The sequence below is a fragment of the Brevundimonas sp. LPMIX5 genome, from assembly GCF_003576505.1.
Lineage (GTDB): Bacteria > Pseudomonadota > Alphaproteobacteria > Caulobacterales > Caulobacteraceae > Brevundimonas > Brevundimonas naejangsanensis.
Genome location: NZ_QWTZ01000005.1, coordinates 1 through 115343 on the forward strand (window position 1 = coordinate 1; position 115343 = coordinate 115343).

General features: G+C 67.2%; 103 protein-coding genes and 1 pseudogene (1 of these 104 running past the window's edge). 63 read left to right on the forward strand and 41 right to left on the reverse strand.

What is annotated here, in order from left to right; translation table 11 throughout:
* From D1604_RS06935 to D1604_RS06945, 3 genes and pseudogenes are all read right to left on the reverse strand, one after another.
* A pseudogene (locus D1604_RS06935) lies at positions 1-400 on the reverse strand (PAS domain-containing sensor histidine kinase); the annotation flags it as partial.
* Between the two features lie 102 nt (positions 401-502).
* Positions 503-1093, reverse strand: coding sequence for a hypothetical protein (locus D1604_RS06940; protein ID WP_119412775.1), 591 nt, complete (start codon positions 1091-1093; stop codon positions 503-505).
* A gap of 90 nt (positions 1094-1183) precedes the next feature.
* Positions 1184-1597, reverse strand: coding sequence for a CBS domain-containing protein (locus tag D1604_RS06945; protein ID WP_024353611.1), 414 nt, complete (start codon positions 1595-1597; stop codon positions 1184-1186).
* A gap of 168 nt (positions 1598-1765) precedes the next feature.
* Between D1604_RS06945 and D1604_RS06950 the strand changes: the two genes are divergently transcribed.
* The 3 genes from D1604_RS06950 (at position 1766) to D1604_RS06960 (ending at position 5598) form a co-directional block, all read left to right on the forward strand.
* Positions 1766-3631 (forward strand): monovalent cation:proton antiporter-2 (CPA2) family protein, encoded by a 1866-nt coding sequence (locus D1604_RS06950; RefSeq protein WP_024353610.1) that lies wholly within the window; start codon positions 1766-1768, stop codon positions 3629-3631.
* Positions 3632-3637: 6 nt separating this feature from the next.
* Positions 3638-4948 (forward strand): nicotinate phosphoribosyltransferase, encoded by a 1311-nt coding sequence (locus D1604_RS06955; protein WP_119412776.1) that lies wholly within the window; start codon positions 3638-3640, stop codon positions 4946-4948.
* 77 nt (positions 4949-5025) lie between these two features.
* On the forward strand, positions 5026-5598 hold the full coding sequence (locus D1604_RS06960; protein WP_024353608.1) for an NADPH-dependent FMN reductase: 573 nt from the start codon (positions 5026-5028) through the stop codon (positions 5596-5598).
* Between the two features lie 8 nt (positions 5599-5606).
* On the opposite strand, the gene D1604_RS06965 is transcribed toward D1604_RS06960, so the two are convergent.
* Both D1604_RS06965 and D1604_RS06970 read right to left on the reverse strand, forming a co-directional pair.
* On the reverse strand, positions 5607-6272 hold the full coding sequence (locus D1604_RS06965) for a class I SAM-dependent methyltransferase (RefSeq protein ID WP_119412777.1): 666 nt from the start codon (positions 6270-6272) through the stop codon (positions 5607-5609).
* A complete protein-coding gene (locus tag D1604_RS06970) occupies positions 6259-6831 on the reverse strand; it encodes a hypothetical protein (protein WP_147399889.1) in 573 nt (190 codons plus the stop codon). The genes D1604_RS06965 and D1604_RS06970 overlap by 14 nt, the downstream gene beginning before the upstream one ends.
* A 123-nt stretch (positions 6832-6954) precedes the next feature.
* Between D1604_RS06970 and D1604_RS06975 the strand changes: the two genes are divergently transcribed.
* From D1604_RS06975 to D1604_RS06985, 3 genes are all read left to right on the forward strand, one after another.
* Positions 6955-7362, forward strand: a complete 408-nt coding sequence (locus D1604_RS06975) for a hypothetical protein (RefSeq protein ID WP_119412778.1) — start codon at positions 6955-6957, stop codon at positions 7360-7362.
* Entirely contained in the window at positions 7362-7559 is a 198-nt protein-coding gene (locus D1604_RS06980; RefSeq protein ID WP_024353604.1) for a helix-turn-helix transcriptional regulator, read from the forward strand. The genes D1604_RS06975 and D1604_RS06980 overlap by 1 nt, the downstream gene beginning before the upstream one ends.
* Before the next feature lie 125 nt (positions 7560-7684).
* Positions 7685-8614, forward strand: coding sequence for an alpha/beta fold hydrolase (locus tag D1604_RS06985; protein ID WP_119412779.1), 930 nt, complete (start codon positions 7685-7687; stop codon positions 8612-8614).
* Positions 8615-8621: 7 nt separating this feature from the next.
* Here the strand turns inward: D1604_RS06985 and D1604_RS06990 are convergent, their stop codons facing one another.
* From D1604_RS06990 to D1604_RS07000, 3 genes are read right to left on the reverse strand one after another with little or no spacing between them, the layout of a single operon-like run.
* On the reverse strand, positions 8622-9464 hold the full coding sequence (locus tag D1604_RS06990) for a DUF3298 and DUF4163 domain-containing protein (protein WP_119412780.1): 843 nt from the start codon (positions 9462-9464) through the stop codon (positions 8622-8624).
* A gap of 25 nt (positions 9465-9489) precedes the next feature.
* The gene (locus tag D1604_RS06995) at positions 9490-10509 is read right to left on the reverse strand and encodes a UbiA family prenyltransferase (protein WP_119412781.1); all 1020 of its coding nucleotides are present in this window, start codon (positions 10507-10509) and stop codon (positions 9490-9492) included.
* On the reverse strand, positions 10506-11450 hold the full coding sequence (locus tag D1604_RS07000; RefSeq protein WP_119412782.1) for a LytTR family DNA-binding domain-containing protein: 945 nt from the start codon (positions 11448-11450) through the stop codon (positions 10506-10508). The genes D1604_RS06995 and D1604_RS07000 overlap by 4 nt, the downstream gene beginning before the upstream one ends.
* 12 nt (positions 11451-11462) lie before the next feature.
* Between D1604_RS07000 and D1604_RS07005 the strand changes: the two genes are divergently transcribed.
* A complete protein-coding gene (locus D1604_RS07005; RefSeq protein ID WP_119412783.1) occupies positions 11463-12749 on the forward strand; it encodes an acyltransferase family protein in 1287 nt (428 codons plus the stop codon).
* Positions 12746-13384: a hypothetical protein gene (locus D1604_RS07010; RefSeq protein WP_233551932.1), complete on the forward strand. Its 639-nt coding sequence runs from the start codon at positions 12746-12748 to the stop codon at positions 13382-13384. Before D1604_RS07005 ends, D1604_RS07010 begins: the two co-directional genes overlap by 4 nt.
* A gap of 6 nt (positions 13385-13390) precedes the next feature.
* Here the strand turns inward: D1604_RS07010 and ppk2 are convergent, their stop codons facing one another.
* The gene (gene ppk2, locus D1604_RS07015) at positions 13391-14134 is read right to left on the reverse strand and encodes a polyphosphate kinase 2 (RefSeq protein WP_119412784.1); all 744 of its coding nucleotides are present in this window, start codon (positions 14132-14134) and stop codon (positions 13391-13393) included.
* Positions 14135-14620: 486 nt separating this feature from the next.
* Here ppk2 and D1604_RS07020 point away from each other — a divergent pair, with 486 nt between their 5' ends.
* On the forward strand, positions 14621-14824 hold the full coding sequence (locus tag D1604_RS07020) for a cold-shock protein (RefSeq protein ID WP_003170380.1): 204 nt from the start codon (positions 14621-14623) through the stop codon (positions 14822-14824).
* 80 nt (positions 14825-14904) lie between these two features.
* Here D1604_RS07020 and gluQRS read toward each other — a convergent pair whose 3' ends face one another.
* Both gluQRS and D1604_RS07030 read right to left on the reverse strand, forming a co-directional pair.
* Complete coding sequence (gluQRS, locus tag D1604_RS07025) at positions 14905-15753, reverse strand: tRNA glutamyl-Q(34) synthetase GluQRS (protein ID WP_119412785.1); 849 nt, start codon at positions 15751-15753, stop codon at positions 14905-14907.
* Positions 15754-15770: 17 nt separating this feature from the next.
* The gene (locus D1604_RS07030) at positions 15771-16904 is read right to left on the reverse strand and encodes a JmjC domain-containing protein (protein ID WP_119412786.1); all 1134 of its coding nucleotides are present in this window, start codon (positions 16902-16904) and stop codon (positions 15771-15773) included.
* 45 nt (positions 16905-16949) lie between these two features.
* On the opposite strand from D1604_RS07030, the gene D1604_RS07035 reads away from it, so the two are divergent.
* The 6 genes from D1604_RS07035 to D1604_RS07065 all read left to right on the forward strand — a co-directional run bounded on the left by D1604_RS07035 (position 16950) and on the right by D1604_RS07065 (position 21856).
* Positions 16950-17603, forward strand: a complete 654-nt coding sequence (locus D1604_RS07035; protein WP_119412787.1) for a DNA-3-methyladenine glycosylase family protein — start codon at positions 16950-16952, stop codon at positions 17601-17603.
* Positions 17604-17663: 60 nt separating this feature from the next.
* Positions 17664-18326 carry a trimeric intracellular cation channel family protein gene (locus D1604_RS07040; RefSeq protein ID WP_024353593.1) on the forward strand — a complete coding sequence of 221 codons (663 nt, stop codon included), beginning with the start codon at positions 17664-17666 and terminating at the stop codon, positions 18324-18326.
* A 138-nt stretch (positions 18327-18464) separates the two neighbouring features.
* Entirely contained in the window at positions 18465-19037 is a 573-nt protein-coding gene (locus D1604_RS07045; protein WP_199683729.1) for an HNH endonuclease, read from the forward strand.
* Positions 19038-19212: 175 nt separating this feature from the next.
* Entirely contained in the window at positions 19213-20448 is a 1236-nt protein-coding gene (locus D1604_RS07050; protein ID WP_035308713.1) for a tyrosine-type recombinase/integrase, read from the forward strand.
* A gap of 701 nt (positions 20449-21149) precedes the next feature.
* Positions 21150-21536 carry a hypothetical protein gene (locus tag D1604_RS15600; RefSeq protein WP_054764216.1) on the forward strand — a complete coding sequence of 129 codons (387 nt, stop codon included), beginning with the start codon at positions 21150-21152 and terminating at the stop codon, positions 21534-21536.
* Between the two features lie 98 nt (positions 21537-21634).
* On the forward strand, positions 21635-21856 hold the full coding sequence (locus tag D1604_RS07065) for a hypothetical protein (RefSeq protein ID WP_035308709.1): 222 nt from the start codon (positions 21635-21637) through the stop codon (positions 21854-21856).
* 18 nt (positions 21857-21874) lie between these two features.
* Here D1604_RS07065 and D1604_RS07070 read toward each other — a convergent pair whose 3' ends face one another.
* From D1604_RS07070 to D1604_RS07080, 3 genes are all read right to left on the reverse strand, one after another.
* A complete protein-coding gene (locus tag D1604_RS07070) occupies positions 21875-22780 on the reverse strand; it encodes a hypothetical protein (protein WP_052005029.1) in 906 nt (301 codons plus the stop codon).
* An 83-nt stretch (positions 22781-22863) separates the two neighbouring features.
* Entirely contained in the window at positions 22864-26100 is a 3237-nt protein-coding gene (locus tag D1604_RS07075; protein WP_054764215.1) for an error-prone DNA polymerase, read from the reverse strand.
* Between the two features lie 68 nt (positions 26101-26168).
* A complete protein-coding gene (locus D1604_RS07080) occupies positions 26169-26798 on the reverse strand; it encodes a hypothetical protein (RefSeq protein ID WP_035307865.1) in 630 nt (209 codons plus the stop codon).
* Between the two features lie 185 nt (positions 26799-26983).
* Between D1604_RS07080 and D1604_RS07085 the strand changes: the two genes are divergently transcribed.
* The 3 genes from D1604_RS07085 to D1604_RS07095 are packed head-to-tail and all read left to right on the forward strand — an operon-like array spanning position 26984 to position 30710.
* A complete protein-coding gene (locus D1604_RS07085) occupies positions 26984-28165 on the forward strand; it encodes an ABC-three component system protein (RefSeq protein ID WP_035307863.1) in 1182 nt (393 codons plus the stop codon).
* 34 nt (positions 28166-28199) lie between these two features.
* Positions 28200-28649: a three component ABC system middle component gene (locus D1604_RS07090; RefSeq protein ID WP_199683723.1), complete on the forward strand. Its 450-nt coding sequence runs from the start codon at positions 28200-28202 to the stop codon at positions 28647-28649.
* Positions 28650-28652: 3 nt separating this feature from the next.
* Entirely contained in the window at positions 28653-30710 is a 2058-nt protein-coding gene (locus D1604_RS07095; protein ID WP_035307860.1) for a DUF3732 domain-containing protein, read from the forward strand.
* Between the two features lie 12 nt (positions 30711-30722).
* Here D1604_RS07095 and D1604_RS07100 read toward each other — a convergent pair whose 3' ends face one another.
* Positions 30723-32243, reverse strand: coding sequence for a Y-family DNA polymerase (locus D1604_RS07100; protein ID WP_054764214.1), 1521 nt, complete (start codon positions 32241-32243; stop codon positions 30723-30725).
* On the reverse strand, positions 32158-32916 hold the full coding sequence (locus tag D1604_RS07105; RefSeq protein ID WP_035307855.1) for an ImuA family protein: 759 nt from the start codon (positions 32914-32916) through the stop codon (positions 32158-32160). Before D1604_RS07105 ends, D1604_RS07100 begins: the two co-directional genes overlap by 86 nt.
* 198 nt (positions 32917-33114) lie before the next feature.
* Between D1604_RS07105 and D1604_RS07110 the strand changes: the two genes are divergently transcribed.
* Positions 33115-33693, forward strand: a complete 579-nt coding sequence (locus tag D1604_RS07110) for an SOS response-associated peptidase family protein (RefSeq protein WP_035307852.1) — start codon at positions 33115-33117, stop codon at positions 33691-33693.
* Between the two features lie 13 nt (positions 33694-33706).
* On the opposite strand, the gene D1604_RS07115 is transcribed toward D1604_RS07110, so the two are convergent.
* From D1604_RS07115 to D1604_RS07135, 5 genes are all read right to left on the reverse strand, one after another.
* Entirely contained in the window at positions 33707-34954 is a 1248-nt protein-coding gene (locus D1604_RS07115; RefSeq protein WP_035307850.1) for a DUF3363 domain-containing protein, read from the reverse strand.
* 310 nt (positions 34955-35264) lie between these two features.
* A complete protein-coding gene (locus tag D1604_RS07120) occupies positions 35265-36203 on the reverse strand; it encodes a DUF2493 domain-containing protein (protein ID WP_035307847.1) in 939 nt (312 codons plus the stop codon).
* A gap of 312 nt (positions 36204-36515) precedes the next feature.
* Entirely contained in the window at positions 36516-36923 is a 408-nt protein-coding gene (locus D1604_RS07125; protein ID WP_066555132.1) for a GcrA family cell cycle regulator, read from the reverse strand.
* A 125-nt stretch (positions 36924-37048) separates the two neighbouring features.
* Positions 37049-37474, reverse strand: coding sequence for a single-stranded DNA-binding protein (locus D1604_RS07130; RefSeq protein ID WP_035307844.1), 426 nt, complete (start codon positions 37472-37474; stop codon positions 37049-37051).
* Between the two features lie 37 nt (positions 37475-37511).
* Complete coding sequence (locus tag D1604_RS07135) at positions 37512-37877, reverse strand: single-stranded DNA-binding protein (protein ID WP_035307841.1); 366 nt, start codon at positions 37875-37877, stop codon at positions 37512-37514.
* A gap of 159 nt (positions 37878-38036) precedes the next feature.
* Between D1604_RS07135 and D1604_RS16075 the strand changes: the two genes are divergently transcribed.
* A complete protein-coding gene (locus D1604_RS16075; protein ID WP_119412789.1) occupies positions 38037-38312 on the forward strand; it encodes an NRDE family protein in 276 nt (91 codons plus the stop codon).
* Here the strand turns inward: D1604_RS16075 and D1604_RS07145 are convergent.
* Positions 38209-38655, reverse strand: a complete 447-nt coding sequence (locus D1604_RS07145) for a MerR family transcriptional regulator (protein WP_035307839.1) — start codon at positions 38653-38655, stop codon at positions 38209-38211. The two genes, D1604_RS16075 and D1604_RS07145, sit on opposite strands and share 104 nt — an antisense overlap.
* A gap of 53 nt (positions 38656-38708) precedes the next feature.
* Between D1604_RS07145 and D1604_RS07150 the strand changes: the two genes are divergently transcribed.
* The 11 genes from D1604_RS07150 to D1604_RS07195 all read left to right on the forward strand — a co-directional run bounded on the left by D1604_RS07150 (position 38709) and on the right by D1604_RS07195 (position 50318).
* A complete protein-coding gene (locus D1604_RS07150) occupies positions 38709-39377 on the forward strand; it encodes a cation transporter (protein WP_119412790.1) in 669 nt (222 codons plus the stop codon).
* Positions 39378-39405: 28 nt separating this feature from the next.
* The gene (locus D1604_RS07155) at positions 39406-39762 is read left to right on the forward strand and encodes a hypothetical protein (protein ID WP_197019742.1); all 357 of its coding nucleotides are present in this window, start codon (positions 39406-39408) and stop codon (positions 39760-39762) included.
* 56 nt (positions 39763-39818) lie between these two features.
* Entirely contained in the window at positions 39819-41072 is a 1254-nt protein-coding gene (locus D1604_RS07160) for a TolC family protein (RefSeq protein WP_035307836.1), read from the forward strand.
* On the forward strand, positions 41072-42274 hold the full coding sequence (locus D1604_RS07165; RefSeq protein ID WP_035307835.1) for an efflux RND transporter periplasmic adaptor subunit: 1203 nt from the start codon (positions 41072-41074) through the stop codon (positions 42272-42274). The genes D1604_RS07160 and D1604_RS07165 overlap by 1 nt, the downstream gene beginning before the upstream one ends.
* 8 nt (positions 42275-42282) lie before the next feature.
* Positions 42283-45507 (forward strand): efflux RND transporter permease subunit, encoded by a 3225-nt coding sequence (locus D1604_RS07170; protein ID WP_035307833.1) that lies wholly within the window; start codon positions 42283-42285, stop codon positions 45505-45507.
* Complete coding sequence (locus D1604_RS07175) at positions 45504-46109, forward strand: cation transporter (RefSeq protein ID WP_035307831.1); 606 nt, start codon at positions 45504-45506, stop codon at positions 46107-46109. Before D1604_RS07170 ends, D1604_RS07175 begins: the two co-directional genes overlap by 4 nt.
* 8 nt (positions 46110-46117) lie before the next feature.
* Positions 46118-46717, forward strand: a complete 600-nt coding sequence (locus D1604_RS07180) for a methyltransferase family protein (RefSeq protein WP_224764254.1) — start codon at positions 46118-46120, stop codon at positions 46715-46717.
* A 7-nt stretch (positions 46718-46724) separates the two neighbouring features.
* The gene (locus D1604_RS16005) at positions 46725-46856 is read left to right on the forward strand and encodes a hypothetical protein (protein WP_255347087.1); all 132 of its coding nucleotides are present in this window, start codon (positions 46725-46727) and stop codon (positions 46854-46856) included.
* A gap of 11 nt (positions 46857-46867) precedes the next feature.
* Positions 46868-49429 (forward strand): heavy metal translocating P-type ATPase, encoded by a 2562-nt coding sequence (locus D1604_RS07185; RefSeq protein WP_035307827.1) that lies wholly within the window; start codon positions 46868-46870, stop codon positions 49427-49429.
* A gap of 30 nt (positions 49430-49459) precedes the next feature.
* Complete coding sequence (copM, locus tag D1604_RS07190; protein WP_035307825.1) at positions 49460-49897, forward strand: CopM family metallochaperone; 438 nt, start codon at positions 49460-49462, stop codon at positions 49895-49897.
* A gap of 115 nt (positions 49898-50012) precedes the next feature.
* Positions 50013-50318 (forward strand): hypothetical protein, encoded by a 306-nt coding sequence (locus tag D1604_RS07195; protein ID WP_035307824.1) that lies wholly within the window; start codon positions 50013-50015, stop codon positions 50316-50318.
* A gap of 170 nt (positions 50319-50488) precedes the next feature.
* On the opposite strand, the gene D1604_RS07200 is transcribed toward D1604_RS07195, so the two are convergent.
* The 4 genes from D1604_RS07200 to radC form a co-directional block, all read right to left on the reverse strand.
* Positions 50489-54769, reverse strand: a complete 4281-nt coding sequence (locus D1604_RS07200) for a strawberry notch-like NTP hydrolase domain-containing protein (RefSeq protein ID WP_119412791.1) — start codon at positions 54767-54769, stop codon at positions 50489-50491.
* Between the two features lie 141 nt (positions 54770-54910).
* On the reverse strand, positions 54911-56977 hold the full coding sequence (locus D1604_RS07205; protein ID WP_052004749.1) for a ParB/RepB/Spo0J family partition protein: 2067 nt from the start codon (positions 56975-56977) through the stop codon (positions 54911-54913).
* Positions 56978-57015: 38 nt separating this feature from the next.
* On the reverse strand, positions 57016-57927 hold the full coding sequence (locus tag D1604_RS07210) for a toprim domain-containing protein (RefSeq protein WP_035306060.1): 912 nt from the start codon (positions 57925-57927) through the stop codon (positions 57016-57018).
* Positions 57924-58619: a RadC family protein gene (gene radC, locus D1604_RS07215; protein WP_231681370.1), complete on the reverse strand. Its 696-nt coding sequence runs from the start codon at positions 58617-58619 to the stop codon at positions 57924-57926. The genes D1604_RS07210 and radC overlap by 4 nt, the downstream gene beginning before the upstream one ends.
* An 86-nt stretch (positions 58620-58705) precedes the next feature.
* On the opposite strand from radC, the gene D1604_RS07220 reads away from it, so the two are divergent.
* The 19 genes from D1604_RS07220 to D1604_RS07310 all read left to right on the forward strand — a co-directional run bounded on the left by D1604_RS07220 (position 58706) and on the right by D1604_RS07310 (position 75238).
* Entirely contained in the window at positions 58706-59110 is a 405-nt protein-coding gene (locus D1604_RS07220; RefSeq protein ID WP_035306061.1) for a thermonuclease family protein, read from the forward strand.
* A gap of 169 nt (positions 59111-59279) precedes the next feature.
* Complete coding sequence (locus D1604_RS07225; protein ID WP_233551934.1) at positions 59280-61181, forward strand: type IV secretory system conjugative DNA transfer family protein; 1902 nt, start codon at positions 59280-59282, stop codon at positions 61179-61181.
* Positions 61168-61581: a hypothetical protein gene (locus D1604_RS07230; RefSeq protein ID WP_054764207.1), complete on the forward strand. Its 414-nt coding sequence runs from the start codon at positions 61168-61170 to the stop codon at positions 61579-61581. Before D1604_RS07225 ends, D1604_RS07230 begins: the two co-directional genes overlap by 14 nt.
* Positions 61578-62498 carry a P-type conjugative transfer ATPase TrbB gene (trbB, locus tag D1604_RS07235; protein WP_054764206.1) on the forward strand — a complete coding sequence of 307 codons (921 nt, stop codon included), beginning with the start codon at positions 61578-61580 and terminating at the stop codon, positions 62496-62498. Before D1604_RS07230 ends, trbB begins: the two co-directional genes overlap by 4 nt.
* Before the next feature lie 135 nt (positions 62499-62633).
* Positions 62634-62852: a hypothetical protein gene (locus tag D1604_RS07240; RefSeq protein WP_054764205.1), complete on the forward strand. Its 219-nt coding sequence runs from the start codon at positions 62634-62636 to the stop codon at positions 62850-62852.
* Positions 62853-62858: 6 nt separating this feature from the next.
* Complete coding sequence (locus tag D1604_RS07245; RefSeq protein ID WP_119412792.1) at positions 62859-64700, forward strand: ATP-binding protein; 1842 nt, start codon at positions 62859-62861, stop codon at positions 64698-64700.
* Between the two features lie 513 nt (positions 64701-65213).
* Entirely contained in the window at positions 65214-65534 is a 321-nt protein-coding gene (locus tag D1604_RS07250) for a TrbC/VirB2 family protein (protein ID WP_054764203.1), read from the forward strand.
* Complete coding sequence (locus tag D1604_RS07255; protein ID WP_054764202.1) at positions 65534-65812, forward strand: VirB3 family type IV secretion system protein; 279 nt, start codon at positions 65534-65536, stop codon at positions 65810-65812. Before D1604_RS07250 ends, D1604_RS07255 begins: the two co-directional genes overlap by 1 nt.
* 9 nt (positions 65813-65821) lie before the next feature.
* Positions 65822-68275, forward strand: coding sequence for a conjugal transfer protein TrbE (trbE, locus tag D1604_RS07260; RefSeq protein WP_119412793.1), 2454 nt, complete (start codon positions 65822-65824; stop codon positions 68273-68275).
* Between the two features lie 79 nt (positions 68276-68354).
* The gene (locus D1604_RS15605) at positions 68355-68987 is read left to right on the forward strand and encodes a hypothetical protein (protein ID WP_054764200.1); all 633 of its coding nucleotides are present in this window, start codon (positions 68355-68357) and stop codon (positions 68985-68987) included.
* Positions 68988-68998: 11 nt separating this feature from the next.
* Entirely contained in the window at positions 68999-70384 is a 1386-nt protein-coding gene (gene trbL / locus D1604_RS16055; protein ID WP_261339035.1) for a P-type conjugative transfer protein TrbL, read from the forward strand.
* 2 nt (positions 70385-70386) lie between these two features.
* The gene (gene trbF / locus D1604_RS07275; RefSeq protein ID WP_054764199.1) at positions 70387-71070 is read left to right on the forward strand and encodes a conjugal transfer protein TrbF; all 684 of its coding nucleotides are present in this window, start codon (positions 70387-70389) and stop codon (positions 71068-71070) included.
* Entirely contained in the window at positions 71049-72098 is a 1050-nt protein-coding gene (locus tag D1604_RS07280) for a TrbG/VirB9 family P-type conjugative transfer protein (protein ID WP_054764198.1), read from the forward strand. Before trbF ends, D1604_RS07280 begins: the two co-directional genes overlap by 22 nt.
* Positions 72095-73273, forward strand: a complete 1179-nt coding sequence (locus D1604_RS07285) for a TrbI/VirB10 family protein (protein ID WP_082382561.1) — start codon at positions 72095-72097, stop codon at positions 73271-73273. Before D1604_RS07280 ends, D1604_RS07285 begins: the two co-directional genes overlap by 4 nt.
* Positions 73270-73773, forward strand: a complete 504-nt coding sequence (locus D1604_RS07290; RefSeq protein ID WP_082382560.1) for a S26 family signal peptidase — start codon at positions 73270-73272, stop codon at positions 73771-73773. Before D1604_RS07285 ends, D1604_RS07290 begins: the two co-directional genes overlap by 4 nt.
* Positions 73767-74375, forward strand: a complete 609-nt coding sequence (locus D1604_RS07295) for a lytic transglycosylase domain-containing protein (RefSeq protein WP_054764196.1) — start codon at positions 73767-73769, stop codon at positions 74373-74375. Before D1604_RS07290 ends, D1604_RS07295 begins: the two co-directional genes overlap by 7 nt.
* A 110-nt stretch (positions 74376-74485) precedes the next feature.
* Complete coding sequence (locus D1604_RS07300) at positions 74486-74683, forward strand: hypothetical protein (RefSeq protein ID WP_231681368.1); 198 nt, start codon at positions 74486-74488, stop codon at positions 74681-74683.
* Positions 74680-74865 (forward strand): hypothetical protein, encoded by a 186-nt coding sequence (locus tag D1604_RS07305; RefSeq protein ID WP_054764195.1) that lies wholly within the window; start codon positions 74680-74682, stop codon positions 74863-74865. Before D1604_RS07300 ends, D1604_RS07305 begins: the two co-directional genes overlap by 4 nt.
* The gene (locus tag D1604_RS07310) at positions 74855-75238 is read left to right on the forward strand and encodes a helix-turn-helix transcriptional regulator (RefSeq protein ID WP_082382559.1); all 384 of its coding nucleotides are present in this window, start codon (positions 74855-74857) and stop codon (positions 75236-75238) included. Before D1604_RS07305 ends, D1604_RS07310 begins: the two co-directional genes overlap by 11 nt.
* A 22-nt stretch (positions 75239-75260) precedes the next feature.
* Here D1604_RS07310 and D1604_RS07315 read toward each other — a convergent pair whose 3' ends face one another.
* Entirely contained in the window at positions 75261-75560 is a 300-nt protein-coding gene (locus D1604_RS07315) for a hypothetical protein (protein ID WP_054764194.1), read from the reverse strand.
* A gap of 106 nt (positions 75561-75666) precedes the next feature.
* Between D1604_RS07315 and D1604_RS07320 the strand changes: the two genes are divergently transcribed.
* On the forward strand, positions 75667-76332 hold the full coding sequence (locus D1604_RS07320; RefSeq protein WP_199683725.1) for an HAD hydrolase-like protein: 666 nt from the start codon (positions 75667-75669) through the stop codon (positions 76330-76332).
* Positions 76333-76775: 443 nt separating this feature from the next.
* Here D1604_RS07320 and D1604_RS07325 read toward each other — a convergent pair whose 3' ends face one another.
* The 3 genes from D1604_RS07325 to D1604_RS07335 all read right to left on the reverse strand — a co-directional run bounded on the left by D1604_RS07325 (position 76776) and on the right by D1604_RS07335 (position 81758).
* Positions 76776-77813: a hypothetical protein gene (locus D1604_RS07325; RefSeq protein ID WP_054764192.1), complete on the reverse strand. Its 1038-nt coding sequence runs from the start codon at positions 77811-77813 to the stop codon at positions 76776-76778.
* Between the two features lie 2 nt (positions 77814-77815).
* Positions 77816-78493: a hypothetical protein gene (locus D1604_RS07330; protein ID WP_054764191.1), complete on the reverse strand. Its 678-nt coding sequence runs from the start codon at positions 78491-78493 to the stop codon at positions 77816-77818.
* Positions 78494-78578: 85 nt separating this feature from the next.
* Positions 78579-81758 carry a hypothetical protein gene (locus D1604_RS07335; protein WP_054764190.1) on the reverse strand — a complete coding sequence of 1060 codons (3180 nt, stop codon included), beginning with the start codon at positions 81756-81758 and terminating at the stop codon, positions 78579-78581.
* Positions 81759-82110: 352 nt separating this feature from the next.
* Between D1604_RS07335 and D1604_RS07340 the strand changes: the two genes are divergently transcribed.
* Complete coding sequence (locus D1604_RS07340) at positions 82111-83034, forward strand: HEPN domain-containing protein (protein WP_054764189.1); 924 nt, start codon at positions 82111-82113, stop codon at positions 83032-83034.
* 18 nt (positions 83035-83052) lie between these two features.
* Here D1604_RS07340 and D1604_RS07345 read toward each other — a convergent pair whose 3' ends face one another.
* Positions 83053-87105, reverse strand: a complete 4053-nt coding sequence (locus tag D1604_RS07345; protein WP_052004698.1) for a helix-turn-helix domain-containing protein — start codon at positions 87103-87105, stop codon at positions 83053-83055.
* A gap of 98 nt (positions 87106-87203) precedes the next feature.
* Between D1604_RS07345 and D1604_RS07350 the strand changes: the two genes are divergently transcribed.
* From D1604_RS07350 to D1604_RS07380, 7 genes are all read left to right on the forward strand, one after another.
* Positions 87204-88031 (forward strand): DUF5677 domain-containing protein, encoded by an 828-nt coding sequence (locus tag D1604_RS07350; RefSeq protein WP_035305726.1) that lies wholly within the window; start codon positions 87204-87206, stop codon positions 88029-88031.
* Positions 88028-88549, forward strand: a complete 522-nt coding sequence (locus tag D1604_RS07355) for a hypothetical protein (protein WP_035305723.1) — start codon at positions 88028-88030, stop codon at positions 88547-88549. Before D1604_RS07350 ends, D1604_RS07355 begins: the two co-directional genes overlap by 4 nt.
* Positions 88546-89136, forward strand: coding sequence for a hypothetical protein (locus D1604_RS07360; protein WP_035305720.1), 591 nt, complete (start codon positions 88546-88548; stop codon positions 89134-89136). Before D1604_RS07355 ends, D1604_RS07360 begins: the two co-directional genes overlap by 4 nt.
* Positions 89137-89312: 176 nt before the next feature.
* Positions 89313-89852: an RNA polymerase sigma factor gene (locus tag D1604_RS07365; RefSeq protein ID WP_158584920.1), complete on the forward strand. Its 540-nt coding sequence runs from the start codon at positions 89313-89315 to the stop codon at positions 89850-89852.
* A 15-nt stretch (positions 89853-89867) separates the two neighbouring features.
* A complete protein-coding gene (locus D1604_RS07370) occupies positions 89868-90851 on the forward strand; it encodes a FecR family protein (RefSeq protein ID WP_035305714.1) in 984 nt (327 codons plus the stop codon).
* An 82-nt stretch (positions 90852-90933) separates the two neighbouring features.
* Positions 90934-93885: a TonB-dependent receptor gene (locus tag D1604_RS07375; RefSeq protein WP_035305712.1), complete on the forward strand. Its 2952-nt coding sequence runs from the start codon at positions 90934-90936 to the stop codon at positions 93883-93885.
* A gap of 219 nt (positions 93886-94104) precedes the next feature.
* Positions 94105-96495 (forward strand): S9 family peptidase, encoded by a 2391-nt coding sequence (locus D1604_RS07380; RefSeq protein WP_035305709.1) that lies wholly within the window; start codon positions 94105-94107, stop codon positions 96493-96495.
* Here the strand turns inward: D1604_RS07380 and D1604_RS07385 are convergent.
* The 3 genes from D1604_RS07385 to D1604_RS07395 form a co-directional block, all read right to left on the reverse strand.
* Positions 96431-98191, reverse strand: a complete 1761-nt coding sequence (locus D1604_RS07385; protein ID WP_035305708.1) for an asparagine synthase-related protein — start codon at positions 98189-98191, stop codon at positions 96431-96433. The two genes, D1604_RS07380 and D1604_RS07385, sit on opposite strands and share 65 nt — an antisense overlap.
* A 1-nt stretch (position 98192) precedes the next feature.
* Positions 98193-98879, reverse strand: a complete 687-nt coding sequence (locus D1604_RS07390) for a lasso peptide biosynthesis B2 protein (RefSeq protein WP_052004694.1) — start codon at positions 98877-98879, stop codon at positions 98193-98195.
* Positions 98880-99491: 612 nt separating this feature from the next.
* On the reverse strand, positions 99492-99980 hold the full coding sequence (locus D1604_RS07395) for a helix-turn-helix domain-containing protein (protein ID WP_147399891.1): 489 nt from the start codon (positions 99978-99980) through the stop codon (positions 99492-99494).
* A gap of 246 nt (positions 99981-100226) precedes the next feature.
* On the opposite strand from D1604_RS07395, the gene D1604_RS07400 reads away from it, so the two are divergent.
* Complete coding sequence (locus D1604_RS07400) at positions 100227-100877, forward strand: GntR family transcriptional regulator (RefSeq protein WP_052004693.1); 651 nt, start codon at positions 100227-100229, stop codon at positions 100875-100877.
* Positions 100878-100882: 5 nt separating this feature from the next.
* Here D1604_RS07400 and D1604_RS07405 read toward each other — a convergent pair whose 3' ends face one another.
* Positions 100883-101485, reverse strand: a complete 603-nt coding sequence (locus tag D1604_RS07405) for a GntR family transcriptional regulator (protein WP_081836073.1) — start codon at positions 101483-101485, stop codon at positions 100883-100885.
* Between the two features lie 397 nt (positions 101486-101882).
* Between D1604_RS07405 and D1604_RS07410 the strand changes: the two genes are divergently transcribed.
* A complete protein-coding gene (locus tag D1604_RS07410) occupies positions 101883-102650 on the forward strand; it encodes a hypothetical protein (protein ID WP_147399892.1) in 768 nt (255 codons plus the stop codon).
* A gap of 182 nt (positions 102651-102832) precedes the next feature.
* Here D1604_RS07410 and D1604_RS07415 read toward each other — a convergent pair whose 3' ends face one another.
* Positions 102833-105265: an NACHT domain-containing protein gene (locus D1604_RS07415; protein ID WP_035305704.1), complete on the reverse strand. Its 2433-nt coding sequence runs from the start codon at positions 105263-105265 to the stop codon at positions 102833-102835.
* A 204-nt stretch (positions 105266-105469) separates the two neighbouring features.
* Between D1604_RS07415 and D1604_RS15900 the strand changes: the two genes are divergently transcribed.
* Together D1604_RS15900 and D1604_RS07425 are read left to right on the forward strand one after the other, a co-directional pair.
* Positions 105470-107593 carry an ATP-binding protein gene (locus tag D1604_RS15900; protein ID WP_035305702.1) on the forward strand — a complete coding sequence of 708 codons (2124 nt, stop codon included), beginning with the start codon at positions 105470-105472 and terminating at the stop codon, positions 107591-107593.
* Between the two features lie 248 nt (positions 107594-107841).
* Complete coding sequence (locus D1604_RS07425; RefSeq protein WP_035305698.1) at positions 107842-108663, forward strand: hypothetical protein; 822 nt, start codon at positions 107842-107844, stop codon at positions 108661-108663.
* A 529-nt stretch (positions 108664-109192) separates the two neighbouring features.
* Here D1604_RS07425 and D1604_RS07430 read toward each other — a convergent pair.
* The 5 genes in view from D1604_RS07430 to D1604_RS07450 are tightly spaced (at most 2 nt apart) and all read right to left on the reverse strand, a layout consistent with a single transcriptional unit that may run on beyond the window.
* Complete coding sequence (locus D1604_RS07430; RefSeq protein ID WP_119412797.1) at positions 109193-111295, reverse strand: heavy metal translocating P-type ATPase; 2103 nt, start codon at positions 111293-111295, stop codon at positions 109193-109195.
* Positions 111292-112317: a c-type cytochrome gene (locus D1604_RS07435; protein WP_233551936.1), complete on the reverse strand. Its 1026-nt coding sequence runs from the start codon at positions 112315-112317 to the stop codon at positions 111292-111294. Before D1604_RS07435 ends, D1604_RS07430 begins: the two co-directional genes overlap by 4 nt.
* Positions 112318-112319: 2 nt before the next feature.
* A complete protein-coding gene (locus tag D1604_RS07440; RefSeq protein ID WP_119412799.1) occupies positions 112320-113552 on the reverse strand; it encodes a c-type cytochrome in 1233 nt (410 codons plus the stop codon).
* Positions 113549-114169 carry a cbb3-type cytochrome c oxidase subunit II gene (locus D1604_RS07445; RefSeq protein ID WP_119412800.1) on the reverse strand — a complete coding sequence of 207 codons (621 nt, stop codon included), beginning with the start codon at positions 114167-114169 and terminating at the stop codon, positions 113549-113551. The genes D1604_RS07440 and D1604_RS07445 overlap by 4 nt, the downstream gene beginning before the upstream one ends.
* Positions 114166-115343 carry the 3' portion of a cbb3-type cytochrome c oxidase subunit I gene (locus tag D1604_RS07450; RefSeq protein ID WP_119412801.1) on the reverse strand. The gene runs 427 nt beyond the window's last position, so only the last 1178 of its 1605 coding nucleotides appear in the window; its start codon lies beyond the right edge, outside the window — the gene reads right to left on this strand; it ends in the stop codon at positions 114166-114168. Before D1604_RS07450 ends, D1604_RS07445 begins: the two co-directional genes overlap by 4 nt.

Consider the following 115343-nt stretch of genomic DNA (forward strand, 5'->3'; position numbering starts at 1 on the left):
AAAGGCGCGCGCCGCTGGCGGCCAGAATCCGGCCCTGCGCATCCACGATCATGAAGGCGGCTTCGGGGGCCAGGCCGCGCGCATGGTCAAGGGCGGCGGCGGGTTGGGCGGGCGTCTGGTTCAGCGCGCGGGCGCCCGCGCGCAGGGCCAGAGCTGCGCGGTTGGCCTGGGCCTCGACCTGCGACGCGGCCAGGCGGGCTTCGAGGCTTAGCGCTTCGATGCGGGCGGCCTCAGCTTCGCGGCGGGGTCGATCAGCCTCACGCAGGACCAGAAGGGCGTAAGCCACAAGTGCAATGGCGACGGCAAGCGCAAGGATGCGCGCCCAGGGAGCGGATCGCGCGCCCTGTCGGTCCGTGGCCCTGCGGCCCGGCCCATAGCTGCGCCGCTCTATGCCCTGCAAAAGGCGACCTCCTGTGCCGATTCAGCGAAGAATCTAGGCTGTGTCGCCGACTCCTGTCGAGGGTCGGCGGCCGGGAGGCGACATCAAGGCGGAGTCTGGCCGCTAAGCCTCAGTTTCGAAAGGCGCTGCGGTGTCGCCCGACCCCGTTCGCAAGGCTTGGGGCGGAGGGGCGAGAACATCAGTGATCCGGCGAAGCACCGTCTGCGCCCGTCGCGCCAGACGCACCGTCTCGGGTGGAGCGTCATCGGGCGCCTCGGCCACTGAGGCCAGGATTTCACGCGCCAGATCCATCAGTTCGGGCGCGGCGGCGATCAGGCGCGACTGGAACTCGATGCACTGAGGATCGCGGTCGTATTCGGCGCCGGGCACGCGCCAGCCGCCCCAGTCAGCCTTGTCGGTGACGACGACCGGATAGCTGCCGGGAAAGGGATGGTGCGCGCAGTCGGCGACATCCTGCCATTTGTTGCGCGCGCGCAGGATGCGCCAGTCGCCTATGGCCGTGGCCGCGCGGTCCTCTGCGGGCAGTTGCAGTTCGGCGCCGGCGAACTCACGGCCCAGACCCACGTCATAGGTGATGCGGACAGGCTCGTCGAAGCCCTTGGCCCAGACGGGATTGACCTTCTCGACCTGGGCCCAGACGCCGACGCTTTCGACCCAGACCTTCTGGCCCTTCTGGAACTGGGCGCGCGCCATGCCGGTCTCCCCTGAAAATCAAAGAGGCAGCATGGCGCATCAGCTGTTATCGTGGGGTTCCGCGACGTGGTTAGCGGGGCCTTAAGGCTGTCAGCTGGGACGGGAAATCTCTTCCAGCGCTTCTCCCGCGTAGCGTTCCTTGACCCGCGTCGACAGGTCGCCCAGCGACACCACCCCGACCAGGCGGCCGTCCTTGTCCACCACCGGCAGGCGGCGGATCTGACGCGACGACATCAGGTCCAGCGCGACCTTCAGATCATCGTCGGCCCGCACCACAAGGGCGTCGCGCGACAGAACGTCCAGCACCCTCGCCTCCGGCCCGGCGCCCGAGGCCACGCCGCGCACGACGATGTCGCGGTCGGTCAGGGCGCCGATCAGCCGATCGCCGTCGGCCACGGGGATGAAGCCGAAGTCGCCCGCCGCCATCCGTCCGGCGACGGTCTGCAGAGTGTCTTCGGGGCGGGCGACCTGCACGTCCTTGCTCATCACGTCGCGAATCTTCATGGCGTTCTCCCGGTGAAAGGGGCTCCTTGCGGCCCTGCGGGGAAACCCGCGTGCGGGGGACGCAGTTCCGACAGGGGCGCATTTGTCGGCGCAGGCGGAGCGACGGCGCCTCTCGCAATCGACCGCGTTCGCCCCCACTATTAGAAACCAGATCATCAAAGGTGAGCGATGGCCGAGGCTGCGACGGGACTGGACCTGGGCCATGTGGCGGCCCTGCTGGCGGCGGGCGTCGTGGCTGTGCCTGTGTTCCGCAAGCTGGGGCTGGGCTCGGTGCTCGGCTATCTGGCGGCGGGGGTCGCCATCGGTCCTTTCGGTCTGGCCCTGTTCCGTGAGCCTGAAGTCATCCTGCACGTCGCCGAGTTCGGCGTGGTCATCTTCCTGTTCATCATCGGGCTGGAGATGCGGCCCAAGCGCCTGTGGGGGATGCGGCGGGAGATCTTTGGCCTCGGTTCGGCACAGGTCGGGCTGGCGGGGCTGGCCCTGACCGGCGTGGCGATGGCGGCAGGAGTTTCGGCGCCGGTCGCCTTTGTCGGGGCGATGGGCTTCGTCATGTCCTCGACCGCTGTCATCATCCAGATGCTGGAAGAGCGCGGCGACCTGCCCACGCCCGGCGGCCAGAGGGCGGTCAGCATCCTGCTGTTCGAGGATCTGGCCATAGTGCCCCTGCTGGCCATCGTCGCCCTGCTGGGCGCGTCCCTTGGGCATGCAGCCGAGAGCGAGACGCCTCTGTGGCGGTCGATCGGACTGGCGCTGGCGGCCCTGGCGGGGGTCCTGGCGGTCGGGGTCTACGCCATCAATCCGGCGTTCCGATTCCTGGCCCGCAACGGCGGGCGTGAGGTGATGACGGCCGCCGCCCTGCTGGTGGTGGCGGGCACGGCCTGGATCATGGACGAGGTCGGCCTGTCGATGGCCATGGGCGCCTTCCTGGCCGGGGTGCTGCTGTCGGACTCGGCCTTCCGGCACCAGCTGGAAGCCGATGTGGAGCCGTTCCGCGCCATCCTGCTGGGCCTGTTCTTCCTGTCGGTGGGCATGGCGCTGGACATCGGCGTGGTCATCAACGACTGGCGCATCGTCGTCGCCGGGCTGGCCGCCTTCATGGCGGTCAAGGCGCTGGTCATCTATGTCGTCGCCCGCCTGTTCAGGGCCCGCCATCATGAAGCGGTCGAGCGGGCGGCCCTGTTCGCACAGGGCGGCGAGTTCGCCTTCGTCCTGTACGGCGCGGCGGCCAGCGCCGGCGTGATCGACGCCCAGGCCAGCGCGGCCCTGACGGCCATCGTCATACTGTCGATGGCGCTGACTCCGCTGACGACGCTGGCCCTGAAGCGGCTCCTGCCGAAGGAGGCGGGCCTGTCGCCGGAAGAGGCCGAGGGCGTCGATGCCGCCGACGGTCTGGGCGGCCAGGTGCTGATCATCGGCTTCGGCCGTTTCGCTCAGGTGGTGTCCCAGCCCCTGCTGGCGCGCGACGTGGACGTGTCGATCATCGAGAACGACGTGGAGATGATCCAGGCGGCCGGTAACTTCGGCTTCAAGGTCTATTACGGCGACGGCACGCGGCTGGACACGCTGCGGGCCTCGGGCGCGGGGCGGGCCGAAGCGGTGCTGGTCTGCGTCGACAGGCCCGAGACCGCCGACCGCATCGTCCAGCTGGTCAAGTCCGAGTTTCCGGGCGTGAAGCTTCTGGTTCGCGCCTTCGACCGGGGGCATTCGCTGCGCCTGATCCAGGCGGGCGTGGACTATCAGGTGCGCGAGACCTTCGAATCCGCCCTCAAGTTCGGTCAGGCCGTGCTGGAGGAGCTAGGCCTGCCGCAGGACGAAGCTGCTGAGGTCATCGCCGACGTGCGCCGCCGCGACGAGGCGCGGCTGGACCTGGAGGTCACCGGCGGTCTGGGGGCCGGGCGGGCCATGATGCGGGGCAATATGCCGACGCCCAAGCCGACTCCCTATATCAAGCCGCACCGCGAGGGGCGGCTGGTCAATGAGGACGAGGCCCCGGCGGAAGCGGTTCTCGAACCGGCGGAACGAAAGGCGGACTGATCGGGTATGGCGAACATCGACCTGGCCAAGCGGGCCTATGACCACGGCTGGCGTCTGGACCCCATCGTCCGCAGCCTGTTGGACACCGACTTCTACAAGCTGCTGATGTTGCAGCTGATCTGGCGGCGGTTCCGCGACGTGCCGGTGACCTTCTCGGTGATCAACCGCACGACTTCGGTGCGGCTGGCCGAAGAGGTGGACGAGGCCGAACTGCGTGCCCAGCTGGACCACGCCCGGTCACTGCGCTTCACCAACCGCGAGCTGATCTGGCTGGGCGGCAACACCTTCTATGGGGTGAAGCAGATCTTCAGCCCTGATTTCCTGGCGTGGCTGGCCGAGTATCGTCTGCCGGAATACGACCTCTCGCGCAGCGCCGACGGCCAGTATCGGCTCGAGTTTTCGGGAAGCTGGGCCGACGTGACCCTGTGGGAAATCCCCGCCCTGTCGATCCTGAACGAGCTGCGCAGCCGCCGAGCCCTGCGCCGCATGGGGCGGTTCGAACTGGACATCCTCTATTCGCGCGCCAAGACCCGGCTGTGGAGCAAGATCGAGCGGCTGAGAAAGCTGCAGCCGCTGGCCCTGTCTGACTTCGGCACGCGACGCCGCCACGGCTTTCTGTGGCAGGGCTGGTGCGTCGAAGCGCTGAAGGAAGGGCTGGGCGGCGCCTTCATCGGCACCTCCAACGTGCTACTGGCGATGAACAACGACCTTGAGGCCATCGGCACCAACGGCCACGAACTGCCGATGGTCCTGGCGGCGATGGCGGGCGAAGACGAGGCGGCCCTGCGCGCCGCGCCCTATCGGGTGCTGGAGGAATGGCGCGCGGCCTATGACGGCAATCTGCTGATCGCCCTGCCGGACGCCTTCGGCACGCAGGCGTTTCTGGACGACGCGCCTGACTGGCTGGCCGACTGGAAAGGCTTCCGCCCCGATTCCGCCCCGCCGATCGAGGGCGGCGAGATCATCATGAAGTGGTGGGCGTCCAAGGGCCGCGACCCGCGCCAGCGGCTGCTGGTTCTGGCCGATGGATTGGACGTCGACGGCATCGAGGCGGCCCACGCCCACTTCAAGGGCCGGGTGCGCACCAGCTTCGGCTGGGGCACCAATCTGACCAATGATTTCCGCGACTGCGCCCCCGTAGAGGCGCCGGAACTGCTGCCCCTGTCGCTGGTGTGCAAGGTGACGCAGGCGGCGGGCCGTCCGGCGGTCAAACTGTCGGACAACGTCGAAAAGGCCACCGGCGACCGCGCCGAGATCGAACGCTATCTGCGTGTTTTCGGCGAGGCGGGGCGGGGGCGTCAGGCCGTTCGCGTCTGAACGGAACCGCCAAGCTTGGCTGGGCATTGACTCGCCAGCGGCCGTAGACGCCGCCCTCACCCAGCAGGACGCCCCTCATGACCACCTACAACGTCGGCTATATCATCGGCAGCCTGGCCAAGGGCTCGATCAACCGCAAACTGGCCAAGGCCCTGGTTCGGCTGGCGCCGGACAAGCTGAACATGACCGAGATCAGCTTCGCCGATCTGCCGCTCTATTCCTACGATTACGACGCCGACTATCCGGCCGTCGCCAACGACTTCAAGGCGGCGATCAAGGGCTCGGACGCCATCCTGATTGTTACGCCGGAATACAACCGCTCCATCCCTGGCGGGCTGAAGAACGCCATCGACTGGGCCAGCCGCCCCTATGGGACCAATGTCTTCAAGAACAAGCCGACGGCGGTCATCGGCGCCTCCATCGGGGCCATCGGCACGGCGGTCGGACAGCAGGCCCTGCGCCCCATCCTGGGCTTCCTGAACGCACCGCAGATGAACGCGGTCGAGGCCTATATCCAGTTCAAGCCGGACCTGATCGACGATGACGGCAACGTCTCGGTTCCCGACACGGAACAGTTCCTGCGCGACTATATGGAAGCCTTCCACCAGCACATGGCGCGGGTGCTGACCGTCCTGCCGAGAGACGCCTGAGGGGGGCGTCAGGCGTCCAGCGACCAGACCCGCGTGCGCTTGACCTCCTGGTCCTCCAACTCGCGCGTTGTCGGCACCCGGTATTCGGCCAGCAGGCTGAGGCCTTCCTTAGGGAAGTAGGTGCGGCCGGGGTCGCCGACCAGCACGGTTGTCCCGGTCGCTCGCGCCTGTTTCAGCCACGCCAGCATCGCCTGCGCCATCGGCCCCTCATAGAAGACATCCCCTGCGCAGATCAGGTCGAACGACGCGGGCGCGGCCTCCAGCAGATTGTCGGCGGTGAAGGCGATCTGAACGCCGTTGGCCTGCGCGTTCGCGGCGACGGCGGCGGCGCAGAAGGGGTCGATGTCGGCGGCCAGAACCGAGGCCGCGCCCGCCTTCATCGCCGCAATCCCCACCAGACCCGATCCGGCGGCCAGGTCCAGCACCCGGCGCCCGGCAACCGCCTGCGGATGGTCCAGCAACCAGCGCGCCAGCGCCTGTCCCCCCGCCCAGGCGAAGGCCCAGAACGGCGGAGGCAGGCCCATCTCGCCCAGTTCCTCCTCGGTCAGGCGCCAGATCGGCGTGACCTCATCGGCCAGCCACAGGGAGATTTCGGGCGTATGCGAAACGGGTTGAAGGCGGGTGTTATCGCGTATGAAGCGGGCAGGGTCGGCGATGCGCCTAGTCGAGCTCACGGGCGCCCTCGATGACGGCCTGATAGACCAGCGACCGGTCCGGCCCGCGCGTCATGTGCAGCAGCACCCAGGTCGAACCCTTGCGCGCCACGATGACCCGCAACTGATCGTTGAACACGCCGTCGGCGAACCCGGCGGGCGCCACCGTGTCGCTGAGCAGGATCAGGGCGCCCATGCCCGAGCCGCAGCGGGCGATGCCGGTGCAGGAGAAGACGGTCTCATAACCGCCCTCGCGAAGGGCGTCTTCATAGTGCCGGGCCATGTCGATCGACGCGATGGCGGGGCGGACGACGTAGTCCAGATGATTGATCTGACCCTGGATGCGATGGGCGTCTTCGGTGGCGGCGCCTTCGGCCACGGCTGCGGTCGGCAAGGTGATCTCGGCCACCGACAACTGCCGCCAGGCGCGAATACGCGCCCCGTCCAGGCGCGGCAGGTCCCTGTAGTCGCGGGCGCCGCGCACGTCTTCCGCATGGAATGGCGCGGTGGCGGAAGCCAGCGCTGAGAGCGGCGCGGCTGTCGTCAGGAAAGCAGCGACGAGGGCGAGAAGACTACGCATGAGGGCAAGCTAGGGGGCGCTGAAGCTCGTGGCAATAAAGTCAGCACGGGCTGATAAAAGTCAGGTTGACATGACACGACTATGATGTCAGGTTTTCATGACATAAAGTCAGGAGCGCCTGCCATGCTGACCCTTTCCAAGCAATACACCCCGGCGGGACGCCGCTATGTCCTGCGCACCTTCGCCTTCATGATTCCCTACATGTTGATTTGCGTGGCGATGATGACCACGGACGCTTTTGACGAACTGATGGGCAAGCCGGCAGGATGGGCGCTGGCGGCGGCGGTCGCCGCGCCGGTGGTGGGCCAGCTCTGGGCCACCCTGGCCTTGATGCGCGAAAGCGACGAGTTCGTGCGCATGGTCGCTGCCAAGCAGTTCATCATCGCGTCGGGACTGGCGATGGCGGCGGCGACATTCTGGGGCTTCGGCGAGAGTTTCGCCGGGGCGCCGCATCTGCCGGCCTGGCTGATCTATCCGCTGTTCTGGGCTGCGTTCGGCCTGGTGGCGCCTTTCATCCGGTCATCGAACTGATGAAGAACAAGCTGAAGTTGCTGCGCGCCGAGAGGAACTGGACCCAGGAGCAGTTGGGCCAGGCGCTGGGCGTGTCCCGACAAGCGGTCAACGCTCTGGAGACAGAGAAGCACGACCCTTCGCTGGATCTGGCCTATCGCATCGCCGCCCTGTTCGAGCGGCCGGTCGAGGACATCTTCGAGAACCCGCATGCCTGACGTGTAAAGTCAGGAAAACCTTACTCTCCTGTTTCGCTTCATCGCCTTCATCCTCGGGCCTGATCCGAGGGGCGAACCCTGCTGTGCGCTGAACAGCGGGCAGGGCCGACACATAAGGAAACGCCATGACCAAGATCTCCGCTCCCGCCAAGATACTGCGCGCCTTCATCCTGGCCGCCGCCGTCGGCTTCAGCGTCGCCAGTATCGTCTCGCCTGCCCAGGCCGAACCGGCCGTTGCCGAGGCGTCCGCCTTCGTCTCCGACCGCCTGTCGGTCGAGGTGATCGGGCAGGGGCCGGACGTGATCCTGATCCCCGGCTTCGCCTCTTCACGCGAAGTCTGGCGGCCGCTGGCCCGGCGCCTGTCGGCCTCGCATCGCGTTCATCTGGTGCAGCTGGCGGGCTTTGCAGGCGAGCCGTGGGCGCACGGGGACGGCGCCTTCGTTCAGCCGGTCGTCGATGAGTTGGCCCGCTATGCGGCGACCCTCAACAGGCCTGCCGTCATCGGCCATTCGATGGGCGGACTCAGCAGTCTGCTGTTGGCGCAGCAGCATCCCGAGGCGGTCAGTCGCGTGATGAGCGTGGACAGCCTGCCCTTCTTCAGCGCCATGTTCGGCCCGCAGGTCACGCCGCAGACGGCCCAGCCCTTCGCCGATCAGGCCGCCGCCGCCATTCTGAGCGCAGACGAGGCGGCCTTCCGTGTCCAGCAGCAGCAGACGGCCGTGGGCATGATGCGCGACGAGGCCGGGCGCAGCGCCATGGTCGATTGGTCGATGGCCTCCGACTGCCAGGCGATGGCGTCCGCCATCAGCGAAGTGATGACGACCGACGCGCGCCCGGGCCTGGCGGCCATGACCACGCCGGTCTGGGCCGTCTACGCCTCGGACGCGAACGGCGGGGCGCCCGCCGCCCTGGCCGACGCCGTCTGGAGCCGCGAGTACGCCGCCTTGCCGGGCGTGACGCTGAAGCGCGTCGACGACGCCCGGCACTTCATCATGATCGATCAGCCGGAGCGGCTTAACGCCCTGATCGACGCCTTCCTCAAGAGCGAGGACTGACCGCTGATCAGGCGGCCGGCGCCTTCAGCCGCAGGTCGTCGGTCACGTCGCCCGACTTGATCGGAGCGCCCTCGAACTCGCCCGCATATTCCGGCGACAGGGCGCTCTGGAAGGCCGACAGCGGCAGGGTCAGGTAGTAGGCGCCCTCGACGTAGGGACCAACCGCATAGGCGTCGAGCAGGAAGGTCAGGCCCCCCGCCTTGCCCGGCGTGGAGCCCGGCGCCAGCGTCACGGCCACGTCCTTCAGCTTGGGACAGGTCCACATCTCGCCGGTGGTCGAGACGGGCGTGGCGCCGGGACGCTTGGTTTTGGCGGTGTTCACCGCCTGGCACAGGGCGCGCTCCAGATTGGTCTTGTCGGCCTTTTCGGCGAGCAGATCGGCGGCGGCGATGCGACGGCCTTCGGACTTGTCCCACAGCAGGCCCGTGGCCACGGTGTTCGGGTGGGCGCCGCCCGAATAGTCGAAGTCGGTCCGCATCAGGCTGAACAGGCGGCCGGTCTCGATCGGGGCGCCGTAGACGATTGTTTTTTCATAGGGGGGCATGCCTTCCGGCGAACCCGCCTCGGTGCGGTCGGCCTGGGCCCCCTCGGCGTATTCTTTCAGCTTGGCCACCTCGTCGCGGTACAGCGGGGTGTAGAGCGCCGGATAGGACAGCACGGCCTCGGGCAGGCTCAGGCTGACCTTGGCGTATGGCGTGGCGCTGTCGTACTTCAGCGGCCCTTCGACGGCATGGGCGGAGGCGGTCGGCGCAGCAGGGGCCTCCTTCTTCTCATTGCGCTGGCACGCTGCGAGCGAGGCCGCGACGGCGGCGGTGACGAGAAGGACGCGAAGGGGGCGCGAAGGGATCATGCCGGGCTCCTTTGGAACGGTTCGATCAGAAAGCTAGGCCGTTGAACGCGATGGCGGCCAGAAGGATCAACCCCGCATCGCGATTTGATTTGAAAAGACGCAGGGAAAGTTTCGGATCGTCCGGCTGCAGTCGCCGCACCTGCCAGACAAAATGCAGGGCGTAGAGCGCCAGACCGACATAGAAGACCGGCCCCAGACCGGCGACGTAGCCCGCCGCGCCCGCCAGGGCCACGGCCAGGATGTAAAAGACGGCCACGCCTTCCTTCACCTTGCCGCCCAGCGCCCGCGCCGAGGACTTCACCCCGGCCATGACGTCGTCCTCGATGTCCTGAAGCGCGTAGATGGTGTCGTAGCCCAGGGTCCAGAAGACGCCGCCCGCGTAGAGCAGGCCCGCGGACAGGGCGACGTTCCCCATGCGGTTCAGGCCCTCGGCCATCCAGTAGCTGTCGCCGCTGATCTTGACCTGCAGCACATAGAGCCAGCCCAGGGCGAACAGGCCCCCCGTCGCGGCCGCGAACCCCAGCAGGGCGCCCCAGTTGAATGTCAGGCCCAGCCACGCCTGCGGCCACCAGGTGATGCGCTTCATGAAAGGATAGGCGGCCACCAGCCCCAGCGACAGGGCGCCCAGCAGCACCGACATCAGGTTCATCGTCAGCAGGATGCACAGGCTGATGAGCGACAGGCCGCCGACGAAGGCCCAGGCCTGCTTGACGCTGATCTGGCCTGCCGGAATGGGGCGCAGAGCGGTGCGGGCCACCTGGGCGTCGAAGTCGCGGTCGACGATATCGTTCACCGCACAGCCTGCCCCGCGCATCAGGGCGGCCCCGACGGCGAAGCCGATGATCAGCCACACCTCATAGCCGCCGAACGGTCGATCATACTGGTTCAGCGCCAGCATGATCCCCTGCCAGCCGGGCAGCAGCAGCAGCCATGTCCCGATCGGCCGGTCGAAGCGGCCCAGCTTCAGCCAAGGCTTCAGACGCTCGGGCGCATGACGGTCGACCCAGTTCTGGCCGGCGGCGTCGGGAAGCGGGGCTGTGTTCATGCGGGCGGTCTTAACCCCTGTGTCCGCAGCCGGTCCAGCGCTTCGGCGTAACGGCGCGACAGCGGGGCCTCCAGCACGCCCAGCTCCACGGTCCAGTCGCCTGAGCCTTCGGGCCGCAGTCCGGTCATCCTCGCGGCGTTGACCAGCCAGCCCCGGTGCGTCCGCACAAAGCCGAAGCGCGCCAGTTCGCCCTCGACCGCCGACAGGGTGACGCGCATCAGCGGTCTGCGCCCGTCGGCCAGCACGAACTCGACATAGTTGCCCGCCGAGGTCGCGGCCAGAATGTCGTTCAGCGGCGCCCGGATCAGCCGCCCCCCGTCGCGGATGTCGAAGCTGACGGGTCGCAGCGGCGTCTCGCGCGCCTCGCGCAGGCTGCGCGATCCCCAGAAAACGCCGACGAACAGGGCGTAGCTCAGCACATCCTTGCGCAGTTCATAGATGAACTTCTCGATGGGCGGTCCATAGTCATAGACCTCTCCCAGCAGGGCGTAGACCCCGTGCCGCATCCCCACCATCAGCACGACGTGCAGCAGGCTGAACAGGATGGCGGCGCCCAGATGCACGGCCAGAAACCGCCCCCGCGCCCGCCATCCTTCGTGCAACAGCGATGACGGCGCCGCGCCCGACGCCCGCCACGGCAGCCAGATCAAAAGCATCAGCGCAAGGGCGCTGGACCCTTCCCACAGCCACGGCGCCCAGGGGCGCAGGTCCGGCCAGTCCGCCAGAACAGTCAGGGCGTTGACCACCAGAAACGCCAGGGTAACGGCGAGCAGGATCGTCCCGCCGGCCAGCAGGTCGCGTCTGTCCGCGCTTTTCGTCCCGACAGGCGCGCCGTTCGTCACTGACGCCTGCAACCCGGCCCCGGCGTCCGACTGTTCAGCCCCCGCGCCTTGCCGGGCGCGGGGCGCCCGAGGCACGGCCGATGGCGTCGTTTCCGTCATGTCAGGTCGTCCATGTCCTCAGAACCCCTCGCATCCGAAACCCCCGCAGCCCTGCGCCGCCATGACCTGGACTGGATCCGGGTCGGCGCCTTCATGCTGTTGATCCTCTACCACGTCGGCATGTTCTACGTGCCCTGGGACTGGCATGTGAACAGCCCGCAGCCGGTCGAATGGCTGGAGCCGGTCATGCAACTGACCAACCCCTGGCGGCTGACCCTGCTGTTTCTGGTGTCGGGCGCGGCGACCCGTTTCCTGTTCGACAGTCTGGAGGGCGAGGGGAAGGGCGCCGCGCGCCGTTTCGCCGGGTCGCGGACCTGGCGTCTGCTGCCGCCGCTGCTGTTCGCCATGTTCGTGATCGTGCCGCCGCAGTCCTATTACGAGGTGGTCGAGGCGGCTCAGGGGTTGGGCGTGGTCGATCCGGCGCGCTCGCCATGGCTGGCCGACTTCTGGGTGAAGTACGCCACGGCGTCCGGCGGCTGGTGCGACGCCGACGGCTGCCTGACTACGCCGACGTGGAACCATATGTGGTTCGTGGCCTATCTGTTCGTCTACAGCCTCGTGCTGGCGGGCCTGCTGGCGTTCGGGCGGGGTTTGCTGCCTGTGATCCAGTCAGGGCTGGAGCGCGCCCTGAAGGGCTGGGGCCTGCTGATCTGGCCGGTGTTGTGGCTGTTCCTGCTGCGCTGGACCCTGGCGCGGATCTTTCCGACGACCCACGCCCTGACCGATGACTGGTACAACCACGCGGTGTCGTTCAGCGCCTTCCTGTTCGGCTTTCTCAGCGTCCGCTCAGCGGTGCTGAAGGCAACCTATGAACGGCTGCGGCGACCGGCGCTGATCCTGGCCCTGTGCGCCTGGGCGGGATGGGCGACCTATGCCTGGACCTATCGCGACGGCGGAACGCCGCCCGAAGCGCTGAGGGCCGCCATGCGACTCGTCTATGCGCTGGATCAGTGGGCCTTCATCGCCGCGGTGCTGGGCTATGGCGCGCGCTATCTGAACCGGGGCGGACCGTGGCTGCGCTATCTGACGGGCGGCGTCTTCTGCTTCTACATCGTCCACCAGACCCTCACCGTCGTCGCGGCCTATCACCTGTCCAAGCTGGGTCTGCCGCAGGGGCTGGAGGCGGGGCTGCTGATCGCCGTCACCTTCGGCGGTTGCTGGGCGGCCTATGAGACGGCGCGACGCCTGGGACCGCTGGGCCTGGTGCTGGGAGTGAAGCGCAACGCCGGGCTTGCGCCTCGGAGCCGTCCGGTTAGGCTCGAGACCCGAGAACAGCAGCCGGTCAGACAGGACGGATGACGATACGCAGGAAGTCACCATTCCCCTGGCTGCTCGTCCTGACCTGGCTGGTGCTGCTGGGCGCGGCCGTCGGCGGCCTGTTGACGGGGGAGTTCAGCGTCACCTTCGTCGGCGCCGGGACCTTCCTGCTGACGCTTGTCCCGTTCTGGCTGGCGCCGCGCGTCGGGCTGAACCTGCCGATCGGCTTCGTCACCGCCATCGCCGTCTTCCTGTGCGCGACCCTGTTCCTGGGCGAACTGGGCGATTTCTACGAGCGTTACTGGTGGTGGGACGTGGTGCTGCACGGCGGTTCGGCAGTGGCCTTCGGCCTGGTCGGCGCCCTGCTGATGCTGATGCTGGTGCAGGGAAGCCAGCTGAAGGCGGCGCCCCTCACGGTGGCCTTCTTCGCCTTCTGCTTCGCCGTGACCATCGGCGCCCTGTGGGAGATCTGGGAGTTCACCCTGGACCAGGTGTTCGGCCTCAACACCCAGAAGTCCGGCCTGGTGGACACCATGTGGGATCTGATCGTCGACTCAATCGGCGCGCTGATCGGGGCGGGCGCCGGCTGGGCCTATCTGAAGGGGCGCGAAGGCGGGCCGCTGGTGCGGGCCATGCGCGCTTTCATCGACAGGAACCGGCGCCTGTTCGGCGGCTGACGACGCCTATTCCGCCAGCCGCCCCGGCGCCGCATCGGCGGAGAAGACGATCGCAGGGTCCGGCTCGCGGCATTCCAGACCGGGCCGGTCCAGACGGCGCAGGACGTGGCGCAGGATGTTCAGCCGCGCCGTTTTCTTTTTGTCGGTCGCCACCACGGTCCAGGGGGCATAGTCGACATGGGTGCGCTTCAGCATTTCGTCGCGGGCGGCGGAATAGGCGCTCCAGCGGGCCTGGGCCTCGGCGTCCAGGGCTGAGACCTTGAAACGCTTCAGCGGATGGTCGACGCGCTCCTCCAGACGGCGGGCCTGCTCGTCGCGGCTGATGTCCAGCCACAGCTTGATCAGCAAGGTCCCCGACTGGGTCAGCATCCGCTCGAAATGCGGAGCGTCGTGCAGGAACCGCTCATGTTGCTCCGGCGTGCAGAAGCCCATGACGGGCTCGACCCCGGCCCGGTTGTACCAGGAGCGGTTGAAGATCACGATTTCGCCCGCCGCCGGCAGATGGGCGGCGTAGCGCTGGAAATACCATTGGGTCGTCTCGCGCTCGGTGGGCTTGGGCAGGGCGACGACCCGCGTCTGGCGCGGCGCCATATACTCGGTCATCCGCTTGATCGCCCCGTCCTTGCCGGCGGCGTCGCGCCCTTCGAAGACGATGACGACCTTCAGCCCCTGTTCGATGGCCCAGGCCTGAGTCTCGACCATCTGGATCTGCAGGGCTTCGAGGATGTCGGCATAGTCGTCCTTGGCCATCGGCGTGTCCCTGTGTCGTGATGTATCGACCTTGCGATGAAACAGCGGGCGTCGCCAGCCCGAGTTCCAACCTCTTCTCCGGGTCAGCATCCCGAAAAGGAGATTTCGACCTGAACTACCGGAAGTTGTCGTATGCAGCCCTAGAAGGGCGCAGGTTTTTCGTCAGTTCTGCGGCTAATCCTGTTGTCTGTCCGGCGATATGCTGATGTCGGACGATATTGGGGGCGCAGCGGGATGCGGAGGCCCGAGCAGGCGGGGCGCGACCTGTGCGCGCAGGCGCCGAATTAACTGTAAAGCCCGTACGCCCCTATTCGCTTTACAGTTGACCGCTGTGGATAGTCGGGTGACAACATCGCTGCAGTCCGGATTTCACGTGGGGTCCAAACCCGCGTCTTGCTCCTTCGCCTGAACGAGCTTGTCCAGATGGGCTGACGGGCGATCCTGCAAGGACGTCCGCCTGGAAAAGCGCGTTTACGGAGACGCAATATGGCGACCGGCACGGTCAAGTGGTTCAACCCCACCAAGGGCTTCGGCTTCATTCAACCCGACACCGGCGGCTCGGACGTTTTCGTCCACATCACCGCCGTTCAGAAGGCTGGTCTGGTGGGCCTCGATGAAAACGCCAAGGTCGAATACGAGCTGGAAACCCAGCGCGGCAAGACCTCGGCTGTGGACCTCAAGGTTCTCTAAGGCCGCGAATCCTCAAGGATTCTAGGAAGAGACGCGGAGGGCGACCTCCGCGTCTTTTTTGTTGGGCGCTTTTTGCGAGCTTAGAGCGCCAGCTCCGCGCGGAGGCGATCCGGCGTCAGGCCGCCCGCCCGCAACTCGGCCAGGGTGACGGAGCGGTCGCGTTTGGCGTAGCGGCGGCCGTCCGGCCCGGCCAGCAGGCGGTGGTGGCGATAAACGGGCGCGGGCCAGCCCATCAGGGCCTGGATCAACCGCTGGATATGGGTCGCTTCGAACAGGTCCTGACCGCGAATGACATGGCTGACCCCTTGCAGGGCGTCGTCGTGGGTCACCGCCAGATGATAGGCCGTCCCGGCGTCCTTGCGCGCCAGCACCACGTCGCCCGCCGTCTCCGGCCGCGCCTTGATGCGGCCGGTTTCGCCGTCGGGGCCTGAGCCTTCCTCAATGAAGCTCAAGGCGTCCCAGGCGGCGCCGCCCAGCGTCTCCCTGGCGCGATCCAGCGACAGCCGCCAGGCGAAGGGGCGTCCTTCAGCCAGCAGACGCGCTTCTTCTTCGACCGGATGGGGGCCGGGCCGGGCCGCCTCGGCGGGGCCGTGGGGCGCATCGCCGATGGCGTCCAGTATCTCCTTGCGGGTGCGGAAGCAGCGGTAGAGCAGGCCGTGGCGGTCCAGCGCCTCCACCACGGCGGCGTAGTCGGCCAGGTGATCGGACTGACGCCGCACGGGCGTCTCCCAATCCAGCCCCAGCCAGGCCAGATCCTCGAAGATCCCGACCTCGAACTCGGGCCGACACCGCGTCGGGTCGATATCCTCGATCCGCAGCAGGAAGCGCCCGCCCGCACCCTTCGCCGCCCGCCACGCTGTCAGGGCCGAGAAGGCGTGCCCCTTGTGCAAGCGGCCGGTGGGCGAAGGCGCGAAACGGGTGACGAACATGGCGGCGACGAAACGGGTCAGACCCGCTTCAAGGCTCCTGCCTTCTCGGCCTGATCTACGGCGGCGCGGATGTCGGCCTCGGACACGAAGTCGAACTGGGCGATCAGATCTTCGAGGGTGAAGACGTGCTGTGACAGCGCCCAGTGCATGGCGTGGGCCACAGGGCCGGCGTAGGCGGGGGCCATCATGGCGGTGCGGCTGTAGCGGGTCAGCGCTTCACGATGGGGCAGGGTGAAGTGATGGGCGCGCGGCGTCAGCCGTTCCTGCGCCATGGCGATCTCATCGCGGAAAGCAGGCGAGGCGGCCAGTTGCGCTAGCCTCTGGCCCAGCCCGGCCAGGTGCTGTTGCAGGGCGCGGCCGCCGTCTTGACCGGATGGCGGCAGATACGCCCGGAAGGCCGGGTCCTGCATGGCCGCCTGTTCCAGCAGGTTGAAGATGATGCGGCCATGCAGGGAGGCGATGGAGTAAGTGACGTGCAGAGAGGCCGCGTCCTGAGCGAGGGCGTCGTGATAGCAGCCGCGCGGCAGATAGAGCACATCGCCCGGCCGCATCATCACCTCGGCCTGAAGGCGGCCTTTCGTCTGGTCGAGCCAGCGGCGCATGTCGCCGACGTCGGACGGCATCTCGACCGGGGCGTCGGCGCGGTTTTCATAGATGCGCCACAGCTTCTCGCCCTCGGTCTGGACGGCGAAGACATCGGTCAGGTCGAAGTGGGCGCCGAAGGCCTGCACCCCCTTGAATGAGCAATAGACGTTGGCCCCGGCGCTGGCGGCGAAGGTGCGGCTGAGGACGCCGGACAGTTCGGCGATCGGCGGGGTCAGGTCCTGCACGTCGCCAGCGATCAGGCTGGCGCCTTCAGCGACGAACAGCGCCACCTTGGCCGGGTCGGGCCGAAAGGCGGGCCCCGACTGGGTCGAGACGGTGCGGCAATAGCGTTCGGGCGGGACCGGCTCGGTGTTTTGCACCAGTTTGAGGCTTTGCGCCGTCCAGATCGAGGGTTGGTTCAGCAGGCCGTTGAACGTGGTCCAGTCCAGCAGCGACCGCTTGGCGGCGCCTTCTTCCGCGGGGATGTACAGCGGTTTTCGGCCGTGGAATTCCGCAAAGAAACGATCAGGCGTGATCGGGTGTAGAAGATCGTCCAGAGTACGCATGGCGCGATGCTAAAGCGGCGCCGTTTTTCTGTCGATACGATCCCTATGGCCCTAGCTCCGTCTCCCGCCTCCGTCGCCGTCGCCCGCGAGGCTCTGGCCGCCGCCGATCCGGCGTTGGCGCGGGCGCATGCCTCGACGCCCGTGTTTGAATGGCGGTTGAGGCCGGGAGGCTACGAGGGCCTGTTCCGCATGATCGTGGAGCAGCAGGTCTCGGTGGCGGCCGCCGCCTCGATCTGGAAACGGGTGGTCGAAGGGCTGGAGGGGCAGGTGACGCCTGACGCCGTTCTGGCGCGCGATGTCGAGACGCTGCGCACCTTCGGCCTGTCCGGCCAGAAGGCGAAATACGGCCATGAGATCGCCCGCGCCCAGACCGAGGGGCACATCGATTTCGACCATCTGGAGCGGCTGGACGACGCCCAGGCCATCGCCGCCCTTGTGGCCATCAAGGGGGTGGGGCGGTGGACGGCCGAGACCTTCCTGATGTTCTGCGAGGGCCGACTGGATGTCTTTCCCGGCGGCGACGTGGCCCTGCAGGAGGCCATGCGCTGGGCGGACCGCGCCGAGGACCGTCCGAACGAGAAACAGGCCTACGCCCGCGCCGAGATATGGCGGCCGCATCGCGCGGTGGCGGCGCATTTGCTCTGGGGGTGGTATGGTGGCGTTCGGCGCGGCGAAATCGCGCTGGACGAGGGGGCCTGACTCTCGTCTTCACGAAGGCCGGGGGCGACCCCGAAGACGGCGCCGGGCGGCGCCTTGGGGATGATGACGATGTTGGAGCCGATCGCGGGCGCAGACCTGGTTCGTCCGGCTGCTGTGCTGCCGTTGCTGGATTTTGCGGGCGTGGCCGTGTTCGCCGCCACCGGCGCCCTGGCCGCGTCCCGGGCTAAGCACGATGTTCTGACCTTCGCCTTCTTCGCCGCCGTCACCGGCATGGGCGGAGGCACGTTGCGCGACCTTTTGATCGGGGCGCCGGTCTTCTGGGTGCAGGACTGGGTCTATGTGGCGGTCTGTCTGGTGGTGGCGGTCGGCTTCTGGCTGCTGGGCGCACGCTCGTGGCGGTTCCGGGCCTTGCTGTGGCTGGATGCGGTCGGGCTGGCCGCCTATGGCGTCATGGGAGCGGCCAAGGCGGCGTCCTATAATGCGGCGCCGCTGATCTGCATCGTCATGGGGGTGCTGACGGCCTGTTTCGGCGGCATCGTGCGCGACGTGCTGGCGCACCAGCCCTCCATTTTGTTGCGACGCGAGCTGAACATCACGGCGGCGCTGGTGTCCGCCAGCGTCTTTGTCGGCCTGAAGGCGCTGATGGTTGGGACCTGGCCTGCGGTCGGCGCCGGCTTGGCGGCGGGATTCATGCTGCGCGCAGGCGCCTTGCAGTGGGGCTGGAGCCTGCCGGCCTTCCCCAGTTACGGTCGTCGCCCATGACGCCGCCGTCACGAAAACTCCTCATGCCGGTCATGGCGATGCGAGGGAATCAGGCGTAGGGTTTCCTGCATCAGACCAAGGAAGGAGACGTGTCTTCAGTCCTGTCGCGTCGATAACCCCCCGTATCTGCGGGAGGGCCTGATGCAGGTCCTGTCCCGCCCGCCGTCCGGCTTTCCAGCCCTGGTGCTGAACGCCGATTTCAGGCCCTTGTCCTATTTCCCCCTGTCGTTGTGGCCCTGGGAAGAGGTGGTCAAGGCCGTGTGGCAGGACCGCGTCGACGTGGTCGCCACCTATGACAAGGTTGTCCGCAGCCCTTCGCTGGAGATGCAACTGCCCAGCGTGGTCTGCCTGAAGTCCTATGTGGACCAGGACCGCAAACCGGCCTTCACCCGTTTCAACGTCTTCCTGCGCGACGGTTTCGCCTGCCAGTACTGCGGCGAGCCGGGTACGTCCCAGGACCTGACCTTCGACCACGTCATCCCGCGCTCGAGCGGCGGGCGCACGACCTGGCAGAATATCGTCGCCGCCTGCGGACCCTGCAACCTGAGGAAGGGCGGCCGCACGCCCGGCCAGGCGCACATGCCCCTGCGCCGCACCGCCCACCAGCCCAGCGCCTGGCAGCTTCAGCAGGCGGGGCGGCGCTTCCCGCCCCACTTCCTGCACCAGAGCTGGCTCGACTATCTCTATTGGGACATAGAGCTCGAACCTTAGGGTTCTTTTCAGTTGCTCGAAATGGCTCAAACACCCTTGTGGTGGGCAGGTTCAGGGTTCGTTCTTTTACCGCTGATTTCTCGATTATCCTCCGAAATCCTCCCGGCTGGTGACCATGTGGTGACCAAAACCGGGACCAGAAACGGGACCCCTCGTGGGCCCGAGGAGAGATCGAATGGTTCAGAACCCGAGGTCCGGAAAGATCACCAAACGCCTGGTCGACGCCCTGACGTCTGAAGGGGTGCGCTTCACCCTCTGGGACACGCAGCTCAAGGGTTTCGGGGTGCGCGTCGCCGTCAGCGATACCAAAACCTACGTCGTTCGATACAGGACGATCGGCGGCGCTGACCGCCTCCTTCACATCGCTCGCCATGGCGTCGTGACCGCCGAGGAAGCCCGCGAACGAGCGGCCGCTGTACTGGCCGAAGTCGCGTCAGGTGGTGACCCTCAGGGGACCAAAGTCGAACGACGCGAAGAACTGACCATGTCGGAGCTCTGCGACCTCTACATGAAGGAGGGCGTGACGATGAAGAAAGCGACGACCCTTCGGATCGATCGCATCCGCATCGCCCGCCACATCAAACCCCGCCTGGGCAAGATGAAGGTCACCGATATCGGCCGAGCGGACATCGAGCGGCTGATGGTCGATGTCGGGTCGGGACGCATTCGTGGAGAGGCGACGCCGCACACTCGCGGCGGTATTCATGCGGCCTCGCGCACGGTCGGACTGCTGGGCGGTATCTTCACGTTCGCCGTTGAGCGGGAGTTCGTGAAGACCAACCCCACGCGAGGGGTGAAACGCTACAAGGACAACCGTCGGGACCGCTTCCTTTCCCCGGCCGAACTGGCCCGGCTCGGCGATGTCCTGGCGGAGCTCGAGAAGCATGGGGGCGATCCGCGCCACATCAACATCATCCGCCTGCTGGCGCTGACCGGCGCCCGCAAGAACGAGATCGCCAGGCTCAAGTGGTCGGAGATCGACCGCACCATGGGGATGCTCCGGCTGGAGGATTCCAAGACCGGGGCGAAGGTGATCCGTCTCGGGAGCGCGGCGCTGAAGCTGATCGAGGGCCTGCTCTCGAACGGGAGCATCTACGTGTTCCCGGATCGGAAGGATCCCAAGCGTCCGATCGCCAATCTCGACTGGGCCTGGGTCGGCATCCGCAAACGCGCCGGGATGGAAGACCTGCGGATCCATGACCTTCGGCACAGCTTCGCGAGCGCCGGGCTGGCCGGCGGCGAAGGGCTTCAGCTCATCGGCAAGCTGCTCGGCCACAGTCACGTCAGCACCACAAGTCGATACGCCCACCTGGCGGACGACCCGGTCCGTGCCGCCGCCGACAGGATCAGCGAGAGCGTCGCCGCCTCTCTCGCGGGCTGGTCGGTTGAAGACGGACAGACGGCCCATTGAAAGACGGCCGCCCGGCGGGTCGCCGGGCGGCCGAAGTTGTCGCGATGGACTGGGGAGCTAGGCGCCCTCGTGAGCGGCCTCGCCCCAATGTCCGGCCTGGCGAGGCTGGCTCGACGAAGACCGGAGGCCCGAGAGCTGGCTGCGCGCCCACTCGTGCAGCAGGCTCTTGGGGTAGTAGGGGGTCCGCCCGAGGTGGGTGCAGGGCGGTCCGTCAGACCGGGTGCAGAACACCTTCGCCAGTGTCGACGGTGACCGGCGGATGCCCATACGTAGAAGCTCGGTGGACGCTTCCTTGCGGGTCAGCAGCATTTCCTCAGTTCCGTGAAGATGTAGACCGGCCATGTGGCGCTCCTTTCCGTCTGAACCAGAACTGCAACCAAGCAAGCATCGACGGAAATAAACCGCAACCGGCGGACGTAGAGAACTGATGGACGGAATGAATAGGTGACCTGTTCGATCTGTTTCGGCCTGTTCCGATCTGGTTCTGAGTAAGGAAATCGATCACAGCCTTGTGAGATGGGTCGCTTATGAACTTCGGTTTTTCTTGGATCCCGCGGAGAAGCAAGACATCAAGCGGTGGTGAATGAAGGTGGCCTTGGCGTTGCCCTCGAGTGCGGACATAGTCGAGCGGGCTTTTACGCCCATACTGGTGAACCACAGCCGTTCAGGGGAACTGCATGTCTAGCTTCACGGATCGAGCCATGAGCGCCGAGGTATCGCCCGAGCTTTTTGCGGCGTCGTTGGAAGCCATCGGCGAACTGCCTGCGGATCAACGTGGTTCGTTCGAAGGTCGCGCCTTCCGCCTGTTCAGACTACTCGAGGAGCGTGACGAAGCGGATGAGGCAGCGCTTAATGCCTTTGCCATTCAGCTTCGGCTGGAGGCGCTCGCGCGGTTGCATGATGATCGTGGTCTGCGAGCCTGGACGCTTCCGGGGGACGCCGAAGGCGCTGACTACATACATGCCGACGTAGTGGCTGCCGCGGCAGTTGAGCCGCTTCTGGCGATCGATGATCACACAGTCGGATTCGATCTCGAGTCTTTCCGCGCGCGCGTGCTGGCCGACGCGGCTGTGCGCGGACACGCCTAGCCGGGACATCCTTCGTCATGCCAAGGCGCACAAAGTCACTGAAGCGAGGTGCGGCCGGCGACGCGGCCCCCGCAGGAGATATTGCGACGCGCGCCGGCGTGGTCGCCCAGCGCCTGCTCGCGGAGCGCGGCCTCCACTATCTCGAGGATATGTTACCCGACGATGCCCGAGAGTTGCTCCGAGCGGCTTGGCGTGAGGCCGCCGAACAGATGTTCGAAGGGCGTGACCTCGATGTTGTGCAGGCGGAAATCGACATCATGATCGACAGCCTGGATATGACCGAGCCGCCACCGCCCATGCATCGGTCCGAAATGCACTGACGCCTGCGGCATCACCCCTCATCGCGGTGGAGAGACGATGACCTTCACGTCAATCAGGCCGGTCCGTGGTTTAGACAGATCGGACTGGAAGCCTGCAGGGTTTTTCAGGTGGTTGTCGGGATCGTAAACGAGGCAGATGAGCCGGTCGACTTCGCTGTTACCGCCGTAATCGACAAAGTCGTTGGCGAGTTCTTTCTTGATCTTGGTCGTGTCGGACTTGCGGACGTATTTGAGTTCCACCATCGCCCGCAGCGGTTTGAGAAAGAACTCGCACCTCGACGCGCTGCCGGCGACGGATGGGCTCCATTCCTCTTCACGCACATCCGGGAAGTAGGCGGCGAGGATCGAGCGGAACAGGTATTGGCAGTCCCACTCGTCCTTGATGGCATAAACCGCTCCACCGTGCGGGTGGGTCTTCAAAGCAAGGACACTCTCGTGGAAACGGCGGGCAAGTGTGACGATCAGGTCCAGATCCGCGGTTTCGGAACTGACTGTGGCAGCGGGTGGCGAGGGTTTGCGTGCCAAGGTGTAATCAATGGCTCCGAGAACGTGGAAAACCTGCCGGCGGGCGACGTCGACGATGTGTGGTGCGCCGACGATCTTGTGCTTGAGTTCGTAGGCGGCCTGCTCCTCGTCGAGGTCGTCGACCATTGCCTGCACGAAAGCCCGGTACGCTACGAGCCCCTGCTCAAATCGCTCAGGTGAGGCGAACATCTCATTTGGGATCCGGACGTCCGCCACAAACTCCTCGGAGTAGTGGTAGAGATTGGAAATGATATCGCGCGATGTGCCATGCCATGGATCCTTCCAGGACCCTGGGTAGCCCTTCGCATCTTGCATGGCGCCGCGAAACTCATCGTCGATCGCGATGCGGGCTTTACGAAGATACTCCAGGCTCTCGACTGCCCACTCCATCTTGTCCATCAAATAGCCCCGGGGTTGGTCTCGTCCTTAATGCGGAGCTTTAGGATGCCGTAGGCGGCTGGGAAAGTGGTGCGATCTCATGCCTACCGAAAGTCCCGCGTCCTGACTCGAATGCCCTCGAGCGACAGGTCCGGAATGTAGATGTCCCGGGCCTTGGGTGTCCGGGCGTCCGGCTTACTGCCCCGATAGACCTCGTCGCCCCGCCCATGCGGCAACCGGAACTCGCCCCTCCGGCCCAGCGACGCCAAGAGGTCCGAGCCGTCGTGCAGCCGCTCGGCGACGATGTGCACCACCTCGCCTTCGCGCTGCACCCTGCCGTCGACCACCAGCAGGCTGGCGCCCAGCACCACCCGCCGCTGCTGCTCGTAGAGGCTCGGCCAGATCACTAGATTGGCCACACCGGTCTCGTCCTCGATGGTGATGAACATCACCCCCTTGGCCGATCCCGGCTTCTGACGGACCAGAACGAGGCCGGCGACCCGGGTCAGGCGGCGGTCGCGCATGGCCGTCCCGTCGGCGCAGGTCATCACATGCCGGACCTGGAGTTCGTCGCGCAGGAAGGCCAGCGGGTGGTCCCGCAGCGTCACGCCCACATGGGTGTAGTCCTCCACCACCTCCTGACCGGCGGGCATGGCCGGCAGGGCAGCATCAGGCTCATCCACCTCCGGCACGAGTTCGCCGGCCTCCGCCGAGGCCGCCGCGAACAGCGGCAGGGGATCGTCGCGGAGCGCCTTGATCGACCACAGGGCGTCGCGGCGGGACAGGCGGAGCCCCTCCAGAAAGGCGTCGGCCTCGGCCAGTCGCGTCAGGGCCCCGACGGGCGTCATGGCCCGTCGCCACAGATCGTCGATGCCGGCGAAGGGCCGATCCCCGCGGTTCGTCACCAGCCGGGCCGCGTCCCCGTTGGCCAGGCCCCGCACCATGCGCAGTCCCAGCCGCACCGCGAACCGGTCCTCCCGCTCCGTGGGCTCCAGGGTGCAGTCCCAGCGACTGGCATTGACGCAGACCGGCCGCACCTCGACCCCGTGCTCGCGGGCGTCCCGCACGATCTGGGCCGGCGCGTAGAACCCCATCGGCTGGGCGTTGAGCAGGGCGGCGCAGAAGACATCGGGATGCCAGCACTTGAGCCAGGAGGAGGCGTAGGCGATCAGGGCGAACGACGCCGCATGGCTTTCCGGGAAGCCGTAGGATCCGAAGCCTTCCAGCTGGCTGAAGGTCTTCTCCGCGAACTCGGCCGTATAGCCCCGCTCGACCATCCCTCCGACCAGCTTGTCCTTGAAGTGGCTGACCCCGCCGGTGAATTTGAAGGTCGCCATGGCGCGGCGCAGCTGATCGGCTTCCGACGCGGTGAATCCGGCGCATTCGATCGCCACCCGCATCGCCTGCTCCTGGAACAGGGGCACGCCGAGCGTCTTGCCCAGAACCTCCTCCAGTTCCGGCTTGGGAAAGACGACCGGCTCCTTCCCCTCGCGGCGCCGCAGGTAAGGATGGACCATGTCGCCCTGAATGGGGCCCGGTCGCACGATGGCGACCTCGATCACCAGGTCATAGAAGGTGCGCGGCTTGATGCGCGGCAGCATGGCCATCTGCGCGCGGCTTTCGATCTGGAAGACCCCGAGCGTGTCGGCCTTGCGGATCATGGCGTAGGTCTTGGGATCCTCGGCCGGGATGGAGGCCAGGTCCAGATCCATGCCCTTGTGATCGCGCAACAGGTCGAGACCGCGCCGCATGCAGCTGAGCATGCCCAGCGCCAGGACATCGACCTTCATGAACTTCAAGGCGTCGATGTCGTCCTTGTCCCATTCGATCACCTGACGATCCTTCATCGCCGCCGGCTCGATGGGCACGAGATCGTCCAGCCGGTCGTCGGTCAGGACGAACCCGCCGGGATGCTGGGACAGGTGGCGCGGAAACCCGATCAGCTGTCGTGACAGGTCCAGCGCCAACCTCAGACGCCGGTCCTCCAGATTGAGGTTCAGCTCCTCGGCGTGCCGATCCTCGACCCCCTCCGACGAATAGCTCCAGACCTGGGACGAGAGGGTCTTGATCAGGTCTTCGGTCAGGCCCAGCGCCTTGCCGACATCGCGCAGGGCGCCGCGCGAGCGGTAGCGGATGACGGTGGCGCACAGGGCGGACCGGTCCCGCCCATAGGTGTCATAGATCCACTGGATCACCTCCTCGCGGCGCTCGTGCTCGAAGTCGACGTCGATGTCCGGCGGCTCCTTGCGCTCCTGACTGACGAAGCGTTCGAACAGGAGGTCGTTGCGCCCCGGATCGATGGAGGTGACGCCCAGCACGAAGCAGACCGCCGAGTTGGCGGCCGACCCTCGCCCCTGACACAGGATGTCCCGGCTGCGGGCGAAGCGGACGATGGAGTGAACGGTCAGGAAGTAGGGCGCATAGCCCAGGGTCTCGATCAGTCCGAGCTCGTGTTTCAGCGCCGCCCGCACCTTGTCAGGCAAGCCTTCCGGATACCGGTCCGCCGCCCCCGCCCAGGTCAGGGCCTCCAGCGCCTCCTGCGGGGTCTGTCCCGCCGCCGCCTCGCGCGGATACTGGTAGGCCAGCTCGTCCAGGCTGAAGCGGCAGAGATCGGCGATCTCGACCGTGCGCGCTAGGGCCTCCGGATAGCGCGCGAACAGTCGGTGCATCTCGCCCACCGGCTTCAGGTGCCGGTCGGCCGTCCGGCTCCGGCGAAAGCCCACGTCGTCGATGGTGCAGCCTTCCCGGATACAGGTGACGACATCCTGCAGGATCCTGCGGTCGGGATGGTGGAACAGAACGTCGTTGGTCACCACCGTCCGCACCGCCGCGGCCCTCGCGGCTTCGCAGAGCTGATGCAGTCTCATCTGGTCGCGCGGCCGCCGATGCAGGGTCAGGGCCAGATGGGCGTCGTCGCCGAAGACTTCGACCAGATGCACCAGGTTCCGACGCGCCGCCGTCAGGCCGTCGGGGACCAGCACGGCGATCCATCCTTCGCCCCAAGTCTCCAGGTCGTCCCACCCGAGCCGGCATCCGCCCTTGCCCGCCCGCCGCTTGCCCACCGTCAGCAGGCGACAGAGCCGGGCGTAGCCCGCCCGGTCCCGGGGATAGACGAGAATCTCCGCCCCATCCTCCAGCACGAGACGGCAGCCCACGATCAGCCGAACCCCGGTCGCCCGCGCTGCCTCGTGCGCCCGGACGATGCCCGCCAGACTGTTCCGGTCCGTCACCGCCAGCGCGTCGAGCCCACAGGCGGCCGCCTGGGCAAACAGCTCCTCGCAAGAACTCGCCCCTCTCAGGAACGAGAAGTGGGACGCGCATTGGAGTTCGACGTACGACATGGGCCCAACGGGAGGTTTGTTCCCGTTATGTTCACATTCTTCGACGCCAGGAAAGCGAGATCACTTTCTTATTCAGGGGGCGGTGGCGTGTGACCGAGGGCGATGGCCTTCTTTCGCTGGGCAGGACTAAGCGCTGCCCAGAACCTGTGCACGCGTCCAGTGGGCATCGACTGTAAATCGTCGATGTGCTGCTGACGTTTGAGCTCGACCTTGAAGAAGCTGGGCTGGTGGTCGATCCCATTGGTCTTCAGACGCCAGAAGACCACGTTTGCGTATTTCGGCGTCAATGTCCCGTGCCGCTTGTAGTATTCCAACGCGCCTTCAAGGATCGCGTTGTTCTCCGCAGCAGCCAGCTTCTCCAGCGCGGCGATGCAGGCCTTGAGCTGCATCTCATTGGTCAGTTCGGTCAGTCGCCGCTTGGCCTCCTGTGGCGTCAGTCGGCGTCCTTCCTGGACGATGGCGACGTCGAACTTCAGAATGCAGTGTGACCCGACCCAAAGGGTCTCGTCGGTCCGCTCGTTGCCGATCTCGAAGTGGTAGCGGAGCCCTTCCTGACCGCAGAGGCGACAGGTCTCGACCGGCGCGCCGTGGTCCTCGGTCCGCTCGGTGAACCGCCATTCGCGGAACGCCGCAGGCAGGGTTTTGGCGATGGACAGGGGCAGGATGCTGTCGCGCACCCGGCTGGTGTAATGCTCCACGTCCCTCGCTCCCTTCCGGCCCGATCGATAATCTAGACGTGCAACGCAGACCGACGCTATCCCAACTGTCGAGGCTGCCGGGATTAAAAAGTCTTCGTTCCAGCCAGCTATTGGCGTTCTTGCAGGAATCCGTACAACTAACCGCTGTCCGGCGAAGCGGAACGCCGTTGAAGTTAGGGTCGGGGTTGGCGGCGATAAACAACACGGCGGCGCCGCAGGCGGCCGGCTACATCCTTCAACTCGAAAGGGCGCTTCACCATCTGGCCCATGCCGGTGTGGGGGCCGTGATCGCCGTGGAACATCTGGACGACGTGGTCGTCCTCAAGGATGGTAAGGCCGTCGTTCAGGAACAGGACAAGAGCACGGCGACGCCCAGCGCCCGATTGCTCTCTGACCGCAGCAAGGCGATCTGGCGCACGCTGGAAATCTGGTTGCTCCAGCAGGAGACGCCTGAGGCGATCGCCTGCGAGCGATATCTCTTCTTCGTCAATCGGCCTGTGGAGACGGCCATTTCCACCCTCTTGAAGAAGCGCAAGCTTGGCGAGGCGAGCGCGGCGCAGGTGTTGGTCGCCCTGCGAGCCGAAGGCACGGCGCCGTCCAAGAAAACGACCAAGGTCACACAGGCGCAGGCCTTGATCGACCGGGTGCTACAACGCTCCGACGACGAACTGCTCGACCTGATCGGACGCATCGAGATCGTCGAGGCCGGCGACCCGGCAGAGGATCGCGCCGCCATGGCGAACGGCCTCGGTTTGAGCCCCAGGGCGAATGCGGAGGACATTCTGGACGGCCTGCTCGGATGGCTGACGCGGCTGGTGCGTGAGGAATGGAATGCCGGGCGTCCCGGAATGGTGTCGCGTGCCGCGATTCTACTCCAGAAGGATGCCCTCCAGGCTCGCCAGGCGCGGAGCCGCCTTCTTCCGAGGGCGGCCTCGGATGTACGGGTGTCCGACGCCGATCGTGCCGGCGCCTTGTCGCGGACGTTTGTCGAGCACCTCGGCCGGATCGAAGCCCAGGATGAGGATGTTGTCGACGCCGTCGATCATTTCCTGAAGTTCAATGCCGAAAAGCACCGGCTCGTCATCGAGGGCGAGGTCGCCGACGGGGAATGGCGCGATCGGGGTGACCGCCTGCGCACCCGATGGCAGAATTTGATGCGGCGCCGAACCCGGGAGATGAAGCCCAAGCCGCCGACGGAGATCGGACAAGCCGTGCTCGCCGACGCCACTTATGATCACCAGGAACCGCTGGATGGTCAGCCCTGCGGCGAGCTCTACATGACGTCCGGCCACTACCACCGCCTGGCAGACGAGAATCAGGTCTGGTGGGACCCTAACTATTCCCCGGAGCCCTCCGGTGAAGATTGATCACGAGGAACTGCTGGCCAGAAACCCGGCTCTGATGGCCAGCGCCTTCTGGCATGTCGCCCAGCGCCACGCCGGCAAGGCCCATGGCGCGCCGCCGATCCTGCCCATCTTTGTGGTCAGCGCCGCCCTGCTTCTTCACCGCGCGACGGTGGACAAGGTCCACGGCATGAATTTCGACAGCGGGTTCCTCAAAGCCGTCGTGGAGCGGCCCGACTTGCTCGCCGGCCTGCAACGCCGTGTGGAGGCGCATGCCGACACCGCGCTCAAGGCGCTGCAGGTGGGTGTCGCCTCGGGCCTTCTGATCCGCGAAGGCGGAGAAGGCTTTCCTCGCTTCAGGGCGATGAGCGGCGCCGATCTTCCGCAAGCTATCCGGGATCTCGACCCCCCGGTCTCTCACGTCCTGAGCGCCGCCAAGCGGCTCGGGACCTGGTTCGCCATGGACGGCTTTGAAGCCGCCCAGCGACAGCTGAACATCGAGTTCTGACCCATGAAGCTCTTCATCCGCGAAATCATCATCTGGCCGGAAGACGTTCGCTTCGAACCCCGGACGCTGACCTTCGACCCGGGCGCGGTGTCGGTGGTGACCGGATGGAGCGGCACTGGCAAATCCTCGATCGTCAACATCATCGACTATGTGCTCGGGTCGGGCTCCTGCTCGATCGCTGTCGGTGTGATCCGCAACGCGGTTTCTTGGTTCGGACTAACCATCGAAACCGACGCCGGCCTTATGAGGATCGCCCGCCCTAAGCCGGCGGCGCGTCAGGTGTCCGAGGAGATATGGCTGCAACAGGGGCCTGAGGTGGAGCAGCCCCTGCCCATGCGCCCGGCGGCGAACTCCAACGTCGCGCGTCTTAAAGCGCTGCTCGACATCTATTCCGGCCTGTCCAATCTGGCGCTCGATCCGGAGAAGGACAAAGGCTTCGGCGGGCGGGCGAGTTTCCGCGATCTGGCGGCCTTCAACCTTCTGCCACAACATGTCGTGGCCAATCCCTACACGCTCTTCTTCAAGGCGGACTCTTCGGAGCATCGCGAGACCTTGCGCCACGTGCTGCCTCTCGCTTTGGGGATCGTGACCAACGAAGACTTGGTGAGACTCCATCGCCTTCGGCTGCTGCGTGACGAATTACGCAAGGTCGAGACAGAGCTGCGGACCCGGCGCAACGCCATCGACAACTGGAGCGCAAACGCACGCGGCGCCTTCTTCCGCGCCCAGGAGCTCAGTCTCGTGCCGCCCGGAGAGCCGCCCGGAGACCTGCGCGGGCTGCTCTCGGTGCTCGCCGAGGTGGTCGCCGCCGGCGGTCAATCTGTCGCCGCTCCTGGCCGGGTCACGGCTGCGGTGACCCGGCTGGACGACATTCGTCGTCAGGAGCAGGCGCTCGACCAGAAGATCGGCGCCGAACGGCGTCGCCTACGCAAGCTGCGCAGCCTTTCCCGAGCGGTGGTCGACTATGCCGATGTGCTGGCTGAGCAGTCGGCGAGCGTGAAAGGTGTCGGCTGGTTCAAGGCTCATGTCGCGGGAGAGTCCTGCGTTCTGTGTGGATCGGACACCGAAGCGGCGAAAGACGCCCTGGAGGAACTGAACGACCCGATCGCTGAGCTGCAGAGCCTCTCGACTGGCGCGACGACCGCTCGGCCTATGGTTGATCGTGACCTTATCGCTGTTCAGGGCTCCCTGCTTCAGGCGGAAAACGATCTTCAGGCCCTGCAACGCACCCGACGCGAGTTCGAGGCGCAGGTCGATAAGGAACGCGGCCAGTCGCAGAGCCTGGAGAACATCTTCAGATTTATCGGATCGACCGAACAGGCCTTGCGCATGCTCGGGGATATCCAGGGTGACGAGGGTCTGGAGGCCCAGGTCGCCAAACTTCGCGGCGACATCCGGGATATCGAGCGGCAAGGCAACGACGAAGAACGCCGCCGCCGCGCTTCGGACGTCCATGCCCGTATCTCAAGCTACATCGTCCGCTTCATCGAGCATCTCGGGATCGAAGGCGCCGAAGGCCGGCCCATGCTCGATGAGCGCGAGCTGAATCTCCGGTTCGAACGCGAGGGCGCCAAGGGCGCGGATTTTCTCTGGGAAATCGGCAGCGGCGAGAACTGGATGGCCTACCATCTCGCCGCCCTGCTCGCGCTTCACGGGGTCTTCCTCAATCGTCTCCAGAACAATCCGGTGCCGACCTTCCTCGTCATAGATCAGCCGAGCCAGGTCTATTTCCCGAGCGACACCTTCGAACAGATCGTCACCGGCGAAGCCGATCTTGACGAGCCTGGAGAGTCGATTGGCGCCGCTCGTGGGCGCAAAGGTCGGCTCGGCGATCTGGAGAGTACGCGCAAGATTTTCGCGAGCCTCGCTCGCGCGCACGGGTCGTTCAACTCCCGCCTGCAGATCATCGTGCTGGATCATGCGGACCATCATGCATGGGGCGACATCGAGGGCGTCAAAGAGGTGGCCAACTGGCGCGGCGAGGCCGATTTCCTCATCCCCTCGCACTGGTTGGCCGACGAGGCCGCTCCCGACGCGCCCAACGAGGTGACCCCGGATTGACGCGACAATCGATCACCCGAACAGTCCATGGATAAACCAGGCTTGCGACCCCGTCCGACCATCTTCGCCGTCGCCAGCCCGGAACAACCAGAACCGCCGCCCCACCTCATCCTCAACCTGGAAGTAGTCACGAACGGCCCAGACCTCGGCGTCCCGCCGTCGCCATTCTCCGAATATCCTTTCAGGGCCGTCCGCGCGGACTACCCGACGCCGTACGCCTCGCCATGTGAAGTGGGTCGGGGGATTGTCGGGCAGCAGGGCCATGGTCTCGACGGGCTCGGGCCGCTTCAACAGGCGTGCGGGACGCGGCCAATCCGGCGTCCAGTCCAGAACCGGAGCGACAGAAAGGGGCGGCGCCTTGCCGACGGAGCGCTCGGGCACGTCGCTCTCGACCGGGACCAGTCGATACAGGCGCTGGGCGCCGATGCGGTTGGACAGCATATCGACGAGATCCGACAGGTCTGGCCCCTCGGTCTCGCCCAAGGCGCTCTTGCCCCACCGCCAATCGAGGGGTTCGGCCTGGACTGCGGACAGGGTCATGCGCTCGATGCCGAACCCCGGATCGATCTTTTCGATCCGGTCGGTCAGCAGGCGCGACAGCCGGGCCGCATCCCGGGTCGGTCGGGCCAGGCCCACCCTCTGCGCCTCGACCCGGTTGTCGACACGGACGCACAACCAGTCCAGCCGTCTGGCTCCCAGGCTCAGGATCTCCAACGCCGCGCACAGTTCCGAGGCGAGCGCCGTGACATGGCGCTCGAGGGTCTCCGGCGCGCCGATCGGCTCCCCGAACACCCGCGACACCGTCGGGATCTCCGGCGCCTCGACCGGGACGAGCGGCTCGTCCACACGCCCGTAGGCCTGGTCGATGCGACGGCCGAGGTCATGACCGAACCGGAGCGTGAGAGGCGCGCGAGGCCGATGTGCGACGTCGGCGATCCGGTCGAAGCCCATCCGGTGCAGATGCGCGATCAACGCCTCCGGAAGCCGCAGCGCCGCCAGCGGCAATCCTGCGATGGCGGCGTCGACGGCGTCGGGCGCGATCATACGGTGCGCGCGTCGGAAGCGGACCACGGCATGGGCGGAGCCATAGGTCGGACCGATCGCGGCGTCGGCTTCAATGCCTTCCTCCTTCAGGCGTAGGATCATGTCCGCCAGCATGGCGGCCTCCCCGCCCTGAAGGTGGGCGGCCCCGGTGGCGTCGATGGCGAGGCCATCCGGCGGATCGGGCTGGCAGACGGGGGCGTACCGGCGCATGGCCCAGACGGCGAGACGACCGAGCGCGGCCTCGTCGCCCGCCGGATCCGCCACCCGAACGTCGAGGCCGGGGATGAGGGCCTGAGCCTGGGTCGCCGCCATGCCGACGCGTGCGCCCTGGGCCAGCGCCGCCGTGTTGGCGGCGAGCACGATCCGACGGCGCCCGGACCGACCCGCGAGGATCAGGGGAAGCTCAGGCGGCGGCGCGACGTCCGCCAGTCCGCGTCGCAGACGATCGACGGACCAGTTCGGCAGGTAGAGCGAGACGACCCGTCTCATCACAGGCTTCCAAGGTGAAATCCGCGGCCTCGGCGCCGCGACAACGGATGAGTTCGACGAACCAGCGCGCCCGCCCCACGCCGGGCACGGGCAAGGGCGAGGAGGGGGCCGGGCTGATGCGCCAGCGCGTGGCGGAGGCGGTGTGCTGACCGAAGTCGGCGGCTTCCGAAGCCCGTCGCCATCGGCGCACCGCCAGACCCAGGCCGCCCGAGTCTTCGGCGGCCAGTTGCAGCCGTCGGGACGCGACGAGACTGAGGCGGGCGGTCTCGGCCACGACGGCGGCCAGACCGGGATGACGAAGGCCTTCCTCGAAACAGGCGAGAAGGGAAGGCTCGTCCCCGGCCTCGACATAGATCACCCGGTCCGGCCCCAGACCGGCCTGACGCAGGGCCGGTGCGAAGAGGTCGGGGCGGGTTACGCACCACAACACCTGGCCGGGCCGCCGGGCGGCGATGCCTGCGGCGAACAGGGCGGCTGCGGCGCCGTCCACGGCCTCCTCGCCGCCGCCTGCGATCTCATGAACGGCGCCCAGTGAAAGACCGCCGCTGGGGAGATGGCGATCGAGATCTTTCACGCCGAAGGGCAACACCCCGGTGGTGTTCCGGCCGCCCTGTTCAAGGGCGCGGATCCGATCGCGCAGGATGTCGAGCCCGGCAGGCAGGCGGGCGCGCATGAGAAGCCTCCTGTTCCCAAGGCTGATGAATGTTCCTGTAATGTTCTGGTTCTGTATGATGCGAAGAGTCAACCTTCGCTCATCTCTTATCCCCTTCGCCGGACGACCTGTGGACCGCGCGCCAGGACGGCCAGGGACGGTCGCCGCTGGCTTTTTCAGCGAAGTCGGCGATCAATGGGGCGGTAGACGGAGGTCCGCATGTGCAACGAGTATCAGCTCATCCTGCCGTTCGACGAGGTGATCGAGACCTTCAACCGAACCGGCGACCGTCTCGTCTTTCCCGGCGGCATGCCCAACTTCGGACCCATGGCCTCGATCCGTATCGGCGACCGGGCGCCCATCATCACGCGAGGCCCCGATGGCTCGCAGCTGATCGTGTCGCCCTGGGCCTGGAAGTCGCCACAGGGAAGACCCGTGTTCAACTTCCGATCCGACGGTCGATCCTTCGACGGCGTCACCCGCTGCCTGATCCCCACCGACGGCTTCTTCGAGTTCACCGATGCCGAGCCGGGTCAGAAGCGCAAGACCAAGTGGCGGTTCACCATGGCCGACGCGCCGATCTTCTGGGTCGCCGGCCTGGTTCGAGACGGCGCCTTCGCCATGCTGACCACCGAGCCGGGACCGGACATCGCCCCCTACCACGACCGCCAGATCGTCCTGCTGAGACCCGATGCGGCCCTCGATTGGCTGGACCTGCGCAAACCCGAGGCCGAGCTGCTGCGCCCCCTGCCGGAAGGCAGCCTGTCTGTCGAGAAGGTCTTCCCGGAAGCGGCATGAGTTCGGCAAATCGTCACCGACCCAGATCCTGACCCAGATGCTTGCCGCTGAGGACCTGGGCGAAGCCGCGCGCATCGAGCGAAAGCGTGACCGCTTTTCCCACGGTTGGCGGGGTCTCGCCGACACCCAGCCGCCCATAGTGTTCGGAGCCGTCAGCGGCGCGCACCACCACATAGGCGGAGCCGCCCAGTTCGTCGTGGAAGCCGGTCTTCACGACCTTGCCCTGGACCGGCGCCTTGCCCAGCTGTTCCGCCGACCGCGCGCCGTCAAGACGCCGTTGGTTGAGGGTGCGAATGACGTCCTTCGAGAGCTGCAGCCTCCGAAGTCGGGCTTCCATATCCGGGGCCAGCCGGAAGCGCCGCCCTGTTCGTTCGGCGAGGCCCAGGGTCTCCAGATGGCGCAACCGTCCCCGGGTCAGCGCCGTCCAGGCGTCAGTGCCCCCGATCCCGTCATCGACACAGCCGTTGTTGTCCGCAGCTGCCAGGAGACGGCGGTCGAAGGCGGTGAACCGGTCGGCCTCGGTCTCACGCCAGACCCGCCGTTCGGCGTCCTGACGGCTCAGGTCGCCGAGCCGCTCCTGGGCCACTTCCTGGGCCCGGGCGCGAAAGCCGTAGCCGATGTAGTCGCGCGGAATCACGAGGTCCCGGCCGTCGCTTCTCCGGCCGCGCACAAGCACATGGGCGTGCGGCTGGTCGGTGTCGAAATGGCAGACGGCGATCCAGTTCAGACCCGGTTCTCCAAGGTCGTCGGCGACCCTCGACATGACCTCCCTGGCGAAGCCCTGGAGGTCCGAAATCCGATCGCCGTGCTCGGGTGAAATGATGAAGCGAAAATGGTGCCTGTCCTTCGCCCAGCACTCCGTGGCGCCGGTCGGATCGACCCTCTCACGCACCGGTCCGAAAAAGGCCGCGCGCTCGCCGTCCTCGCCCGCGCCCATGCGGCCGAGATAGGCGATATGGGCGGCGAGCGCCGCGCCCCGGGCGAACCCCTTGCCCATGTGCCGGGACACCAGCGCCTTGACCGTGACGCGCTGCCGGACGTCGAGACGGAAGGGACGACCCGAGCGGTTCTGGGCCGCGCGCAGACACCCGGCGCGGTCCCCGTAGGCGAACAGGCGCGAGGCCGCGAGCCTCTGGAACATGGCGATCCGGACGCTGGTCTTGTCCGACTTCAACCTCTGCGGAAGGCGCACTTTCAAGGTCGAGACGTCATCCTTTGACGCTTGGGCGAGGCGTACCTCAATGGCGGTTCGGACCTGCATGATCGGGGCTCCGGCCTGTCGTCGTCGCGGAATCAGGCGTCAACTCAGCGCAAGTCGACGTCGGTCTCCGCAATCCTCGCAAGTGTCTGCCCGGGCTCAGGAAAACAGAAGGCCAAAACCCCTCTTTTATCTTGCCCTAAGCCCTCAATCTGACGATTTCCAACCAGCCTCTCCAACAGTGAACACAGCCGATCAAACCTCGGCAAGACCCAGGCGACCCCGGCGTTCAGACCGCTTCGGGTCCGCCGGATGACAAGAAAAATCCCGCCCGGCCGAAGCCGAGCGGGTCATTGATCCAGATCGTGATGTCTCAGGCGGCCCGGGCCTTGATGGGCACGTGCCGCAGCCCGTTCTCCATCGCCTTCTGGCCGAGGTTGAGCGCCGGTCCGAACGGCCGCTGATCCTCCCGCACCCCGGCCAGCGAATGGACCAGGGTCAGGCAGACCTCCGGCTCCAGCGCGATCAACTCGTCGTTCGCCCGGAAGGGAGCCGCCTTTCCGTTCCTGTCGAAATCCGCCCGGGCGAGGATCAGCTTCACCCCCTTCTGCTGGGCCCATTTGATCGCCAGCTTCTCGGAGCCTTTCGCCCCGGTCGTCGCCAGAGCCATGTCCGGCCACTCCCCCTTAGCCCAGTTGAGGGCGTCGAAGATCCGCCCGGCGTCCTCGGCCGTGTCCGCCATCGGCGCGCCCCGGAAGGCGACGACCGGACCGCCCGGATCGGCCTCTCCGGACCGACGATTCCGGATCGCCCGGATCGCCTGTTTCGCCTCCAGCTGCGCCGCCGTCAGATGGGTGCCGCGCCGTGATCCCCGCCAGGCGGTCCAGACCTCCCCGGTCGCGATCGTCCAGGTTTCGGAGGCCGCATCCCGGATCAGTTCGCAGGCCTGCGTCGCCGCATCTCCGGATCTCGCTTTCGCCGTTGCGTCCTGAAGTTCGACATCGGCCGCTTCCGATCCGTCGAAATCCCGATCCAGGGCGCGCATCGCGTCACGGGCGCGGTCGGCGTCCCGTTCAATCCGTCCCGCGGCCGAGTGGAAGGCGCCGATAAGCGCTTCGCCGAGGATCGTCTGATAGTCCTCCAGAGCGGTGTCGGAGATCACGTCCACGAGCTCGGTCATGAGCGCGCGCCCCAGCTGGATCAGGGCGTCCTCGGTGGGGTGCGGACGCGCATCCCCCAAGGACGCGGTCAGGTCGTCGAAGGCGGAGTCGGTCTTCGAAGAGGCGGAGAAGGCGGTGTTGAAGTGGGTCATCGAACCATTCCTTTGAAAAGAGACTGTCGAAGCGCCCCATGCGCAACGACCCCGGCTTTGGCCACGGCGGGGTCCTCGGCAGTCACCGGAGCGGAGGGCCGCTTGCCCTCCGTGGAGGGGAACGGCGCAGCCGTTGACTTCCGGGGTGCCGTGACAAAGTCGGAGGGCGTTGTGTGGGGGCAAGTCGTCGTCGCCCTTCGCGACGACGACTCCATTCGGCGCCGTCGCGCCGATACGGACGAGAAGGCGTCGATCTTCTCGTCCCTCGACGCCGGCGGGCCGGCGGCGCATCCCCAGGCGAGCGAGCCGTCCTCAAGGCGCCACGCCCGCGAGGCGCATAAGGCCCTCCACCGACAGCGGTGTGGGCCGATAGGCGATCGCTGCATGGGCGGCGCAGAAGGCGCCGCGTTCAGACGGACGACCGCAGAGGCTGAAGGCGGCGTCGCCCGGTTCGCCATACGGCCAACGGCAATCCATCCGCCTCACCGACAGAATGGTCGCAACGCCATCGGGCGGCGGCTCGGGCGCCACGTGATGCGCCGCCTCGCGACGAGTCCGGGCGCCTGTGCGCCCCTCCGAGAGGCCGAGGCGAGCGACCTTGCCGAGGACGGCGTTGCGGGTGAGGCCGCCGCCGAGTTCCAGGGCGATGGTCTCGGCGCTCCGCCCTTCGGGCCACAGGCGCTTCAGCAGATTGATACGGGCTTGGGTCCATGCGGACATGGCGGTCTCCTTCGGCGAGCCCCGATGGCTCGTCCGACCGCGCCCTTCCTCCGGCCTTTCCGTCGCCAGCACGAAGAAGGGCCCGAGGCGCAGCGCGCCCGGGCCCTTCAAATCTCCCCTTCGGATCAGAACGGGATGTCGTCGTTGAGATCGTAGCCGCCGCCCGCCTCGACGCCGCGATCGGCGACGCCGGAGCGGTCTTCGGACGGTTCGCCGACGACGCGCCGGTTCTTCAACCGGATGTCGCTGACGACGAGGCGAAGGTCGTAGTGCTCCACCCCGTCCTTGCCGGTCCAGGTGTCGTTTTCGACATGGCCCTGGATCACGACGCGGCTGCCCTTTCGGGCATAGGGCTGGATGTAGTTTTCAGCCGTCGCCTCGTTGAAGCAGATACAGTTGAAGCCGGTGGTCCGCTCGCCGGGTTCACCGTTGGCGCGCCGGAAGCGGGTGGTTTCCACCACGCGGAAGCTCGCGCGCTTCTTGCCGGAGCCTTGCGCCGACAGGATGGAAGGGTCTGCGGCCAGGTAGCCTTCGAGGGTCAGGGTTTGCATGGTCAGTCTCCTTGAAATCAGGATGAGCGGTTGAGGATCAGGCGGCGGCGCGGTCGTCCGCCGCGTCTGCGCTCGCATCGGCCTGGCGGTCTTCCGCCCAGTCGAGGACGGTGAGCCGATTGATCACCAGCTCCTTGGCCGTCCGCTCCGACCCGTCGCGGGCGGTGTAGGCGGTGTCGATGAAGGCGCCGATCACGACGGCCTCGCACCCTTGCGCCAGCCCGCGCGCGATGACCTTCTCGTTGAGGCCCTTCGACCAGCTGACGCAGTTGACGCCGACCAGCCGGGCCTTGCCGGCATTGTCGGTCCCGCGCTGTTCGAGCAGGCGGAAGACCGCTTTGCCGAAGTCGTCGCTGATCTGGGGGTCGGCCGCGAGGCGGCCCGTGAACACCATGGTCTGCATATCAGTCTCCTGTTGATGCGAAGCCGCCGGGGAGCCGATCTCCCCAATCCCGCTTCGCCCGAGACCTCCCTTCCTCCTCAGCTCCCGGCCGGGCGCTTTCGCCCCGGGCGTGACCGCCTGGACTGTCGCTATCGATCCGCTTTCGCGCGATGCTGGGGCATGTGCGTTCTCACCCTCGCCTGGGATATCCACCCGGACTGGCCGCTCGTGGCGGCCGGCAACCGCGACGAAGAGTACGCTCGACTTTCGGAACCACTGGTGCTCCGCCGGGTCGTTCACCTGACCGATACGGCCAAGGTTGTTTGGAGTGACGGAACGCGAAGGGCCGTCGTCATGCGTGGAGACCGTCACAGTGCGCATGGTTTCCAAGCGCCTCAATCACTCGGCAGTCGGAAATCCGCCCACCTGAGCAACTCGCCGCCTGAATACGGGTGAGTTCGGCGTGCAGCGCCTGAAGCCCGGCGATGCGAGTCTCAACCGCCGCAAGCTGGCGTTCGGCGATCCGGTTGACCTCCGTGCAGGGCTGGTCGGGTTCGTCGGACAGCGCCAGCAGGGCGCGGATGTCGTCGATCTCGAACCCCAGCTGCCGCGCGTGGCGAATGAAGGCGAGCCGCCGCGTCGCAGCGCCGTCGTAAAGGCGTCGGTCGCTCGCGGTGCGGGGCGGCTCCTCCAGCAGTCCGATCTTCTCGTAGAACCGGATCGTCGGAACCTTCACGCCGGTCTCGGCCGAAAGGCGCCCGATCGTCCGGAGCGGGGGAGGGGATGGGTCTCTGGCCATGCTCGAAATATAGGGCTTGATCCTCTAGTGGCTAGAGGATGCATGAAGGGTGCATGACGACGCCCGCTCCGACAGAATCCTGCGCCCCGGCCCGAGGCTGCTGCGGCCATCAGGTCCGGTTCGACGGGGCCTCGCCCGCCTATCGGCGCGTGCTGATGGCCGTCATCGCCCTTAATCTGGGTGGGTTCTTCGCGGTCGCCGCGGGCGGTCTCATGCAGGGATCGGCGGCTCTCGCCGCCAATGCGATGGACTTCCTGGCCGACAGCGCCACCTACGCCGTCAGCCTCTGGGCCATCGGCAAGTCCGTGCGGGTGCGGTCCGGTGCCGCAGTCTTCAAAAGCGCAAGCCTCCTCGTCATGGCCGTGAGCATTCTCGGCTACGCCGTCTGGAGAGCGGTCACGGGGCAGCCGCCCGAAGGCGTCGTCATCACCGGTCTGGGACTGGTCGGCTTCGCCGCGAATCTAATCGCCGCCCTGCTGCTCGTGCGTTTCCGTGACGGTGACGCCAACGTGCGCTCCGTCTGGCTTTGCACACGGAACGATCTGATCCACAGCCTGGGCGTCGCCGCGGCCGGCGGGCTGGTCTGGCTGACTGGATCCCGGTGGCCGGACTTGCTGGCGGGCCTTCTGCTGGGCGGCGTCTTCCTCCAGTCCGCCATTTCGATCTTGGTGCAGGCTAGGGCGGAGAGCCGCGCAGCCCACGCCGCTGCTCGGACTTTGTAACGCATTGCCTAACTTCGAGAACGAAAGTATGCAGCGCGCGATGACCTGGTCGATGACGACATGGGCGAAGCTGATCGTGGCGATGACTCTTGTCTTCGCCGCCTTCTTCTTTGCGCCCGCCGTCGACGCCGCGACCTGTCTGCCGGAACCGCCTGCGGCTCACGCGGTCGTCGATCATGATCAAAGCGAGGGCGACCACAGCGGCAAGAGCGGCGGTCACGGGATCTGCTCGCACGGCCACTGCCACCACACCTCAACGGCGCGCGGTCCTGCCGTGGACGCCTTTGCTCCGTCGTTCGGCGAGCCTCCTCTGCAAAGCGGCCGACAGGATGACTTCCGGGCGTCCATCACGCCTGACGGCCTGAAGCGTCCTCCCAGAGTCTGACCGAAGACCTGCGCCTTAGCGCGCCTCTTCGTCCTCAGAAACTCTGGAAATGAATCATGTCTCCCACATCTCGCAGGCGGCCGCGTTACGCGGTCGGCTGCGCCCTCGCTGCGATCGCGGCGACCCTGGCCAGTCCCGTATGGGCTGACCCAGCTCCGACCTATGCCCAACTCCTCGCTCAACTCGGGAATGCGCCTGCGACCCTTGAGGCGGGCGCCAACTACGACGCAGCGGAAGCCCGTGTCCGTCAGGCACGGGTGCGTCCCAACCCTGTCCTCGGCTTCGATGTCGAGAACGCCTATGGCTCAGGCCCCTATTCGGGTCTGAACAACGCGGACATGACCCTGGCGATCAGTCAGGATCTCGAGCTGTGGGGACGTCGTTCGACGCGCATCGCCGCCGCTCGCGCCGAGGCCGGCGCAGTGGGCCTTCAACGAGACCTTGCGGTCATCGACGCCGCAGGCCGCCTGGCCCTGATCTATGCCGAAGCGGAGGCCGCGCAGAGGCGAGCCACGCTCGCGGAAGAAACCCTCACGCTGACCGTCGCGGATGCCCGCGCGGCCCTGACCCTCGTGGAGGAAGGTCGCGAACCTCTCCTCCGCGGCATTCAGGGGGAGGCCGAGGCTGCCTCGGCGCGCGCGACGCGGGATGAAGCTGTCGCGGAACGCGACGCGGCCTATGCCCGTCTCACGGCTGTCGCCATGATCCCGGTTCCGGTCACGCAGATCGAAGACAGCCTTCTCGACGAGGCGCCGACGACGATCGGATCCGTGATCGAGGATGCGCCGACGGTCCGCGTCGCCGAAGCCCAACGGTCCGCCGCCGAACGACGCATCGATGTTCAACGGGTTCAGGCCCGCCCCGACATCAACGCCAGTATCGGCATCCGCCGCTTCGAGGCGGAAGATGCGACGGCGCTGACTTTCGGCGTCAGCATGCCGCTGCCGTTGTTCGACCGGAACCGGGGAAACATCGAAGCGGCGCAAGCCGAGTTTCGCGCTGCCGACGCCCGGCTGATGAGTGCGCGGCAGGAAGCCCAGGCGGACCGCGCTGCCGCGGTCGCTCGCCTTTCGGCCTCGGTCAGTCGCGTCAACGCTGCTGACGGCGGCGTCACCGCCGCAGAGGAAGCCTATCGCCTGTCCCGCATCGGCTTTGAGTCCGGCCGCATTTCCCAGGTCGAACTGCGGGTGACCCGCACCGCCCTCGTCAACGCCCGGTCTGCAGCGGTCGACGCGCGTCTCGCGCGCGTCCGAGCCGAGATCGATCTCGCGCGCCTTGATGGCCGCGCCCCCTTCGAAGGAGCCCAGTGATGCGCAAGCGCACATCGAACAAGACCCTGCTGATCGGCGGCGTCGCCGCCCTGGTCATTCTCGGAGGCGGCGGCCTCTGGTTGGCCACCCGGTCCTCCGAACCCGCCGCGCCGGCTGCCGCCGAAGGCGAAGCCGGCCATGCCGAGGAAGAGGGGGGACACGCCGAGGGGGAGGCCGCCGGGGCAGAGACCGAAGGTCGGATTGAACTCACCACAGCAGAGATCCAGGCAGCGGGCATCACGGTCGTCGGCGTCGGCGGCGGAGGAGGAGGGGAGACCCGGCTCGCCGGCCGCGTAGAGCCGATGGTCGATTCTCGCGCTGCCGTGGGCGCTGCCGTCGGAGGTCGCGTCGAGCGCGTTCTCGTCGCGCCGGGTCAGTCGGTCCGCGCCGGTCAGCCGCTTGTGAGCCTTGTCAGCGGCGAGGCGGCGACCTTCCGCGCGGACGCCGACGCGGCCGGGGCATCCGCTGAAGCGGCGCGCCAGGCCTATGAGCGAAATCGCAGTCTGGCGGATCAGGGCATCGTCGCGCGGCAGGAGGTCGAAGCGTCACGCGCCCAGTTCCTGAGCGCCGAGGCGGCGACCCGCGCCGCTCGCGCCCGCTCGGCGGCCGCTGGCTCTCCGAACGCTTCGGGCAGGCTCAGCGTGACCAGTCCGATCTCGGGCGTGGTCAGCAGCGTCCAGGTCGGTCCGGGCGGGTTCGTCGCCCAGGGCGGCGTGGTGGCGGAAGTCAGCAATCCTGCTCGTGTCGAGATGGTCTTCAACGCACCGCCTGCCCTTGCGGCCAATGTGCGTGCCGGTGCGCCAATGCGCGTGACCGGGCCGAACGGCGAGTTCGACGCCGTCGTCACCGGCGTCGCCGCCGACGCCGGTCTCAGCGAAAGCGGCGCGACCGTGATCCGGGCCCGACCCTCTGGCGCGTCTCTGCCGCCAGCCGGTTCGGCCGTCACTGGCGCCATCGTGACCGGCGAGGCGACTGGCGGGATGACCGTGCCCACCGAGGCGGTCCAGACCGTCGATGGAAACACCGTGGTCTTCGTGCAGGTCGAGGGCGGCTTCCAAGCCGTGCAAGTGCTCGCAGGCCGCCAGGCCGCGGGCCGCACCGAGATCCTGCGCGGGCTCACCGGATCTGAACGCGTGGCGTCCGCCAACGCCTTCCTGCTCAAGGCCGAAATGGCCAAGGGCGAAGCCGAGCACGGGCACTAGGGGGCGTCATGTTCAAAGCACTTATCGAAGCCTCGGTCCGCTTCCGATGGTTCGTGGTCCTGGCGACGGCGATCGTCGCCGCCTTCGGCCTCTACAACCTGACGCAGCTACCCATCGACGCCGTGCCGGACATCACCAACCGGCAGGTTCAGATCAACACCATCGCGCCAGCGCTCGCGCCCGAGCAGATGGAACGTCAGGTCACCTATCCGCTCGAAACCGCGATGGCGGGTATTCCTGGCATCCAGACCACGCGGTCGCTGAGCCGAAACGGCTTCAGCCAGGTCACGGTCATCTTCTCCGACAACACGGACATCTACTTCGCCCGCCAGCAGGTGGCCGAACGGATGGCCCAGGCGCGCGAACGGTTGCCCGAAGGCGTGGAGCCGGCGCTTGCGCCCATCACCACGGGACTGGGCGAGGTGCTGATGTGGACGGTCGACTTCAAGCCGTTCAACAGCGCCAACCTCGCCAAACCGGGTGAGCCCGGCTGGCAGGCGGGCGGCGCCTATCTGACGCCCGAAGGCGAACTCCTGACCACGCCCCAGGCCCGCGCAACCTATCTCCGCACGGTTCAGGACTGGATCATCGCCCCGCGCATGCGGACCGCGAAGGGACTGGCCGGCGTTGATGTGAACGGCGGCTATGTGAAGGAGTATGCGGTCCGACCCGACGCCGCGCGTCTGGCGGGTTACGGTCTGAGCCTGAACGATCTCGTCGTCGCGCTGGAACGGGCTAACACCCAGGCTGGCGCTGGCTATGTCCAGCGGTCCGGCGAAGCCTTGACCGTGCGGACCGACGCCTTGGCGCAGACCATCCCGGATCTCGCCCAGGCCCCCGTCGTCAACCGCAACGGACTGGTCGTCCGGGTCGCCGACGTCGCCACCGTCGAGATTGGCCAGGCGCCGCGTCTCGGCGGCGCCAGCCGCGACGGCCACGAGGCCGTGGTTGGTACGGCGCTGATGCTGGCCGGCGGCAACAGCCGGACGGTGGCCCAAGCCGCAGCCGAACGTCTCGAGGAGGTTTCCGCGAGCCTGCCGCCGAGCGTTGTCGCCGAACCGGTCCTGAACCGCAGCTCGCTGGTCAACAAGACCATCTCAACCGTCGCCAAGAACCTGATCGAAGGCGCTCTGCTGGTGATCGTGGTGCTGTTCCTGCTGCTCGGCAACATCCGTGCGGCCTCGATCACCGCCCTGATGATCCCGATCAGCTTCCTGTTCGCGGTCATCGGCATGAACCGCTTTGGCATCAGCGGAAACCTGATGAGCCTCGGCGCGCTGGACTTCGGCCTTCTGGTCGACGGCGCGGTCGTGGTGGTCGAGAATACCCTGCTGATGCTCAGCCAGCGGCGGGCCGAAGCCGGTCGAATGCTGACACGCCGGGAGCGGCTCGAGGTTGCTGGAGCCGCGGCGCGTCAGATGGTCAAACCGGCTGCTTTTGGCCAGCTGATCATCCTCCTGGTCTTCACGCCGCTGCTGATGCTTGAGGGCGTGGAGGGCAAGACCTTCATCCCCATGGGCGCAACGGTGATGCTGGCCCTCGTCGGCGCCTTCATCTTCTCCTTCACCTTCGTGCCGGCGATGACGGCCCTGCTGGTCCGGGATCCGAAGAAGGTCGAGGTCGATGAGCACGGCCACGCCCACGAGCACGAGACCTTCATCCTCCGATACGCGCGGCGCTGGATCGAACCGGCGATCCGCGCCGCCGTCGACCGGCCCAAAGTCGTCCTGGCGTCCGCGCTCGGCGCCCTCGTCATTGGCGGCATCGCCTTCAGTTCTTTGGGGCGGGAGTTCATTCCGACCCTGGATGAAGGCGATATCGCCATGCAGGCGTTGCGCGTGCCGTCCGCCTCGCTGGAACAATCGCTGGCGATGCAGATGGCCCTCGAACGCGTCATCAAGGCCCAGCCCGAGGTGAAGACTGTCTTCGCCCGGACCGGGACGGCGGAGGCGGCGGTGGACCCGATGCCGCCGAACATTTCGGACGCGGTCATCGTCCTGAAAGACCGCAAGGAGTGGCCCGATCCGAACCTTCCGAAAGAGGAGCTGATCGAACGGTTCGAAGAGCTCGCCGCCGGACAACTCGGCAACAGCTTCGAGTTCAGCCAGCCCATCGAGCTGCGCTTCAACGAGCTGATCTCGGGGGTTCGGACCGACCTCGCCGTGATGGTCTATGGCGACGACTTCACCCAGCTGCAGGCCACTGCGGACCGGGTCGCCGCCGCCCTGCGCGCAACGCCCGGATCTGCCGACGTTCGCGTCGAACAGGCGTCCGGGCTGCCCACCCTGACCGTCAGCGTGGATCGTTTCGCGGCCGCCAACTACGGCTTGTCGGCCGCCGATGTCTCCGAGGCGGTTTCGGCCGCGGTCGGCGGCGCCGAGGCCGGGCAAATCTTCGAAGGCGATCGTCGCTTCAGCGTCGTCGTCCGTCTCGCGGATGATGCACGGAATGATCCGGCGGCCCTTGCGGCTCTGCCGGTAACGACCGCCACAGGCGTGACCGTGCCGCTCTCCTCCGTCGCCCGGATTCAGGTCGCGGAAGGACAGAACCAGATCAGCCGCAATGACGGCAGCCGGCGGATGGTGGTGCAGGCCAACGTTCGCGGGCGCGACCTGGGCGGCTTCGTCACCGAGGCCCAGGCCAAGGTGGAGGCCGACGTCGATCTTCCGACCGGCTACTCCCTGACCTGGGGTGGCCAGTTCGAGAACCTGAAGCGGGCCGAACAGCGTCTGGGGCTGGTCATTCCGATCGTCTTCATCCTGATCGGGGTCTTGCTTTTCATGGCTCTGGGATCCTTCGCCGAGGCGGGCCTGGTGTTCGCGTGCGTTCCGTTGGCTCTGGTCGGCGGCGCCCTGGCGCTTGTCCTCAGGGGGATGCCGTTCTCGGTTTCCGCAGCGGTCGGCTTCATCGCCGTGTCCGGCGTCGCGACCTTGAACGGTCTCGTGCTGATGCAGGCCATTCGGGAGCGTCTCACGGGCGGAGCGGCGCCGCGTCTTGCCGCCATCGAAGGCGCGACAAGCCGGCTTCGCGCCGTCCTGACGACGGCTCTCGTCGCCATCGTCGGGTTTATCCCGATGGCATTCGCTCACGGCGCCGGCGCCGAAGTGCAGAAGCCGCTGGCCACCGTGGTCATCGGAGGCCTGCTCACGGCCACCGCGCTGACGCTCCTTGTCCTTCCGACCTTCGCGGCCAAGGCCGTGAAACACCGGAAGGCGGAAGGGATCGAGGAATGAGCGGGGCCCACGAAACAGAGCAGGTCCAGCGCCGCACCCTCCTGGTGGTGCTGTTCCTGAACGCTCTGCTGTTCGTGGGCCTGGGAGTCGGCGGCCTCGCCGCCGACTCCAGCGCTCTGCTCGCGAACGCCGTCGACAACGGCTCCGACGCGGCCGTCTATCTGATCAGCTTCCTCGCCGTCGGGCGCGCGCTGATCTGGAAGACGCGGGCGGCTCAGGTCTCCGGCGTGATGCTGCTGATCTTCTCGGTCCTCGTCCTGCTCGACGCCCTGCGCCGGACGCTGACGGGAACCGAGCCGGTCGGACCGACCATGATGGTGCTCGCTGTCGTAGCGGCGGTTATCAATCTGATCTGCCTGCTGTTGATCCGTCGTCAGCAGAGCAGCGACGTCAACATGAAGGCGGCCGAGACATTCAGCCTGAACGATTTCGCCTCGAACGGCGGCATCCTCGTCGCAGGCGGCCTGGTGATGTGGTTGGACCAGTCGTGGCCCGACCTGCTGGTGGGGGTGCTGGTCGCCGCCATAGCCGCCAAGGGCGGCTTCGACATTCTACGCGATGCGCGCCTTGCGCGACGCGACGCGGAGAGCTCGGTGACATGAGCCCGCCGTTGATCGACATCGCCTCCGTCCAGCGCTGGCGCAAACTCTTCATCGCCGCCGGGTTGTTCGCCCTGCTGGCCTGGACCGCTCTCGTGAAGGCCCAGCCACAGCTCGAGCATCCCGTCGAACATCTCGGGCTGATCGCCATCATGGTTTGCGTCTTGGGGCGCGCCTGGTGCTCGCTCTACATCGGCGGCCGAAAGAAGCAGGAGATCGTCACCAGCGGGCCTTATTCGCTGTGTCGAAACCCGCTTTATGTTTTCAGCTTCATCGGCGCATTCGGGATCGGCGCACAGACGGGCAGCCTGACCGTCGGCGCCACCTTCGCCGTCGCCTGCTGGATCGTGTTCCGCATCGTCGCGAGCCGAGAGGAAAGCTTCCTGACGTCGGCCTTCGGCGACACCTACCGCAGCTACGTCGTGCGCACCCCCCGCTTCGTTCCGAACCTGCGCCTCTGGCGTGATGAGGCGGAACTGTCCGTCCGGCCGGCCTTCTTCCTCCGGACTGTCCGCGACGGCCTTGTCTTCCTTCTGGCGTTGCCCGTGTTCGAGGGACTGGAGCACCTCCAGAACCTCGGCTGGCTCGACGCTCTCATCGCCCTACCGTGAGGTCGAGATGAACCGCAAGCGACTGGTCATCCTCCTGAGTGCGGCTTTGGCGATCGCCGCCTTCGTCGCTGGAGCCGTCGCCCAGCGCGCCGGGATGTTCGTGCCTGACCGCTCGATCCCTACCCGTGATGTCTCCTGAGGAGCCCGATCATGCCCAAGACCCTCCGCCTCAACATTCCCGTCCTCCTGCCTCATGCGCCCGATGTGCAGGACGGCTGCGTTGGACGGCTGATCGCGCTGTTGCGGGCCGAACCCGGCGTCTCTGAGGCGCATGTCGCCGAAGGCGAGGGAGGCCCAGAGCTTTGCATCCATTACGACCCCGACCAGCTGTCGCTGGCTCAGGTCCGTCGCCGTGCGCGTCAGGCCGGAGCCGAGGTCAGTGAGCGTTTCGGGCATCTCGTCGGGCGAGTGGAGGGTGTCCGCCACGCCCGGCACGCCCGCACGCTCGCGGCCGCGCTCGGCGAAGAAGCCGGCGTGATCGAGGCGGTGCTGGATCCGGCTGGCGCTCTGCGCCTGGAGTTCGACCGGCAGATCACGAACCGTGAGACGCTTGTCGATCGCCTTGCGAGCCACGGCCTCGCACTGGTCGGAGCGACGGAGGACGCTGCTTCAGCCACTGCAAAGCGCCCTGATGCGCAGCCGACTGCGCCATCCGATGACGAGGCCAGTCATACGCCCGATGACGGTCACGGCCATGGCCACTTCGATGGCGATGGCCATGACCACGGACATTCCGAAGGCGACGGGCACGACCATGGTCATGGCGGCTTCCTCGGACCCAACACGGAGCTCATTTTCGCGGTCGGCAGCGGTGTCGCGCTCACGATTGGTTGGCTGATCGAGAAATTCATTCCGGGCGTGCCGGGATGGCTGCCCTTCGGCCTTTTCCTGATCGCCTATGCCTTGGGCGGCTGGTTCACGGTCGGCGAGGCTGTCGGGAATCTGCGGCGCAAGCGTTTCGAGATCGACACCCTGATGCTGGTGGCCGCAGCCGGCGCCGCGGCGCTCGGAGCCTGGGCGGAAGGGGCGCTGCTACTGTTCCTGTTCAGCCTCGGGCACGCCCTCGAACACTTCGCGATGGGTCGCGCCAAGAAGGCGATCGAGGCTCTGGCCGCCTTGGCCCCGCGCACCGCTCATGTGCGGCGAGGAGAGGCCGTCGTCGAACTTCCGGTCGAAGAGCTGGAAGTCGGCGACCTCGTCGTCGTCCGGCCGAACGAGCGTCTCCCGGCCGACGGCTTCGTCGTGAAGGGAACATCCAGCGTGAACCAGGCTCCCGTGACAGGGGAGAGCATTCCGGTGGACAAGCAGCCTGTCCTGAACCCCGAGGAGGCCCGCGCCAAGCCGGCGAATGTCTCGGCGGCGTCGGTGGTCTTCGCCGGCACCATTAACGGCGGCGGCGCCATCGAGATCGAAACGACGCGTCGATCCAACGACACCACCTTGGCCAAGGTCGTCCGGATGGTGAGTGAGGCCGAGACCCAAAAGTCGCCGACCCAGCGCTTCACCGATCGCTTCGAGCGCGTCTTCGTGCCCCTCGTGCTCGGTCTGGCCTTCGTCCTCCTGTTTGCATGGGTTGTCGTCGACGAGCCGTTCCGCGACAGCTTCTATCGGGCGATGGCCGTGCTGGTGGCCGCCAGTCCGTGCGCTCTCGCGATCGCCACGCCGAGCGCGGTGTTGTCCGGGGTCGCCCGGGCGGCCCGCGCCGGGGTTCTCGTCAAGGGTGGCGCGCCGCTCGAAAACCTGGGAGCGCTCGACGCCATCGCGTTTGACAAGACCGGGACGCTGACCGAGGGGCGGCCGCGGATCACCGATGTCGTTCCGTTCGGCCAGACGACAGAGAGCGAGCTCCTGGAGATTGCTGTCGCGGTCGAACGGCTCAGCGATCACCCCTTGGCGGAAGCGATCGTCCGCGACGGAAGCCAGCGGTTGGTCGCCGCCCCCGTTCGAACCGCAACGGATTTGCGTAGCCTGACTGGCAAGGGCGTCACGGCACGCCTGGACGACCAGGATGTTTGGATCGGCAAACCGGAGATGTTCGGTTCGGACGCCATCGCTCCGCTCGCACCGGACACCGAGATCGCCGTCGCGGGCCTTCGAAACCAGGGACGGACGCTCATGGTGGTTCGCCGCGGGACAAAGGATCTCGGGGTCATCGGCCTTCTCGACACGCCTCGGGCCAAGGCGCGCGAGACCCTTACCGCGCTCCGCGCGCTCGGCATTCGCCGCATGATCATGATCTCGGGCGACCACCAGAAGGCGGCCCAGGCGGTGGCCGGTCAGGTCGGGCTGACCGAGGCGTGGGGCGACCTGATGCCGGAGGACAAGGTCGACGCCATCAAGAAACTCCGGGCGGAGACCAAGGTCGCCATGGTCGGCGATGGCGTCAACGATGCTCCGGCGATGGCCACCGCGACGGTCGGCGTCGCCATGGGTGCGGCGGGATCGGACGTCGCCCTGGAGACCGCCGACGTAGCCTTGATGGCGGATGATTTGTCGAAGTTGCCCTTCACCGTGGGTCTCAGCCGTCAAACCCGCCGCATCATCCGCCAGAACCTGTTCGTCAGCCTCGGGGTCGTGGCGTTCCTCGTCCCGGCGACGATCCTCGGTCTCGGCATCGGCCCTGCCGTCGCCCTCCACGAGGGTTCCACCCTGCTGGTCGTCTTCAACGCGCTTCGCCTTCTGGCGTGGCGCGGTCCGCGCGGCGTCGAATGACCCGCCTTCAGGAAAGCAAAGGATAGTCCAATGAAACGTCTCGGCTGGGTTGGCGTCATCGCCGCCTTTCTCCTGATCTCGGTCTTCGGCTTCGGGATGCTCTCGCGGCAGGGTCGCCCGGCGCCGGAGCCGACGGCAGTCGATGCACGCCCGATCGACCAGCATGCCGGGCACGGCGATGCCGCCTCGGATAATCCCGCCACCCGTTCCTACAAGGAGGCGAACGAGCGGATGCACGCCGCTATGAACATCGACTACAGCGGCGACGCCGATGTCGACTTCATGCGCGGGATGATCGCCCACCACGAGGGGGCGGTCGCCATGGCAAGGATTGCGCTCGACCAAGGTTCGGATCCCGAGGTCAAGGGCCTCGCGGAGGAGATCATTCGGACTCAGGAAGCTGAAATTGTCCGTATGCGGGTGTGGCTGGCCAACCGCGCGGCTCGCCCGGCGGACGCGCAGGGCTGAAGCCATGGGGGGCAAGCGATCCCCGATCCGGAGCAAGGCTCCTCGATGGCGTCCAGGGCGCTACAAGGGGCGCGGCCGGTCCAAGCTATACGGGAGGCCAGAGCCGTTCCGGCCGGTGCAGGACACACTGATCGCGATTGGCGCGAGCCTCGTCGCCGGCGCGATCGTCGTCTGTCTCGCCGTACCGCTGGCGGCGACCTACCGCATCCCGGTGTTCGTGTCCTTCGGCGTTCTCATGTCGCTCCTGGCGATCATGACCTATCGTCTCGGGCGGAAGGGGCAGGCTGGACGGGTCATGACCGCCGCCATGGCGACTGTATGTCTCTTGGGGTTCGGCCTTCTTGTTCTGACGCGAGATCAGTTGCAGTTCGGTCCGCGTCATCACGATCACCCCGGAGTGGCCGAAGCGGCACGGCCTTGAGACTGCAGCGCAGACCGCCAGGCCGCAGCCGGTCTGGGTTTCGCGGGACGGTGTCGCTCTTCCCATTTGGTAATCGTCGGCGCGCTGCCGCTGTTGATTCCAGTCGCCGGACTTGTCGGTATCGCGCCCGGCGACCCGCAGTGAGCCGGCAAGCGTAAGTCGCTGTTTCGCTAGGCTGCGGCACCCTCCAGGATCGACTGGACCGGATGGCGGCGCAGCACCCCCTCCACGACATCGGGCCGGTCCACCGGAACGAAGACCCGTGGGGCATAGGCGATGATCTCGACGAAGCAGCCGAGCGAGACCAGGGCGTCACGGTCGGTGCGGCCCCCGACCACTTCCAGCCGCCAGCGGTCCATGACCCGCGATCGCTTGAGCCACAGGCCGCCCGAAAGGGCGAGCTGGACATTGCGGTCGAGTACGGCCGCAGCGGTGCGCCCGCCATCGGCCCAGGCGTCGCCGACCTCGGTCAGGCCCAGCGCCGTCTTCAGGCTGGCGGCCTGAACCTCGTCCAGCACGCGGCCCAGCCAACGCCGACCGTCCGGCGCGCGTACGCGGCGAACCGAACAGCCCTTGGACGGCAGCCTTCCCCAGATTGGCAACAGAAGGCCGGTCGCCAGGGTCAGGCGGCGCGTCCGCCACGGATCGGTCGCGGCGACTTCGGCGTCCCAGACCGCCCGCCACGCCGCCTCATCGGTCTGGGCCCAGGCCGACTCCTCGAACGTCTTCTCCGGCGTGACCTGATGCTGGTCAGGCCGCAAGAGGCGCACCGCCGGAACAAGCCGGTCGTCATCGGTCGTGGTGGTCAACCCGAACTCGGCCAGGGCGGCGCGGCCGGAACGGTCGTTGACGACCAGGCGGAAGGCCGAGCCTTCAGCGCCTGCCAACGCCGCGTCCGAGCTGACGAGTTCACGCCGCACCTTGAGTTCGAAGGTGACGAGTGCGGTTTCCGCCCCGGTCGAGACGTCGGTCCGGATGGTCTCCTCCTCCACCACGGCCAACTCCTCAGCCTCGATGTCCTCCAGCCCGCGGTCCAGGTCGGCCGAGGCGGCGGCCCTTTCGAGAATGCCTGAAAGGATGCCGTCGAAGTCGGCGAACAGGGCGTTCTGGTCGGCGATGCGCAACGCCAGCAGCCGGTTCAGGAAGGTGTGGATCGGCGGCAGGTCGTCGGAGAGCTTGAGCCCCCCGTCGGCGTCGCGCAGCTTCAGGCCGGTCCTGGTCTCGAAGTCCTCCAGCGTCATGGACGACAGCTCGCCAAAGCCGAGCGCGCCATAGAAGACGAGCAAGGCGCGTCGCGCCCACGGGCTTTCCAGATTGTCCTCGGCCCGGAACAGACCGGCCCCGGCCGTTCGGCGTTCGCCGCGCGTCAGGGCTCCCAGCGAATCCAGCCGTCGAGCGATGGTCGAGGTGAACCGCTTCTCGCCGTGGATGTCGGTGGTGACCGGGCGGAACAGCGGCGGACAGGCCTGATGGGTGCGATGACTGCGCCCCAGACCCTGGATGGCGGCATCCGCCCGCCAGCCCGGTTCGACCAGGTAGTGCGAGCGGCGCTGCTGGTTCGGCGCCGAGAGGTCGGAGTGGTAGCTGCGTCCTGTGCCGCCTGCGTCCGAGAAGACCAGGATACGCTTGCGGCCGGACATGAAGGCGTCGGTCTCCGACCGCGCGGCCGAGGCGCCGCGGCGCTCGACGAGCCGGCGTCCGTCGCGCGCGACGACGCGACGCGACCGTCCCGTGATCTCTGCGACCGCCTCTGTTCCGAAGGTGTCCAGAAGGGCGTCCAGAACGCCGGGCACGGCGGGCAGGAGCGCCATCTTCTCGATCAGGTCTTCGCGCCGGCGCAACGCCTCCTGGCTCACGGCGGGCCGGCCGTCGACCATGACCGGGACCAGCGTCACCGAGCCGTCGTCACCCTCGATCGCCTCCATGAGATTCACCGGGAAAGCCTCGCGCAGATAGTCGAGGACATATTCGCGCGGCGTCAGGTCAATGGAGAGGTTGTTCCATTCCTCCGGCGGGATGGACGCCAGTCTTCGCTCCATCACCGCCTCGTTCGTCGAAACGATCTGGATCACGGCGGAACGCCCTTCGGTCAGGTCCGCCCGGATCGACGCCGCAAGCGTCGGCGCCTTCAATCCCGCGAGGAGGTGGCCGAAGAAGCGCAGCTTGGCGCCTTCAAACGCGGAATGGACGGCTGAGGCGGCCAGGCCGCTCTTGGCCTTGCCTTCCTCATCATTGAAGCCGGTCGCTTTCAGCGCCTCGCCCAGATTGGCGTGGATCAGCTGGAAGGCGTCGGCCCAGGCGTCCCAGATGCTGATGTCGTCCTCGGTCAGGGCGTGGAAGAGCGGCTCGTACTCGACGCCCTCGAACGACAACGACCGCGCCACATAGAGGCCGAGCGCCTTGAGCTCGCGCGCGACGAGCTCCATGGCGGCGACCCCGCCCTTGTCCATGGCGTCGAGGAAGTCGTCGCGGGTGACGAAGGGCGCCTCCGGCCCGCCCCAAAGACCCAGACGGGCCGCGTAAGCCAGATTCTCCGCGGTGGTGGCGCCGGTCGCCGAGACATAGAGCACCCGGGCGTTCGGCAGCCGGTTCTGAAGCGCCAGGCCGGCCATCCCCTGCAGGGAGGCCTTCTTCGTTCCCCGCGCCCCCTTGCCGCCCCCCGCGGCGTTGGCCATGGCGTGGGCCTCGTCGAAGGCGATGACCCCGTCGAAATCCTCGCCCAGCCAGGCGACGATCTGGTCGAGCCGCGACATCTTCTGGCCGCGCGCAGGCTGACGCAGGGTGGCGTAGGTGGTGAAGACAATCCCGCGATCCAGCCGCACGCCATCTCCCAACTTCCAGCTGTTGAGCGGCACGATGTCGTGGGCCCCGCCGCCGATGGCGGCCCAATCGCGCCGGGCGTCGTCCAGCAGGGAGTCGTTCTTCGACAACCACAGGGCCTTGGTCCGCCCCTGGGCCATGTTGTCGGCGATGACGGCGGCGATCTCCCGGCCCTTGCCGCAGCCGGTGCCGTCGCCAAGGAAGAAGCCGCGCCGGAGCTGGACGGAACCCTCATCCTCCTCCCGCGACAACCTGAGCTGACGAGCCGACTCTTCCGGCGTCCACCAGGCGGGCAGCATGCCGGCGTGAGCCTCGCCGGCGTAGATGACCGTCTCCAGCTGGGCGTCGGAGATCCGGCCGTCGAGACGCACCGCCGCCGGAAGGACCGGCCGGTATGACGGGGCGGGCGGGGCGACCGAGGCCATCGGACCGGACTCGACCAGGGCTGACGGGTGGGGCGTCTGCGCCGTCAGGGCGATCCGCGCCAGCCGGTGCGCCTGGTAGAGGCCGACATCGCGGCCCTCGCCCGTCCAGGCGAGGGTCTGATAGGTGATGGGGGACGCTCCCGCGAGGAAGCCGAGACGCCCGGACGGCAGGGCGAGTGACCGGTCCCGGGGCGCCAGCAAGGTCTGCGCCCCGAGTTCGAGGCGAACCCTCGGCCTCGCCTTGACGCGCTCGGGCACAGCCGAGGCCAGGGCGGCACAGGCGGCGAGATCATCACCGTTCGCGAGCGCAGCGACCGCGGCGCCGCCCTCGAGCCGGTCCAGAACCAGCAACCCGGTCTCCACGCTGGTGCCGTGCCTGGAGAAGGCGCGTGGCGGAAAGCCGATCCGGGCGACGACACGCCCCCTGGCGCTCAACCGACGCATCAGACCCTCGTCGATGAGGGCGGTGATCGGCACGACGGCGGCCAGGCGCCCGCCATCGGCCAGGGCCGAGAAGGCCCCGGTCAGATGCGCCTCCAGATCGGTGAAGGGCGGATTGCAGACCGCGACGTCGAACCCGCCCGCGCCCGGCAACAGGTTCTGGACGCGTCGTCCATCAAGACGTGACCGCGTCGCCGAAACGAAGAGGCCGTCGAGCAGGACGGCGCGACCCTCGGCCAGTTCGTTCAGCGTCAGAACTCCGCCGCAGGCCTCGGCCACGATAGCGATCAGCCCGGTGCCCGCCGAAGGCTCCAGCACTTGGTCACCCGGGCGAACCTGACCGGCCAGCACCACGAGCGCCGCCAGTTCCGGCGGCGTGGAGAACTGGTCCAGCGCGATCTGATCTTCGCTGCGTCGGCTGTGGGTCAGACCCAGGGCGCCGACCGTCGCCAGAAGGACGGCGATGGCGGCCGGCGCGTCCTCGAGCCGCGACACCTGGGGCGCCAGCCGGCGGATCTGCAAAACGGTCGCCGCCTCGATGGCCTCATAGGCGTCCCGCCAGTTCCACAAGCCCTCGGCGTCCGACCCGCCGAAGCCGGTGGTCATGACGCTGGAGACCAGTTTGCGGTGCAGCGGGCGGGACCGGGCCAGGTGGGTGGCGAGCACCCGGGCTGCGGCCATGAGGTTGGCGGCGCGGTCGCACGGGCGTGGTGCGCTGAAGAGCGAGAGGCTGGCGGTCTGAGGCGGTGTCTGCGCGGCGGTCATGGGAAGGGCTCCGTCGCCTGGAGCGGCGGGCTCATCCCTCCGGTCCTCCAGGCTCGCGCCCAGCCGCCCTTCCTCCCGCCTTCCATGACGAAGGCCCGCCGCGACGATGTCGCGACGGGCCTCGTCGTCTTCACGCCTGGATCAGGCGGCGTCGTCGAGCGCCGCCTCGCCTTCAGCGGTGACCTCGAAGGCGCCGACGCCGTCGTCAGCATCGCCTTCGCTCTCTTCCGCCGTATCGCTCTCCGGACCGTCAGCGTCCGACGCCGCGACCTCGTCGACGTCGGGCGGTGTGGTCCAGGACAGGCTGGCCGGCGCCCATCCCTTCTCGGCCGCATTCTCCTCGACCCAGGGGATCAGATCGGCCTTCTTCAGCAGGGCCGCTCTCACATCGGCCCGGTCCATCTCTTCCAGCATCTTCAGCAGCAGGGTTTTGGAATGCGGCTTCAGGAACTCGGCGTCCGGGGTCCAGTGCAGACTGATGTCCGCGCCGCAAAGCTCGGCGAGTTCAGCGGCTTCGGCCCGGGCCGACTTGCGGATCAGTGTGGTCCGCTCCTCCCGAACATCCAGGGAGAGGGCGGTGAGCTCGGCCAGCAAACCCATCTTGTCGCCATGGGCGAGACCATGCACCCAGGCGATCACCGTCTGGCCCGACGCCTCCCACGCGGCGCGTCGATCGTCGAGCCTCTGGCGGACCTCGCCGTCCAACGCCTCGATGACGCGACCGCCGGTCGGCTTGAAGGCGGACGCGGTCAGGGCGAGGGCGGACTCGGACCTCTGGCCGGAGGTCCTGACGGCCAGCTGATTGAACAGGCGGGCGATCAGCGCCGTGAAGGCGACGCCGGGATCGTCGGCGAGGGCGCGGATCAGACCGCGGGTGGCCACGTCGGTGCGCACGGCGTGAAGGGCGTGGTTGACGCCCTCGGTCTCGGGTTCCGGCGTATCGACCTCGGGCGGCCGGTAGACGGGAGCGGCAGCGATGCCCCCCGCGGAGGCGGGCGCCTCATCGTCGGTCTCGTCCTCGACTTCCGGTTCCACGGGCGTGAAGCACCGGACTTCGATCCCGGTGCGTAGTGCAGGACGCAGGACCAGGGTCGTGGCTGCCCGGCCGCTCCATCCCGCCTGATCCATGGCCAGGCGGTCGCGGATCATGACGTCGAGCGCGGCGTCCACCGCCTCGGCGTCGGTCGTCTCCGTCAGGACCGCCTCGACCCCTTCGACGGCGGCGTTGAAGGCGTCTCGCTTGTCGCGGTAGGCCGCCATCTCCGTGGCCGGAAGCATGCCGCCGTAGACGTAACCGGCGGCTTCCAGATCGTCCGGCAGGTCCGGTTCGGGGCCCGCCGTGACGTGGACCGCCAGGCCCTCGGCCTCGTAGATCAGGGCGATCTCCCGTGCACGTCGGGTCCAGGCCTCCGTGAGAATGGCCGGGTCCAGCAGCACCGGCGGCAGCTCGCCGAACAGATCGGTCTCGGAGCGGCCGCCGGCCTCGGCGTATCGCTCCGGGCCGATGAGGGCGCAGCGAGGGTCGCGCGCGGTGACGCGAGCCTCGTCGAGCTTTTCGGTCACGCGCCAATCCTGGAAACCGTGACCGTCGAGGGTCATCCGGGCCAGCTCCGCCTGCTCGTCGGGGTCGGAGAGCCTGGCGAGCAGGCGCGCCTGGCGCAGGTTCAGCCGGCCGAGCCGCAGCGCCTGCAGCGCGACATCCGGCAGGGCGGCAAGGGCCGCGAGACGTTTGATGTCGATTTCCGCGTATCCCAGCGCCTTGGCGATCGTGGGCACGCCGAGCTTGCGTTTCAGCATCCGGCCGATCGCCGCGATGATGTCGGCGACATGGACCGGCACGGCCGTGTTGGTGAGCAGGACGGCCGCGGCCTGGCGGGCGGGATCCGTCTCGACGAAGACATCGACGAGGAAGCTGTCGTCGATACGTCCCTGTTCGACCAGAAGACGAAGCGCCAGCAAGCGCCGCCTGCCGTCGAGCGCCATGTTGGCGGCTTCCTTCTTTCGACCGGGCCGGACGGTCAGGGGCTGCAGCTGACCGGCGGCGAACAGAGTCTCGGCAAGCAGCGGAATGTCATCGTCGGAGGGCTCGCCGAAGCGAAGGTTCTCCGGGGCGATGTCGAGATCACGGAGATGGACCAGCGGGCGGTTACGGGTCGACGCGACCTGGAAGGGGGTGGCGACGACGGCGACGGCGGTGGAACGGGACATGAGGGCTCTCCTGCCGTAGGCGAGGTCCATCCCCGCCTTTACGGCGCCCGTCCGCGCCCTTCCTTTCCCGCTTTCTGATGGTCTCGAGCGGCCTCGTTCCAGTCGCCGAACGGGGCTGGGGGAAAGGCGACGATCGCTTCCACGCCATCGCGCTCGAGCCGCCTGGCCAGCCGCATCGCGGCGATCTCCCCGGCTTCGCCCCGGTCTCCGGCGATTAGAACCGTCGAAACATGGTGGGGTGCATGCCACCGCGAGAGGTTTCCGGCTGACATGAGCGCCCAGCCCGGCAGGTCGAAGCGGACCATGGCGGACAGGGTGGTGACGACGCCTTCGGCCACCAGCATCCGCGCCGCCGCGGGACGCAGCCGTACGGCCGATCCCGGCGGGACTTGGCCCACGGTCTTGCGGGGAACGCTCAGACCCGATGCGACCTGCCCGTTGGTCGCGAGATAGGTGAGCTCGACGGCCGTGAGATCCCCCGAGGGCGACCGGATCCCGGTCATCATCGCGCGTCCGACGCGCCGCCCCGGCCGGTAGACCGAGAGGGGCGCGCGGGGATGTTCGAGCAGGTCGTCGAGGTCTTCCCGCCAAGCGACGCCGCGCACGGCGAGGTGACGTGCGACCACGCCGGTCCGGGCGGGCCTTACCCCATCCTGCCAGAGCGCACCCGCGACCGCCCGCCGTCGGGGGTGGTCGATCACGGGCCTGTCCGGCGTGTCCGCGACACCCATGAGCCGACCGCCGTGATCGACCAGTCCGCGACGCCGCAGGTCGTCGCGCACCTCCCGCCAATCGGCCGCGCCGAAGGTGTGGATGACGACACGGCCGCCATCGAGCAGGAGCGAGACGGAACGGTCCGCCTTCCCATGGCCGGGCGCCGGCACATTGGCGCGCAAGCCGTTCTGGTAGAGGTCTCCGCCGAGGATCGCCACGATCTGGCGCAGGCTCACCGGAAGTGCCCGAGGGTGCGCAGGCTGGCCGTACCGTCCCTCCCGACGACCAGATGATCGTGAACCTGGATGTCGAAGACCTTGGCGGCGTCGACGATCTTCCGCGTCATCTCGATGTCGGCGCGGGACGGCTCGGGATCGCCCGAAGGGTGATTGTGCACGAGGATGATGGACGCGGCCGACCCCTCCAGCGCCCGCCGCACGACCTCGCGCGGATAGACGGGGGCATGGTCGATCGTGCCCTGGGCGACCAGTTCGTCGCTCAGGAGCCGGTTGCGCTTGTCGAGGAACAGGGCCCGGAACTGCTCGCGGGGTTCCTCGGCCAATGCGACCCGAACATAGGCGAGCAAGGCCGTCCAGCTGGTGATGACGGGCCGTCTCGAAGCCTCGGCGCGGACCAGCCGTTCGCTGAGCACACGAAGCAGTTTCAGGTCGGTGAGAGCCGCTGGTCCCAGTCCGCTGGCGCGCGCCAGTTCCGGCACATCGGCGGAAGCAATGGCGGCGATGTCGCCGAACCGGTCGAACAGGGCGTCCACGGCGGGCATTGATGTCTGTCGCATGCTGCGGCCCAGCAGAAGCGCGAGGAGGGCGCGGTCGTCGAGGTTGGCGAGGGAACTCGTGTCGGGCGAACGCCCAGCCGCGGCGATCGCGGGTTCGAGGTCAGGAAGCGGGCGCATGGCGGTCTCCAGCAAGGCTCCCAAGCGGAGCATTCCCGGCCGCCCTTCCTTTCTTCCCGATCGCGCTTTTCGATCCGACCGGATCGGCCCAGGTTGATCCGATGAAATGGTGGCTCATCCTCCCGCTCCTCGCCGCGCCCGCGATCGCCCATGCCGATCCGTGCGAGGGGCGACTGCCAGATCGCGCCGGACAGGTTTTCTCGGGGCAAACCCGCTATGTCGGCGATGGCGACGGGCTCTGCGTCGGCGACAGCACGAACCCCTCCACCTGGATCGAGGTGAGGCTCGCGGACTTCAATGCCCCGGAGCTCAACGCACCGGGCGGACGCGCCGCCCGGGACCAGTTGCGCCGTCTGGTGATGGGCCGACGCCTCGAATGCGTGGCGACGCGAGGACGTAGCGGCCGGGTGATCGTCTATGATCGGGTGATCGCGACCTGCCGGCTCGACGGTCGTCGTGTCGGCGACCTCCTGAGGGCCGCCGGGGTGCGCGAAGGCGGCAACTGACCCGTCACGGCTCGGAGACGAGCCGACAGCGAGAATATATTGCGGTCCGGCCGGATCGGGCAAAACGGCTCACCCGCGTGACACGCCTCTATATCGGCGTCGACGGCGCCCGAGGACCGGATTTGCGGCCAGAAAGTCGCCTCAAACGGCCCTCTCCCTCGAAGTCTCGATGGTCTTCGAACGGATGGTCGTCATGCCGCCAGCACGCCTCGCCGGTCTTGTCGCCGCACTACTAGTCGCGCTTCAGGCGTCCACCCAGACCTTCGCCTGGCTTTATCGCTATCATGTGACGCTGGGGCCGGCGCTCCGGCTGGACGAGACAGGCGTCTACTGGCCCTGGATGATCCTCGTCTGGCGCCAGAGGTTCGGGGCGGCGGAGGGGGACGCCTTCGCCCTGCCGCTCTCGGTCTTCATGCTCGTGATGGCCGCGGGCGCCGGGGGCCTGCTTCTGTTCGACGGCGGCGCCGTGAAGCGAACGCGCGGGTGGGGCGGCCTGGCGGAGGCTCGCCGTGCGGGCCTGAGGCACGACGCGGGGTGCGTCCTCGGGCGGTTGCAGGGCCGTCTTCTGGCGACGACCGACCTGCGCCCGACGCTCGTGACGGGCGGGACCCGCGCGGGGAAGGGACGGGGCCATGTCGTCCCCACCCTGTTGAGCTGGACCGACAGCGTCCTGGTCCATGATCCCAAGGGGGAGCTGTGGCGGGTGACCGCCGGTTGGCGCGCCCAGCACAGTCATGCGCTCTACTTCAACCCGCGAGACCCGGCGTCCGCGCGCTTCAATCCTCTGGCGGAGATCAGACCGGGGCCCCAGGAACTGGCGCAGGTCCAGCGGCTGGTCGCCATCCTCAGCGATCCGGGAGGCGCACGGGACGACGAGGCCATCTGGGACAAGGCGGCGTCCGAGATTCTCGAAGCCGTGATCCTGCACGTCCTCTACACGGCGCCGGACGCGGACAAGACGTTGTTGACGGTGAGAACGATCCTCGCCGATCTGGACGCCGCCGCCGACGTCATGGTCCGGACCCTTCATCGTCTGGGTCCCGAGGGCGTCCCCGAGGTCCATCCGTTCATCTCCACGGCGGTGAAGGGCTACGCGGCGATGCACGACCGCTTTCGCACCTCGGTGCAGGGCACGGCGCGCAGCTATCTCAAATGGCTGGCCGGCGACGATCTGGTTCGGGCGATGTCGGCATCGGATTTCGCGCTCGGCGATCTGATGTGCGCCGAGGCGCCGGTCTCCCTCTATGTGCAGGTCGCTCCGGCCGACGCCGTCGCCTTGCGACCGGTGATCCGGCTTCTCTTCTACGCGGCGGCCCAGGCCCTGACCGCCGCAGAGCACGCCGACGACGCGGGCCGCGAGAAGCGCCGGCGCCTTTTGATGCTCATGGACGAGTTCCCGCTGCTGGGCCGACTGGCCTTCTTCGAGAAGTCCCTGCGCCTGATGAGCGGCTACGGCATCAAGACAATGTTCGTCGCCCAGTCCCTGAACGACATCGTCGAGACCTATGGGGCCAACAACACCATCCTCGACAACTGCCATGTCTACACCGCCTTCAGCGCTCTCGATCCGCTAACACAGGACAAGGTGTCCAAGCTCACCGGCACCGTGCTGGAGCGGAAGACCAGCCGCAGCGGTCCGGCGGGGCTGGGCGCCGGCCGGAGCTCGGTGTCCCGCTCCGAGATCGAACGGCCCCTGCTGGAGCCGGGCGAAGTCCGGGCGCTGCCGGACGAGGTGCAGCTGACCTTTGCGGCAGGGCACAGACCGCTGCGGACACGCAAGGTCCTCTACGACAGGGAGCGGCCCTTCCGGACGCGCGCGGACCTGCCGCCGCCGGATCAGGCGGCTGGCGTCGACACGCCTGGCGCACCGGTTCACCCATGGGCGGGACGACGGGGGCTGGGCGAGGATCCGGAGGCGGCCCTGCCGCTGTTCAAAGAGGTGGAGGCGGCGATCCATGACCGACGCGTCGCCGCCAGGGCGGCCGAGACCTACGAGCGGATTTCGACCGCCTTCGCGGCGGAACAGGCGGTGCTTGACGGGTTGCAGGGAGGCGGGGATGGGCGGGCGTGAGACCGGGGCGACGCGGGTTCAGGTCTATCTCACCGACCCCCGCGTGGTCGCCGCCCTGCAGCGGGAAGCGCGCTCGGCCAATATTCCGATCAGCCAGGCCGCCGGACGCTCGCTTGCGAAGGGCCTGGCCAGAAGCCTCCCCGCCGATCCGGACGACCGTCTGCTTCAGCTCGACCGCGCGCTAAGAGACCACATGCGGTCGACGGCGCGAGACGTGCAAATCATCCAGGAGCTGGTCATCGAGGTCGCCCGCGCCTTCTTCATGCGTTTGCCGGACGCCGTCACGGATCAGGATCCTGTCGCCCGCGCCGCAGTGGACCGCCGGATCGAACAGCTTCTCGATGACACGGCCGCCCGGTTGATCTCGGGCGGCAGGCCGCAGCGCGGGACGGCCGAATGAGCGTCCATCCTATCGTCGGCGAACGGAAGCTGGAGGCGCTTCGCCACGCGCTGGGGCCCGACATCCTGGAGGCGCTCACCGATCCGCTTGTGGTCGAAGTCCTCGTCAACCCGGATGGGCGCCTGGTCCTGGATCGCGTCGGGACCGGGCGCGCCGATACCGGCCACGAGTTGGAGTCAGAAGCCCGGGAACGGGTCATCCGGTTGATCGCGGACTATGTCGGGGATCCGGTCACCCGGGAGAATCCACGTCTGGCAGGGGTACTTCCGGTCACCGGGGAGCGGTTCCAGGGGTTTCTCCCGCCGGTAACCGCCGCGCCTGCCTTTTCGATCCGGAAACGACCCGCCGTGATCTGGACCCTGGATGACTATGTCCGTGACGGCGTGGTGACGGAGGGGCAGGCCGAGGTCCTGCGCGCCGCGGTGCGGGATCGCCGGAATCTGCTGATCTCGGGCGGTACGGGTTCGGGGAAGACGACGCTGGCCAATGCGCTGCTCGCAGAGCCGGCGTTTGCGAACGACCGTGTCTTCCTGATTGAAGATACGCCCGAACTTCAATGTTCCGCGTGGGATCTCGTCGCCACCCTCACACGCCGCCACCCTGTGCCGATCGGGGTCGTCGACCTGGTCCGTGACGCTTTGCGCATGCGACCTGATCGGATCGTCGTTGGAGAAATGCGCGAAGGGTCGGCGGCGCTCGAAACCCTCAAGGCCTGGAACACCGGGCATCCGGGCGGCCTTTCGACGATCCACGCGAATTCCGCCCGCGAGGCTGTGTCCCGGATCGAGGATCTGATCGCCGAGGTCGGGCCAGCGATCCCGCACCGTATGATCACCCAGTCCATCGACATCATCGTCCACATCCGCCGGACCCGGACGGGCCGGGTCGTCGATGACCTGCTGCCCCTTGAAAGCTGACGAGGGTACCGCGCGCTGGAGCTGAGAGGCAGCTCCCCCATAGGCCTGAAATATCCGCGTGATTGCAAATCGTGCGGATGTGTGGTTCGTATTCGACGAAAATATCGACGAATACGATCACAAGGATGCTCATTCGTGACTCAGAAACGCGAAAAATTCCGTGAACTGGCGGAAGGTCGCACCACCAAGGCGCTCGATGCGATCGCCCGGATCGGCAACCTGTCGAACCGGCAGGTCTATGAGTACGAGGACGTGGAGGTGAAGAAGATCATGCGGGCGCTGCGTGACGCCGTCGCGGAGGTCGAGGCCCGCTTCGAGGCTCCCCGGACCCGCAAGTCCGGCTTCAAGCTGTAGGCCGCCATGACCCAGTCCAGCATCACCCCGATCCTTATCGACGATGTCGATTTCCTCGTCTCGACCACCATCGAGCGTTGCCCGCGCACCATGATGGTGCGGGAGTTGGCCAAGAACGCAATGGAGGCCGCGTCCCTCGCGCCCGAAGGCAGTCGTCAGGTCATCTTCCGCACTGTGACGTTCAACGACACGCCCAAGCTTGCGATCTGGAACACCGGACCGGGGATGGACGCCGCCGAGCTCTACCGGATGTGCGATCTAGCCTCGTCCATCCGCAAGCAGAAGGGCCTGGACGCGAACTTCGGGATGGGCGCGAAGGTGGCGTCCCTGCCGTCCAACCGACTGGGGATGGTCTATCGCTCCTGCAAATCCGGCGCGGTCAATGAGGTGATCCTCTGCGAGCGCGACGGGCGGTACGGGCGTCTTCGGCGAACGCTGGAGAACGGCGACCTCGTCGAGGTCATCGATGTGACCGAGCTGGCCGCCGAGGAAGGATACGACCTGACGGAGGACTGGACGGAAGTTCGCCTGCTGGGGAACGAGGCGGATCAGGAGACCGCCCGTGCGCCTTACAACGGCGATCCGGTGGTCGATGCGCAGTGGCTGGCCACCTACTTGTATCACCGGTTCTACCGCCTGCCTGAAGGCGTGCGCGTGACCCTGCTGGCTGGAACGCACAAGCTCGGAGACGGGACCCGGGCTTTCGAGCCCCTGCCGCGACGCGCCGCCGCCGGAGCCTTTGAGCGGACCGAGACGGTCGAGGCGCCGGGCGGCGTGAAGATTCACTATTTCTACGACCCGCCCTATGAGAAGTCGCCGAGCCATAACCGCTCGATCAGCGGCGCCATCCAGTCGGCCCTGAGTCTCGCCGGCGTCGTCTATCGCGACGAGCTTTATGATGTGAAAACCGGGCGCGGCTGGTCCATCAACGCCCCCCTGTTCGGCATCCCCTTCGGATCGAAGCACATCTCTGTCCATATCGAACTGCCGGACGACGCAGACGTGCTGCCGGAGGCCTACCGTCAGTTCCTGCGATACCAGGCTGGTGAGCAGGACACCGTTCAAGCCGCCCATTTCGGCGACCTCGTCGCCCAGCATCGCCCCCAGTGGCTCATCGACGTCATTCGGTCGTTCGCGCCGGAGAGCACCTCCAGCGACGACATCCGTGACGAACTTCAGAAGCTGCTCGACGACCTGCGGGTTCGCCGGGTCTCCCCGAGGCCGACGACCACGGGAATCCGTCTGGTCGATACAGCGAGCGGCGTGGGCGCCCAACCCCAGCGTGACGGCGAGGGCGGAGCCGGCGGGGCCTCCAGGCCGAAGACAAAGCATATCGATCTGAACCTTGCCCCGCAGGGGTCGAAGGCGGCCGATCTCTGGAAAGACCGCGAACGCGCGCCCGAGATCGTCCTGCTGAGGACAGCCGAGGAGATCGAGGAGAAGCAGCTGAAGGGGCGGGCCGGTCGGTATTATGAGAACGGCCAGCTGTTTCTCAACATGCTCTATCCGTCGATCGGCGAGATGAAGGATGCGCTCGAGGCCTCCTATGCGACCGTCGCCGACCTCGACACCATGCGTGAAGCCGCCGTTAGACAGGCGGAGAAGAGCATGGTCCTGCGCGTCGGTCGGGCGGTGGTGTTCGCCCTGGCCAAGCAGCTCAACAAGGAATGGGATCCCGACGCCGTGCGTCACGCCCTCGCGCCGGAAAGCCTGAGCCTGGCGGCCGACGATTTCTACGACTCCATCCAGAGCGCCCGTCGAAGCATGGGGCGTCAGTTCCGTCCCAACCGACAGGGGGAGGAGGCGCAGGTCGAGGACGAGGACGACTTCCTGCGCGAGACCGCCTGACTCGGCTCAGAGACTGTCGGCGCGATCGTCGACATCGATGGACGACCGCCTCGACCGCGTGTCCGCCGTCTTCCAGGCGGTCGCGGACGTCTTGGCGGGCCCCTGTTTAAGGGGCCGCCGGCATCCGCCGGTCCCATGCTGATCCGTCGCAGGCCACGCCCGACAATATTCGGCGGTCCGACAAGCTTCTGACGTCATGCGCTTCGCGCTTTCGGGAGGCCTGGCGTCGATCCGATTCTCTCGTCGGCGCCCTGTCGCGCATTCCGGCGAAATCCGGACGCATTGAGGTCTGAAGTCAATGATGACGGGCCCTCCGGGTGAATCGAAGAAAGTCGCGGACGACTTGCGCCGTTGCAAGACTTTGATGGACGGTCGCTGGATTTCGAGGGCGATCTAGAAGCAAGACTCCGCCGTAAAAATATATTCACAGGCCGCGTTGACAGGCTGTGGATGGTTTTGCTTGCTGTGGATCGTCAACGCCGACCTTCCGGCCCGACCACAGGAACTCAAACCATGCGACGTTTACTTCAACGTGGCCTTTCGGCCGCGACGGTGACTTGCGGCCTGTTCTTTGCCGGACAGGCCCTGGCGGGCGGATCCGGGATGCCCTGGGAGGGACCGCTCCAGCAGATCGTGGAATCGATCACCGGGCCGGTCGTCCAGGCCGCCGCCGTCGTGGCGGTGGTGTTGTTCGGCGCCGGGGTCGCCATGAGCGAGAACGGATCGTCCATGCGGCGAGGGCTCGGGATACTCTTCGGCCTCTCGATCGCCTTCGCCGCCTCGACCTTCTTCCTGCAGTTCTTCGGCTTCGCCGGCGGGGCGGAGATCGCCTGATGTCCGAGACGTCGTCCGATCACCGCCCGCCAGGCTGGGATCTTCCGGTCGCGGCAGCCCTGACCGAGCCGGTCACCCTGGCGGGGATGCCTCGCGACTACGCCATCCTGATGGGCACCGTGGCGGTTGTGTTGGGGCTGGCGCTGCGGATCTGGTGGCTGGGCCTCCTGTGGTGGGCGGTCGCCCACGCGATCGGACTCTACGCCGCACGGGCTGACAAGCGGTTCTTCGACGTCCTTCGCCGCCATCTGGCCCTGCCGGGCCATCTCGATGCGTGAGACCTGAGCATGCGCTTTCTGGATGAACATCGCCGCCGGCCCGCGCTTCTGGCCGATCATCTGCCCTGGGCGGCCATGGTCGCTCCCGGGGTGGTGCTGAACAAGGACGGCTCCTTCACCTGCGGCCTGCGGTTCCGGGGGCCGGATCTGGAGTCAGCCTCCGACCTGGAGCTGATGTCGGTTCGAGCGCGGCTCAACAACGCCCTGAAGCGTCTGGGCAGCGGATGGTGCCTCCATGTCGAGGCCCGTCGCCGCCCCGCCCAGCCCTATCCCACGAGTGAGTTCGAGATCGCCGCGGCCTGGCTGGTCGACGCCGAGCGCCGCTCCCTCTTCGAGACCAGCGAGCCGGCCTACGAGACCGACTATCGGGCGGCCCTGACCTGGCTTCCGCCGGCGGACCAGACCCGCCGGGTGGAGCGCGTCCTGTTCGACGGCGCAGATCCGGCGAGCCGGGACTGGCGCACCGCCCTGGACGCCTTCGCCCGCGAGACCGCGCAGATCGTCGACCTTCTGGCCGACGCCCTTCCGGAAGTCGCGATGCTCGACGACGTGGAGATCCTGACCTGGCTGCACGACTGCGTGTCTCCGAGGTCGGTCCGGCTCGCGCTGCCCGCGACGCCGATGTTCCTCGACGCCTGGCTGGCGGACGCGCCCCTGCTCGGCGGCGTGTCTCCGACACTGGACGGCCAGACGCTCAAGGTGGTCTCGGTGCGGGGGCTTCCGGCGAGCACGCGGCCGGGACTGCTCGACGCCCTCGGGGCCTTGCCCTTCCCCTATCGCTGGAGCGCGCGCTGGATCGGTCTGGACAAGGCGGACGCCGAGGTGGAGCTCGTCAAGTTGCGCAAGCGCTGGTTCGCCAAGCGCAAGGGGGTCGGGGTTCTCCTGCGCGAGGCCATCACCAAGGAGGAGGTCCCGCTCCTCGATACGGATGCGGCGGCCAAGACCGACGAGTGCGACGGCGCGCTCGAAGCCCTCGGCTCGGACGCCTGCGCCTACGGCTATCTGACCACGACGATCACGGTGATGGCGCGCGATCCCGAACGGGCGGCGGAACAGGCCCGGGCGATCGAGGCGACGCTCAACGCCCAGGGTTTCGTCGCCCGCACCGAGGACCTGAACGCCGTGGAGGCCTGGCTGGGCTCCCTGCCGGGCGAGCCCTATGCGGATGTGCGTCGGCCTCTGGTCTCCACCCTGAACCTCGCCGACCTCCTGCCGGTCTCGGCGGTCTGGGCCGGACCGACATCGGACCCGCGCCTGCAGGGGCCGCCGCTCGCGGTCGCGAGGACCAGTGGATCGACGCCGTTCCGGCTGGCCCTGCATGTGGGCGACGTCGGCCATGCGATGGTCGTTGGGCCGACCGGCTCGGGCAAGAGCGCGCTGCTCGCCTTCCTCGCCCTTCAATGGTTCCGCTATCCCGAGGGGCGGGTCGTGGTTTTCGACAAGGGCCGCAGCGCGCGGGCCGCGGCCCTGGCGGTCGGCGGGCGCTGGCATCCGCTCCAGCCCGGCGGCGCGTTCACCCTCCAGCCCCTGGCGCGCATCGAGGATGACGGCGAACGGGCCTGGGCCTCGGAGTGGCTGGCGGATGCCGTCCGGCTCGCGGGCCTCGAGCCGACGCCGCGCATTCGCGAGGAGATCTGGGCCGCGCTCGGCGCCCTGGCCCAGGCCCCCGTGGCGCAGCGGACGCTGACCGTCTTCACGGCCCTGGTCCAGGACAAGGCCGTGGCCGCGGCTCTCGAGCCCCTGACGCTCAAGGGGCCTCATGGCGCCCTGATCGACGGCGTCGCTCCGGAAGACGAGACGCTCGCCGCCTTCGAATGCTTCGAGCTCGAGAGCCTGATGGCGACCCCGTCGGCGGTCGCGCCTGTACTCGCGGCGCTGTTCCACGAGATCGAGCGCGGCTTCGACGGCCGGCCGACCCTGTTGATCCTCGACGAGGCCTGGCTGTTCCTCGGCGAGACGGCGTTCGCCGCCCGTATCCGCGAGTGGCTGAAGACGCTCCGCAAGAAGGGCGTGGCGGTGGTCTTCGCCACCCAGTCGCTCGACGACGTCGTGCGCTCGTCGATCGCCTCGGCCCTGATCGAAAGCTGCCCGACCCAGATCTTCCTGCCCAACCCCCGCGCGCTCGAGCCGGCCTCGGCGGACCTCTACCGGATGTTCGGTCTCAACCGCCGCCAGCTGGAGCTGATCGCCTGGGCCACCCCCAAGCGCACCTACTACCTGCGTCAGCCCGAAGGGCGGCGGCTTTTCGACCTCAAGCTCAGCGGAGCCGGGCTCGCCCTCTGCGGCGCCTCGTCTCCCGAGGACCAGACTCTCATCGAGAGCGTGCTGGCGGCTCTCGATCCGGCCGATCCGCGGCCTGACCGCTTCGCCCGCGAATTCCTCAAAGCCAAGGGAGTCCATCATGTCGACAACGTCTTCGACAGCTTCGATCCGGCCGTCGCCCATCGTCTCGCGGCCGAATAGCCGACGCTGGCTCTGCGGGCTTGCAGCGCTTTCGCTGACCCTTGCGGCGGCGCCCCAGCCGGCGAGCGCGCAATGGGCGGTGTATGACGCCAAGGCCGATGTCGAGGCGATGCTCTCGGCCGCCAGGCAGATCGAGAGCCTCGCCAATGAGGCTCGCACTCTGGCCAATCAGGCCCGCAGCCTCGCCGCTTCGCCCTACAGCCATCTCGCGGGATCGTCTGAGACCCTGCGCGACATCGGCGAGCTGGCGCGCACGGTCCGGGGGACGGCCTCGACCCTCGATGGCGTTCAGCGGCAGTTCGCGGATCTGTATCCGGACGATCTCTCCCTCTCGGACCTCACGGCCCTCGGCGCCGATCGGTCCACGACCGCGCGCCGGACCGCCGAGGACCTGGCGCGCACGGCGGCCGAGCTGGAGCGACTGGCCCAGAGCCGCGACGGCCGCCTGCGCGGGGCCATGGCCGCGAGCGAGGCGGCGGAGGGCGAGACGGCCGCGATCCAGTCCTCGACCCAGATGCTGTCCGTTCTGGCCGAGGATCTGGCCAGCATGCGGACCGTGCTTCTGGCCCAGTCCCGGCTGATGGCCGAGGGCGCGGCGCGTCAGGCCGCCGACCGCGAAGCCGCGATCGAGGCGCGCCGCCGCTTCTGGGAACGGGGGACCGCCACGCCGGCCGCTCCGTCCTTCAACCCCTTGCCCCACGCCCGGGACTGAGGAGCGCTGTCATGGCCGGCCCCGGAATGGAGACCCCGAACGAGCTGATGGTGGTGTTTTCCAACACCGTCACCGCCGGCTTCGACGCCCTGTCCGGGTCGGTCAACGGTGTCTTCGGTCTGCTGATCGCGCTCGTCGTGGCCCTGACAGGGATCCAGTGGGCGCTCTCGCCCAACAGGGAGGTCCTGGCGTCCGGCTTCGGAAAGGTCCTGCTGATCGGCGCCTTCGCCTGGATCATCAACGACTGGCAGGCCCTGTCCGAGACCCTCTACGCCGGGTTTCTGGAGCTGGGTCTGACGGCCGGGGGAGGCTCGCTGTCGCGCGAGGAGTTCCTCAACCCTGGAGCCATCCTTCAGCAGGGCTGGGAGATCGTGAAGGCCCTGGGAGAGACGCCGGCCCCGGTCGAGAACCCGCTCGACGTCATGGGCAATATGGCCGACGCCCTGATTCTCGGTCTGGCGATGATCGGCATCATGCTGGCCTTCGCCATCCTGGCCCTGCAGATCATCGTCTCCCTGCTCGAGTTCAAGATCGTCACCCTGGGCGGCTTCGTCCTCCTGCCGTTCGGCATCTGGAACAAGACCGCCTTCCTGGCCGAACGACCGCTCGGCTATGTCGTCTCCTCGGGGCTCAAGGTGCTGGCCCTGGCCATCGTCGTCTCCGGCGCGCGGACGATCTTCGACCAGCTTCAGCCCTCCGCCAATCCCGACATCTATGAAGCCCTCACGATCCTGGTCGCTGCCCTGCTGCTGGCGATGTTGGCGATCTTCATCCCCAACCTGGCCTCGGCCCTGGTGACCGGCGGCCCCGCCCTCGGGGCGGGCGCGGCCCTGACCAGCGGGCTCGCCGTCGCCGGGGCGGGAGCCCTCGTCGCCGGCGGGGTCGCGGGCGTCGGCGCCATGGCCGGACGGGCCGCGGCGATCGGCGGGTCGTCGCGATCCGCCGCCGGGGCCGCGTCCGCGGCGCGACCATCGGGACCCGGCCCTTCCTCGGGAGGCGCGCCCTCGGGCGGCGGACCGCGGCCATCACCGGGCCCTGGACCCGGATTGGGGCCCGCCGGGCGCACGCGAGATCCGGCGCCCTCCACCGGCGGCGCCGCGCCGACCTCGGGCGCTGCGGCGGCCCCGAGTTCTCCCACCCCGGCGCCGTCGGAGGCGCCGCCCCCTCAGCCGGATTCGTCCGGGCCGCCTCCGGGCCAGGCCGGGCCCCAGGCTGAGACCCGTTCCCGGCCGTCCCTGTCCGAGGACCGGTCGTTGGGCGGGGGCGCGAAGGGGGGACGCGCCGCCGGCCGATCCGCCGCCCTCCAGGCCTTCTTTATCGCCAACTCCGGTCGCGCCCTGATGCCGGCCGGCGAGAACAGCGGCGCCCTCAAGCCCACCGTCAGATCCGAGGATTGAGCATGCATCCCTTCTTCAAGCCCAAGCGCGCCCTGACTGCGTCGCCCGAGGCCACTCCCTACCAGAGGGCAGGCCAGGTCTGGGACGACCGGATGGGGCTCTCCATCGCCCATGCCCGCAACTGGCGCCGTATCGCCCTGGCCAACCTCGCGCTGGCGGCCTTTCTCGGCGCCGGCTGGTGGGTCCAGGCCGATCGGGCGGTGGTGCGGCCCTTCGTCGTGGAGGTGTCCGACTGGGGGCAGACCCAGAGGATCACGGCCCTGGACGGCCGGTACGAACCGACCGAGGCCCAGACCGGTTATGCCCTCGCGCAATGGATCCGGGACGTTCGGTCGAAATCGATCGATCCGATCGTGATCCGGCAGAACTGGCTGCGCGCCTACGACCTCCTCACGCCGAAGGCCTCGGCCTTTCTGAACGACTGGGCCCAGGCCAATGATCCGTTCGCGGAGGCCGGCCGCGAGGCGGTCAATGTCGAGGTGCTGAACGTGGTCCGCCGCAGCGACCGCACCTTCGACCTGCAATGGCGTGAGACCCGGTTCGTGAACGGCCAGCAGGCCGGGGCCGAGCGTTGGCGCGCCCTGATCACCGTCGCCCATCAGCCGCCGCGCAACGAGGCCGAGCTGATGCGCAATCCCCTTGGCCTCAAGATCGAGGATGTCTCATGGACCCCCGACGCTTCCTGAGCGTGACCGCCCTTTCGGCGTTCGCCGCTATCGCGCTCTCCGGCTGCGCCCTGCTGCGAGGGCCGGACGCCGACCCCGTCATTTTGGCCGAGGCGATCACGCCCGAGGTCCCGACCCCCGAAGTCGCGCCCGAGCCCGTCCTTTCGTCTGAGGCGGACCCGGCTCCGCCTCCCGTAGAGCCGGACTCCACCGCACGACCCTACCTCGAGGCGGTCGCCCAGGCGGAGCCGCCGCGTCGACGTCGTGCCGAGACGCCGCCGCCGGAGACGCCGTCCGGACGCGCCGCGATCGCACAAGCCAATCGATCCGCTCGCGCCGCCTCCAGCGCCGACGGCTTCGTGGGCGGAGTCCAGGTGTTCGGCTGGTCCGACGGTCGGGTCTACGAGGTCTGGACCGCCCCCCTGCGGGTCACGACCCTCACCCTGGCGCCGGGCGAGACGGTCACGGCCAAGGCGGCCGGGGATACGGTGCGCTGGCAGATCGGCGAGAGCCAGTCGGGCGCCGGCGCCTCCGCCCGGACCCATGTCCTGATCAAACCCCTGCAGGCGGGTCTGGAGACCAACCTCGTCCTGACCACCAGCCAGCGGGTCTATCTCCTGACCTTGCGCAGCGGCGCCGCCGACGCCTTCAACGCCGCCATCGCCTGGGATTATGGCTTCGCCGCCTCGAGCCGCCCGGTCGCCGACCCGCTGTCGGGCCTGCCGCCGGTCGATGTGCAGGCGGCGACGCCTCAGGGGCCCCTCGACGCCCGCTACAGGATCGAGGCGCGAGGCCGCTCCCCGCGCTGGGCTCCGACCGCCGTCTTCAATGACGGCGCACGGACCTTCATCACCCTGTCGCCGGGAGCCTCGATCGATGAGGCGCCGGCCCTCTTCGTCCGGGCCGGCGAGGAACTCCAGCTGGTCAACTACCGGCAGGCAGACGGCGTCCTGATCGTCGACAGGCTGTTCGACGAAGCCGAGCTCCGGCTCGGAGACCGTCGTCCGCAAATCGTCCGCATCCGTCGCATTCCGGGAGCCGCCCGATGACCGATCCCAATCTCTCTCCAGACACCCCTCGCGACGACGTCGCCCCGCCTCCGTCCACCCCGACAGCGACGCCCAAGGCGCCTCCGCCGCCCCTGATGGGCCGGGCGCCGCGGCCGGGCGCCGTCCGCATCCGCAAGCTCGTCGTCCAGGGCGCGGTGATGGTCGCCGCCCTGCTTGTGTCCGGCTCGCTCGCCTGGGCCTTCGTCGTCCAGCCGCAGATGACGCGTCAGGCCCGGGACGCCGCCGAGGCCGGTGGCGCGGGCGAGGCCCGGGGCAGCGTTCGACCCTCGGAGCGGGTGACCGACCAGCCCGCGAGCTATGACCGGCTCGCCCGGGCGGACGCCTTGCCGGAGCGCCGGGGCGCCACGCCGGAAGATGAACCTCCCGTCGCCTCGCCGCCGCCCGCTCGCGTGCCGGCGCCCTCATACGCCGCGACGCCCAGAGGGCCGCGACCGGTGGAGCAGGCGGCGGCGTCCGGGCTGTTCTTCGGAGGCCCGTCGAGCGGGGCCGCCGCTCCGGCCGGAGGCGGGCGATCGGATGCGCCGCCGTCCCCGGCGATGCGGGACTATGGCGCGATCTACAGTCCCCACGGCCTCCTGGCGCCGGTTTCCCCCTATGAGCTGAAGGCCGGCGCCATCATCCCGGGCGTGCTGCTGACGGCCGTGGACACCTCGCGTCCCGGCCCGGTCGTGGCCACGGTCAGCCAGAATGTGTTCGACTCCATCACCGGTCGCCATCTCGTCGTCCCGCAGGGGACGCGCCTGATCGGACGCCACGAAGGCGAGAGCGCCCACGGCGACCGTCGGGCCTTCCTGGTCTGGGATCGGCTGATCCTTCCCAACGGCAAGAGCCTGATCCTGTCCGAAGAACCGGGCGTGGACGCGCAGGGCGCGGTCGGCGTGCGGGGAGAGGTGGATCGAAGGCTTCTGCCGCTCGGCGTGGCGACCCTGTTCGCGGGCGCCATCACGACCCTGGGCGAACTGGCGCGCGGCGGATCCGAGGACCGCTCGTTCGCCGCCAGTGCGGGGAGCGCAGCCTCGATCGAGGCCTCCCAGGTCGGCGGACGGCTCGTCGATCGCGAGCTCGGCGTCCAGCCGTCCATAAGGGTCCGGGCGGGGGCTCCGGTTCGGGTGATGATCACCCGCGACCTCATTCTGGAGCCGTACCGCCGATGACCCGTCTTCGTTGTCTTCTCGTGGCGGCCGTCGCGCCCGCCGTCGGCCTCTTCGCCGTCGGCGGGGTCGCGGCGCAGCGGCCCGCCGTCGCCCTGATCAATGAGAGCCCGAGCCTGCCTCGGGGCGTCTATGTCCGCGCCGACGCCCGGGACATCGAGCGCGGCGCGGTGGTCGCCATTCGTCAGCCCGAGATCGTGCGGCCCTATCTCTCGCGCCAGGGGATGCCCGGCGAGGTGCGGCTGATCAAACGGGTGGCGGCGACGGGCGGCGAGATGGTGTGTTCGGACGGCCGGTGGCTGATCGCGCCGATGCGCACCGTCCGCATCCACGCCCGGGATAGCGCGGGCGTCGCGCTTCCGGCCTGGCGAGGCTGTCGCAGGCTCGCCGCCGACGAACGACTTCTGCTCGGCGATACGCCGTCCAGCCTGGACAGCCGGTACTTCGGGCCGGTGAGGACCGCCCAGATCGAGGGCGTCTATCGGGAGACCCTGACATGGTGAGCCACCTTCTTCCTCTTGCCGCCGTCATCGCCATGGCGGCGACGCCGGTCGCGGCCCAGACCCGCGTCGACTGGCGTCCGGCCGGCGGCGACCTGTTCGTGGGCGTCGTTCCGGAAGCACCCGCACCGGAGGCCGCTGGCCTCGAGGCCGTTCGTCTGGCGGACCTTGACCAGCCCTTCGCCGACGCCATCGCCGAAGCGGCCGACCGGCATGGTCTGGATCGCAAGCTGCTCCATGCCCTGGTCGTGGTGGAAAGCGCCTATCGCGCCCAGGCCTGCTCTCACGCCGGCGCCTGCGGCCTGACCCAGCTGATGCCGGGCACCGCCGCGGATCTCGACGTGCGCGACCGTTTCGATCCCTATGAGAATCTGCGGGGAGGGGCCGACTATCTGGCCCGGCAGATCCTCCGCTTCGGCGACCTCCGCCTTGCCCTCGCGGCCTATAATTCGGGACCGGATCGGGTCGCCCGGCTGGGCCGGATCCCGAACATCACCGAGACCCAGAATTACGTCGTCTCGGTGATCAACTGCTACCTGGCGCTCACGGCGGGGCGCGGGGTGCGATCGTCGCGGGAATGCGTCCCGGCGGAGGCCGGGCTGTGACCTTCGCGACGGCCCCTCATGACGGCGCGGAGGCGGCCGCGTCGTCGCCCCGGGAGACGCTCCTGACCCGCGCGGAGGCGTCCGTATTCCTGGAGGGCAAAGGCATCCGGATGAAGCCGACGACCCTGGCGCGCGCCTATTCGACCGGGTCGGGCGGCCCGCCGTGCCGGCACATCCGAAACAAGCCCTACTACCCGCTGGACTTGCTGGAGACCTGGGCCGAGGCCCAGATCACGGCGCCCGCCGCCTCATCCAGCGAGCGCCAGCGGCTGCGGCGGGAGGCCCGGCGTCGGGAGGCGACCCCATGACGACCACCCGCCCCAGTCTCGAGACCCTGATGAACGATCCGACGGTCAGCTATCCGCTCAAGGCCGTGCTGCTGGTCTGGTGGAGCCGGGATCCCCTGGACGCGGCCAACGATGCGGCGGCGCTCGCCTCGGTCATGGGGGATCGCGCGACGGCGCTTCTGGAGCAGCGTCATGGCCCATGACGACGGGCTCGAGCGGTTCCTGGGCTGGCGGCAGGTCCGGGACCTGACGGGCCTCGGCCGCACGACCGCCTGGCGCATGCGTCAGGCCGGAGACTTTCCGGAGCCGGTGTCGATCTCGCCCGGACGGGTGGCCTGGCGCGAGCGCGATATCGCCCGCTGGAACGAGAGCCGCGGTTCCACGGCACCGGAACCCCAGCCGGCGACACGACCGATCAGGCCGACGCCGCCCCGTCCTCGCGAAGACCGCGTCATCGCGACGCCGACGGCAAAGCCGAACCCGTCGCCGTCACCGCGAGGAAGCAAGCCGAAGTCGCGCCCCCGGCGTCGGAGCGGCCCTGTCATTGCAGAGGGTCAGCTTGGCTTCGACTTCTAGCGCCTTGGGTCTAGTGCGGGGTTCAGCTTGCCCCGAGCGCCCTGATCCTGGCTTCGGATCGGGAGTGCCGCCGCACGCCGAGCACGTCGCCGATGCGCCAGGCCGTCGCGCCGAAAACCTCGTCGCCGGCCTGCGTGAGGATGCGGACATCGCCCGAGAGCGAGGCGCCCCGTTGGAGCAATCTGACGCGAGCGCCGTGCAGATCGAGCTGGCGCAGCACCCCGGGCGCTGTCTCTCCCTGGCCGTACTCGATGACGCACTGTTCGGCGCACCGGCGGCGCGCGAGAATGCGGCGATCGGGTCTGGCGACGGGGAAGCTCATTCCCGACACCTAGTGCGAGGCGCTGAAGGCTCGTTTAAGCGTCGCCGTTAACGGCCCCATTCACCCTGTTTCTTATCGCCAGCGGGACGTAGCGGGGCGGGACCCCGTGCCCGCCGACCGTATTCCCGCTATGGCGATCCGAATGGCCCAATACAAACTCGTCCTGTTCGACTTCGACGGCGTGCTCGCCGACAGCGCGGCATGGTTCATCGCCCAGCTGCCGAGCCTCGCCGAGGCTCATCGTTTCCGGTCTCCCGATGTGGCGGAGATCGAACGTCTTCGGGGCCTGCCGACCCGAGACGTCGTCAAGGCGTTGGGCGTGTCGCCGCTCCGCCTGCCGGGGATCGCCGCCGATTTGCGCAAGCGAATGGCCGATGAGGCGCACCAGATCGCGCTGTTCGAAGGCGTCCCCGATCTTCTGCGGCGGCTGCATGACGGCGGCGTCCGGTCTGCCGTGGTCAGCTCCAACAGCGAAGAGAACGTCCGCGCGGTGCTCGGGCCATCGGCGGCGTTGATCTCCGCCTTTAGCTGCGGCGCGTCGCTGTTCGGCAAGGGGGCGCGCTTCTCTTCCCTGATCCGTAAACTGGATGTCGAACCGGCCCGCGTCTGCGCCGTCGGCGACGAGGTGCGGGACATCGAAGCGGCGCACCACGTTCATGTGGCCGCCATGGCCGTGTCCTGGGGATACGGAGCGGCCTCGGCTCTCAGCGCCGCCGTGCCGGACTACATGGTCCATACGCCGGCCGAGGCTGCCGCTGTGCTCTTGGCCTGACGACGGTTCACGATCGCCGCGACCTACCTGTCGGCCTGTCTCTACGTTAGAATGGCGCCGCCCGGTGCGGCTCACGCGTATGTACAGGCTTCGGCTAAAGGCGTGAGCGCATGCGAATCTCACATGTTCTCAACGCCCGGCGCACCTCCACAGCGCGCTTTAAAGCGTGCGGCTTGTCGTGAAGGCGGTTTGCGCCTAAATAGTACGCAGGTTTTTGCGTTATCCTAATTCGCACCTGAGCCATTTTTGGTGGAAGTGCACGGGACTGACGAGGGGATAACACCTCTCTCGCCGTCGCCGAGGATCTTGGATCCGTTGAAACCGGGCACTGGGGACATAGGGCCTTGGAGCTTTGGGGCCGACGCAGTTGAGACCTCAACTGAATCGGCGGTAAACGAAGATAACGCGACTATGTATCGGGCGGGTGCACCAGCACCCGCCCTTTACTCATTCTGGGCGTCTTCGATCCGGTGTGCGGTGATCATGTCGCTGCCGAAGACGTTGGCGTGATCCCCAAACACATGCACCGGGCCGCGATCGATGCAGAACATGCGCTCCCGGACCAGAGGGGTGCCGAACTCCCTCTGAACATCGTGCTGAAAGCCGGGGGGCTGAAGCGGGGTCCCGAACCGGAAGCGGCTTTCAAGTTCCCGACGCAGCCTGGCCGCGGTCAGGTCCTCTTCGGCGTCCGCAGGGATATCGTGGACCCCTCCGTCCTGGCCCACATGAGCCTTCGCAAAGACGAGGTCGCGTCGGTCGATTGCGAAGCTCTTATTCTGCCCGCCTGTCTTGGCGTAGAATTTCGGCAGATGCTTGAACGGGAACTTGCGGCGCTCGACGTCCTCGTCGATCGCGGCGATGTCCGCAGGTGCGATCCCGCTCTCCAGCAGGGCGAGGAAGCGGTCATGAAACACCGCATTTCGGGCCAGCTCGAAGTTTCGGGCCGGCAGAAGCAACGGATCGTCGCGACGATGGGCTTCGAGCCTTCGCCGGGTGCCGTTCACCTCCTCACTTTCGGCGGTGACGCGTGCGCGGTTCACGGCTGCATGCACGGCATCAGCGTCAAAACGCCATGGGCGACCGTCCGGCCACTCCCAGCCAGGGTCCGCCATGCGTATCGGGAAGACGGCGCTGCCGAAGACCTCCCATAACGGTTGGGTCCACTCATCGTCGACATAGGCGAGAACGATGCGGGTCGGGTTCACCGGGTTCTCTTCGCCCTGATAGTTCTCCCTGGCATAGGCGAGAACCTGAGCAGCGAGCTCCTCGACGGCTGCGACGTCGTAAACGGGGTCGCGATCCGGGAAGGCGACCGTAGTCGCCCGCCAAGGCGTCCTTCCGTCGTTGTTGATCGTGTTCGCGGCGGCGGCGGCGCTGGCTTGCGGCAAGCCCGCGAGCACAAGCAGCGGCGCTCGGCCGGCGACGCCGCGTGTCTTCGCTCGCGAAACAGGCTTCGCCTTGGTCTTGACCTTCCCCGCCACGCCTAGCTCCGCCGAAGAAGCATCTCTGCGATATCGGCCGGAATGACGATGCGGCCGATAATGTCCGAAGGCTGGGCGGCGAGGAACCGGGCCAGGGCGTTGCTGTCTTTCTTGGCGGCCTGGAAGGTCGCAGGGTCGAGCTGCTCCTGCTGGGCCCAGGCGAGGAACTGTCGCCACAAAGCCTGCTTGTCCTGGACGGTGGCTGAAGCGAGGGCGAGACCGGGCTTGCGATATTCTTCCGCGATGATGCGGAAGCCGGGCCGAACCATTTCACCGGCCTTGATGCGTTTGTAGTCGTAGGGCGAGGTCACACGAAGGGTGACGACTTCCCCGGCCTCGGTCCGAACACAGAAGGCGATCTGAACGGACTTCGGAAGACTGTCGAAACTGGAGCCGGCCGCCCGCGCCGTCGCAGACAGTTGCTGCACCTCATTGCCGATATCGGCGGCCCGGTCCGCCGGCGCGATGACCTCCCGCCCGGGGCGGGTGTCGGCGATCCTGAGGCGGTCCTCGCCGGCGGCCCGGACGGCAGCCAGCAGTCCGCCATAGGCGCCCTTCAGGTCGTTCAGGAGGGCCTTGTTGCTATGCCCAAAGCGCGATGCGAGCAGCGGCGGCGCCTCGGGGGCGGCGTAGTGCGCCTCTACCGTTTCGACCAGTTGATTGAGGAGCGCCTCTGTCACTGCGTGACCTTCCGAACATTCAGGTGGGGCAACTGTAGGAACACGGCCGAGCGCCGTCCATGGCGGGAACGCGATCGCCGGGCTGTCACGACGATGGCTTGGGGTGCGAGATGCGGAACGCCGGGCCGTCGGACAGGCGGACCCTGCGTGCCCACTCAAGACGCAGGGAGGCCGACCACGGATTCGCCGCATCCGGCTCCAGCGTCAGTTTCGTCAGACCCTCTTCGCCGAAGGATTGGAACGTCAGCCGATCCAGCCGCTCCACGCCGAACACCCATGTGGCTCCGTTCGCGGCTCTCGACGAGTAGACGGGCGTACCGTTGAGATGGAAGTCGTAGCTGTCGTCTTCATTCGGCTGGCGCACGAAGGCGAAGTCCGATGGGCGATCGCCGCTGCCGTGGGTCCAGTCCCAGAGACATTTAGGGTCCTGCCGATGAGGCCGGATCACCACGGGTGATTGCCCGGTCGCGCGCACGGCCTCGAGCGCTTCGGACAGAGCCTTCCAATAGGTCGCTGCGCTGCGCGGGGATCGTCGCGACGGGGTGGAGGCCTCGAGCACATCGAGAAGCACGATCTCGCCCACGCGACCCACGAGTTCGTGCGCCCACCACTCTCCCTCGCTGCCCATCCGGTCGTCCATCGGGGGCAAGACGTAGCTTCCTCGGCGGACGTGCGTCTGGCGATAGACCCTAGGCTTCAGAGCGTCGGAGGATTGATCGATCACGGCGAAGGCCGATACCGGGAAGGCCCCTTCTGCCTTGGAGAAGCCCTTGGTTTGGGCGGCGTCGGAAATCGCCCTCAGCGCGGCGGTGTCGACTGGAGCGGACAACAGGACCTGCTCACGCGCGACGTGGATGAGCGAAAGGCATTCCTCCAACCACTCCCGCACCCGGTCCAGACGTGTCTCGAGCTCGGGCACATCGATCACGGATGCGGTCAGTGCGGACGCTATCCCCGCTCCGTGGACACGATCGATCCCGGGCAATGCATCGCGGATTCCCTCCAGATGCCGGATGATCGCTCGTCGCGCTTCATCGGAGGCTGGCAGAAGAAGGGTTCTGATCGTGCCCGACACGCCGATCTTGCCCGTTCTTCCGGCGGGCAGTGTATTCAGGCTGGCGGCGATCAGCAGGCCATGGGTCGTGTTCTGACCCCAGAGAGACGCCTCTCCCGACCACCCATAGACCCGACCGGAGATGTAGTTCGGCCCCTCCAGGCGGCTGATTTGCTCGGCGAGCTCCTCGATGGACCGCCCGTAGGCTGCGTCGTCACGACCGGACTCGCCGACGAGGCGGAGGATCGAGCGCAGGATTTCCTCCGTGACCAGCGGGGCGGAACGCGGGTGATAGGAGGCGCCGGCGTCGAACTCCCGATTCTGGAACAGGGCGCAGGCGGCCATGGCCGCGCCGTCATTCACCACGCCGGGAGCGGGAGAAACGGAGCGTCCGATCAGGCTGCAGACGAGCACCAGAAGGGTGTCTCGCCAGGCGTTCTCGATCGCCGCGTCGAAGACATCGATCGGTTCTGCGGGGCGATCGTCGTGACGGTAGAGAGAGGCGGGCACGGCCTCCCATTCCCGGGACGTCAGCTCCAGAGTAGGCAGTGCGCGCCCGACGGCCCAACCCTGGCTTGACGTCGGCCAGATCCGCCGATTGCGCTCGTCCCATTTGAGCATGAGATCGATGGTCCAGCGGATGGCGATGGTCTCGCCGGATTGAGCCGCCACGGCGACCATCATCGCCGTGTCGCGCAGATGTCGCGCCAAACCCGGCGCCAGGGCCCGGATCTGGGGCCATCCTGGCGCCGGCTTGCTGGTCCCGAGCGGAGCGAGAGCTTCGGCGAAGGTCTCCCAGCCCCCGACAACATCTTGCCAGGCGCGGGTATAGGCGTCCGCCTTCGGACCCGAGAACGCGAAGGTCGGCTCGGGCGTCGTCCCTGGCGACAGGGTTCGACTGCGCGTCGCGGTGAGGAGCAGGCCGCGCACCAGATACATGGTCGGGAAGAACAATGCGCGGGTCGCTTCGTGCGGAGCGCTCCCAACACGGTGCTGAAGCCGGGCGGCAAGCGAGGCCGCGCTCTCCAGAAACTTGGGGTCGCTGCTCAGCCGTTCCGCAAGACGGTCCAGCAAGGGGATGTAGGCGCGCACCCATTCCATCGCGAGCGATTGGAAACCGGCGTCCATGGCGCCGTAGTTGAAGGGTGGGTCGCCGGGGTTCTGGGGCGTTTGCGCCAGCTGATAGTAGAGCGCGTGCTGTTCGAGCAGTTCCCTCAGGCGCGCCTTGAAATCATCGAGCCGACCAGCATCGAACAGCGAGACGAGATCGGCGGCGCCCTCCGCCAGAAGGCCCTCGGTCGTCGGGATTGGGTCCGCGTGTGAGACGGGACCGAACCGGAAGGCGGCGAGGAATAGCCGGCGTTCGGACCAGCTCGCTTCACCCACGCCTCGAACCAGGACCGCGCGGCTGGCGTAGTCCTGACCGGGCCATCCCGCTAACGTCGTGCGGATTTCCTTGTCCTCGGCCGAAGCGCGCTTCGTTCTGGCTTTGAGGGCCACGGACAGTACGCCGAAGCGGATGTCACGCAGCCGGCGTGGGCTGGAGAATTCGCGGGCGACGAGGTCGGCGTCGCTGATGAAAGGCGTGATGGTGAACTCGGACTCGGCCGCGTCCTCGGGCAGATATTTGTACCTCGCGGCGTTCACCCAGCGGTTCGCGAGCATCAGGCCGCGCAACTGATCGCGCCAGGCGATGTTGGCGATGTAGCTCCGCGTCAGTCGAACGCGGCGGGTCGGCTGGATGAAATCCAGGCTTCTCAGAACAAAGAAGGCCAGGCCCAGGAGATTGATGGCGAACCAGATCACGTTGAGCACGGTGATCGCGCCGACGACCTTGAGCTCGAGCTGGGCGTAGAGGAGCGACTGCAGGGCCACGAAGGCGATGTAGGTCAGCGCCAGGCCGCCTACGGAAGCCGCCTCGGTCTCGGAGAAATAGATCTGAAGCCGGTGGCCGGTCGAGGACCGCGTCTCAAACAGCATTCCGACCAAGGCGATCACCAGGGGATAGACCAGGCCCAGCAAGGTCGCCTGCGCGCCCAGCAGGGCCAGGTTGATGGTCTGGAGATCGCGGAAATAGTCGGCCAGATCGCCCGGTATTTGCGGTCCGTAATCGGTGGGCGGCACAAGGGCGGTGATCGTGCCGACAACGCCGTAGAGGGCGATCGCCACAAGGAGCGACACCCGCCAGTGTCGACGGACGAACGCGAGCATGCGACGGCCCGATCCATGCCGCAGCCCGGCGGACGCGACGTTCCGCCGGAGATGCTCGCGGTGGAGCCGTGTCGTGATCCGCTGGAGCGACGGCTTTCGAAGTGCGGCCAGTCCTTGGGTGAGGTTGGCGAGGTGGGCGAAGACTCGAAGAATGCGCGGCTCCCTGGCGACGGCCTCTGTGGCGCGAGGGGCAGGTTCTAGGGTGGTTTTCAGCGATGATCCCACCGGCGTGACCGCCGCTCTCGGAGTGAGACTAACGGTTGTGCGGCCTCCAGCCTAGCTTCGTGGGTATCTGTGCCGGTCGGCCAAAATATATCCGGCAGAACGCGAATTTCTCGCTAGAGTCATCGCGATGAAAACGACCCTCGACCATCTCCCCGAACGTCAGCAGCAGGAGCTGGCGCACGTCCGCGCGACCCTGCTGACGGAGTTCGAAGCGGCGCTCCGGAAAGGCGCGGGCGGCACGTCGGATTGGCGCAAGGGCGGCAAGGTCCTCAAGATCATCCTGTTCGGCAGCTACGCCCGCACCGACTGGGTGGACGAACCGGACAACGGCTACCTCTCGGACTTTGATCTGCTGGTCATCGTCAGCCACCCCAAGCTGACCGACATCGCCGACTACTGGTGGGAGGCCGAGAATAAGATCCTCCACGACCCGTCGGTTGGCCGGATCGTCAACATCATCGTGCACGACCTCGCCGAGGTGAACCAGGCTCTCGGACGCGGCGAATACTTCTGGACCGACATCGCCCGCGACGGGGTCATGCTCTACGAGCTGCCGGGCCATCCGTTGGCGACTCCCAAGCCGATGACGCCGGCTGACGCCTTGGAGATGGCGCAGCGGTACTTCGATACGAAGCAGGCGGACATTGAAGTCTGGCTCGACACCGTCGCGCACCTGCTGGCGCAGGAGTCGACGCTTTCGAGGCGTAAGAACGCAGCGTTCCAACTCCACCAGACTGTGGAGGCGGCTTACATCTGTTTCCTGCTCGTCCACACGTTCTATTTCCCGCGGTCCCACAACATCAAGTTCCTGAGGTCGCTGGCCGAGGACATCGACAAGCGCCTTGTCGAGGCGTGGCCGCGTGAGCAGCGGGCCGAACGGCGGCGGTTCGAGACGCTGAAGCGCGCCTATGTCGAGGCCCGCTATTCGGACCAGTACGATGTCAGCCGGGAAGACCTCGAAATGCTGGCGATTTCGGCCCGCCGCCTCGGGGCCGTCGTCGCCGAAGTCTGCCGCGAGCGCCTCAATCAGCTTCGAGGCGCAGCAAGCTGATCACGCTCGGCTGGCATCTCAGTGCCAGCTCCGCTCCTCGACCTCGTCATCTTCGCGCTTCGCCCGCCCGTCGTAGATATCGGCGATGTCATTCAGTAGCCGGGCGGTGACGGGGTAGTCTGACGCCATCGCCGACGAGTGATCTCTGTAGCGGTCAGACAGCGTCCGCTCCTTGCGACCGCCTTCCCTCAGGTCACGGGTGATCACTCCGCGCGATGAATACGCACCCGAGACGAAAGCATCCTCCAGGGTCTCTGATCCTGCGCTCTCGAGAATCTCGCGGATGGCGATGGGAGGCCAAACCTCGCCGGCTGGTTTTGCGCTCATCCCGAGGATGCGGCCGATCCGGAGGTCAGCCGGCAGGCTGCGTCCCAGTTCCGACGCGCGGCGGCGCACTTCCGTGACCCACCGCTCGAGTTCGGCGCCGTCGATCCGCCCCTTGTCGTCTGCGCCGGGGATGCGGTTCCAAGCATCCAGCACATCGTAGCCGTGCCGGGCCATGGCGGCCCGCTGTTCCGGCGTCGCGGGTCCGCCCGGGAGGTCCTCGTCTGCGCCGCCGCCGTCGTCGTCCCGCAGGAAGACCATGGTCAGCACCTGGAGGAAGAAGTCCGGGTTCCTCGCCAGTTCGCGGTGTAAAGCCGGGCTGGGTCGCTCGGAGTACCGCAGCATGTGGAAGTAGTACCACTCGAGCAGGACCAAGGTTTCGTCCGACACCTCGGGATGGTTTTCGAGGTGGGCGAGGATCCGCGTGAGGTAGTGGAGCCGCATCACCGGCTCGTTCGTGTCCTCGCTCGCCTGGTTCATCGTCTTCAGCGCCAAGTGGAGCGTCTCGACGATCAGCTTTGGATCGAGGTCGACTTCAAGGCGGCTTCCGATCAGATGGAGAGAGTCACGAGCGCGATCGACGACGTTGAAGCGCCGGATCGCGTGCTCGGTTTCCTCTTTGGTCTCAGCCACCGCCCACCCCGCGAGAGTACGCCAGTAGCGATCTTCTGACGAGAGGCCGTAGGCCGCGACCGCCGACCAGGTCTCGGGGCGCGCCGGGAGGAAGTGGAGCAGGCGTCCGACCACGCGTTCGTCCAGTTGGGGGGCCGGCGCCGGCAGCAGGCGGGTGACGAAATCGGCGCCGCCTTCCTTCTCGCGTAGAAGGCCGATCGCTTCGGCTGCGGCCTGCCAGAGCGGCCCGTCATCGGAGGCCAGTCCGCGTTCGATGAAGTCTGACCGCCAGGACGCTGCGGCGGGCGAGTGCGCTACCGCCTCTCCCACCCACCGGGGTTGATCGCATCGGTCGAGGAGGGCCAGCGCGCCGTCGATTCCGCGCACCTCGACGATCTCCTCGAAGGCCGCCGCACGGGCGGCGGTCGCTTCGTCCAGCGACTGACGCCACTCGCGCACGGAACCCATCCAGCCGGTGCCGTTGGAAAACAGCCAGGCATGCCTCCAGAGGACATCCTCGGGTTTGAACCGCTCGAGGGTGGTCTGGAAGACCGTCAATTCATCCGCCGGGATCGACCAGTCCGCGTCCTGGAATTCCAGGTGGCGAGCCAGGACCTTCCGAAGGGCCGTGCGCGTGAAGTCGCGATCCTCTTCGCCGATGATCGTCGGCTCCGCCTCCAGCAACTTCTGGCCGATCCCAGCCCGAGCGTCGGGCAGAAGGAGCTCCATGGCCTTGAGCAGAGCCTTCCAACGCTTTGGCCGATTGCCGACATCCTCGATCAGCCGGTCTGAGACCTCTACGACGCAGTCGTGGACGACCGTCTCAGGCGACGCCTCGCGGTCGGTTGGCGCGGCCTTGCGCCAATGCGGAGACGACGTCGGCATCGTGATCGCGTGCGAGCGCGGCAGGAGTGAGATCATGAGATCCCAGGCGATGTCTCCATGTCGTTTGCGCAGGCCGTCGATGACGGCCAGCCGCTGCTTCAGCGTCGCGTGGGTTTGAGGAGACCACGACAGGAAGATCGTGGTGAGAACCTGCTTCGGACGGGCGACGTTGTTGCCGCCCCCATCCAGCGCATCGAGCCGCGCCAGGACGTCGGCGACCCGAGGCAGAAGAGCCGGATCCCAGGCCAGTCTTTCCAAGGCCCACATCAGCTGGGGAAGCCGCGTGACGGTGTGGGTCGACGTCTCGGGCTCGAAGAAGGCGATCAGTGGGCTGGGCGTCGGGCCGAGCGCACGTTCGATGCCGCCAAGGAAGGCCGAAGGCGCGACCTCCGCCAGCTTCGGCAGGACGGGTCCGAGGGACCACCAGATCGCCTCCGTGGCGCCGTCCAGAATTGTGGTGAGGGACCTGGCGACTTTCGCCTCGACGCCGTCCACCAGACCCGCCCGGTCGCCGTACAACGACAGAAGCGCCATCGTTTCCGTCATCGACTGTTTCAGGAATGACGAGAAACGCGGGTGGATGTTCCGAATGGGAGCCAGCCAGCGCTCGTCCGGCGCCATGTCCCATGTCGGATCGATCTCGGCGCAGACTTCGCAATAGACGGACAGGAAGCGGTCGATGTCCGGAGCCGTCAGACTATGCGCGAGGAGGGTCCAGGCGTCGCGAGGCGATTTCAGTCGCCACGCGTCTTCGCGCTTGCGCAGAGGCCCGTCCAGAGCGGTCGCGTATGGCCCGAGCGCTCTGACGGCCTCTTCGTACGGGACGCCGGCCAGCTGTTCGATGACGGCCTTGTCGCCGTCCAGCGTCTCGAGCCATCCGCCGGCGAGAAGCGCACCCAGCATCGGACGAGGCGGCTGCGGGATCGACCAGGATGGACGGCTGCCCGGTGCCGCAGGCATGAGACGGCGAAGGACGGCGAGGCTACGGCCGGCGTCGAGCGAGAGATTCTGCGCCTGGCCGTACTCGAGGCCCATCCGCTCCAACACTTGCTGCAGCTGGTTCCGGGTCGGCTTCGCCAACCGACGCGCTGAGTCAGGCGCCTCCGAGTTCGGGCCCAGGGCGACGTAGATATAATGGCCCTTTCGAGAGAGCCGCTGAGCGACGCCGGCTTCCGTCTCGTTGAGGATGAGGATGAGCGGCGTCAGGCCGTCGGCAAGCTCCGCCGCCGCTGCCGATGTTTCCGGCGCCAGGACGCGGGTTTCCACGGCGCGATAGTACCGATCAGGCAACATCTCGATCGTCGCATGGAAAAAGGCCGCCGCCTCTTCGACGGACTCGGCCTGAACGAACAGCGGCTCTGAGGCGGGGGCCGAAAGCCACCGCAGGACGACCGCAGCATCCTCGTCGCGTCCGATGCATGTAAGCTCTCCGCTCAACGGAACCTGGGTCGCGCCCGACCAGTCCGCCCAGAGGTCCGCGAGTGACTTCAGATCTCTAGGGCGCTTGCCAAGGCGGACTGCGAGCCACTGGCCGACGCCGGGATGGCACTCGATCCAGTCCACCAGGTCGTCGGCGTCATAGGCCAGGACGTTCTTCCAGATGCGCTTGGCGCGCTGCGCCTTGGCCCAGACGTCCTTCTGCTTTGCCCAACGACGGGGCGTTACGAAGACGAACGTCGTATCCGCCGGGTCGAGGTCGCCGTGATCCGTCGTTCGGGCCTCTATGTCTCCATCGGCTTTTGACTTCTTGTTCTGGTCGGTCCCGGTTTCCCACCCCGACTGGCCATCCGGAATCCTGACCGACGCGCCGACAACGCGGACCTCGCCGTCCCAGCCATGTTGAGCGACGCTGTCGCCGGACGGGAATCGAACTCTGGCGGCGACCCCGCGCTCGGCGCGGATCAAACGGCTCAGAAGCTCGGGCATGCCAGCCTGGCCGTCGCGGCTGTCGGCCCAGACGACGAGGTCGGAAGCCTCGATCAAGCGGGTCGGGTTCCCGCCGGAGAAGGGGGTCGGCGCAGCGGGATCTTCAATGAGGCTGAGGCCTTGATCGTCGTTCCGGACGCCGGCGTCTGCGATCGCCTCAGTCATGGCCTCGATGGCGGCAGGCCTGACCTCACGCCGATCGAGCTCGAAGTCAGCGACCTCGCTGGGGTGAATATTCGCCGCCTTGGCCAGGTCAGCTTGCGACCACGCCAACAAGGCGCGGGCCCCGACCATGTCCTTCGCGCTGAACCCTTGCTGCGTCATCCCGCCGAATAGTCCCTCCCCGTGCGCCCTGGGCGTGAATCCTAGGTAGGGAGAGACGACCCTTGCCTTCAAGACGGGACGACCGTGTTATCCGCAGCATGACGACTTTCAACGAAGCAGGCTTTCTGTCGACGGCGATCTCGGACCGCATCCAGGCCAGGCGGAACGGCAACGCCCTCGGGTTCGAACTCGTCGAAGCCCTCAATGCCTGCCTTCAGAAGGCCGCCACCGCGGCCTGCGAAACCGTGCGGGGCATGCCGTTCGACCGCGAGCCGATGGCCCTGCTTCTCCTGCATCGGTCCTGCGCCCAGTTGCAGGGAGCGGTGCTGATGGCCGAACGCGGCATGGATGTTGAGGCGCGGACACTGGCGCGCGGACTGCTGGAGAACACCCTGCTGATGGCCGCGCTTCACGACAATCCGGACAAGGCGCGCGCGGTGATGATCGAGGATGCCGCCGCCGCCAAGAAGGGGCAGGCGAAAACGATCCTCCGCAGCGGTATGTCCGCGGACGCCGCGATGCTTCAGGATGTTGTGGACAGCATCGGATCCGTGTCGAACCTGAACATCTCGAAGCTCGCGGAGCTCGGCCCTCTGGGACACCTGTACCTCCTTTATCGCGTGATGTCGGACGATGCCGTTCACCCCTCCGGCAAGTCCCTGCAGCGGCACATGAGGATGGCTGACGACGGTGAGAGCTGGAACGGCTATCTGGTCGGTCCCGAGGATCCCGAGCGGATCGCCGACACGCTCGATCGCATCCTGATGATCGGGATCGCCCTGGGAGTCGCCTTCACCCAGATCGTCGGCGATGAGGAGAACAACACTCGCCTCGGGGAAATCTCGGCCGACTATGGGCCTTTCAGGGCGTCACAGGATGCGGCTGCCGAAGTGCGCATCGCCCGCAAGCGCGAGGCGATCGGATGAAAGGTCTCACCTCGTCTGACGTGATCGCCATCGCGACCGGTCTCGTCTCCCTCGCCGCCTTTGTCGTTGCGATCATGAGCTGGATCACTGCGCACCGCGCTCAGCGACTGGCGGAGCGGCAGGAAGCCCGTCGCGCGCCCCGGCTGGATCTCCGCCTCATCGACTCCAAGGTCTCTGACATCGACGGGAAGAGATCGTTCGCCATCCACCTCCAGATCGCCAACCCAACCGACACAGCCAACAGTGTCGCCGGGCTGGAACTGTGCATCCGCCACCGCCGCGAGATTCCGTTGACCTTGTTGGCGCCGGCGATCCCCAATGCCGACGAGAGCGTGCCGATGCTCCTGATGCCGTTGCGCATCGACGCCCATCACACCGTCGAAGGTTGGGTGCGGTTCGCGGTCGCCGCCGACCTTTTGAAGGGCTCGACCATCGAGGGCTACGAGCTGGTCGCGACCGATACGCATCAGGAGAAGACGACGCTCGAGACCCACATGCTGACCTGGAGTCTCCGATGATCGGAGCGTTCCGCAAGGCGATGATCGCCCTGAACCATAGCCACGAGAAGCTGATCGCGCCGATCATCGCCGACGGATCGCTCGCCACCGTGGGGGTGGGCGACGGTCGGATGTTTCCCCTGGTCATCCTCGACACCACGGAGCGTCCCGATATCGACGCGGCGATCGCAGCTCACGACCATGGGCCGCCGGGAGACGTCCGGGTCCAGTGGGGTAGGCTTCCGCACCGTGAGGAGACGGTGACCCTCATCCTGACCCTTCTTCGCCCGGTGGAAGCAGTGGTGATGGTGGAATTCGATCTCAACAAGAACCATGGGGTCATCGTGGAGCAGATCCTCCAGAATCGCGGCCTCTATGTGCAACCTGGCCGGCCAGGGGATCGTCTCAAGGACGATCCACAGAAGCCGAAGATCATCGTCGAGGTGGCGGACACGGGCTTCAAGGCGACCTGGGACCGGCTCTTCCTCGCCCACACCGCCCTGAAGCTGCGCCGAAAGGGCATGAAACGAGGGGAGGCCAAGCGAGCGGCGAAGGAGGTCGTCGATCGGATACGCAAGGTCGCATCGATGAGACCGTTCACCGCCTGAAGACCGCGACAGCGAATTCAGACAAGACGCGCGTGTCCCGATGGGGCGCTTAGGCGCGGTGAGGCTCGCGCGGCTGGCTTGTCGTGGATGACATGCGCACCCAATGCGCCACCGCTTGCAAACCCCGCCGCCATGATTCAAGCTTTGAGTGCGTCGCCTTCGGGCGGCGCCGAGGCGTGAGAACCTCGCTTGAGACGATATCTGGAGGCGAGCCCGTGTCGGATCGAACTGGAGGTGTGGGAGACAAGGAGGCCGATCACGGCCTTCACGATCTCTATCGCGCCTATTCCGGTTGGCTCACGGCGCGGCTGAGGCAGCGCTTCGGCGACGAAACCGAGGACCTCGCCCAGGAGGCCTGGATCCGGGCCGCGCCATACAGTCGCAAGGGTCTGATCGAGCATCCCAAGGCGCTGCTTTTGAAGATCGTCGACAACCTGATCATTGATAAGGCCAGGCGGCGGGGGCCAGCGCCTCTCGGGGCCAACGATCGGCTGGACCCTGATCCGCTCGTGGATCCCGCCTCTCAGATCGACATGGTCCTTCTCAAGCAGATCGTTATGACGATGCCGCCCCGACTAAGGGACGTGTTCGTCTTGAGCCGTTTCGCGCATCTGGAGTATCAAGAGATAGGCGAGCGGCTGAACATCCCCGTGACCACGGTCCAATGGCGGATGATCAAGGCGCTCGAGTACTGCGCAGCCCAGTTGCGGCTGTAGCCGATGGGGAACGCCATGAGCGACCCGCAGAGCGCGACAGGCGTTGCGGACCGTGAAGCGGTCGAGTGGCATGTCCGACTCGGGGAACGCCCCGTGTCCGCCGACACGCTCCATGCGTTCAAGACGTGGCGCGAGACCGCTGGCAACGTGGAGGCCTATCACAAGGTCGAGCGTCTTTGGCGGAGCACGGGATCCCTCTCGTCGGATGGCGACATCCAGAACCTGACCCAGGCCACCTTGCGGACCTCAAGGCCAAGGACGAAACGCGAATGGTCCAGACGGCTCTTCCCGGTCGCGGTCGTCCTCGTCCCCGTGGCCGCCCTGGCGCTAGCGCTGGTCTTCTGGTTGCCCACGCGAGGCCTGTACGAAACGGAGATCGGCGGCCAACGGGTCGTCGCGCTCGACGACGGGACCCAGGTCCGGCTGGATACGGACACGCGGATCAGGGTGCGGTTCGCCTCTGGCGAACGGCGGATCGTGCTCGAACAGGGTCAGGCGTTGTTCACCGTCGCCCACGATGCGACCCGCCCCTTCAGGGTCGAGGCCGGGGGCACGGAGGTCACGGCCCTGGGCACCGTCTTCGACGTCCGGCGCGAATCCACCGGGGCGCGTGTGACCCTCGTCGAGGGATCGGTCGCGGTCACCGATGTCCAGGCCGAGACCCGCAACTGGCGCCTGACCCCGGGGCAACAGGTCCAGACATCGCGTCGTGACCCTGCGCCGGTTGCTGTCGATGCGACGGTCGAGACGAGTTGGTCGCAGGGTCACCTGGTCTTCCGGGGCACGCCGCTGCGCGACGCCGTCGCCGAGGTCAATCGCTACCTTCCGGACAAGATTGTCCTGGCGGCCGGGCCTGCATCGGAGGTCGCGGTCAACGGCTCCTTCGCCACGGGTGACAGGGACGCCTTCGTCGCGGCCGTCTCGGATCTCTTCGGTCTGACCGCCCAGCCGCAGGCCGACGGCGGCGTCCGCCTCACCGCGCGATCCGTCGGCGGATAAAAATTTCAGGCTCCAACTCAGATGAGATGACGGCCCTGCGTCTCCTGTTCGACGCGCCGTTGCGTCAGAGAGGACCTAACTCATGACCATCTGCACCCGAAGCCTGCTTGCCGGCGTCGCGCTCGTGCCCATCGCCGCCGTGGCCTTCGCCACCGACGTGCAGGCCCAAGAGGCCCGCGAGTTCAATATTTCCAGCGGCTCGCTGGACGCGGCGCTCATCGCCTACGCCCGGCAGGCCAATGTGCAGATGCTCTATACCGCCGACCTCGTGGCCGGCCTTCGGACACCGGGACTGAGCGGACGGCATGCGCCGGACACGGCGCTGGATCGCCTGCTCGCCGGAAGCGGCGTCGTCTGGTCGCGCAGTCGGCCGGGCGTGATAGTTCTGCGCCGGGCTTCGGCGCAGCAGGCGGCGACCGACGACGCCACCGTCATCGACGAGGTTGTCGTCACTGGGACGCTTTTGAGAGGCCCCGGGGAATCGCCGTCCCCCGTGACCGTGATCTCGCGCTCGGACCTCGACCGGCGCGGCGACGCCACGGTCGCCGACGCCCTCGTTCGGCTGCCTCAGTCCTATTCGGGCAACGCGACACCCAACAGCCTGCTGCTGGGCGCCGACTCGCTAGGAAGCAACACCTCGACGGCGACGGGCGTGAACCTCCGAGGGCTCGGGGCGGACGCGACGCTCGTTCTGGTCAATGGGCGGCGCCTGGCGGGGACCGGAATGAAGGGGGAGTTCGCCGATGTCTCGGCGATCCCGGGTGGAGCGGTCGAGCGCGTGGACGTGCTGCTCGACGGCGCCTCGGCCCTGTATGGATCTGACGCGGTGGCCGGCGTGGTGAACGTCATCCTGCGGCGGAGCTATGAGGGTCAGGAAACCCGGCTGCGCGCCTCTGCGGCGCAAGGCGGGGGCGAGGACCTGCTGGCGTCCCACCTGTTCGGGACGCGGTGGGAGACCGGCTCGGCGCTCCTGTCCTACGAGTATCAGCATCAATCGGCGCTCAACTCGGCGGACCGCGACTACACCGCCACCGGCGATCTGAGGCCCTGGGGCGGCACGGATCGCCGCAGCTTCTACGGGCCGCCCGGCAGCATCGTTGTGTTCGACGCGTCTCGCGGCGCCTATCGCAGCACCTATGCGATCCGACCCGGTCCCGACGGCACGGCGCGCACGCCGTCGGACTTCGAGGCAGGCGGCGCCAACCTCGGCAACCGGCGGGCCGACGTCGACATCCTCCCGCTCCAGGAGCGCCACAGCGCTTATGCGAGCGTCCGCCAAGACCTCGGTTCGCACATCGAAGTGTCCGCCGACGCCCGCTTCAGCCGGCGGACGTTCGAATACGCCAACCTCGCGCCCGTGAGCATTCTCACCATCGGACGCAACAACCCCTTCTTCGTATCGCCGACCGGTTCGGCCTCCCACCTGATCGCCTACAATTTCATCGGCGACCTCGGTCCGACCGAGAGCTACGGCATGTCGCGCAGCCTCGGCGGGACCGCCGGGATCGAGATCGCGCTGCCGAGGGACTGGACGCTGGAAGCCTACGGCGCCTTCGCCGAGGAGCTCAGCGAAGGCGGCACGAACAACCAGCTTAACAGCACCTTCCTCGCCGAAGCGCTGGGCAACGCCGTCGACAATCCGGCGACCTCCTACAACGCAGCCCGGGACGGATACTTCAATCCCTTCGGGTCGGGCGGGGCCAACGGCGACGCGGTTCTGGATTTTATCTCGCAGGGCTACACCTGGTCCCGCTACCGCAGCCGTATCAGCTCCGCCAATCTGATGCTGGACGGCTCACCCCTGAGACTGCCGGGCGGGGACCTCCGGATTGCGATCGGCGCGTCGTTCCGGCGCGAGGAGTTCAACCGTCGCAGCCAGAACTTCGCTTCGGGCGTGGCTCCGGTCATCACCATCGGCGACCCCCAGGTCCGCGACATCGGCGCCGTCTTCATGGAGGTGCGGGCGCCGCTGGTGGGCGAGGCCAATGCAATGCCCGGGATCAAGCGTCTGGAGCTTACCCTGGCGGGGCGCGCCGAGGACTATGACGACGTCGGCACGACCTCCAATCCCAAGATCGGCCTGATCTGGCAGCCCTCGGACCCGTTCACGGTTCGCGCCAGCTGGGGGACGTCCTTTCGCGCCCCCGCCCTCACCGAAGTCTTCGATCGGGTCCAGCTCGGTCCCCTGACCGTGTCCGACTCCGGGGTCAGCCGCGTGGCGATCCTGCAGTCCGGCGGGAATACCGACCTCGAACCGGAAACGGCCGATAGCCTCACCCTCGGGGTCGAATGGGCGCCCCGGCCCGGCATGCGGTTCAGCGCGGGCTATTTTGACATCCGTTTCGAGAACAAGATCGGTCGACCGGCGCTGGAGAACATCACCAGCATCCTCGTCGATCCGAGCCTGTCGCCGTTCGTCACCCGTCTCACGCCCGGGAATGCGGCCGATCTGGCTCGCGTCCAGGCTTTCCTCGCCGACCCGCGCTTCGTCTCGCCAACCCTTTATCCGGCGTCGTCCTACTCGGTGATCCTCGACGGCCGATGGGCCAACACCGGCGAACTGAACGTCGAGGGGATCGATCTGGCGGGCAGCTACGACTTCGACGTAGGAGACAACGCTTTCGGTCTCTCCCTCTCGGCATCCTACCTGCTGGACTACAGCCGTCGGGTGACCCCGGTGGCCGTTCGCGAGGACGTTCTCGGGTTGGTGGGCTTCCCCGTCGATCTCCGCGCCCAGGCCGCCGCAACCTGGACGCGCGGGGACTGGTCGACGCGGATCGGCGTCAACCATGCCGCCGACTACCGCGACGCGGCGGGGCGGACCATCGACGCCTTCACGACCGCCGATCTTCAGCTGCGCTGGGCGGGGGTCGGAACCGGATTGGCCGAGGGCGTCGAGGTGGCCCTGACGATCCAGAACGTCTTCGACGCGGACCCGCCCTTCTATGACTCCCCGCAAGGCTTCGGCTTCGATCCGGGGCAGGCGGGTCCGCTTGGCCGGGTCGCGGCGTTCCAGCTGATCAAGCGCTGGTAGGCCGTCATGCCCCGAGCTGCTTCGAGCGTACGCCAGACGGCGTCCGCAGGACGCCGCGCGCGTTCGCGCGCATTTGTCGCCGCCTCGGCCTTCATCCTACTGTCGGGCGCGGGATGGGGTGCTGCCGCGCAGATCCCACAGAACGCTCCGGCGGGAGTTGAGGTCGCCACCGGATCTCCCTCGCCCGCAACACCGGGTCGTCCCTATCGCACGGATGACATGCTCGCGGCGGAGTCCTTCGGCAACGCCACCATCGATCCGACGGGGCGGTGGGCGGTGTTTGAACAACGCGCGCCCTACGACCAGGCGACGTCGTTCGAGTTCGGTCTCCGCAACCCATGGACCGTGAGCCGTCTGAAAGTGGTGGATCTGGCCTCGGGCCGGCCTGCTGAGAGCCTCCTTCGGCCGGAGGAGAGAGACGGCCACGTCCTGGGGCCCTGGTCGCCGTCCGGGCGCAGACTCCTGATCTTCCGTCTCAGAGATCACCGGTGGCAGGCCGGGGTCGTGGAAATGTCGGATCGGACGGTCCACTGGTTTTCCCTGTCGCCGGAGCTCTCTGTCTTCGGGGAGGCGGCGCAATGGCGTTCGGACGACGAGCTCCTGCTGCTGGTGAGACCCGATGGATCGTTGCCGCAATGGTTGGCCAGCGGTGCGCGAGGCAGGCGAGCGCTCGAGGCGCGCTGGCGTGCGACGGACGCCGGTGGACCGGCGCAGCGGACCTCCCTCGGCAGCGGCGCCTTCGCCGGCGACATGCCCCAGCCTCCGCAGAACCAGGCGGTCAGACTCGACGTTCGTTCAGGCATCGCCACCCCGCTCGCCGCAGGCTGGTTCTACGACCTCGAACTCTCCCCGGACGGAGATCGCCTGGCGCTGGTCGAGACCGCCACGGCGGCGACCTTCGACCCGACAACAGCGTTCGAGCCGCAGGCCATTGATCGGGAGCGAAGGCTTCGCATTGCCGACCTGCGGACGGGCGCCGTGACCTCGCCGCTGGGCGACGCCGATATCGCCCCGAGCCTGCTGGCCTGGTCGCCGGCCTCGGATCGTCTGCTGGTGTGGGCGCGCGGCGCCGAAGGATGGGAGGCCGGCGACCTTCTCGGCGTCGACCCGGACGGTGACGCCGTGCAGCGCTACGATCTCGGCGGTCTCAGGCCCTACACCGGCGGCGGGGTGGCCACATTCAACAGCGTCTATGCGGACTGGCTGGGAGACTGGCCTGTCCTCTTCGCCCACACCGCGACGGGCGAGCGCAACGACTGGCACCGGCTCGGACGCCAGGGCGCCGTCAACCTGACGGCGGCGCTCAGTCCGCCGTCCGTCGACATCGGGGCCATCGACGGGGAGCGGCTATTGCTGGTCGCCGGAGGCCGCCCTTGGGCCGTGACCGTCTCTGGCGAAGCCGCGCCGATGGTCGCTCCGACCGGCGTCGTGACCGGCTTCGACGGCGCAGGCTATCTGGAGTCGCAGCGACGCCAGCGGAACTCTCCACCCCGGCGGGGCTGGATGGCGGTGCGCCTGTCCGATGGTGCGATCGCCCGCCCGGACCTCGATCCTGACGTGATGGCGACGGGCGACGCCTTCGTCTCCGGCGTCTACGCCGGCGCCGACGGCGTCATCGTCCGCACCGTGGAAAACGGGGTCCAGACCTTGCGCCTTCAGCAGCCGGGTCGCCCCGACCGGACACTGTCGATGATCAACGCATGGATGGGAGAGATCGACTTCCCCGAGCCCGAACGGGTCCGCCATCGGGGGGCGGACGGCGTAGAGCGGTTCAGTTGGCTCTATCGCCCCCGGCAGTGGCGGGGGGAGAAGACGCCTCTGGTCGTTCTCTCCTACCCAGGCGGCCCTGCGGCCGCGCCGTCGGAACCCGCCGCGCTCAACGCCTGGGCCAACCCCCAGCTTGTCGTCTCCGGCGGATATGCAGTGCTGATCCCGATCGTGCCTCTCGACCGGGAGAAGGAGCCCGCGGAGGACTACGCTGAGGATGTCCTGGCGGTGGTCGACGCCGCCCTCGCGCAGTACCCGGATCTGGATCCGGACCGCGTCGCGCACTGGGGACACAGTTTCGGCGGCTATGCTGGGTTGGTCGCCGCCACGCAGACGGACCGGTTCAAGGCCATCATCTCCGTTGCGGGCCTGTCAGATCTTGCGACCGCCTGGGGCGAGTTTTCTCCCGCCAACCGGGACAATCCGGAGTTCGGACTCTCCTTGCGCCAGCGCATCGGATGGGCCGAGGAAAGCCAGGGGCGAATGCGCGCGCCGCCCTGGACCGCGCCTGACCTCTATGTCCGGAACAGTCCCCTGTTCGGCGCGGACCGGATCTCGGCACCGGTTCTTCTCGTCCACGGTGACCGCGATCTTCTGCCGAGCACCCAGTCCGAGATCATGTTCTCGGCGCTCTGGCGACAGAACAAGGATGCACGGCTTCTCACCTACTGGGGCGAGGGCCATCACCTCTGGAGCCCGGACAATATCCGGGATCTTTACACGGAGATCGTGGCCTTCCTCGACCGCACCCTCAGCTCGGGCGAGGTCCCGCCGGTACTCAGACCCCAGCCCCGATCGCCTCCCAGCGCCGGACCCAGCTCTCCATCACTGCCGCCATCGTGAAGTCCGGGACGCTGCCTTTCCAGAGCAGACGGTCAGGGTCGAGGAGGGCTTCCGTACGACCCCGGTCGATAAGTCCGCGCGCAGCGAGGCGACCCCCGAGCAGGTGGTCTCTCAGGAACGGAATGCTCGCGGCCGCCTGGCGCCCGAAGTAGGCGGTCATCTCACCCTTGGATCGCCTGTGCAGGATTTCGGGCGGCAGTCTGTCGGCGAAGGCCGCGCGCGCCAGCCTTCGATCGGCCCGACCGTCGTCGGTGAGGAGGGGAACGGACAGTCCGAGCGCCAGTTCGACAACGGGCTGAGCCAGAAGCGGATGGATCAGGTCGGCAGCCTCCGTTCGGCGGCACTGGCTCTGATAGGCCAGGCCCGCCGCCACGGATTCGATCTGGAGACGTTTGGCCGGCGGGACCGTTTCCAGCCCGCGTAGCCACGGATGCAGATCCCTTTCTGCATCGTGCGAAACGCTCTCCGGATTGAAGATGGACAGTCTGCGTGCCGACCGGTCGAGCGGAGCGCGTCGCGGTGTGCTCAGGGCGGTGCGCAGAAGGGACCAGGTCGATCGGCGTGTCCACCGCGCCAGTTGCGGTAGTGCGGGGCTGAACACAGCGCCGAGACCCCGCTCGCGAAGGACGTCGGTGAAGATGTCCGGAACCCCCATCTGGAAGAAGACCCCGTCGCCACCCTTCCCGGTCAGGAGGGCGTCGACGCCGGCCTCCCGGCAGGCTTCCGCGACGGCCGTGTCGAACGAGTAATCTCTTCCATTCACTCCGGGTCTGGGACCTCGAGCGGTGACCTCGAACCCTTCCGTCGTCATCGGCCTGATCGCGCGTTGAACGCAGTGCGGTTCGAAGCCGAGGCGATCTCCGAGGGTTCGAACGAACCGACGCTCGTCGCCTTCGGCGAACGGGCCGAACATGTTGAACCAGAGGTGCGGGGTCGCTCCCCCAGCCTGAAAGCCGCCGGCGACAATCGCAGAATCGAGCCCGCCGGACACTTCGACGCCCGGCCGTTCGATGACCTTGGCGAAGGCGGCGAGGCAGCCGTCGATCCGGCCTCTCAGCCAGGCTGCGGCTTCGCGGGGATCGGAGGTGACCGAGGCGGTGAAGTCTACCGGACGCCACAGCGGAGTCGTTCGCCGGGCGTTGAGATCGGTCAGGTCGCCGGCCTCGGCGACCCTGATCCCGATCAACGGACTGGCCGCGGTCGCATTGATGGGGTCGCGCAGCAGACCGCCCACCACGTCCCAGTCGATCTGGACCGGCGGCGCGGCGCTTTCCAGCAGCCAGTCGGAGAGTTCGGAGGTGACGACCTGGACACCTTCGTACCGCCAGGCCGCGCATTCATGGGCGCCGGAAGGGTCCCGCAGGATCTGGCGGACCTGGCCTCGCGGCGTCCTGAACATCCCGATGTACCGCCCCCAGTACCGCCGGATCAGGGCGCGTGCGCGGTCGGCGTCGTCGCCGTGCGTCGGGATAGGGGTTCGATCCCCGTCGAGGGCATCGAACAGGTCGCCGAGGACGAGCAGATGCTCGCCGGCGGGATGGTGGACCGCCAGGGGCCTCGGCCCCTTCGTGCCGAGCCACGCCTGCTCCATGACCTGGACCGGGACAAACCCTCGGGCCTGGGCTTCAGCCACAAGGCCTTCGGCGAGAGCAAGGTTGCTGGTGTCGGACCAGGCGAGATGCAGAAAATGCCCCACCTCAGACGACCATGATCGGGGTGTAGACGGCGACCCGGTCCGGCTCGTCGTCGAGCACCGCGTCGCCGACCTGCAGCCAGCAGTGGGCGGAAAATGGCCAGGTGCGAACCCCGAACACCCATCGCACGTCTCCGCCTGCGTCCCGGATCAAGGTCCTCAGCAGGTGCGCCCGGTAGAGGCAGGCGCCCTGTCCCGGCGCCCAAGGCAGGAGGCGCACGAAGGCCGCCGTCAGACGGGCGACCTCCTCTTCGGACAGGCTCGAGGAGGGGGAGCGCCGGCGGTGCGTGGCGAGCAGACTCGCGAGGGATCGGGATTCGAAATTCCGTCCCTCGCGCCACCAGGACCACCAGAACCGCGTGGTCGCAACCACATCGATCGCAGGCGACGGCGGCAGGGGAAGGGCTCGGGTCGGCGCCGGCGGCGCGACGGCCCGGGTCTCACCCGAGGGGCCGAGAAACCCGCCGTCCCGAAGTTGCTCCAGCACGGGTTCGGGGGCGACGATAAGGTCGCCACGGACTTGTATCACCGTTCCGGCGCCGGGCAGGCAGCTGTAAGCGTCCGTCCGTTCATCGAGCACAATGACGTCTTCATCGACGACAGCAAAATGCAGATGCTCCCAAAGGTGGGCGAGAGCGCTCCCCGGCTCGGCGACGAAGGGCGTGGGGGAATCGAAGGTCTGGTTCTCCATGAGGCACGCGCGCGGCGGCTGGGGACGAGCGCCGCAAAAGGCGTTCGTCCCCGAGGCCGTCAGGCCCCGCCGTCGTACGGCATTTCCTCGTGTTCGAGGGGCGGGCCGATCACCGCGCCCCTCGTCAGAACAGTGACGGGACCGAGGTCGATCAGTCGGATCTGAGCGATGCCAGTCATGAGAGCCTCCAGGTTGTGAGGCCGCAGGATTGCGGCAGCCTATGGAGCCGCTCCGAAGCCGGCGGTCGCAATCTATATCTGTCGTGTATTTGAGCCTTGTCGATCGGACAGGAGCGAATGCACAAACGTCGCCGCGACGGCTGTCGGGCGACCGGTCATCCTCAATGTGGGGCAAGACGAGCGCCGCGAACGACGCTCGTCCCGGGCGATCAGGCCACGCCGTCGAACGGCGTCTCTTCGATCTCCAGCGGCGGCCCGACGATGGCGCCCCGGGTGAGGGCGGTGACGGGTCCGAAGCCGATCAGTCGGATCTGAACGGTGCTGGTCATGGTAGCCTCCATTCGCAAGTCGCCGCGGATTGCGGCAGGTCATGGAGCGCCCGCGGTGACCCCAGCGGCAATCTATATCTGTCGTGTATTTCAACTGCTGCGGCTCAGACCTCATCTTCCGGCGGTTTGCCCGCCAGACGGTCGCGGCCCGCGTCGAGCCAGGACTCGGTTTCCTCGCTCTTGGCCCGGTTCTCTTCCTCCAGCTTGCGGAAGGTCTCGGTGAAGGCCTCGATCAGGGCGCGGGGATCGAGCGTCAAAAGCCGGTCTCCCATCTTCCGGACGAACTCGCCCAGGGCGATGAGGAAGATCAGCATGAGCTTGCTGTCAGCCGTCTGACGCGCGAACTCGATCGAGCCGAGCGAAGGGCCGAGCAAGAGCGACCACGGGTCGCAGTTCGTCGCGACGGCGAACCGGTGAACGTAGTCGAGGTTCACCCGGCCAGCGCCGGCTTCAAAGTATTCGTAGGTGCGAAGCGGCAGGTTCATGGCGGTCGCCACCTGCTGGGCGGTCATGTTTCGGGCACGCCGCACCGTCCGCGCCGCCAGACCGATCAGCCGTGCATCACTCAACTTTTCTGGTGGATCGGAAAGCATAGGCGATTCGACCTTTCACCACTGAAGGTGCTGTGTTGGGTGTGTCGAATCAATGCAGGCGTGTGCGACTTTTTTGAATGGTTCCGGAGCGAGACGAAGAACCCGCAAGAAATCGGCGGGGCGCGCGCCAGAGCATGGCGGCCTGTCCGAAGAAGATTTTCGCAGACGAACTCGCCGGTCTGGGGAACGATGCTTGGGTGGACGATCAGGGGGCGGACCGGGGTCCGAGCAGATCGGAATCTGAACATGGCGCGTAATCGCGACCCGTTCACCCAGGCGCTGTCGTCTTTGCGTGAGCGTATTCATTCGGGAGCCCTGGCCGGCGGGTCGCCGGTCATTGTTCAGGACGAGGCCCGGCGGCTGCGCCTGTCGACCACGCCGATCCGAGAGGCTCTTGCTCGGCTGAGCGGAGAAGGACTGGTCGAGCGTGCGTCGACCGGCGGTTATGTCACCCTGCGGCTGGACGCCACCGCAGCCCGTGACCGTTGGGCGATGCATGGCCACTACGTCCGCATCGCCGTCGAGGTGAACCTGCGCGCCCTCGGAGCCGTGCGTCCGCCGGCGCCCGCTTACGAACACGGTCGTCCCATAGCGGCCGTGAACCGGCTGTTCGCGACCATCGTCTGCAGCGCCGGCAATCAGGCCTTGTGGGACGGATTTCAGAAGGTGAGCGGACAGCTCGATCTGGTGCGCCGCCATGAGGCGACCCTGTTTGACGATCTCTGTGACGAGGCGATAGGGCTCTATACCGCCTACAATGAGGAGGCCGCGCCCGCGTTCGCTGCGACCGTCGGGCGCTACCATGACCGGCGCATCGGGGCGGCTGGCGCACTGGCCGCTCTGGTCTTCGCCGGCGTCGGGCCTCGGGAAGAGGTGGCGCGAAGTGGGACGGAGTGAGGGGATCAGGCGGCCTCGATCACCAGGATCGTTGTGCGTGAGCAGCGGCGCTCGTGATAGGATTCCAGCAGACCCAGGAGCGCCGGGATCCGCCCGTCGACGATCACCTCCACCATGGTCCTTACGGTCGCGCCGTCAGTTTCTTCATGGATGCGCTCGGCCTTGAGAACGGCCTTGAGCCGGTCGACGACACGTTGATGGGCCAGCACAAGCGCGGCGTTGGTCGACTGGTTGATGATCGCGTCGAAAAGGGCCTGAACGCCGTCGAGCGGATCGACCGCAACGGCCGCCTTGCGCAAAGGTGTGAGCCCGCGGGGGTAGAGGGTCAGCGCGGCGTGGAGATAGGCGAGCTGGAGTTCGAACAGGTCGATGATCTCCGCCGGGCTCAGCGACGGGTAGAAGTAGCCGCGTCCGCGTCTGCGCTCGATGAGCCCTTGTCCCGCGAGACAGGCCAGGGCTTCCCGGACCGGCGTGGCGCTCAATCCCACCTCCGCCGCCAGCTCCGTCACCACGATCGGCTCGCCCGGAACAAACCGGCCCGCCTCGGCGAACCGCTTTAGAGCACCCAGAGCCGCTCCATAGGGGTCTCGTGGTTCGGAAGTCTGCATGACGCCCTCGACTGAACAATGGGCGGACCGGGAAACGGGGGGAGGCCGATCCGATTACACAAGTTAGTGCAGATATATTTGATGCAATGCAAGGTTATATTTTGACCGCCAATAGATTGCGTGTGACCCGCAACTTTTTTGCGGACGATCACCGAACTTCTTGCGTATTGGGAGCTTCGGAGGGCGTCGTTCTACTCCGGTCGTGTGATAGTCTGTCCAGAGACAGCAACTGGGGGGCGAAGTCGGTCCTGTTCCGCGATATCTGGCGTTCGCGCGGTCGGCCCAATGCCGACCCCCGCCCATTCAAGAGGACCGCGCCCGCATGACCCAACGTTTCGAGACGCAGATCCAGTTCACATGCCCGGATTGCCACGCCCTGGCGGTCACGAGCGCGGAGGTGCCCGAGCCGGACTGGAGCGCAGCCGAAAGCATGTCGGACCTGAACTCCGAGGGCGAAACCGAGGTCGAATGCCCCCACTGCGAAACCGTCTTTGAGGCCTATGTCGTGAACAGCGCAGGCAGTTGCGAGGTCAGGCTCAACGCCCATCCTGAGACGGCGGTTTCGGCGGATGTCGCCTTCTACTCTCCCGAGGAGGATTGGTCCGACTACGCTCTCCCGGAAAACCCGCTCTCAATCTGGGCGGAGTCGTTCGAGCAGGCGCAGGCCTATCTCGATGCCCACGGCTCGGACGACGGCGGCGCCCTGATCAATCGGATGGTCTTCTCTCAGCACGTTGCGGCTCTCGAAGCCTTCCTCGGCGACACGCTTCTCAAGGAAGTGCTGGGCGACGAGAAGCGTCTGGGGCGGCTTCTCGCCGGCGACAAGGAACTGGCGAAGGAAAGGTTCACCCTGGCGGAGATCCAGGAAAATCCCGGCCTGATCCGAGACAGGGTCGGGGCCTATCTGGCCGACATCCGCTACCACAACCTCGCGAAGGTCGACACGCTGTACCGGATCGCTCTGGAGGTCGAACTCCTCAAGGAGCAAACACAGAGGGAGAAGCTGTTTGTCGCGATTCAGCATCGTCACGACTGCGTCCATCGAAACGGCCGCGACAAGAACAACGAGAAGCTGACGGTCTTCACCAAAGCCTATGTGACCGAAACGGCTGAACTCTTTCGGGCCCTGATCGAGAGGGTCGACCTGGCGCTCTCGCCCTTTTGAGTGACGGCTGGGCGGCGCGCCGCTCCTGTCGGCGGTCCCGGTCCGTCGATCAGGTGCAAACGTTCGGCGCCCACGTCACCTCACCACGCACCCACGGCCTCGGTCGGCCATTCTCCGATGATCGCGCGTCGCCTGCACAACCGCGCCGCACGACGCCGGGAAGGGCTTCGCGCGAGCGGAATTCAGGGCCTCCGGATTGGCCGATCCGCTGCGATCGTGCGCGGGTTACGGCGCGCGACAACGATGATGTGCCGCAGGTCGGAAAGCTTATGCAGAAACCCTTGAATCCGTGGGCGGGATGCCACCGGGATCGTCGAGAGCACGACATCGAGAGGCAGTTCGAGGGGTGGGTAACCCGAGGCTTGTTGAGGGGCGTGGGTCTTGAGGACGACGCCGTGCGCCTGGCTCGCCGCCCAGGCCCCTTCAAGCAGTCCAAGCCAGTTCATGGACACCACGCGCCCTGTGCGGCCGGCCGCGATTTCCTTTACCCCCGCGGTCGCAAGCGCACGCATGCGCTCGCCCTCTTCGCCATCGACCGAGAGCCGATCATTCTGCGGCAGCTCTCGGACGTGTCCCAGGGTTCGTTCGATCAGGACGCCGGCGATCATCGGCTCCAGCGCCTGACGGACAGTGTCTTCAGAGGCGAGAACGCCGTGAGGCTCGAGCAACTGCAGTGCGAGCGCCAGCTCGGGAACGCGAGCCTGCATCATCGCGGTCCGCAGAGGCGCCAGGTTCGACGGATCGATCTTCAACGATCCGCCGATCAGTCGGATCGGCAATGTCCAGTAGGTTGAAGGAATGTGCTGGATGAGCGGGTTTGGTCCGCCGAAAGCATCGATCAAAAGGCGGATGTAACTCGGCCGGAGCGAGCCCTGCGCCGAGACGAAGGTTTCCGCCCAGGCGCGGAGGCGGGGCTGGTTTTCGGGGGTCTGGAGAAACTCCAGAACGCCCTCCTGCGCGAGGGTCCCGTAGAGGACATGGTCGCCTGCCTGCGGCGGGCAGCTCAACATCCGGGAGGCCACGAGGAATTCGGCGAACGACCGGTGCGGGAAATAATAGATGTCGCCGGCTTTCCGCTCCAGGAAGGCCCCGGCGAGATACTCCCGACGCTTGTGTTCGACCTCGTGCGCGTCTCCATCCGGCAAGTCCGCGAGAAGGTCCGATGGAATGACCTCCGCGACGAAGCTCGTTGCTGCGGCCCGATCTCTCCAAAGCCAAAAGGCGAGTTCGGCCAGGAAACGAAGTCGATCTTTCTCGCCGATGGGGGTGCGGGCGGGCTTCTCGGCCTCACGGCGCGCCAGCGACTGAAAGAACTCATCATAAAGCGACCAGCGCGACGGGCTTCGGCGCAGTCGGGTCAGATCCTGTTCGCGGTCCGCCGCCATTTCGGCGAGGATTTTCAGATGGACGGGGCGTCCGAAAACCGCAGGGTCCGCCGCCGCGAGTTCGGACACCTCCTGGCGACGCTTGTCGACCCACTCCGCATCCGCACCCCCATCGCCCGAGGTTCCGGCCTGATAGGCCAGAAAGCCGGCGATGAAGAGATCGCGCTCCGCGTCGCTGAAATCGGCGAGGCGGTACTCCCTGAACTCGGGCCAGCCCGGCAGCTTGCGCCAGCGATCCTGCGCAGGGATGCGCCCTTTCAGTACATAGTGGTGTTCGGCGTCGGTGGTGAATGCGGAGGGGCGGCCCAGCAGAACCACCTTCGCCCCCGGTGTGATGAGCTGATTGAACTGACCGACCTGCGCGCGGAACTCCGAGAAGGACATCGCGTGCTTCATCTCGTCGAAGCCGTCGAGGACGATCAGGAAACGGCCCTTGCTGTTGAAGTCCAGGAAGCGGGTGAAGTTGTATCCCCGGACATTGTGCTGACTCGTCAGCATCGCGCCGAGGAAGCCCTCCAGATCGCTGTAGCGGGACAGCCCGCCGAGCTTGATCAGGATCGGACGGCGAGCGCTGGGATCCGTCAGAGCCTGCGCCGCCTGCTGCGTCACGAGGCGTTTGGCGAAACTCGATTTGCCGGCCCCGTAACCGCCGAGGATCGCCAGCGGCGTGGGGTCTTCCGTAGCCAGCCATGCCACGACCTCGTCGATCAGACCGACGACCTCGCCTTCGGATTCGGCCATGTCGGCATCATACGCGACCTCGGCGGCTCGGGCCTCGATGTAGAACCGGCTGAGCCCGCCCTCCTCAAAGGCGGCCGCCATCGCCTGGGTGTGAGGTCGCAGGCCCAGCACCTCGTCTTCCAGCTCCCAGATCGTGCGGTGCCGCATCGGCGGGCGGGTATCGAGATAGGCCTGTGCGCCGGGAGCCAGACCGTGACGGGAGATGACCAGAAGCTTGGCCGGCCGCACTTCATCCAGAACCGTCTCATAGTCCGACCAGATTGCTTTGAGGTCGTCCCGATGGAGGGGGCGCGCGTAGTCCTTCGCCTCAAGGATGATCGTCTCGCGGCTTCCGAAGTCGTCTCGCTCGAAAACGCCGTCGACCTTCTTTCCAGCGATCAGGATCTCGGTGCGGCCGTTTCCGTAGAGACCGCTGAGGTAGTTCGCCGCCTCGTTCCGAAGAGCGGAGCCCGGGTTCCGGTTCTCATTCTGGATTTCGAACGCCGTCAAGACTTCCCCCGATCCGCCGGAGTGATTCCAGCGGCTTGAACGAGGGGCGATGATACCCGCATTGCGCGAGTGTTCCAGAGTCGTTCGCCTGCGCCAGGTGCGGTCGCGGACGTCTCGTGGAGCGAAGAAAGTCGTCTTGACTTGCCCTCTGGGCGCTGGTCTGGAGAGGGAAGGGCGACACCTCGAAGACGGGCCGACACGACTATGACGCTCGATATCCGGGGCAGCATCAAGAATACGAAGCTCAGTACGAACCCCTATGTTGTGTTCGAGGAACTGATCTCGAATGCCATCGACTCCTACCTGATCCGGAAGGATGCCGAGCCTTCGGCGCCGGCGCTCGATGTCCGTGTGGACGTGGTGTTCAGGACGAGCGATCTGTTCGGCGAGCTCGAGGTGATGTCGGTGCGCTGTCGCGACAACGGTTGCGGGCTCGGTGACGATCAGCTGAAGGCGTTCCTCACCAAGGACACGTCATACAAGGACGACCTGCACATCGCCGGGATCGGCAAGTGTAAGGGCGCGGGGCGCATTCAGTATTTCCACTACTTCGGTTCGCTATCGATCGAGAGCACGTTCAGGCGGGGCGGGGAGGCGATCCATCGTCGCATGGATTATGCCGAGCCGACCAAGCAGATCGATTTCGAGGACTTCTCGGAAACGCCCGGCGCTGAGACGGTTATCGGCACGGCGCTGTCGCTCGGCGCCTTCAAGGAGACGGCGCGGCCGCGCTTCGCGGGGGCGGCCCCCAGCACGCTCTTCTCCGCTGCAGCGCTGAAGCGTCAGATGCTCATGGCCTTCCTCCAGCGTCTCGTCGGGCTGGATGAACGCCTGGGGGATTTCGGCATCGCCTTTGTGACCCGCCATGGCGACGGCGACGCCAACACAGAAGTGCTGAAGCGGGCCGATCTTCCGAAAGTGACCGCGACACGGTCGGTAGAGGTCGAGGAGCGGAATCCGTCGACGGGCGAGGGGACCGGGGTCCATCAGACCTTCCGGCTCTCGCATTATCAGCTGGACGCCGCCGAGTTCGGCCTGCCCAGGAATGCGATCGCCTTCTGCGCCAAATCCTCTCCGGTGCAGGACATCACAGGCTATTACCTCCGTACGAAGACCGAGCAGAACAACCCTGTCGGCGGCTTTCACCACATCGTCCTCGTGGAGAGCGACTTCCTCGACCAACGGGTGAACGAACAGCGCGACGGCTTCGACGACATTCCCGCCGAGATCCCGACCACGGACCTCTTCGCCTCGGACCCCCTCTCCTACGCCGACATCCATGCCGCCATCGATCCCGTGATCGAGGAGATGGTCGTTCCGGCGGATTGGACGAAGGAGGTCGTGATCAAGGAGCTCACCGACCAGTTCGGTGTGAGCGAAGCCATGTTGGCCGACACCTCGACGCGCATCGTCTATGGCGAGCCGGCGCAGTCCGTGGTCGAGCGCGTGCTCAAGAAGTACCAGGAGCGGGTCATCGAGGAGACGGCGGAAATCTTCGACTTGAAGGAGGAGATCATCCGCGCCGAACCGGATTCCGAGGAGTTCCGTGCGAAGATCAACCAGCTGGCCTGGAAGTACACCTCGTCGCTCAAGAATTTCGACATGGCGAACCTGTCCCAGCTCGTCGTTCGCCGCGCCGCCATCGTGGAAATTCTCGCCCTGGCCTGCGGCAAGAACCTCGCCATGCAGTCGTTGGCGGATGGTGTCCGCCGCAAGGACGAACGGATCATTCACAGCATTTTCTTCCCGATGCGGCGGGACAGCACCGACGTCACCGATCACGACATCTGGCTGCTGAGCGAGGATTACCAGTACTACGACTACATCGCGTCGGATGTTCCGCTGGCCAGTATCGTCTGGGAGGGGGACGAGACCGTCTTCGAGGACGATATCGATCGCGAGTTCGCCAAGCTGTTGGTCGAGCGTTCCAATGACCATGCCGCGAAACGCCCCGATATCGCGCTCTTCAGCAAGGAGGGGTCGGCGATCATTGTCGAGTTCAAGGCGCCTGGCGTGTCGATGGACGATCACACCGGCGACCTGCGGGAGTACGCCCATCTCCTTGCGGCCAAGTCCGGCGGCAAGCTCAACCGTTTCTACTGCTATCTGATCGGCGACACGCTCAACCCGCTGCGGCTCGGCGAGACCTGGACCCAGTTTCCGACCGGCACGGGCTGGTTTTCCTCAGGTGAGCTCCGCGACCCGGTGGCCAGGCGACAACTGGGCGAGACCTATTCCGAAATCCTCTTCTACGACGACGTCGTCGCCAGGGCGAAAAAGCGCATCAGGGTCTATCAGGACAAGCTGCAGCTCTCGCTCAAGACTTGAACCCTTGGTGGAGCCGTGACCGATCCGGTCTCGACGCACGAGGTGGAAGGCGACGGCCTGACCGCTCGGATCGAGGCCCAAAGTAGAAGGGCCGCCTCGCGGCGGCCCTTGGAAGTCTGTTTAGACTCATTCCACGCCAGCCTTGCGGCTGGTAACGAACCCACGGAACGACGTGGCTGGAGTGCCGTGAATATGAGGTTTGTTTCCCGGTTCGTCAATGCGCCGGGCTGGAGCGGGGGCGTCGGCGCGTGACCAAGTCTATCACAGAATCCCTGAACGCCCTCATCGACGCCCTGCCGCAGCGACCCGACCAAGCCGTAATCGACCGTCTCCGAACGGACCTGTCGGTCGTCAGCTCGCAGCTTTTGAGCGGCGCCATCCAGGAGATCGCGGCGACCGCGAAAAAGAAGCTGCCGGAAGAACCGGCTGAGGGCGATATCCGCGACGCGATCTACCGAATCTACAATCGCAAGGTCGCTGAGCACGCTCAGATGTTCCCGATGTTCCACACGGTCGAGACCGCCCTGCGCGCGAGCCTCGCCGTCGAGCTGGAGACCCACTACGGCATCCAAGGTTGGTGGAACCCTGTACTCAAAGGGCTGATGTCGAGCGCGTGGGATCCCCGGTCGGTGACGCGCATCGGCAACGTCGACATCAACCGCGAGATTCCCTACCGAATGGGGCGAATCCTGCAGTCCCTGATCGACAAGAAGGTCGCGGTCACCAGCTTTCGCACCGGGAACGAGCTCCTGACAGCCTGCGACTTCGGACACCTCGTCTTCCTGATTGAGGACCACTGGTCGCTCTTCGCGCCCAAGTTCGTCTTCAAGGGGCAAATGGTTCCGAAGCAACTCGCGGTGACTTGGCTCGACCGCATCCGGGATGCGCGAAACGCCGTCTATCACCACCAGTCATTTGAAGGCGCGCCAGGGGCCTATGACGCGGGCGATTTCGTAACGCAATGCCTCGGTGTGAAACTCGCCAAGGTGCATCCGCTGATCGCCGGCGCGCCCTGCAAGCCGCCGCCCTACTTCCCTAAGCTGGTCGCGCCTCGACAGGCGGCGCCCTAACCGGCGCAGATCGAGACAACCACGGGTGACGCCCAATGAATATATGTCTTTTCGGCGGAGCGAATCTGACCGCTGCGCCGAAGAAGCCGGGGCACATCCTCCTGACTGCGCTCGGCGGGAGGATGACGGCATGCGCGATCAGCATATCTTGACGTCGAGTAGGGGGTCATCATGCGCGGATGGGATCGTGCGGATCAGACTTAGGGCGCCCAATTCGCAGAACGGACTTTTGGCGCAGGCTGCTGAGCGGAACTCCATGGCAATCGCCATCAGATCGTTCGTAGCGGCGGGCTAGAAACAAGCGTGCTCCGCTCAACATCTTCCCCGCGATCGCTGCCGAGCCATTGGCGTCTCTTGGCTCCAGATCTGAGGATCGCCGGACGTTCCCCGTCGTCCGAGCGCCCGCGCGAAAGGCCCTCTATCGAAATCCCACAGCCGTGCTGGGTCGAAACCGGCGCTCAACGCAAGACATGAGGTGTCGGTGTTCGTCCGGCGCCGAGGGCGGATGGCCCCCGGACTGCCCCGTCGGTCAATCTCGCAACGCATTCAGCAGCACCAGCAGGGAACTCGCGGTCATGGCGATTGCGGCCCCCAAGGGAGAAAGCAGGCCCAAAGCCGCCAGGGGCAGGACGATGATGTTGTAGGCGAGGGCGAGGACGACATTCTGGCGGATTTTGCGGCGTGTCTCGGCGGCCAGGCTTAGCGCCACGTCGACCTGTTCAAGACCCCCTTCGAGGATGACGATCGCCGCCGTGGCCGCGGCGGCCGGATGCGCCCGGGCCACCGAGACCCCGCAGGCGGCGGCGGTCAGGGCGGGGGCGTCGTTCACGCCGTCGCCGACGAACAGCACAGGTCCGCTCGTGTTCCTGACCCTGTCGGCCTTGTCGGCGGGGGTGCAACCCCAATGGACCGCAGAGGCGTCCAAACCGATCCGCTGCGCGACCGCCAGAGCCGGCCCCTCCGCGTCGCCGGTGGCCATCACGACCTGAAATCCCCGCTGCTTGAGCCGCGCCACGCCGTCAGCGGCGCTGGGGTCCAGCGCATCGGCGAGCAGAAGATCACCGATCGCGAGACCATCCAGGGTGACCCGAAGACGCGTTTCTCCCTCCAGGCTTGGGACGCCGCCGACGTGGATGTGGGCGCCGTCCGCCAAGGTCGTCTCGGCGCCGCGATCCAGGCGTCGGCCGCCCACGACGCCCGCGTCGCCGATCGGCGCGGCGGCGACGACGGCCTGCGCGAGGGGATGGGCGACGCCGGTCTCCGCACGCGCCGCCAGATCCAGCACCTGCGCTGCGGACCAGCCGGGGCAGGGCGCGACGGCGACCACTTCGGGGCGGCCCAGGGTGAGGGTCCCGGTCTTGTCCAGGAAGACGGTGCGCAGCCCGGCCATGCGATCGACCACGCCGGGATCGGAGAACCGCACACCGTGTTCGGCGGCCCTGGCCGAGAGCCGCGCCTGAGCCAGGGGCGCGGCCAGGGCCAGAGCGCAGGGGCAGGCCGCCAGGAGCACGACCAAACCGCGCATCACCGCCTCCCCGACGTCGGCCGTGAGCGCCAGTGTCGCCGCCGTCACCAGGACGGACGCCAGGACCAGGCCCTGGGTCAACGCGCCGGCCAGACGGGCGATCCGGTCTTCGTCACCGCCGCGCGTCGCCAGTTCGAGGGCCACCCGTCCGCCCATCCGATCCACGTCTCGATCCCCGGCGTCGCGGTCGACCGAGACTTCGATCATCCGGTCGAGGTTCACGGCCCCCGCGCTGATGCGATCCCCGGGAGTGATGGCGCGCGGCGCGGACTCGCCGTTCAGCACGGCCGCATTCAGACGGCTCTCGCCGGCCACAATCCGGCCGTCGACGGTCGCCACGGCGCCGGCGGGGATCCGTACGCGATCGCCGAGGCGAAGGCTGGCGTTGGGCGCCGCCTGCCAGCCGTCCGCCTCCCGCCAGACCAGGGCCGTGTCGTCGAACAGACGGCCCATGGCCACCACGGCCTGGGCGGCCCCGCGCCGGATGTGGGTCTCGATCAGACGTCCGGTCAGAAGCAGCGTGATCAGCATCACCGCCGTGTCGAAATAGACGTGACGATCGCCGGCCATCAGATGAACGAGCGAGGCCGACACGGCGCCGCCGACTCCGAGCGTGACCAAAAGGTCGAGCCCGGGCGCGCGCAGGCGCACGGATCGGATCGCCATGCGGCCGATGTCCCAACCGCCATAGAGGAGCGCCGGCAGGGCCAGCAGACCGCTGGCGACGGCCAGTCTCCATGCGAGATCCGCACCGAGGCTCGGCGTGACATAGAGCACGATCGCCGCGACCATCGCCCACATGCCGAAGGCGACGGAAACGGCGAGCCTGAGCGTCAACTGGCGGATCTGACCGTCGAACCGGTCCACCGCATCCTGGGGGTCGGCGCGCTCGATGAGGCGATAGCCGGCCTGACGGACGACGGTTCGAAGATAAGCGACGTCGCAGCGCTGGGCTTCCCATCTGACCAAGGCCGAGGCGGAGAGGTGATGGACCCGGGCGAGGAGGACGCCGGGGGTTTCGCCAAGCCGACGCTCCAAACCGCGCGCGCACCCGCCGCAGAAGAGGCCATCGACGGCGAACAGTTGTTGGCGCGGTTCGGCGCTCAAGGCCGAGCGCGGGAGGTCGGTTCAGGCGTGCCTACTCCGATCAGACGGCCCTGATAAGTCCGCCCGTAAAACGTCTCCTCGCCGCCATGGTTTTTTTGCGCCGTCTCCTGCACCGTGCCGGTCTGGCGAGGGTCCTTGGGCCGCTCTTGGCTGTTGATGAAGGCGGCGACATCCCAGGCCTGCTGGTCGGTGAGACGATCGGTCTGGCCAAGCGGCATATTGGCCTTGATGAAGCCGGCGGCGGTGTTCACCCGCGCCATGCCGGCGCCCCAGTTGTAGGACCGGGGTCCCCAGAGCGCCGGGAAGACCGGGCGGCCATTGAGGTCGTACTGCCCCTGGCCGTCCGCCCCGTGGCAGGTCGCGCAGTTGGCGGCGTAGACCCGGCTCCCGCGCGCCGGGTCGTATCCCGCTGCGGTCTTTTCAAGCTCTGGATAGCCGGCGCCTTCCAGGTCCACGCCCGTCGGGGCCCCGCTGGCGAGCCAATGCATATAGATTTGCAGGTCTTTGTAGACGTCGTCCCCGGGCGGCGGGGGGCCGCCGGTCGGCGAGTGCTGGGCGTTCATGGAATAGGTGAAACAGCCCTTCACCCGGTCTTCCATTGTGTTGATCTGCTTATTCTTGGACCGGTATTTGGGATAGACGGTCCAGGCCGCCCACATGGGCGCCGAGTTGGGCCGTCGGCCGCCGTCGAGATGACAGTTCGAGCACGACAGATTGTTGCCGACGAAATCCGAGGCATTGGCTGACGTGTTCATGAAGATCGCCTGGCCGCGTCGGATCGCATCGCCTTCCGGTCCGTCGGGAATGGCGCTGTCCGGCGGCGGCTGGAACAGGGCCGCATTGACCTTGTCGTCGCCGTCGGCCTCGCCGGCCTTGCGATCCCGCAACCAACCCGCGTCAAAGGCGTAGGCGGCGATCGCGAACAGGGCGAAGCCGCCGCCGACGGCGTAGATCACATCGCGGGCGAACCGGCCCTTGGCGGGCCGGTCCTGCGGAGCGGGAGGCGGAGCGTCGTCATCCATGGTCATCGCCTTTCATTATCGGAAACGGCCGGCACCGGCGGAAGGGTTGCAAGATAGTCGGCGACCGCGCGGCGGTCTGCGTCGGACAGATTGCGCGCGACCTCGTTCATCAGCTGGACGTCGGAGTTGTCGCGCTCGCCCCCGACCCAGGCGGCCAGCTGCGAGGCCGTATAGGCGGGGTGCTGGGCGGCCAGGGAGGGGAAGTTCGGCGCCACGCCGAAGCCCGACGGGCCGTGGCAGCTGAAACAGGCGGGAAGGTTCTTGGACCAGTCGCCGTGCAGCGCCAACTGCTCCCCGCGCGCCATGTCTCCGCCCAGCTCCGGCTTCGCGGTGGAAGGCGTGCGAAGCGCCGAATAATAACGCGCGAGACCGCGCCGGTCGGCGTCGCTCAGGGCGCCGGCGACAATCCGCATGGTCTCATTGCGGCGGCGGCCTGAGACATAGTCCTGCAGCTGTTTGACGATATAACCCTCGGGCAGACCTGCCAGTCGGGGCACGTTGGCGCCGCCCTCGCCGGCCGCGCCGTGACAGGAGGCGCAGGCCCAGGCTTCGCCTCGGCCCTGTGTGACCAGACGCATCACGCCAGGATAGTCGAAACTGGAGATCCGGACAGGTCCGACCGAAGGTTGAGGCGCCAGTCCGGGATCGACGACGCGCGCCAGCTCTTCACCTCCGCGCCAGGCCCCGCGGCCGGCGAAACGTTCGCGCTGCGCCGCCACGAAGGCCGGCGTGATCTCTTGGTCGTCGCCGCCCCAGGTCTGGCGAACATGGCTGGCGACCCGCGCCAGTTCGGCGTCGGACAGCACGCTGGCGAAGCTTGGCATATGGCCGTCGAACACCTTGCCGCCGACATCGATCGGCCCGTCGATGCCGTGAAGCAGGATCTGCACGATGACGGTCGGATCGGCGGCGACGAACCGGGATCCCGCCAGCGGCGGGATGGCGCTGCGCACGCCCACGGCGTTGGGCTGATGGCAGGTCGAACACCGCGCCTCGAACACCTGAGCGCCGCTGTTCAAAGCGAGGGCGGGCGTCTCTTCGATCTGCTCGGCGCGTTCTTCACGTCCGACGCCGACCGCCTGAGCGTTGTCCCATAAGGTGACCGCGCCCCAGATCGCCAAGGCGATGGCGATCCAATAGACCGGCAGCGGAATGCGCCGGAACTCCTCGTAGGGTTCGAAGGCCTCGTCCGGTTCGCGGGGCTGAGGGGCGTCGGGCGGCCCTTTGCGGATCATTTCGGCTCGCCCTTTTCGCTGTAGCCGTCGTCGCGGACGGCGGTGGGCGGGGCAGGGAAGGTGCGGTCCAGACTGCGCAGATAGGCGACAAGGTCGCGCGCCTGCGGCCTCGCCACCACGACCTTACCCTTGGGCGCATAGCGTTCCGGAAGCGCAACGACAACGTCGCCGGGCGCCGCCTTGTCCTTGACCTCGAACAGGTAAGGATAGGCCGGCATGATGCTCCAGTCGTAGATCGCGCGCGGCTGATAGAGATGGGTCATGTGCCAGGCTTCGCTCGGCAGCCGCGCGCCCACATTCTGAAGATCCGGCCCCGTGCGCATGGTGCCGAGCTGGTGGGGTTGGTCGTAGAAATAGTCGGAGGCCACCGCCGCCCGTCCCCAGCCCCGTTCGCCGTCCGGCGCCTGGTCCAGGGCGCGGGGCTGCTGGCTGTGACAATAGACGCAGCCCTCGGAGACATAGACCGCCCGTCCCCGGAGCTCCGCCTCTGTGTAGGGCAGCAAACCCGGCGTGGGCGCTTCTCCGCGGATCTGGATGCCGGGGAGGATGACCAGCATCAGGGTGGCGAACGCCAGGATGGCGAGGGCGAAGACGCCCAGAGGGATGACGCGGTTCATGCTGCGGTCGCCGGAACGGTGTCAGTGGGCGCGGTTCCAGCCTGGGGGGCGCGTCCCTGCGCCAGCAAGGCGACGAAATGGCCCGCGAAGATGAGATGGCCCAGCGTCATCAGCGCCCCGCCGACAGACCGGGCCTCAAGATAGGGCGCCAGGACGGTGACGCTGTCGGCGAAGGGGCGCGTCGCGTCCAGCATGGCCAAGCCTTGCAGCACGCCGCCGATGGTCAGGGCGAAGAAGTAGATGGCGAAGCCGACGACCACGAGCCAGAAATGGACCTTGATCAGGGCCGGCGCGGGCCATTGCCGCCCCGTCAGGCGCGGCCCCATGTGGTAGACCGCGCCGAACAGTATGAAGGACACAAAACCATAGGCGCCCAGATGGGCGTGGCCGACCGTATATTGGGTGAAGTGGGTCACGGTATTGACCGTGCGCAAGGCCTCGATCGACCCCTGGAAGGACGCCAGGGTGTACATGACCGCCCCCAGCGAGATGAACCGCAGAGGGACCGAGGCCTTGAAGGCCCAGAGGTTGCGGGCGACCGTGACGTGCTGGTTGATGGCCACGGCGATCACCGGCACGAACATCATCACACTGTGGACGATCGACAGGGTCACCACCCAGGTCGGCACCGGACCGCCGATCAGATGATGGATGCCGACCTGACTGTAGAACAGCGCCAGCGCCCAGAAGCCGAGCAGCGACAGACTATAGGAGTAGATTGGCTTGCCGATGATCTTGGGAATGAAATAATAGGCCGCGCCCACGCCCAGCGGAGTCAGCCAGAGCCCCAACACATTGTGGGCGAACCACCAGTTGACCGTCGCCTCCTGCACGCCCGAATGGATGCCCGGCAGATTGGCGATGAAGAACAGGACGGGAAACCAGCACAGCGCGCCCAGATAGTACCAGCCGGTCACATAGATATGGTCGACGTTGCGCCGCAGCGCCGTATGGAGAAGCGGCCAGACGAAGAAGGCGCCGGCCAAGGCCAACAGCCCATCGATCTGCCAGGGAATCTCCAGCCATTCCTCGCCGTCCGTCCAGCCCGAGGCGATCGCCAGGGCGCCGCAGGCTACGGCGACGTTCCAGAGCACAGCCCCGATCACCGGCAGCCGGGGATGTCGCAGCGCGGTGTGGAAGATGCGCGGGGCGATCCAGAGCGCCACGCCGATGC

Bases quoted from the DNA above. Each gene is read 5' to 3' on its own strand.
- D1604_RS07245 (WP_119412792.1), top strand. From the start codon at position 62,859: ATGACCCAGTCCAGCATCACCCCGATCCTTATCGACGATGTCGATTTC.
- D1604_RS07340 (WP_054764189.1), top strand. From the start codon at position 82,111: ATGAAAACGACCCTCGACCATCTCCCCGAACGTCAGCAGCAGGAGCTG.
- D1604_RS07405 (WP_081836073.1), bottom strand. From the start codon at position 101,485: ATGCAGACTTCCGAACCACGAGACCCCTATGGAGCGGCTCTGGGTGCT.
- D1604_RS07145 (WP_035307839.1), bottom strand. From the start codon at position 38,655: ATGGCCAGAGACCCATCCCCTCCCCCGCTCCGGACGATCGGGCGCCTT.
- D1604_RS07220 (WP_035306061.1), top strand. From the start codon at position 58,706: ATGAAATGGTGGCTCATCCTCCCGCTCCTCGCCGCGCCCGCGATCGCC.
- D1604_RS07105 (WP_035307855.1), bottom strand. From the start codon at position 32,916: ATGCGCGCCCGCCTGCCTGCCGGGCTCGACATCCTGCGCGATCGGATC.
- D1604_RS07020 (WP_003170380.1), top strand. From the start codon at position 14,621: ATGGCGACCGGCACGGTCAAGTGGTTCAACCCCACCAAGGGCTTCGGC.
- D1604_RS07280 (WP_054764198.1), top strand. From the start codon at position 71,049: ATGGACCCCCGACGCTTCCTGAGCGTGACCGCCCTTTCGGCGTTCGCC.
- D1604_RS07285 (WP_082382561.1), top strand. From the start codon at position 72,095: ATGACCGATCCCAATCTCTCTCCAGACACCCCTCGCGACGACGTCGCC.
- D1604_RS07070 (WP_052005029.1), bottom strand. From the start codon at position 22,780: ATGGACAAGATGGAGTGGGCAGTCGAGAGCCTGGAGTATCTTCGTAAA.
- D1604_RS07035 (WP_119412787.1), top strand. From the start codon at position 16,950: ATGGCCCTAGCTCCGTCTCCCGCCTCCGTCGCCGTCGCCCGCGAGGCT.
- D1604_RS07355 (WP_035305723.1), top strand. From the start codon at position 88,028: ATGAAAGGTCTCACCTCGTCTGACGTGATCGCCATCGCGACCGGTCTC.
- D1604_RS07050 (WP_035308713.1), top strand. From the start codon at position 19,213: ATGGTTCAGAACCCGAGGTCCGGAAAGATCACCAAACGCCTGGTCGAC.
- copM (WP_035307825.1), top strand. From the start codon at position 49,460: ATGAAACGTCTCGGCTGGGTTGGCGTCATCGCCGCCTTTCTCCTGATC.
- D1604_RS07175 (WP_035307831.1), top strand. From the start codon at position 45,504: ATGAGCGGGGCCCACGAAACAGAGCAGGTCCAGCGCCGCACCCTCCTG.
- trbE (WP_119412793.1), top strand. From the start codon at position 65,822: ATGCGCTTTCTGGATGAACATCGCCGCCGGCCCGCGCTTCTGGCCGAT.
- D1604_RS07400 (WP_052004693.1), top strand. From the start codon at position 100,227: ATGGCGCGTAATCGCGACCCGTTCACCCAGGCGCTGTCGTCTTTGCGT.
- D1604_RS07100 (WP_054764214.1), bottom strand. From the start codon at position 32,243: ATGAGACGGGTCGTCTCGCTCTACCTGCCGAACTGGTCCGTCGATCGT.
- D1604_RS07305 (WP_054764195.1), top strand. From the start codon at position 74,680: ATGACGACCACCCGCCCCAGTCTCGAGACCCTGATGAACGATCCGACG.
- D1604_RS07445 (WP_119412800.1), bottom strand. From the start codon at position 114,169: ATGAACCGCGTCATCCCTCTGGGCGTCTTCGCCCTCGCCATCCTGGCG.
- D1604_RS07110 (WP_035307852.1), top strand. From the start codon at position 33,115: ATGTGCAACGAGTATCAGCTCATCCTGCCGTTCGACGAGGTGATCGAG.
- D1604_RS07335 (WP_054764190.1), bottom strand. From the start codon at position 81,758: ATGCTCGCGTTCGTCCGTCGACACTGGCGGGTGTCGCTCCTTGTGGCG.
- D1604_RS07120 (WP_035307847.1), bottom strand. From the start codon at position 36,203: ATGACCCACTTCAACACCGCCTTCTCCGCCTCTTCGAAGACCGACTCC.
- trbF (WP_054764199.1), top strand. From the start codon at position 70,387: ATGCATCCCTTCTTCAAGCCCAAGCGCGCCCTGACTGCGTCGCCCGAG.
- D1604_RS06945 (WP_024353611.1), bottom strand. From the start codon at position 1,597: ATGAAGATTCGCGACGTGATGAGCAAGGACGTGCAGGTCGCCCGCCCC.
- D1604_RS07295 (WP_054764196.1), top strand. From the start codon at position 73,767: ATGGTGAGCCACCTTCTTCCTCTTGCCGCCGTCATCGCCATGGCGGCG.
- D1604_RS07345 (WP_052004698.1), bottom strand. From the start codon at position 87,105: ATGACGCAGCAAGGGTTCAGCGCGAAGGACATGGTCGGGGCCCGCGCC.
- D1604_RS07440 (WP_119412799.1), bottom strand. From the start codon at position 113,552: ATGATCCGCAAAGGGCCGCCCGACGCCCCTCAGCCCCGCGAACCGGAC.
- D1604_RS06995 (WP_119412781.1), bottom strand. From the start codon at position 10,509: ATGAACACAGCCCCGCTTCCCGACGCCGCCGGCCAGAACTGGGTCGAC.
- D1604_RS07010 (WP_233551932.1), top strand. From the start codon at position 12,746: ATGACGATACGCAGGAAGTCACCATTCCCCTGGCTGCTCGTCCTGACC.
- D1604_RS07390 (WP_052004694.1), bottom strand. From the start codon at position 98,879: ATGGAGAACCAGACCTTCGATTCCCCCACGCCCTTCGTCGCCGAGCCG.
- D1604_RS06980 (WP_024353604.1), top strand. From the start codon at position 7,362: ATGAAGAACAAGCTGAAGTTGCTGCGCGCCGAGAGGAACTGGACCCAG.
- D1604_RS07155 (WP_197019742.1), top strand. From the start codon at position 39,406: ATGCAGCGCGCGATGACCTGGTCGATGACGACATGGGCGAAGCTGATC.
- D1604_RS07095 (WP_035307860.1), top strand. From the start codon at position 28,653: ATGAAGCTCTTCATCCGCGAAATCATCATCTGGCCGGAAGACGTTCGC.
- D1604_RS07310 (WP_082382559.1), top strand. From the start codon at position 74,855: ATGGCCCATGACGACGGGCTCGAGCGGTTCCTGGGCTGGCGGCAGGTC.
- D1604_RS07300 (WP_231681368.1), top strand. From the start codon at position 74,486: ATGAAGCCGACGACCCTGGCGCGCGCCTATTCGACCGGGTCGGGCGGC.
- D1604_RS07075 (WP_054764215.1), bottom strand. From the start codon at position 26,100: ATGTCGTACGTCGAACTCCAATGCGCGTCCCACTTCTCGTTCCTGAGA.
- D1604_RS07160 (WP_035307836.1), top strand. From the start codon at position 39,819: ATGTCTCCCACATCTCGCAGGCGGCCGCGTTACGCGGTCGGCTGCGCC.
- D1604_RS07170 (WP_035307833.1), top strand. From the start codon at position 42,283: ATGTTCAAAGCACTTATCGAAGCCTCGGTCCGCTTCCGATGGTTCGTG.
- D1604_RS06975 (WP_119412778.1), top strand. From the start codon at position 6,955: ATGCTGACCCTTTCCAAGCAATACACCCCGGCGGGACGCCGCTATGTC.
- ppk2 (WP_119412784.1), bottom strand. From the start codon at position 14,134: ATGGCCAAGGACGACTATGCCGACATCCTCGAAGCCCTGCAGATCCAG.
- gluQRS (WP_119412785.1), bottom strand. From the start codon at position 15,753: ATGTTCGTCACCCGTTTCGCGCCTTCGCCCACCGGCCGCTTGCACAAG.
- D1604_RS07005 (WP_119412783.1), top strand. From the start codon at position 11,463: ATGTCCTCAGAACCCCTCGCATCCGAAACCCCCGCAGCCCTGCGCCGC.
- D1604_RS16005 (WP_255347087.1), top strand. From the start codon at position 46,725: ATGAACCGCAAGCGACTGGTCATCCTCCTGAGTGCGGCTTTGGCGATC.
- D1604_RS06940 (WP_119412775.1), bottom strand. From the start codon at position 1,093: ATGGCGCGCGCCCAGTTCCAGAAGGGCCAGAAGGTCTGGGTCGAAAGC.
- trbB (WP_054764206.1), top strand. From the start codon at position 61,578: ATGAGCGTCCATCCTATCGTCGGCGAACGGAAGCTGGAGGCGCTTCGC.
- D1604_RS15900 (WP_035305702.1), top strand. From the start codon at position 105,470: ATGACGCTCGATATCCGGGGCAGCATCAAGAATACGAAGCTCAGTACG.
- D1604_RS07135 (WP_035307841.1), bottom strand. From the start codon at position 37,877: ATGCAGACCATGGTGTTCACGGGCCGCCTCGCGGCCGACCCCCAGATC.
- D1604_RS07200 (WP_119412791.1), bottom strand. From the start codon at position 54,769: ATGACCGCCGCGCAGACACCGCCTCAGACCGCCAGCCTCTCGCTCTTC.
- D1604_RS07225 (WP_233551934.1), top strand. From the start codon at position 59,280: ATGGTCTTCGAACGGATGGTCGTCATGCCGCCAGCACGCCTCGCCGGT.
- D1604_RS06960 (WP_024353608.1), top strand. From the start codon at position 5,026: ATGACCACCTACAACGTCGGCTATATCATCGGCAGCCTGGCCAAGGGC.
- D1604_RS07040 (WP_024353593.1), top strand. From the start codon at position 17,664: ATGATGACGATGTTGGAGCCGATCGCGGGCGCAGACCTGGTTCGTCCG.
- D1604_RS07230 (WP_054764207.1), top strand. From the start codon at position 61,168: ATGGGCGGGCGTGAGACCGGGGCGACGCGGGTTCAGGTCTATCTCACC.
- D1604_RS15600 (WP_054764216.1), top strand. From the start codon at position 21,150: ATGAGCGCCGAGGTATCGCCCGAGCTTTTTGCGGCGTCGTTGGAAGCC.
- D1604_RS07150 (WP_119412790.1), top strand. From the start codon at position 38,709: ATGACGACGCCCGCTCCGACAGAATCCTGCGCCCCGGCCCGAGGCTGC.
- D1604_RS07370 (WP_035305714.1), top strand. From the start codon at position 89,868: ATGAGCGACCCGCAGAGCGCGACAGGCGTTGCGGACCGTGAAGCGGTC.
- D1604_RS06950 (WP_024353610.1), top strand. From the start codon at position 1,766: ATGGCCGAGGCTGCGACGGGACTGGACCTGGGCCATGTGGCGGCCCTG.
- D1604_RS07165 (WP_035307835.1), top strand. From the start codon at position 41,072: ATGCGCAAGCGCACATCGAACAAGACCCTGCTGATCGGCGGCGTCGCC.
- D1604_RS07395 (WP_147399891.1), bottom strand. From the start codon at position 99,980: ATGCTTTCCGATCCACCAGAAAAGTTGAGTGATGCACGGCTGATCGGT.
- D1604_RS16075 (WP_119412789.1), top strand. From the start codon at position 38,037: ATGTGCGTTCTCACCCTCGCCTGGGATATCCACCCGGACTGGCCGCTC.
- D1604_RS07360 (WP_035305720.1), top strand. From the start codon at position 88,546: ATGATCGGAGCGTTCCGCAAGGCGATGATCGCCCTGAACCATAGCCAC.
- D1604_RS07205 (WP_052004749.1), bottom strand. From the start codon at position 56,977: ATGTCCCGTTCCACCGCCGTCGCCGTCGTCGCCACCCCCTTCCAGGTC.
- D1604_RS07000 (WP_119412782.1), bottom strand. From the start codon at position 11,450: ATGACGGAAACGACGCCATCGGCCGTGCCTCGGGCGCCCCGCGCCCGG.
- D1604_RS07115 (WP_035307850.1), bottom strand. From the start codon at position 34,954: ATGCAGGTCCGAACCGCCATTGAGGTACGCCTCGCCCAAGCGTCAAAG.
- D1604_RS07290 (WP_082382560.1), top strand. From the start codon at position 73,270: ATGACCCGTCTTCGTTGTCTTCTCGTGGCGGCCGTCGCGCCCGCCGTC.
- D1604_RS07185 (WP_035307827.1), top strand. From the start codon at position 46,868: ATGCCCAAGACCCTCCGCCTCAACATTCCCGTCCTCCTGCCTCATGCG.
- D1604_RS06955 (WP_119412776.1), top strand. From the start codon at position 3,638: ATGGCGAACATCGACCTGGCCAAGCGGGCCTATGACCACGGCTGGCGT.
- D1604_RS07125 (WP_066555132.1), bottom strand. From the start codon at position 36,923: ATGTCCGCATGGACCCAAGCCCGTATCAATCTGCTGAAGCGCCTGTGG.
- D1604_RS07315 (WP_054764194.1), bottom strand. From the start codon at position 75,560: ATGAGCTTCCCCGTCGCCAGACCCGATCGCCGCATTCTCGCGCGCCGC.
- D1604_RS07350 (WP_035305726.1), top strand. From the start codon at position 87,204: ATGACGACTTTCAACGAAGCAGGCTTTCTGTCGACGGCGATCTCGGAC.
- D1604_RS06990 (WP_119412780.1), bottom strand. From the start codon at position 9,464: ATGATCCCTTCGCGCCCCCTTCGCGTCCTTCTCGTCACCGCCGCCGTC.
- D1604_RS07250 (WP_054764203.1), top strand. From the start codon at position 65,214: ATGCGACGTTTACTTCAACGTGGCCTTTCGGCCGCGACGGTGACTTGC.
- D1604_RS07090 (WP_199683723.1), top strand. From the start codon at position 28,200: ATGGCCAGCGCCTTCTGGCATGTCGCCCAGCGCCACGCCGGCAAGGCC.
- D1604_RS06970 (WP_147399889.1), bottom strand. From the start codon at position 6,831: ATGCGTAGTCTTCTCGCCCTCGTCGCTGCTTTCCTGACGACAGCCGCG.
- trbL (WP_261339035.1), top strand. From the start codon at position 68,999: ATGGCCGGCCCCGGAATGGAGACCCCGAACGAGCTGATGGTGGTGTTT.
- D1604_RS07380 (WP_035305709.1), top strand. From the start codon at position 94,105: ATGCTCGCGGCGGAGTCCTTCGGCAACGCCACCATCGATCCGACGGGG.
- D1604_RS07130 (WP_035307844.1), bottom strand. From the start codon at position 37,474: ATGCAAACCCTGACCCTCGAAGGCTACCTGGCCGCAGACCCTTCCATC.
- D1604_RS06985 (WP_119412779.1), top strand. From the start codon at position 7,685: ATGACCAAGATCTCCGCTCCCGCCAAGATACTGCGCGCCTTCATCCTG.
- D1604_RS07255 (WP_054764202.1), top strand. From the start codon at position 65,534: ATGTCCGAGACGTCGTCCGATCACCGCCCGCCAGGCTGGGATCTTCCG.
- D1604_RS07435 (WP_233551936.1), bottom strand. From the start codon at position 112,317: ATGGATGACGACGCTCCGCCTCCCGCTCCGCAGGACCGGCCCGCCAAG.
- D1604_RS07375 (WP_035305712.1), top strand. From the start codon at position 90,934: ATGACCATCTGCACCCGAAGCCTGCTTGCCGGCGTCGCGCTCGTGCCC.
- D1604_RS07030 (WP_119412786.1), bottom strand. From the start codon at position 16,904: ATGCGTACTCTGGACGATCTTCTACACCCGATCACGCCTGATCGTTTC.